The following is a 94,023-nucleotide window of genomic DNA, read 5'->3' as shown; positions in this document are numbered from 1 at the left end:
TTGCGGGCGACCGCGACGACATCGCGTCGGAACTCTTCGGGAAAGGCTTTGGGCATGATGAACATCCTTCCACCCGCAAGGATCAAATCCTCACAGGCAAAGTGTCAATCAAACCTTCAGCAGTCCCTACCTCCTGCAGTACCGCACCGAACTGGTTGGCTCAAGGGGTCTCAGGGGCTTGAGTAACCGGTTTCCCCCACTCGACAGGCATCGGCATGTTCGAGTACGGATTTGTGATTTGACGAAAAACTAGAACCACTATCGCCGCAGCGATCAGGACCACGAAGACGATCAGCATCTTCCGGTTGCGTTTCGATAACTTTCTCACGGAATCGTCTCCCAATTTTTACACACACATGAAACGGTTGGGTGTCATACAAACAAATACTATGGGGGGAAACATTGAAAAGAAAGCTGTCCGCATTAGCCATTGCTTTGTCGGCTCTTCACGGTTCGTGGTGAATGTTCTGCCGTGATGGGTGTTCATGCCACTGTTCTGGCGGCACTGCGCAACAGGATACGCGTTTTGTAGTTGCGTGCGTTGGTGAACCCCCGGCCCGTCCTTTTGATGTGCTTGATCGCGGTGTTGTTTGCCTCCACTTTTGCTGTTGTCGCTCCGGTGACGATAAGGACTTCGATTTCTTTCCACCATCGGCAGACGGTGCGCCAGAGCCGGTTCGTTTCGGGCTGCGCGGATTGTTCGACCAGGGCCTGCAGTCGGTCTTTCGCGGCTGCCGCGTCGGCAAGGGATCCGGTGGCAAGCAGGGCCCGGAGCTGTTCTTTGACCAGCCAAGCCGCCTGCAGCTTCCCGGTGGCATCGTCCGTGGCGAACACGGTGCTGAGCCTGTCCCGGGCCCTGTCCGAGAGCGTGTCGCCAGCACGCAACAGCAGGCGCCGGTTGGCCCAGACCGGGTCGATGGATCGTCCCCGCCGGCCGTGGACCTGCTGGGTGAGTCTTTGCCGGACTTCGGTGAGCATGTCGTTGCCAAGTTTGACCAGGTGGAACGCCTCTGTTTCCTGGTCCGGTGCACTTTCCATATCACTGGGCAAGTCCAGCCGCTGTTGCGGTGACCATCTTATCCACAACATAACCGACATTATGTTGTGGATTAACGGCGGTGAAGGTTCCAAAGCATCGACCATTTTCTAGACCTCAAGGACTGTGTTCATTCGTGCTGGCTGATTACCAGCACGAGGTCTCCAATGCTGTCGCGACGGCTGACGCACCGCTGTGGGCCTGACCGCCCCTACCGGTGCCGACAAAACCGTGATCGCCACCGCCGTGCTCATGCACTTTTCTCGATTAGCTTGTTAGCCGTCTGGTCCCAGGTATGTCCATGAACGTCCGCAAATAGGCAAGTCATCGCTTGGCTCAACTCATCGCTTTCAGGGGGTGCGGCCCTCGGAGCAGACACAGTTACTTGGATTAAGAAGTTCGCTTTCACTCCTACGGGCACCGTCTCGAAATCCCAGGCAACATGAAGAAGAACCGCCGCTGAAGGACATAAGAAGGACAGCTGGGGCAGAGACAGGCCGAGCCCCGGTCGTCATGCTACGAGTCGAGCAAGTGACCGAACGGCGTGTGTGAACTGCTCGAGGCGCAACCGAATATGACCATTTTGCAGTCCCCCCGTGCTGCGGACGAGCTCGTCTGCTTTGAGCTCAAGCAATTCATCCGGAACGAAGCGCGGTTTAGTCCGGCTTACCCATGGCCAGCGATCCGCTTCATGTCCTCGCTCATCGGCATAATCCTGAGGGAGGTATTCAGGTTGTGAGGTTATTTCCACGACGGCATAGCAATCCTTGGTTTGGGCGCAGATCAAGACTAGGTCCCCAGGTTTAATGCTCGGCCGCCCCTTCCCTATTCCTTTTTGGGGGCTGCCGAAATACCACTCGCTGCGCCACTTTGTCAGCGCTGGGGAACCGTACTCGGATTTCATCCATAGGGCACGGTCACCGTCCCGGGCATCCAGCAAGAGTCGTTCCACGAGCGCCAACCCGGAAGCACTGTCCATTTCACCTGAGGAAGGTCTTGCAGCCCGGGTTAGATTCTCCGCAAGTTTGTGGATTTCATAGAGGTCGTCCGCAGTGACTGCGTGACTCGCCCAGGTCTTCATGGCCAATCTTGTGGATTCAACCTGGGCGGGCCCCAACTCAACACCTAGCTCGGCATTTGGCGCCGCAGAACTGCCCAGGCCGGCACCAGTCAGATTTGCCGATCCAAGGAAGCCCCGGCCGCCAACAACGAATGCCTTGGCATGCAGTCTGTCGACGTGACGAATATCGACGCCACTGTCCATAAGCTCCCTCAAGCCATCTGTCCGCAAAAACCCGTTTGCTACAGCACTGGGATCAAGGCATGTATAAAGCTGCCACTTATGGTCCGATCGGCAGGCTGCCTGAGCCAACCGTCGGCAGACGTCGTATGACAGATAGGGACTAGCCAGCAGTACGTCGCCATCGACACGGTCGATAGCTTCATACAACCAATCAGCAGCTTTGGAGTGGACTGCATCTTCATTGATCACGATGATGACCATACTTTGGCACGTCTTCGGTGCAGCTCACCGCCACGCAAAGACCCGGCACCTTACCCAGCACGACCGTCCCTGATGCCCAAGGCATTGCCGAGGACGAGCTCACCACAAAGGGCATGCTCCGATGGTTCGGCCTTCCCTAGTTCCGGACAGCCTCTTGATGAATGACTTCGGCATCGATAACTTCCGCCTCCTCCGTTCGATGTCCCGGCTTGGTTAGCTCCAGGCTGGCCAGGTGCTTTTGCAGCCGCTTGGACATAGGAAGGAAGGTGCTCAGGGTCAGGCCTCCGGAGAGAACTGCGCCGACGATGGGAATGGCTTTCGCGACTCCGCTGGCGAAGATGTTTTTGGTCATCTTCATGCTCAGATGGCCGGCTACTTTTTTCACGATGGGATAGACAACCCCCTTGGTGAGTGCCCGCTGCGGTAGTTTCTTAGCAACATTCGCGGCGACCAGGTTCGCAACCTTCATCACTCCACCCTGGGCCATCTGTACGCCGAACATCACACCCACGAACAGGATCAGCATGCTCTGGGTTGCCTCATCTATCTCTTCGCCGGCATCGGCGAAGAGATCAGGCCAACTGTAGATGTAGGCCAGTTTCTGGGCGATCCGAAGCATGTGGCCCAGGTACTGCACGAGGTCTGCCGGGACAGTGCCAATCATTGCCAGTCCGCCGGGGATACCGGAGAGGGTTGAGAGGCCGGTAACCTTGCTCGTCTCATAAGCGATAGAGGTGTTTGCGATCTCAGTGATGACCTTAAGCGGGATACCTGCTGCCGCTGGGCCGTCGGCGATTGCCGTCTCTATCTGTTCCTCGGTGCAATGACGCTTGAGTGCTGTCCGCAGGTAGGCGGTCCTATTGATCCTTACGCCCGGCAGCTTCGCCGCAGCGTCCAGCACCTGAGTGAAATTCGATCCAGCGTTCTCGATTTCTTTGGTCTCGGTCATTGGTAGATCGTAACGGTGCGCTCCGACCTAAACCCGCAGCTTAGAGCCTCAAGCCCGCGTTTCATTCGAGTGACTGTTACATGGCGGTGGTCGTATAGCTTGTCTAGGGTTTCATTCTCTCGTCTTCGAAATGGTCCTTGGGACCTACGTTCCGCACATCATCGAGTACCTGAGCATCAGGTACGAAGCCATGCGGATCCGGGTCGAGGAATTCTCCGCCGAATTCCCGGATTCCGAGGCCGACGGGTGGGACAAAGAAGAGGAGGCGGCAGGAACAGTATTGCCCGCGACGTCGCCAAACTGCTTTCGGACCTGGACGAAGCGCAGCGCGAGGCAGCGAACCGGATTGCCAGTATCACCGGCAGCGGGCGTTCCTACGCCGAACATGACCTCAACATGCGGGACGGTCCCCTGCCGTACGGCTTCGACGACTCGGAGTACCTTGGCCAGAACGGCGGGCGCATGGACCGGGACCTGCCCTGGTACCAGGACACCTTCAACTTCACCCGCGACACCCTGATCGGCATCCCGGAAGCGGGCTGGGAATTCGTAAAGGACCTCGGAGTATTCATGGCCTTCCAGGGAGCCGATAAGCGCGGCGTCGCGTGGAAGGGCTTATACCGGTTGTCCGAGAACGTGCTGGTTTTCGCCGGCGCGCACTGATTGGACTGCCCCTGCTGTCGATCGATCTCATCAGGATGGATCAGTGGAACCTGACGGGCCCGGTCTGGCGCTGGGTGGGAACATCTTCGACGTCGGGTCACTCCTGGTGGGCGGAGGCCTTCTGACGGCCCTTGGGAAGGTCTCCACCAAAACCGCGACCAGGAGTGCTGCGAACGGTGCCAGGAAGGCTATCGAGAAGGCGCGCAGCGGGCTGGACAACCTGAACATCGGAAACCCGGGAAACCACGGACTCGTCCCGACAATACCCAACGGTCGGCTTCCTGTGCACATCCAAAATCCCGCCACTCCCGAGGGAACCTGGTTCAAGGACGGCAAGGCGCGGATGTGGAGGTGTCTAAGTTGAGTGGTAGCTACATCGCCCCCAGCGCCAGCCAAACAACTGTGGATGTTCTTGGCACAGCGTGGATGCAGAGTAAGTACGAGCGAAGTCCCCTAGTTGACCCTGGCTGATCGTAAACTCTTGCTAATGCGTCCAGAGAGCTCGGCGGGGGGCGGAGGTGAAGCAACGGCCTGAGCCGTGTGCGGTGGGCAGGATACGTGTTAAGCGAGTTGGTCCAGGCGCTCCCAGAACGCACGGCGCAGTTCCTTGCGTATGCCCTGATAATCCGTCTTCTGTTCGCCAATCATAGAAGCGCAGTCCTTCAGAAGCACCCGGTCAATTTCCGGGGGGAGTATGGGGCGCTCGGCCACCAACTCCCGCAAAGCGCCTTGGGTGGTGTTGTTGTACCAGGACTCTGCCACTGCGAAACCTACATCGTAGGCCGCGCCCATCGCTGAGTCCTCGTACCCTGCGCCTGTGACGCTTCGTTCGGAGCTGTATACGAGTTCCGAGTTGTCCGGCTGGGACGGCCGAAAAGAGAGAGTGGAAGTACCCGAGCGCACAGCTGCACCGGGCTTGGGCTTCGGCACCGTACCGTTCAAGACCGCCGCACCAACGATTGTTCCCGGCGACGGCATGGGAAGTGCTGGCACCGCTGCAGTTGCCGGGCTTAGCGGTGGAGCTTTCTCCTGCTTGGTGAAGCACTCCCGCACCAGTTCCGCAGGCAGGGTGATGATGCTGTCCACACGCAGGGCAAGGTGTTCCGCAACGGAGGTCACGCCAAGCCGATGGCTTGAGTCTTCAAAGCCGACGAGGACGACTTTGACGCCGAAGTCCTGGGCGGCCTCTACGGCCGCCGCCAAATCATCGTCTCCCGAGAGCAGGAATACGGTGTTCACACCCCTGTTCCGTGCGATCCCAACGAGGTCGAGTCCGAGCTTCAGGTCCACGCCTTTTTGGGTACCGTCAACAGACATGCGTCCCAACCGAACCTTCACACCCGAAATCATGCCTATGCGTTTGTGCTGCTCGGTGAAGAGCGCGTCCTTGGAGGCGTCATACCAGTAGGTACGGAGCGTGGGGAGGCCGCTGAACTCTTGGGTGCACTTACGGATGCCCTCGATCAAGGGTTCAAAGTTTACGGTGGTCGCGGATCGGAGAGAGGTCCCGGCCGTCTGCATGCCGCCAACTGCCAGCAGGAATCCAGCGTCGATGAAGATTGCCTGCTGATCCATGGGTGAAGGTCCATTCTGTAGTGAGCCGCGCCTTCAAACCCAACGTTATCCGGCCTATGCTCACGTGCTGCGCTACCGGCCAGGCGCGTCCTGCGCCCAGTTCTTCAAAGCCATGGACGCAGGCGTTTGCGTACCGGAGGGAAGAGTGCCCAGCGTCGTGCGGTAGTGAGGGCACAGCAGTCTTGCGGAACTGTTCCCAATGACTTTGGCAACGCCCTAGATTCTCTCCCGGCAACGGAATGAATACCTTGGTATTCACACACGTCGGCAAAGGATTGGGAATTTACTAGCCGCGAGCAGTAATCCACACTCCAATAGAGGCTCTTGTAACGAGCGGGAGTTTGGGGTTCTATGTGGTGAGCCGCAAAGGAACCGAGGGGGACGGCAAAGCGTGAAATTCGAGTTGACCGCACAGCATAATGTGCCATCCGACACCGGCAGCCAATCAGGTGCAGCTGCTGACGGCAGCTTTGTCGTGATGCCTGAGGTAGTGATTGCTATCCTCAGCGAGGTTCAGTCCATGGCTATCGAATTCAATGATCTTCTTGGCTCCGCCGAAACCAATATCGCCGGTCTGGCGGAGGCATCCAAGGCGCCGCCCATCTCGACGGAACTGAGCACATTTCATACAGACGTACTCGCCCGGATCATCAGGACGGCCGGAGGGCGCACGATGATAGCCGTAGATGCTGTCGCGGACGCCGTCTCGGCGCTGGTGCAGGGTGACGGACAAATGAGCGCCAACGCCCGGGAAGCTTCAGCCTTAGCCGCACAGGAACGGGTAGACGACGCGCCGGGTTCGGCGGATCGGCAGAGCCTCCGCAACGGCCACCCCAACGCATTCTGATGGACTTTGGGATCAGGGAGTTCGAAGAACGGCTGCCGGACACCGACGCACTCCGTGCCCGCGTGGAAGCCATCAAGAACGTTGGGGAACGCACATACGAACTTACGGACTCCATCAGGGCTGTATGGCTCCGGCTCACTGGCCATGATGTGTACACGGCTCCTGGAAACGAAAAAGTGTTCACTGCCCTGGACGCCTCCCGTACGTCTGCGGAGACCCTCTCCAATCGGAGCGTCCTCCTCAGCACCGTGATGCGGTCCTATGCCGACACCGTGGACGAACTTAAAGTGCGCCTTGAGAGCCTCAGGGCCCGCGTGGCCGCATTCAATCGCAACTACCCGCAATCCGAGCAGGACGAGTGGGATAACAACAGCGAGGCCATCACAGCGCGCAACACGCTGGCCTCCGACGTCGGACGCCTCCACGCCGATCTGGATGAAGCCCAGCGGGACGCCGCTACCTGGATCAGCCACCTCACGGACTCCGACCGCACCTATGCCAAGGACTCCGAAAACCTGAATGCAGGCACAACCGGCTACGGCTATGGGTATGAGGACTACGCTGCGGCCTTTTCCGGCGGTTACTTATCCAAGGATCTGCCTTGGTACGTGGACATGGTCAACTTCATCGGTGACACGGCTGCAGGGGTGCCGGCAGCCGGCTGGGAGATGGTCGAAGGGATTGGTGTCCTCATCGGTTTCCAGGGCTGGAACAAGGCTGGAGCAGCGTGGAAGAGCATGTACCGTACCGCGGAAAACGTCTATGTCCTGATGGGGCCGGGCGTTCCGTCGGCAAGGGATTCTCAGGCGGCCATGGAACTCGTGGCCCTGGGCCCTGTGCTCATCCGATACGACCAATGGCAGTCCGACCGCCCGGGGCTGGCCCTCGGTGGGAACATCTTTGATGTTGGCACGCTCTTCCTGGGTGGGGCAGGCGCGGCAGGAGGTGCGGCTAAGACCGGGGCCAAGGCCGCAACATTTGCTGAAAGACTCGGTGCCGGCGCCAAATCTCCCGGAGATGGCCCCGGAGGTTTCGGGGGACTGACTCCTGCCCTTCCCGGTGGCCAGGTTCCTGTCAGCCCGCGGACGTTCGAGATACCCGACAACAGCACCATGTTGCGTGAGGGGAAGGGATCAGCCGGTGGCAAGCCCTTCGCAGATACGTACAGCCCTCTGGGCAGGGGTCCGGCTGACCAGCCACGGGTAGGCGACGCCGATGGCGGTAACGGGTCCTGGCAGGATGTCTCTCCCCGAAGTATCAATGGTGCGCCCGAACAGCAGTACATCACCGGCGTCGATCGCGTGCACGATACCCAGGCACGTGAGTACCTTCTTCCTGACTCGGACGGAAACATGGTGGCCTTCGACAACCACCACTGGCGGGGTGATCCTCCACGGGAGTACTTCACCGAGGTGAAGGGAAACTACGAATGGATGAAACCTGAATGGCTACGGAGAGAGTTCAGGCACTGGGTTACCAATGAGTTTGCCAGGCAGGCTAAGGCGCTTGAGCACGCCGGCACTACTGGTTACGTTCACGAGATCGTTTTCACCCAAAAGAGCGTCATGGATCAGTTCGACGCGTACCTCCCACGCACGCATCCACTCCGAAAACACATGGTGTTGAGATTTGAACCGATGCCCTAAGCACTGTAGAGCCCTTGATAGGTTGAACCGATGAAGCAAACCATGGCCGAGTTGTTCTCCGAGAATGACCAGTACGCCTACATCATGCTGGCGTGGGCAAGCCGGGCCGAGACCCCAGACGAAGTCGCTGGCCGCGGATGGGCTACCGTGTGCGCACTCGAGGACTCTGTGCCCAGGGACGATCCCCGCTACCAGGACCTTGCATGGGTTGCGCCTCCATGGGACCGGACGGCTGAAGATAATCCCGAGCTCTACGAACTTCCCGCTCCCCGCACCTTGGAAGAGCTCCAACGCGAGGTCCGGGACCGGGCCAAGGTTCGGCCGGATGGGATGCTGGCGGAGGGACTGCCCATCGGCGCCGATCTGACGTGCGCCCGATCCAACGGCACCAGCATTGCTTCCTACGAGGGCAACGTAGGTTCGAGCAAGGCCTACTTGGAAAATACTGTAACCATCCGTTTCGAACCCACTTTTCCGACTGGGGACAAAGACGACCTGGCCGCGTTGTTCCGCCGGATTGTCAGTATCTGGCAGCCGGACTGGGCTCTCCTGGATACGCTTCGGACGAGCAGGGAAGTCCAAGAATCGCTGGAAACGTACGCCGACTACCTGATCTGGCTTTCAGAGGCCGAGCTCGGTCCAGCTCCAGTACTGAAGGCCGCAAAGACTGAACGCTTCGGGGATGGGACGCTGATCACGGTGAACGACTGGAGTATTGATGGTGTTCGGACTCTGCATCAGGAGCTGGTGAGCGCCGGCATCCCCGCAGCAAGCGTCAAGCACCCTCTGAACCCTCAGAAAGTGCCCCAGTTTTCCTAGCGAATCTGTAGCCGATGTCCGTTATGACGCATAGGAGAAATCCATGGCTGTAGAACTGGGGGACGCTCAGCGTCGGCTCGGAGAACTTATCGAACGTGTGAATCGCGACCACACAGAGATCGAGATTGTATCCGGCAGTGCGTCAGCGGTCCTGATGTCCAAAGCTGAGTATGACGCCTTGGTGGAGACTAGCTACCTCCTGAGCTCTCCCGCGAACGCCCGCCGCCTCATGTCGGCCCTGCAGTCCGTCCGGGAGACAGCTACCCGCCGGAACGATCCTTCCCGAGCCCCGTAGCTAGGTGTACTGAGACACCACGTTAGTTACACGTGAAAAGGGTGAAGACCTCTTAGGTTTGGTGGTTACCACACACAGCCGAACCCAAGAGGTCTTCATGTCCCACGGTAATGCCCGTCTGGCTCCGGCCGGAAGAATGATCCTAGTCCAGCGCGTCGCTTCCGGCAGGTCAGTAGAAGTCGGCCGCAGAGAGTTTCTTTCTCTTGAACTTTTCCCCAATAGGGGTTTCTCCCGGGTAGGGGACGCCGAGCATTGAACAGCAGAACGCCGCGCGGAGATCAGCATTACGATAATGGCTGACAACCACACGGTTCGACACTGTCCCAATTCTCGGCCCCTCCTCTGCAGCCTCTATGGCTCCCTCAAGGTAGAGCTGAGCGCGGTCGATCACGTCATGAGGCCCCAAGTTTTTTAGTGCCTCATGATTGACGAAACCTATTCCCGTCCTCCAGCCACCGTAGTTCTCCCTGGCCTGAGTGATGCGGTCAGTCACTTCCGTGACGTACCGAGCAACCATGGCTTCATTTCCCCCTCTACGCCTGTGGCCATCCATAACCAGCGATTCCGCCCACTCACCAAGGCCTTGGACGTTCCCGTCCTCACCGATGGTGAAAAGGGCAACACCGGAATCTGCCGCTTCTTGGAGGGCTGCCCGCGTGTAACCGGAGGTGGAGTAAAAAAGGTGAAAGTCCAGATGTGGCCTGGCACCCCGGAGTTGACGAACCTGCGGCGATCCCACAGGAGTCGCCTGCATCTTAACCTGGGCGACAGCCTCCGGATGCTCAACATCTACTCCACGATCCGAGACACCTCCAGTGAGCCGCGCATCGAATAGGGCCAGTGTCGTACGCATGTGCTCTGCGGCGATATCCTCAGCGCTGCGCCAGTCCCCAAGAATTCGACGACTAGGAGACGAAAGCGCGTCGGACGAGTTCTGGCTGCCATCAAAATTCGGCATTGGCGCAAGTGGGATATCAGGTATCCGGAGAACCTCTCGTCCCGCACCTTCGTGAAACCTCTCGATTCGTCTCTCGTCGGCGAAAGCATACAAACTAGGGCCATCCGATAAGCGGAATTCGCTCACACCAAGCCAGTACGCACTACTTGGCCCGACACCGCTTGACCATCTGGTTTCCGTAGCTGGGATCACTGTAGCTCGGTCTCCGGCTGATGGGATGATCCAGACACTGAAAGTCCGTGCTGAAAAGACAGCTTTTGCGGGGAGGTTATTTCCGCGTACATCGAAAGAGTTCCAGTCCGGAGATATCATCACAGCACCGAATATCTCTACGTGCTCACCGGCAGGGATCGCCTCCAGAATCTGGCGGGCCGCAACATCACTAACAGGCAGGTCCATCGGGCTATCTGAGTAATCAGCCCATGCCCACATGGTACGAGGGTCGGTCGCGAATGATTGTTTCACTTTATTCCCAAGATCGAAGCCATAGTAACCGCGACGTTCCAGCTCATGAGGCCGAAGACCAGCTTTGGCAGCTGAAAGCAATCCCGATCAACACAGTTCTGTCGCTTGCGAGGTCTTGTAAAAGACGCGCGTCACAAGCGTACCCGTCGTGCGACCCGGGCACGATATGTGGCGTGAAGGGTGTTTCCCCGAATCGGCGTTCTTGTATGAGGCAAAATCCGTTTTCGCTAATGTGGAAAAGGGGATGGCGCTGCAGCGGTGATAGGAACTTCCGCACAGACCAATGCTCTCTTGCAGGAAAGCTAAGGGCCAAGAATCGAGGGTGCTAGCCCGATCAGAGTTCTGTATCCGCACCGACCGGGTTCAGCTGGTAGGCCGCACGGGTGTAGCCCATGGCGCGGTACGTCCGAGGGGAGGACGGGACAGCCATAGTGTCTTGAGGGGCAATATAAACGCGCGTCCATTCGCCGGATTCGGCGGTGAGTGCCGACAGTTGGCTGCCGAAGTGTCCGCTCTGGTAGAGGTGGATGTCGTCGTCCGCCTGCGCGTCGACCCAGTCGCTGTAGCGCTCGTACACGGATTTGAAGGTCACAAAGGGCTTGAAGTCCTGGGCGTGGGTCAGCCAAAAGCGTCGGACGTTCTCGTCAATTGGTACGCGACGAACAGGCCGACGAGGTCCCGAAATCATGTCACCGGGTCGCGCAGAAGGACGCTTCTTTATGTGCGTGCCCTCCTTCACATCGCGGGCTGAGCGACAGCATGGGACGAGTCGGACGGCCCCGGTGAGCTCTTCGACCTCGTACCGGAATGCTTTGACCGGTTCTCCACTGTCCAGCATCCCCAGGATGCTGTATGCGGGGTAGCGGTGGATATCCTCCGCGATGATTATGAGTGCCGGCAGTTCTTGAACATTCTCAGGCAGTGGGTGGCCAAAACGTTGTTGGAAAGCCTCTTCCAAGTCGATCTGAAGCTTGCCGTTGGCGACTACACGTATGAGATTCTCCCTGCTGATCCCCTTGAAAGCACGCCGATAGCAGAGCACCTGGGCAATGACGGAGGGGGACGCATGGAGCTTCAGCTCGACCACGTAGATCAGGCCAGTCGAGTCGATCGCGAGCAAATCAATCTCGTTCCTGGCAATCTTCAGCTGTCTTCCGATGACTAACAGGTCTTCACCGGTGTGCCATAGCCGAGTTTCCAAGTAGTCCTCGAGGTCCTTCTCAGATCTAAATCTGAATCGTGCAGGTACTCTTTTCACCATCCGCTGCCGGATTCTTCGCCGCAGGGTTGGTTAGCTCTTCTGCGATTCATAACTTCTCCTACCCGGATGGGACGAACCTGCCGGAGCGCGTTTCAGGGGCCCATCAGCCTGCACGTGCGCTGGTGCGAGTGATTCAGAGGGCAGGGCTGACCTGGATCTTGGCGAGCTCCGAAACTAGAGGTGAGGTCTCACGGCGGAATTCCTCATCGAGTATGACTTTCAGTCGCGCGGCAAGGACTTCCCGATAGAGGGAGGAGGCCTTCCCCAGTCCACACTCCGACCGTTGTGTCTCGGCCTCCTCAGATGGCTCAGAGACTGTGCTGTGTTCTGCAAGGAGCTGACGGATCGAGGTGTCTCGCATCTGGGTTCCGGACACCCTCCAGACCGCGTCTAGAAGGACTTTCTCCTCTTTGCTTGCGGCATCACTCCCGGCAAGTTCAATGAGCGTTGCTGCACCATATCCAAACATGCGGTCGCTGGGGGAAGCGGTCGCTTCGAGTGCCCACATGGTACGGGTCCACCATTCCTTGTTGGAATAGAAATTCCTCCGCTTCAAACGGCCCATTGTTGTCCGGTTTTCCATGCATCAGCCTCGCTCTCTGCAGTGCAGCACCTGGTATTGCCCCCCCCGGATACCCCTTCTGTCACAGCATCCAAAACAGGCCCCCGGGTCCTGAAATTATAAATGAATTTCAGGACCAGTGCGAACATCAAGAACCACTTCTAGAAAGCGATAATGGATAGTGAACCATCATTATATGTTTAAGCTTCCAAATGTCCTGATAAATGAACAGAAATGTAACTCGGTAGACATAGCGAGTTGCACAGATGGGTGTGCCAGGCCGCCCGGCGAGCCACCTAAGGGAGTTCCAGTGCCAGGATCCGCTCGGTGGTTAATAGGTTGTTAGGCTCCCAAGATGGTTGACAAAAAGATGACGAAGAGCGCAGGCGAACACTGGGTGTGCTCAGTATTGTCACGGTATGGATGGGGTGCTGCCCTGACGCGGGACGGTCTCGAACGAACGGACATCCTTGCGGTATATACGGATGGTCCCGTACGGAGCATGATCGAAGTTCAAGTCAAGTCCATACGATGGGCAGGGCGGGACGGTAGATGGCCACTGGGGGTTAAGTCGCAACAGCCATCCTTGTCCCAGCACGAGTGGTTCGTACTAGTCATGTTGGACCCTGCGGCCCCCACACTCGCGCCCCGGTCCTTTGTCGTCCCGAGGGACCACGTAGCAGCCGCGGCGTGGATCGGACACATGAACTGGCTTCACGACCCGGATGCAGCCCCGGGGAAGCGCAATGCGGGCGTGGAGCAATCCCGCGTTGGAGTCGAGACGTTCCTGGCATACGAAGACCGTTGGGAACTTCTTGGCACACGAACCGACGAGGTTAGCGTGCTGTTACCTCCGCATTACCGGGAACTCGCAACGAATCCGCGTGTGGGCTTGCCTGAAGGACACCCGTGGCACGCAAGTCTTCCACAGTGGTGAAATCTGCTGTTGTGGCAGCGGCTACCTTACCGCCAAGAGTGACATGACCATCTCAGTCGCCGACTTCCAGGCAGCAGCCTTCCGCCTCAGCGAAGCCGCCTGATCCAGACAGCAAGAAGCCCCATCCGGGTTACCCGGATGGGGCTTTCTTTTTAGAATCGCGGGACGCGCTACCCGCCTGCGTGCATCGCACGGGGTGCGTCAGAACGCTTGATCTCTTTGACTTCCGCGCTGAGCGGCAGATTCAGCTTGGCTAGCAGTTCGATCTCATGCGGCGTCTTCTTGCGTTCCTTCTCGTCAAGGATCACCTGAACCTGGGACGAGAGAATGTCCCGACGCAGCCTTCTGAGCGCTTGCGCCTTGCGGGCGGAATCCAGCGTGTGTGGCTTCTTCAATTCCGAGCCTCCTCCGTCTCTGTATCCCCATTGTCGCTGTCATTGTCTCGATCGTCCACCCCGGAATTGGCCGACTCAGCATAGTACGCTGCCGCGCGGCGACCAAGAAGTAGAGCGTCCTCGTCAGACATCTCCGGGTTTTCCGCCTTGATCGCATCCGCGAATGCCTGTGCCTCCGGTGATAAGGGATCGTCAGCGACGGGAGGCGGGGTTGTTACCTCTCGGATGAACTTGCGTTCCTCCTTGCCGGCCAGCTTGCTGGAAAGCAGCGCAGTCAGCATGGATTTGCCGTTTCGATTCATCTCCGAGTTGGCATGGATTCTGGCGTCGAGCGCCCACTCGGCCCTCCGCCACCATTCAGAGCGGGCGTCTGACCGTCTCCTCTGAATCAAAGTCCCCACCGCAATGCCCGCAGCAACCGCGCCTATCACCAGCGTGGCCACCGGTGCGAAGCTGAATGTGCTGACAAAGAAGTCCCACGTCCCGGGTTCCGGTGGCTGTGGCTGCTGTTGCTGCGGCAGTGGCCGCAGACCCTGAAGGGCCTCCGTCAGCTGATCGACCCATTCCTGGATCTGCGCTTCATCCACGCGTCATCCCCCCATGTTCGACGCCGCCCGGCTCAAGGCTCAGGCGCTCTCGTCTAATATCTGGGCTATCTTACGCAGAGCCTCGGGATCAACCTGTCCCAGGGCGCGGGCAGCGAAGTTGCGCACCTCGGCGCGGCGCATGCTGCGCAGCAGCTCCAGCTCGGCCTCGATTCGCTCGGGGAGCGGACCGTCTTCCTGCAACAGGTACTCGGGGTTCACGTCGAAGACCTCGGCGATGGCCCGCAGCGCTTCGTCCGGGACAACCTGTTCCTTGCCGCTCTTGAGCAGAGACCACCGCGTGCGCGAGATGTAGTAGCCCGATTGTTCCTGGGCCGCATCGCGGATCGCGTTGTATTCAAACGGCTGGCCGGACTCCGATCGGATCGTGTCCAGCAGCAGGTTGATCTTCCGGGCAAGGATTTCGGCACGTTTGATGCTGGCCGCCCGGTTTGGGGGAAGATCAAAGTTGTCCACTAGGTACTCCATGTCAGTCGCCTCTAAGCCGCAGGAACTCCCCGCGGCCACTAAAGTGCGAGCCAGACGCCGAACGTCCCCAAACCCCAGGCCGTTCCGGCAAGCACTTCAGCATATGTGTGCTCACGTAGTGACACACGCGTGAAACACATCAATGGCAACAATAGCAATAACCACACAAAAGCGTTGCCAAAGACCGCGACGGTCCACAGAAGACCGAAGAGCAGCACTGATACATGGGCCGAAACGTTCAGCCAGCGGCGGAAGAACGCGAGGCCGGCGTTGCCGATCATAAGCGCCGCAGCCGTGGCCGGGACCGGTTCCGGGACCGGAATCAGATAGCAGATGACGGTGCCTGCGAGCATGAGCACAGTCACCAGGTCGGTGCGCCAGTGGTCAGCCAGGCCCCGGCTGCGGAAGAATCCCTTCGTCCCCTTGAAGACGATTCCCGGAACCACTCCGAGCCCGACCAGGAGAAGAGCCGTTCCGGCCGGCGGCAGCCCTGCCCGGATACCGGCCAGGAGCAGGACCACCGCCAGGACGACCGCGGGGGCCAGGACGATGCAGAAGTACTTAGACCCCCGCAGGAGCGCTGTCGACTGAACCGTTGATGCTGTCAATTTCCGTGCCTATCTTTTCGACTGCCGCTATCTCGTCCTCGGTCAGCAGATCCGGGTTGAGCACCCGGACGTCGCCGATGAAGATCAGCCAGCGGTAGAGCTGCTTTCTGGAAGCCTTCGTCTTCAGATCAATGTGGGTCGCATCCAGGGAGTGGATGCCTTCGACGGTCCCGACCAGCCGGGCGACGACCGGCCGCAGCGTATCCAGGGCCTCCTCGCGTCGGCCGCGGGCGGCAAAGGCTGACCGGATCCGCTCGTAGGACGGCAGGATGAAGCCGGCCGCGAAGCACAGAACAGCGATGGCCACGAAGATGCGGTAGGTCAGGTACAGGCCGAAGGCCGCGTCCAGGTCCGCAGCGGCGATCCCGATCAGCAGCATTTTCATGGCCACGCCCGTGACACCGCTCAGGCAGCCGATGGCCACAATGCTCAGGCCGCGCCCGAAGGACCGGGATTCCCCGGTCTTGTCACGGCGCAGGATCTGGACGCCTGTATATAGGAGCACCAGTCCGATCCAGCCGAAGAAGCTGGCCTGGTAGGCAGCCACGGTCGGGATGTGCCCGAAGGTGTCGGTGAAGTTGGTGGCTGAGCCTGAAGTCTCCGACACCAGGAGCAGGGTTGTCTGGATGACAGCCAGCACCAGCCCCAGGCCCAGCAGCGCCTTGACGTGACCGCGGGGCTGGGACGTGGCCTGCAGCAGAAGCCGGCTGAGCTCAGTCAGCCCGGCGCCCATCAGCAGGTGGACGATCAGGTTCAGGGCGTTGACCTCGCCCAGCAGGCCGTCCAGGAAGAGATAGACCTGGTCAATGTTGAGGCTGGCAGCCAGGGCGACGAGCGCACACGCAGGCAGGATCCCCGGTTTCCACCCGAAGCGCAGGCCAATCAGGCGAATGGCGACAACTGCCCAGAGGATAAGTACGGGCAGTGTCTGAAGAGTGATCACAGGAAAGTCCGCTCAAAGTCGTTGTGGATCTCGGGCTCATTCGGCCGCAGGGCGCGGACCAGGAGATAGGCGACCCGCTCGGCGTCGCGCTCGGTTTCGTTCCAGTCGAGGGAACGGGCCAGGATACGGCGGATGCCCATGCGGCTGCCGACGTGCTTGAACATCGAGGGCATGAACGGCTCCGGGGAGCCGCAGCCGTCGTGGTTCAGGAGCATATGGCCGAATTCATGGCAGGCGGCATGTTCGCGGTGGAGCTGGGAGTCGCCGGCCGGCAGGAGGATGATCGACGCCGAGTCCTTCTCCAGCCACAGGCCCGTCACGGTCGGAATCGCCGAGGAGTCAATTTCCTTGATGATGATCGGCTTGCCGTGGGCGGAAGCCACGATGGCCACCAGCTGGTCGAAGGTGATCCGGTCACCAAGATTAAGAGCTGCTACAACTGCCTGAGGGGTCGCCCGCTCCCCATCGGCGGACTTCAAAGAACGCACTAGCCAATACCCCAATATTGCTTCACAAACGCAAAACGCATTTATATCTGATTGCTGCTCTTACTCGGATCGCGGAGGGAGACCTGACTCTGCGATGAGACAAACCGACCCCAAGCCGGCTTATCTGTGCGCGGCCCAGCCTAACCGGAAACATTCCGGTTGACCGGTTTATTGACCAGGTTGTGCCCAATCCCACAACAGACACGGTAGCTCCCGCCTGTGACATAACCCGGCGATAGAACCGTCCTAAGTGTCCTATCGGCCGAACATGGGCAACCGTTACCCATGGGCCAATATCGTCCGCATACTGGCCATTTCTGGCCACTCGACGGCTCGATTCTGCCCCCTCACGAGAGACAGCGGCCGTTTTTGGTCCAATGCTGGGCCACAACCGGCCATAGAACGGCCTCTCAGAAGGGTCTGGGTCAGTCTCTGACCAGAAGCGGCGCTGTTTCGGCCCCGAAACGGGTTTCGGGGCCGTCTCAGACGCCTGGCGGCGCACAGGGCGCTCCCTCGGAGTGCAATCGAGACCGCAAGCGCCCAAACAGTGCCCGCTTCAGGACAACCCTGGTCAAAAGCTGGCCGCGTCTGACCAGAAAGTTGCAGCCTTCGGGCTGCATTTTTTTACAGAAACGGCGCTCGTGGAGCGCCATGCCAGACAGAGGGCACGCTGAGAGGAGCGTGGTCGGGTGGGGGCGGGTAGCGATGCACCTGGTCACCTGCGCCCAGTGCTCGCCAGGTGTGCGGAGAGTCCGGTTACCTCGAGCGGACAAAGTCCCTCAAAGAGTGCTCGGTCTCGACTTTGGTCCGCTCGTGATACCCGTGTGCGGATGTCCTGCGGGGACTCCTCCGCCCACCTGGCTCACCTAGTGAAGTGGGGGTTAGGGCGGGCGCATACAGGGATGGCGCCCAGCTGTATGACAGCCGCCACCCACCCCCTCTGATGGATTCTCCAGGAACAGACAAAGCTGTTCGTTCTACCTCCGCTGAGGCAGCACGGAGGGCAGTGCTGCACCATGCGGTGCAGCTGCTGTGGAGCCGTCGCCGGAGCTCCTCCGGCTGCGCCGTCGGACCATGGGCAGCGAGCGGTGAAACGACACTGATGCGAGGTCCGGAACGGATCCGGTGAGGCCGCCGGCTGCCTCCCTCCGGGAAGGATCCGCAGAGTCTGCCGGCGATGCTGGAGCATCGTTCTGCAGTGCCTTCGGAACAGACGGCTGCAGCCGTCTGAACGGTTCGCTGCGGCCACGGTGACGCAGTGGCCACGGGCGCTGAAACAGGAGCTGTGACAGCCGCTGGAGCGGCTGCGTTTCGAGCACGCCGGCGGTCGCCGGAGAGGTCGTCAGATCAACCCCTGGCGGGGCGGGTGAACCCATTCCAGGACAAGCTTCCAACCGCTGCTGCGCAGCGCCTTCGGCAGCCCCTCGGAGCCGTCTTCGTTCCTCAGCCGTCGCCGCGGTGCCACCTCGTACGGGATCGCTGCTCCTGCGTCACAGCGCCCTGTTGGTGCGAGAAATGAAGACGGGGACTGCGTCCCCTTTTTGGGCATGAACACGGTGCCACTCCTTCGTCGGACCCCGTGACGCTGCGTTGCAGCAGTGCTTCCTACCGGGTGCCATGCACCTAAGAACCCGGTAGGAAGCAAAAGGCCCAAAACCCGCGGAAACTAGCGCCACCTCTACCCTCCCTCCTACGAGTAGGAACCATAAATGGTCGGGTAGGAAGCAGGTGGTAGGCGCTACTTTCCTCTGAAACACCAACAGAAATCTCCTCAGTCTTCCGCTAAAGCTCCAGACGTGAGGAAAGAAGAGAAAGGGCATAAGGGTTCGTGGCACCTCGCTTCGCTTCGGTGGTCGGCACAGCCGACACGAATTCGGTCACTGCGCGACCTCACCCTCCGCTGCGCTCCGGGCCCCTACTGCGTTCGCTGGCGCTCTCTTGCCCCACCAATGCTGCGCATCGTTGGGGTGCCCCTGGAGCCATCGCTGACGCGAGTGGCACCAGTAACCCACTCGGACTGTCGCCCGTCGTGGACAGACGCCTGCGACGTTGTCACAGGCGTCCAATCCCATCCGCTGACGTGACGGCCTCCCCACCCCCAGGCCAAATCGCTGTCACTCCGCTTACGCTAGTGACCGTCCGGAACGTGCTGCAGAGCATTTCGGGGAATGTGTTAGCCGTGCATGGTGCAGGAGCCCATCACGTCTCGTGGAACGGACCCGTGACCTCCTGCCGCGTACGGACGGAGATACTGTTCTAAATCATTACGGAAATCATTCCGAAATCGGCCGATGCCCAGCAGGGCAGGGCGTGGCGATCGACCCGTCCGCGGCTCCCCACAAAGCGCTGCGGTTGTGGCTGCCGAGAACCGCAGTCTCGGTGGATCTGTTCCACATAACGATGTTGGCCAACGACATGCTCACACCGCAGTCCGGCAGGCCAGGGTAACGGACCCGGTTGCTGCAGCTGAACGCGGACAAGAGCCTCTCCGAACGAGGCCGGCACAAGCTAAATGGAGTGTTCTCCCTCGATGATCCCACCGGCAGCCTCCAAGCTGCTTGGTAGATGAAGGAACAGCTCCGAACCCTGCTGATCACCGGTTCCCTCGAGGACGCGGCGGCTAAGAACGCATTTGCTGGTGCCGTGGCTCGCGCTGGGATGCCGGAAACTAATAGGCTCTACCGGACCGTTGCCGTTGATGGGCCGAGATCGAAGTTCTCATCGTTGCTGGTGCGACTACCGCGAGGGTCGAAACCAATACACCGCAATAAACGGATCAAGGGAACCGCGCGAGGCAGTCGAAGTTTGGAAAACTACAAAGTGCATATCCTCTTGAGAGTGCGGCCCGGATGGCAGCATGAGCGTTCATCTCAACAGATCATTCCCCGGTAACCGTGAAGAGCCCCACTTGATCGGCTGGGGCGACGTTCGACGTCCATCATGCGAGAGGGCCGCCCAGCGTTGGACGACCCTCTCCAAACTTAGATTGGATTCGCACCCGCAACCTGACCTTCGGCAAATGCTGCTTTCAGAGTCGGTGGACTGTCAGGAACGTCCGAAGGGGTACCTGCTCAGCTCTTTCAGGCATGCCATTCTCTGCGCCGGTCATCAGCCTTTGACCGCAAACTATGGACAGCCAGAGCCAGCGCCACGAGACTTCCGATCACGGGGACGAACACAGCCGCCAGAAGCGCCAATATTGTCTGAGCAGTTCGGTCTCTCCCAAATAGGAACAGGGCAGCAACGACGCCAGTAATCCAAATTGTAGTAATGAATACTTCAAGTCCATTAAGCTCAAACATGTTTATGGGTTCCAAGTCGCTTCGATGTTTCCATAGCCGTTGACCCTAATGCCCTGATACCCGTACTGGGTCTGCTGGAGGGGGCGAGCGATGGACCATGCTGTCTCACACGTGAGTTTTCCATTGCCGTATATAGTGTAGCTCGTTCCCTGGATAGTGCGCAGCGGCACGTGGTTTGTGTAGTTCGCATAGCATGCATTGTGAGACACAACGCGGCCACCGCTGGTGTTGTAATTAACAGTCGTGCGTACCTCCGCATATCGGAGACCGAGAATCGTCCAATACGCTTCAGTCCACGCGTTTCGCCGCGTTGTTGCCATTGTAGTCGCGCCGCGTTCCGCTAGAGTTCCCAGTGATGTCGCAGGGACGCTTACCTCTTCATAATCGAGCAGCGGCGATATTTCCTTCGCATCTTCTGTGGTGGAGATACTGTCCACCCTCGGGTCTGACAGCACATGAATTACCTCAGCCTGTTGCTCGGCGCTAAGAGCTTCCCACTTCTTCACCTCGGATGCTGGAAGATTCTCAACAAAGCTCTCGCCAAATTGTTCAATGTTCATCTCAGTGTCTGTTGCTGCATGCACTCCATCAGGATTCGCCTGTGCGGGCGCAGCACCTGCCAGCAGCGCAACTGACAATGTTGCGGCCGTGATGCTGCCGGTCACCATGGAACTCCAAGACATTATTTCCCCCAATTTTTATGAATAGTCTCAGCGTCGTTGCTGTCGACATTTTGGTGACTTTACTGCATAATTTGTCAAGATCAAACCCCATGCTAGAGATTAACGGAAAGATGGGCGATGCTGGCATCCCCCATTGACAAGCGCGAGTCCTTCATGGGAGGTACTCTCAGACTTCTGTGGATCCGACCATAACTGTGATTGACTCCGTCGGCAGTTGCAGGGCGCATCGGAGCTCTTGGTGCATGACCGACAACATCACCCACGACTCTTCGACCGTTTCGCATTCTAGGCCGCCCAGTGTCTGCGGTTTTGGTCTTGCGACGGGCACCTCTGCCTTGACTGGGATTCGCTGTCGTAGAGGACTTGTCTTCCGTGTGACCGGAATCTCCTGGCGTATCCACCCACTGCCATCGCCGAAGGGTGACGCTGCCCGGATGAGCTGACGTGTAGCCCGCGGAGAGGGAGAAACGATGCACCGGGAGGAAAAGCGGTTGTCAGCGGAGTATCAGATGCCTGTGCGCAGCTTCGATTTCCAGTCCGATGTCACCACGTGCGGTGCCGTGTTCAGTTATCAACGTCATCTAACAACGTCATCGATGAATAACCCCGCCCTGAGCTGACGATCGTCCCTTGCCGGTCCTTCAAGGCCAACAATGGGGTCGCGATGCTGGCGGTCATCATCACGGAGACCAGCATTGAACCGGCCTGCATCCGGCATGATGACGGCCCGGAATTCACAGCAGGGGCACTCACCGACGGACGCGTTCTCGGGGACGACGCTGGATGCATCCGTCGCGACCTAAATCTTCGGCGTGAGACGGACACTATCCGCGACAGCCCCCCAATCGGCAATGCGTCGCCCTTTTCCGACAGGACGAATCGACACGCTCACGAGGAAGTCAACGACGGACCGGCGACGAGCGAGAGTAGCTGACTCCCACCAGGCTCGGACATCCTCGACACCCACCAAATCGGCAAAAGGATTCCGGCTGGTGACCCTGGTGATTTCCTCGTCAAGTGTCCTCAGCTGGCCTTCCAGATCATTGAGCCGATCTTCCGCGTCCGCAAGCCGGGCGGGGTCGTCATCAATAAGTCTGAAGACGTTCTTTCGGCTTGCTCGAAGTGCGTCGCGACGGTTGTGCAGCGTGGAGATGTCCTCCCCATCAGGTTGGGCAACTAGCAGGGTCACAGCATCGGGCTCCGACAAGCGGGCGACGCACATGGCGGCGACGTAGTCGTCGATGACGTCCCCATTCCGCATGAAGTGGCCGTTTACGCATCTGTAGGTGTGATAGAGCTGGCTGGGAGCGGTGCCACTGCCGTCCTTGCGGGCTGTAGGATGCGTCCTGCCGCGCGCTGATCGAACGGGTTCGCTGCAGACGGAGCAGACAGCCAGTCCGGAGAGCAGCCACCTGCGGGCGGTGCCGTTGTGATTAGGTTTGACACCAACCAGTCGCCCACGAGCTGCGATCAACTGTTCTAGCCCCACGATGGCCTCCCACGCGCCGGGAGTACATGCCTCAAGGTCGATGTTCGCCAGGGAGTGTTTCCCGGTGGGCTGGGCTGGAGGCAGCTGGGCGGCATAGAAGGGATTCATGAGGATTCGACGTACGAGGTCGGACCGCCACCGTGCTCCCCTCCTTGTTGACCGACCGGCATCGTTGAGATCGCGAGCAATTTGTCCGAGCGGTGCCCCTGCCAGGAACTCGGTGAAGATCCTGCGAACGTCGGAAGCTTCAGGCTCATCTATGGCGTAGCGGCTGTTTATCAGCCCTCGGTCGGATGCCGGCACCCATCGGTATCCGTGCGGTGTCAACCCTGCGCTCGGATGGCCTTCCTTTCGGCGCTCTGCGGCGTAACGGGCTGCACGCGCGGCCTTGATCTTGACCTCACGTTCTGCGAGGAGCACGAGCTGCTTGAGCATGAAGTCATCGATGTCAGTGTCGATGCCCTCACGAATTACGACCACTCTCATGTCGCGGCGGGGAGGACATACGTCGAGGACATCGGTGAGGCTGCGCGTAAGCCGCGATGTTTCTGTCACCAGCAATACGTCGAAGGTACCGGCATCAAATTCCTGGAGCATCTTGGACCAGTCCGTCTTCGGTCCACGGGCTTTGCTGGCGCCGGTATCGTTGTCCCGGAACTCGGCCACTACCCGCCAATTCCGCCGGACTGCCTCCTTCCGGCAATCATCCAGCTGCTGGACGATGCCCTGATCGACGTCCTCTGATTGGCGAGCGTAAATGGCGATGCGAGGACGAGGGGCCGTTGTGGGAGACATGCGTCACATCCTACGCCGAAGTACGCTTTTGTCCATGCACGGGCGCAAGGGTGGCGATCGCGTATTCAGCAGTCGCCATGCCCGCTTCGCGGTCCTGCAGGTCATTAGCCTGCTGCCTGGGGCGCAGCGGTATCACCCGTGCCAGGGGAACTCCGCCCTCGGCTTCCGGCCCGGGAGGTACGGTGCGTGGCTGACCGGCCAGGGCGAAGCCTCGGGTTCCGGCGGTGTGCTCCAACGCCGCCGCCGGCTCTGCTGTCCTCGTCTGGACGGCAGCGCCCTGATCCACGGTCCGGTCAGCGGGGTGTTGAACGGCCTCTGACCGCGGGCCTTCCTGGTCTCCCGTGAACAGCGGTGAAGGGTCATACGGCATGACAGACATAGGGTGCTCCTTGTGGTGCTGTGTAATTGGATGATGTGCGTCCGGGAGCCTCTCATTCCTGGACGCTGCGTCGATTCTGGCCGCTCGTCGCTGCAGGCCCCACGGGTTGGCCCCGTGTTCTGGATAAGTCCTGCAAGCCGCAGCCGTTGTGGAGGAGCAACGGATCTAGAACGAGGGCAGAAGCGTCAGGAGCAGAGGTACAACCGTCAGACAGATAAATGACGGCAAGGCGCAGAGTCCGAGCGGGAGCACCAGGTGGACACCCAGGGACGCTGCACGCCGTTCCGCTTCGCGGGCCTTCCGCCGGCGCAGCTGCGTAGCCTGGGCATGAAGCACGGCGGCAGACGGTGCTCCGCTGGTAGCCGCGAACGCCAGGGAACTCTGTAATGCTTCGGCTGCCGGGACGCTGACGGCGGCACCGCGTCCGGAGCTTTCTTCGGCCCGAAGCACCAGTTCCCAGGATTCATGCCAGCCCGCTCCAAGCTCCAGGGCCGTCACTACACGAGCGAGGATCCGTCCGAGTCCCGGTTCGGCCACCTCGCTGAGTGCACGCATCCCGGCAGGCAGGGGACGGCCTGCCGTCAGCATCGCGGCCATGAGGTCAAGCATGAGCGCGGGATCTGAGACGCCGCGTCCAGCATCCCCGCGGGCGCCGCCGTCCGACGGATGACGGCCCGTGAAACTGTGCCGGACAGCTCGGGGGACCGAGGTACCGCTGATCCCCCAGAGCACCGCTGCAGCGCCCGCCAGAAGTATGCTGACCGCCAGCCCGCTCATCGCAGTTCCACGCTCTTCACTGCATTTCCGAGCCAGTTGCCCGCCGCACCAGAACCTTTGACCAGATGCGCGCCGCGATAGCGAGCACAGTTCCGGTGCCCGCAGCAGCCCAGCCCGCAGGGCTTTGCGTCAGCACTGACAGCGGCTCCGCGCCCAGGGCGTAGCCGAGTCCAAGTCCACCGACCGGGAGCCAGGTGAGCAGACGGGCTGTCGCCTTCGGCCCGGCCAGAGCTGTCGCCCTCGCTGCCCGGGAATCCAGTGAGCCTTCCAGCCCCTTGGCGTACCGGGCGAGGATCTTTGCCAGCGGAGCACCGCTGTGCTCGGCGGTATGTACACACGCTGCGAGATCGTTCCACACTGAAGCCTCCAGTCCGCGCGCCGACAGGGCTGCATCACGGAGCGCGGATACCGGGCTTAGTCCCAGTTCGGCTGCGCGCGCAGCTGACTCCAGGACGCCCGCGGTGTCGGCGTCACCCCCGTCCCGGCTCAGGGCTGCTGCATCTGACCAGAGATCAGCCGGGGTGCGTCCGGCAGCCAGAAGACCCGCCAGCTGGTGAACCAGCAGCGGCAGCCGGTGCAGCGCCTCGTCCTGCTTCATTGCCCGGATTCCAGGCCGAAACCCGGATCCCGCTAACCGGCTCCTCCCGCGGGACCCCGGTCGGCCGGCCGGAGGGGTGTGCCCAATGCTCTTACGTTTCCCCTCTACCAGGACCTGCCCGGGACGGGTCAGCAGGAGCGTCCAGGCCGCTGCCAGCAGCAGCCCTGTCAGTGCCCCGCTCATACCGCGGGCTGCCGGAGCCCTGTCCCTGTGCAGATCACCGTCTCCCTTTCGCTTCCAGCCTCATCACGAGCCGTTCCCACCCTTCCCGCCGCAGCATTCCTCCGGAACTCAAAGACAAAGCCGGAAGAGCCAGCAGCCCGCCCTCCGTGGAAGTCGTCAGCACGGAAATTCCGGCTACGCGGCGGCCCTCCGCCGAACGTTCCAAGTGAACGACCGCGTCCAGCGCCCCTGCCGCCTGCATCGCCAGCGCCCGGGGGCTCATGCCGGCCAGGGCTCCCAGCGCAGCCAGACGCGCCGGTACGGTAGCCGCTGAGTTGGCGTGTATGGTGCCGCCTGCGCCGTCGTGCCCGGTGTTCATGGCCGCCAGCAGCTCCCTCACTTCTGCGCCCCTGCATTCGCCGACGATCAGGCGGTCCGGCCGCATGCGCATCGCCTGTCTCACCAGGTCCGGCAGATCGACTTTCCCCGCGCCCTCGACGTTCGTGTGACGGCTTTGAAGTCCCACCACATGCGGGTGTGCCGGGTCCAGTTCGGCGGCGTCTTCGATGAGGACGATTCGCTCTGCGGGGTCACTGAGTGAAAGCAGACTGGAGAGAAGGGTGGTCTTGCCTGTTCCGGTAGCACCGCTGATAAGGAAGTTCAGCCGGCCGGCAACGATGTCGCGGAGAACCCGGGCGCTAACACCGTCCAGCATGCCTCCGGCTTCCAGCGCTTCAAGCGGGAAACTGCGCGGAGATCGCAGCCGGATGGAGAGCAGCGTGGAGCCTGTGGACACCGGCGGCAGCACTGCATGCACCCGGTAGCTGCCGAGCTGCACATCCATGCAGGGGCAGCTGTCGTCGAGCCTCCGTCCGCCGGCCGCGATCAGCCGGGAGGCCAGGGCCTGGACCTCGGTGTCCGAACCGAAGCGAATCCCGGCACGCTGCAGTCCCTGGCCGGTGTCTGTCCAGACTTCCTCAGGTCCATTGACCAGGATGTCCGTCAGGCCCGGAAGCGCGAGAAGAGGCTGAAGGGGACCCAGTCCCTGCAGATCCGCACGGACCCGGTCCACGGCGCGGAGTGCTCCTTCAGCGCCGAGCAGCCGTCCGCTGGCCCGTACCGCCTGCGCCAGTGAAGCACCGGTGACGGCCGTATCCCCTGACAGGACGTCGGCGCGGACCTGGGTCACCAGGCCGGCACCGTAGCCGGGGGGCGCGGCAGCCGGAGCCGTGCCCCGATGCACCCTTCGGCCGGTCATGGCGCCGTCAGCGGATCAAGTGCCGCCAGGATGCCGGCCAGTGCACGCCGCAGTCTCCTGCGCCGTACCCGCAGCAGCTGCCCGTCATCCTGGGCGGAGTTCAGCGAACGGGCCCAGGGCAGATAACCAGCCAGTGGCAGGTCAAGGAGGGCTGCCACTCGGACTTCGTCAAGACCCTCAGCCATTGGTCCCCTGACCACTGCCCATACCGGTGGAATGCGGTCTCCCAGCGACGCATACCAGGACCGTGCAGAGAGCAGCCGCCCGGGCTGTCCCGCAGCTACCGCCAGTACGGCATCACATTGCTCCAGTGCGGGTGAGCCTGGGGCCGGGCTGGTTCCCAGATCCAGAATGGTCAACCCGTAGCTGCCCCGCGCCGCCTGCAGCACCGTGGGCAGCACCTCCAGCCCCAGGCGCCCGGGCGGGGCCTCTCCGGCAGGATGCGCGAGCAGGGAGAAGGACCCGATGCCGGGCAGGGCCGAGGCGAGCTGCTGCGGGTTCACTGTCCCCCGCACATCTGCCAGGTCCCGCCACCGGAGCCCCGAAGTGTATTCGGCCCCCAGACGGTGCTCCAGACCAGCGCCCGCGGGATCGCCGTCGGCAAGCAGGACCGTGTGGCCTGCAGACGCAGCTTCCTGGGCCAGCAGACAGGCAAGGGTGGACCCACCGGAGCCGCCAAAGGTTCCGGCGACTCCGATGACACGCCCCGCCGGTCCATGGCTGCGTGCAAGGTATTCCGCCAGCCACGCGCTGCCTTCCGGCAGCACCACCACACGGTCGGCTCCTGCCTGAGCTGCCTGTGTCCATGGCTGGTCGGATGCGTACCCAACACAGACCGTCTCAGGTCCACGGCGGGTGAAGAGCCCTGCTCCCCCGGTTCCGCGAAGGCCAAGCCGGTCCACCAGCACGATGCCTGGGCGGCTCTGCTCGGCTTCTGCCAGCGTTTCCGCGAGCACCAGGTCCACCCCGGCAGCAACTGAAATCCGTGCCACCTCATCCTGCAGTTGCTGCTCCGCCGGACGTACCAGCACAACACTTTCGTCCGGCGGGAGGGCTGCTGACGTAACTTGTGCCTCTCGCGGCTGCGGGCCGGGACGCCAGAACAATGTGTCGGTCATGGCCACAGACTCCACCCTGCGGCCCGTGCAGAGGCTGCGAAACCCGGGCGTTGTTGAGCCCGCGCCTTCGGAAACAGTGCAGGGGCAGGGAGTGGAGGAGGGGTGCAGCGGCGGTGCGTCAGGAAACGTCACCGGCGCAGGACAGAATAGGAGGGTGTACATCGTCCTGGTTCCGGCAAAAACGGCTGACCGCAATGGCGGCGGGCCTGCAGAAGCCAGCGACTGGATGCTGCAGGAGACGGATGGTTCCGGCGTACCCACCGCACCCGCCGCCGTCGTAACCGGCTCCGAGCTGGCGCGGCGTATAGCCGCCGCAGGCAGTGTCCGCTGGGTCTGGGACCGTACCCGGGAGACCTACGGCAGGCTCCTGGCCGCAGGGATCACTGTTGATCGCAGCCACGACCTCACTCTGTCCCGGGAGATCCTGCGCAACTCGGAATTCGCCGCAGAGACGCCCTACATCAAGGAACTGCGCACCCACCGGCCGGAGGACGAACCGGATCTCGCGCCGCGGCAGCTGCTGCCCCTGCCGCCTGCCCAGGATCAGGGGTCCCTGTTCGAAGGACTCGACGGCGCGGACTCACTGGATCCCCGGGCCCGGCAGCAGTGCCGCACGGTGGAGGAACTCGCCGAAGAACTCCAGGACCAGCTCGCCGCCGTTGCCGGCAGTCCGGAACGGCGCAGGCTCGCCCTCCTGCTGGCCGCCGAGTCCGCCGGAGGACTGGTTGCCGCCGAGATGGAGCACGCAGGCATGCCCTGGCGCCGGGACCTGCACGAAGCCATGCTGGTGGAACAGCTGGGCCCGCGCCCTCCCGAAGGCCAGCGGCCGGCCAAACTCGAAGCCGCAGTCGCGGAACTGCGGGCCAAGCTGAACAACCCGTCTTTCAACCCCGACTCGCCGCAGGAACTGCTCCGGGCCCTGCACCGCGCCGGCATCGAAGTCCGAACCACCCGCACCTGGGAACTGGAACAGCAGGACCATCCCGCGATTGATCCGCTGCTGCGCTACAAGAAACTGGCCCGGCTGCTCTCGGCCAGCGGTTGGAACTGGCTCGACGACTGGGTGGAGAACGGCAGGTTCCGCACCGAGTACGTGGTGGGCGGCGTGGTCTCCGGCCGGTGGTCTTCACGCGGCGGCGGAGCCCTGCAGATCCCCAGGAACGTCCGCGACGCCGTCCGCGCAGACCCCGGCCACAAGCTCCTGGTGGCCGACGCGGCCCAGCTCGAGCCCCGGGTACTGGCCGCCCTCGGCCAGGATTCAGCGCTGGCAACTGCTGCGCGCGGCAAGGACCTCTACCAGGGCATTGCTGACCAGGGCTTCAACGGCGACCGTTCACTGGCCAAGGTAGCCATGCTTGGCGCCATGTACGGGGCGACCAGCGGCGAAGCCGGCCGCCTGATGCCCGTCCTGACCCGCAGCTACCCCCGCGCGATCGCCGTCGTGGAGCGCGCCGCACGCACCGGAGAGACGGGCGGAACGGTATCCACCCGCCTGGGGCGCAGCACTCCCCCGGCATCCGGGGCCTGGCTGGCCTCGCAGCGGACTTCCTCCGCCGAAGAGCAGCGGCGGGCAGATAACCTGGCCCGTTCGCGCGGCCGTTTCACGCGAAACTTCGTGGTGCAGGGCACCGCGGCAGAGTGGGCCACCTGCTGGCTGGCGGGAATACGACGGCGGCTGCGGGCGGCGTCGGGCACCTCACCGGCGGGACAGCTGGTGTTTTTCCTTCACGACGAAGTGATGCTGCACGTTCCGGCCGGACGGGTGGCTGAAGCCGAAGCGATCGTCACCGAAGCCGCAGCCGAGGCCACGGACCTGCTCTTCGGCAAGATCCCGCTGGAGTTCCCGGTGGTCTGCGCCGCCGTCGACTCCTATGCCGAGGCGAAGTAGCTAAACCTCCGGCACCATCTCCTGCGCCTCGTCCCAGGGCAGGGTCCACCCAAGCTGGTTGAACACCTCGTCCAGGAGCAGGGCGGTGAAGCCCCACACCACCACACCGTTCACCAGGAACGCAGGACCTCGGTGCTCCTGTCCGCCGCGGCGCAGCACGGTGGTGCGGCGGTTGGCGGGGTTGAGCAGATCAGCCACCGGGACCCGGAACACGGAGGCAGACTCGGCCTCGTCCACAACGTCCACCGGCGTTGGTTTGTCCCACCAGCCCAGAACCGGGGTTACCAGGAAATTGCTCACCGGCAGGCCCACCTTCGGCAGCGTGCCAAGCACCCGCACGCCGCTCGGATCCAGTCCGGTTTCCTCGTTCGCCTCGCGCAGCGCCGCGGCAACCACATCAGCGTCGGAGGCGTCCACGCCCCCGCCGGGGAAGGCCACCTGACCGGGGTGGTCATTCAGGGTCGAGGCGCGCTCCACGAACAGGACATCGAGGTCATCGGGGATCGCCTCGGAGTGGAATCGGGAAGGGTGTTCGTCCAGGACGCCGAAGAGGATGAGGACCGCGGCTTCGCGGGCAACAGCCGGATCGACGGCGCGGGTCAGAAAACGCAGGTCGCGTCCGTAGTCCCCGCCCCCGGCGCTGACCAGATTCCCGAATACTTCCAGCTGCGCCTGTGCGCTCATGCTTCGAGTCCGTAGCCGGCAGCCCGCAGCTGGGCTCGGGTTTCGGAGGCCATCATGCGGGCCAGGAGATCTTCGCGGCCGGGAGCCAGCTCATACTTGAGCAGCTTCCGGGCCTTGTCCGGGTCCGTTTCGCCTTCGCCGTAGGAGGGGCAGAGCTGCGCGACGGCGCACGCACCGCACGCGGGCTTCTTGGCATGGCAAACCCGCCGGCCATGGAACACCACGCGGTTGGACAGCGGCGTCCAGTCCTTGGGTTCAAAGAGCTCGGCTACGTCCTGCTCAACCTTTACCGGGTCTTTCGACCCAGTCCAGCCGAGCCTGCGGGACAGCCGCAGGAAGTGGGTGTCCACCGTGATGCCCGGAACTCCAAAAGCGTTGCCCAGCACCACGTTGGCGGTCTTCCGGCCGACCCCTGCCAGCTTCACCAGGTCTTCGAGCCTGTTCGGAACTTCGCCGTCGTAATCATCCACAATCTGGGTGGCTAGCTTCTTAATCGCTGCCGACTTGGCCCTGAAGAAACCGGTGGGACGGATCAGTTCCTGCAGCTCCTCCTCGTTCGCCTCCGAAAGCGCCCGGGCATCCGGGTACCGGGCGAAGAGCACTGGGGTGACGGCGTTGACGCGTACGTCAGTCGTCTGGGCGGAGAGCACCGTGGCGATCAGCAGTTCGAAGGCGTTCGTGAAGTCGAGCTCGGCCACTGCATAGGGGTAAAGCTCCCCAAGCAGGCGGTTGATCTTCCGGGCCCGTCGCTTCAGGGCCAGCTGGGAGGCATCGTTGCCGGTAGGCATGTCAGGTCGTGTCCTTCGCAGTCAACGATGCCCCGGCGCCTGAACAGTGTCAGGGCGCCGGGGCATCGGGTGTTGATCTAGTGGCCGGAGCTGTCGTCGCTGACGCGCTCAATATTGGTCAGGTCACGCAGGACGCCGATCCGGCCGGTCCGCTTGTCCTGCACCAGGAACTCGTGGCCGCGGTCTTCCAGGCCGAGTTCCCAGTCGCCCGGGTAGAACATAAACAGGGGCAGTCCGGTCCGCTCGTCGACAATCTGGCGGGGTGTGCCAACGGCGAACCAGAAGGCTTCAACGACGTTCTCGTTCTCTTCCCGGGTAGCCGAAATCGATTCAGGGGCCGGCTGCTCCGAACCCGGGGCCCCTCCCCGGACGGCCGGGTTCACAGTGGTTGCCGGCAGCGGATCTTCTCCGGCGGAGGTACGGGGTTCCTGGGCCCTGGATCCGGGGGCACCGGGTTCGGCGGCCGCGGATTCGGGAGCACCTGGTTCGGGGGCGCTGCCGGAAGGTTCTGGAGCGGGGGTTCCTGTGGCGGAATCGCCTGCTCCGGCAGCAGCGGATGACGCACCAGCGCCAGCACCAGCGGCACCTGCAGCGGCAACACCAGCGGCGGCCGCGCCCGCTCCGGTCCCGGCAGGCCGTCCGGCAGCGGGCTGTGTGCCGGTGTTTGCAGTGGGTTCGGAGCCTGGAGCACTTTGCGTACCCGGCTGCTGCGCCCCGGCGGGAGCACCCTGCACGGGCCGCTGGGCACCGGTTGCGGGGCCGGCTGCTGCGGGGCCGGCTGCTGCAGGACCGGCGGCAGAAGGGCCGGGCTGACCGAACGCGCCCGCAGGACCTGCACCCGAGGGTCCGCCTGCATTCTCAGGCTTGGGCGCCGGGACAGGCTTGGGTGCGCGCAGGAGCGGCTTCGCATCGCGGGCTACCGGGTGTGCCGGAATCTCTGTCCGGTTGCTGAACTCGGCGGAGAAAGGAGGGATGTGCGGGGCGAACGTCGTCGCGGCCAGCAGCGCCACAGCACCGATGAATCCCAGCAGTGACCCGATGCTGAACACATAGACCAGCTGCAGGAAGAAGAAGATTGCGGCCAGCACGGCTATCACTGATGCGAACTGGTCCAGCGAGAGGGATCCAACCCGAAGGCGGACCGACGGCGCCAGGCGGCGGGCAGCGAAAAGTCCGGCGACCAGCAGCGGCATGATGATCCCGATGCCGACGTAGAACAGACTGAACACCGTCCACAGGTTGCGCCCGCCGGCAACGGCAAAGGGCAGCACGCTGCCGACCAGCATTACCAGGACGGCTGCGCCCACAACGATGTCCCGCAGCCCGAACGGGCCTGCCACCGCACGGACCCCTGCTCCGGGTGCAGATGCCAGCGCGCCGGGGGTCTCCGCGGCAGCGCGTTCCTCGTGTTCAACGTGGGGCTGGTTCATTCTGGTCTCCGTTCCGACAGCAGCAACCGGAAGGCGGGTGCGCCGACCGTGCTGAGGCACCGCCGCAGCGGCGCCACAAGCGGTTTGCTTTCAGTGACAGCCTAGTCAACGCCAGCAGGACAGACTACCGGTAAGCCCCCGTGGCGGGGCGCCGGAGCTACCGTTTATCGCATAATTACCCCGTTTCACGGAGGGTGTTGTGACCGGTGCCACACCTTGGGCTTCGCCGCGTTAGGGTAAGGACAACATCGCTAAACCGCCCCGCCGGCCGGGCCGCAGCCCGGCATCCGCGCCGGGTTCAAGCCAACGGAAAGGGTCCGAGATGTCTGAACAGCCTCCGGTCAAGCAGCACGGTGACGCACTGGAGAACCTCTACCACGAGAGCCGCAGCTTTCCGCCAAGCGCGGAATTTGCAGCCTCCGCCGTGGCTCAGCCCGGGCTCTACGAGGAAGCCGCTGCTTCCGGGCCGGAGTTCTGGGCCAGGCAGGCCCGGGAGCTGCTCACCTGGGATGAAGACTTCACCCAGACTCTGGACTGGACTGACGCGCCGTTCGCCAAGTGGTTCGTGGGCGGCAAGCTCAATGCCTCGTACAACGCGCTGGACCGGCATGTGGAGGAAGGACGCGGAGACCGGGTTGCCATCTACTTCGAGGGCGAGCCCGGTGATACCCGCACGTACACCTACGCCGAGCTGACTGAAGAGGTAAAAAAGGCAGCCAATGCCTTCGAGTCCCTCGGCGTCTCCAAGGGCGACCGTGTGGCCGTGTACCTGCCCATGATCCCCGAGGCCGTCATCACCATGCTGGCCTGCGCCCGCATCGGTGCAGTCCACTCGCTAGTGTTCGGAGGCTTCTCCGCCGATGCACTCCGCAGCCGGATTGACGACGCCGAGGCAAAGCTCGTTGTCACCGCGGACGGTTCATACCGCCGGGGCAAGCCCAGCCTGCTCAAGCCGGCAGTCGATGAGTCCCTGGTCAAGGAAGGGCACACCGTTTCCAACGTCGTCGTGGTCAAGCGCAACGGCGAGCCGGTCGAGTGGACCGAAGGCCGGGACCTGTGGTGGGACGACGTCGTCGGTTCCGCGAGCGGCGAGCACACCGCTGTGCCGCATGATTCCGAACATCCGCTGTTCATCCTCTACACCTCCGGCACCACCGGGAAGCCCAAGGGCATTCTGCACACCACCGGCGGGTACCTGGCACAGACCGCCTTCACGCACCGCGCCACCTTCGACCTGAAGCCCGAGACGGACGTGTACTGGTGCACGGCCGACGTCGGCTGGGTTACCGGCCACAGCTACGTCACCTACGCACCGCTGGTCAACGGCGCCACGCAGCTGATGTACGAAGGAACCCCGGATACCCCGCATCAGGGCCGCTGGTGGGAGCTGGTGGAGAAGTACAAGGTCTCCATCCTCTATACAGCGCCGACGGCGATCCGCACCTGCATGAAGTGGGGCAGGGATATCCCGGGCAAGTTCAACCTGGACTCCATCCGGGTCCTCGGCACGGTGGGCGAACCCATCAACCCCGAAGCCTGGATGTGGTACCGCACGGTGATCGGCGGAAACGGCGGCAAGAAGGAAGTTCCGGCCCCGATCGTGGACACCTGGTGGCAGACCGAAACCGGTGCCCACATGATCGCCCCCATGCCCGGTGTCACGGCCACGAAACCCGGGTCCGCCCAGGTTCCGGTACCGGGCATCTCCGTGGACGTGGTGGATGAAATGGGCGAACCGGTGCCGAACGGCTCCGGCGGCTTCCTCGTCGTGAAGGAGCCGTGGCCCGCCATGCTGCGCGGCATCTGGGGCGACCCGCAGCGTTTCAAGGACACGTACTGGTCCCGTTTCGACAACATGTACTTCGCAGGCGACGGCGCCAAGAAGGACGAAGACGGAGACATCTGGCTGCTGGGCCGCGTGGATGACGTCATGAACGTCTCCGGCCACCGCCTCTCCACCACTGAAATCGAATCCGCGCTGGTCAGCCACCCGTCAGTGGCGGAGGCCGCCGTGGTTGGCGCCACGGATGACACCACCGGCGAGGCCGTAGTCGCCTTCGTGATCCTGCGCGGCAGCGCCAAGGACGACGATGACATCGTCACCACCCTGCGCAACCACGTGGGTAAGGAGATCGGCCCGATCGCCAAGCCCCGGCACATCCTGGTGGTTCCCGAGCTGCCCAAGACTCGTTCGGGGAAGATCATGCGCCGGCTGCTCAAGGACGTTGCCGAGGGCCGCGAGCCGGGCGATTCGAGCACCCTGGCGGACAACACAGTGATGTCCCAGATCGCCGAGTCCCTGCGCAAGTAGCTCGTTGAAGGGATCGACTAGCCGACGACGGCGTCCACTTCCACCTCGATGTTGCCCCGGGTTGCATTCGAGTACGGGCAGACCTGGTGCGCCTCGTGGACCAGCTTGTCTGCCGTGGCCTGGTCGACTCCGGACATCTCCACGTGCAGTGCCACGGAAAGCTGGAAACCGCCCTCCTCCTTCGGATTGATGCTGACCTCGGAGGTCACTGCGCTGTCGCTGATCTCTGCCTTGGCCTGGCGGGCGACCATCTTCAGTGCCGAGTGGAAGCAGGCTGCGTAGCCGACTGCAAAGAGCTGCTCGGGGTTGGTGGCCCCGCCGGCTCCGCCCATTTCCTTCGGAACCGCAAGATCGACTTCCAGCAGGCCGTCGCTGGTCCGGGCTTCTCCGTTCCTGCCGTCACCGGTTGCGGTGGCAACTGCTGTGTAAAGGGCACTCATCGGGTTCTCCTTCGGTTGGAACACTGGACGCTTGGAAGGGCGACGTTCCGCCGTTCTAGCAGTAGACTAACTAGTAAGTCTACTAATGGCCAGCCCCGGCCCGGAACTACTTCAGGAGGTTTCCCTTGGCACCCACGCCAGTGCGGCCTGTCCGCGAGCGCATCCTGGCCGCCGCCGGCGAGGCCTTTTACCGCGAGGGAATCCGTGCCGTGAGCGCGGACAAGATCATCGCTGCCGCCGGCACCACGAAGGTCACGTTCTACCGCTACTTCCCCACCAAGGACAACCTGGTGGAGGCGTATCTCGACCAGCAGTCGGAACGGATCCGGGAAGCTGCCGGGAACCTGCCGGATGATCCGTGCCGTGCCCTGGCGGCACTGGCCCAGGCCATGGGCGATGAAACCTGCAGGCCGGGTTTCCGCGGCTGCCCCTTCATTAATGCCGCCGCGGAGTACCCGGAGGCCGAACATCCGGTCCGTATTGCCGTCGCGCGCCACCGGGACTGGTTCCGCGCCCTGGTCGCGGAGCTGGCGGGCAGGCTGGGTGCGCAGAACCCAGGACTCGTGGCTGACCAGCTGATCATGCTGCGGGACGGCGCCATGGTCCACGGCTACGTGTCCGATCCGGCGCTGGTGGGCGATTCGCTGCTCCAGGCCGGCGGCGCCGTCCTGCAGCAGCACATCCCCACCAACCGCCCGGCCTAACGCCGCGGGCGCCGGCGCGGAGCCGGACACGCCAGCCTTTGTCCTTTCGGGGCGGGACGCTGTTCGGCGCGGGAGACCGGCGACCAGCAGCCCAAATAGTGACGTTGAACTCAGCGACTGGCCAAAGCTCCCGGCACCTAGCACAATCAGCACTTGTGTCTACTTCCTCCACACCCGTGAACCCCGCCCAGCGTTCCGTGATGGCCCGCAGGGTCGCCGGTGCTTCCTTCGTTGGAACAGCGCTTGAATCCTACGATTTCTATGTTTTCGGAACGGCTGCAGCCCTCATCCTGAACCGGGTGTTCTTCCCGGACGTGGATCCCCTGACCGGGACGCTGCTGGCATTCCTGTCCCTGGGCATGGGATTCGTTGCCCGGCCGCTGGGCGCAGTGCTGTTCGGCCACATCGGTGACCGGGTGGGCCGGAAGAAGTCCCTGATTTACACCATCGTCCTGATGGGCCTGGCCACCGGCATCATCGGCCTGCTGCCGGACTATGCGGCGATCGGCGTCTGGGCACCAATCCTGCTGGTGGCCCTGCGGCTGCTGCAGGGCCTGGCCGTTGGCGGGGAGTGGGGCGGAGCAGTCCTGATCGCCAGCGAACATGCCGAACCGAAGAAGCGCGCCCTGTACGCTGCCATCCCCCAGATCGGTTCGCCCGTTGGCACCATCATGGTCACGGCCACCTTCCTGATCCTGACCCAGGTCTCTCCCGAAGCCATGGAGGCCGGTGTCTGGCGGATCCCGTTCCTCCTGGCCTTCCCGTTCATGGCAGTGGCCCTCTACCTCCGTCTCGCCATTGACGAGACTCCCGTCTTCAAGGACGTCGCAGAGCACCACCAGGTGGCCCGTGTTCCTGTCCTTGAGGTCCTGCGCAGCCAGCCCGCCGCCGTCGTCATTGCCATGGCCGCCGCACTGCTGGGCATCGGATCGTACTTCCTCATGACCACCTATACGCAGGCCTACGGCACCACCGTCCTGGGGCTGTCCGAATCCACGGTCCTCAACGCAGCATTGGTGGGTTCCGTGCTTCAGCTGGCCACCATTCCCGCCTTCGGGTGGCTGGCCACCCGGGTTGGCTCGGCCCGCGTTGTTGCCGGCGGTGCCGCCGCCACCGCAATCATCTCGTTCCCCCTGTACTACCTGATCAGCATCGCCGACCAGCCGCTGTACATCCTGACCATCCTGATCGGCGGCATCGCCCCGACCGCCGCCTGGGCAGCCCTGGGCGGACTGATGGCGGACCTGTTCCCGGCCCGGACCGGCTACACCGCCATGTCCCTGGCCTACAGCTTCGCCGGCATCGCCGCAGGCTTTACTCCGGCAGTCACCCAGCTCTTCTCCGACGCCACCTCCGCGGTCTGGTGGCATCCCGGCGCGGTCCTGGCGCTGATGTCCCTGATCACCATCGCCGGCGCCCTCGCCGCTTCCCGGAAGATCCGGGCACAGTCACAGACTGAGTCCGCCGAAGCCGTTGCGGCATAGTGGAACCCATGACTACCGAACGCACCCGCAACCTCCTGATCCTGAACGGCCCCAACCTGAACCTGCTCGGAACCCGCGAACCCGCGGTCTACGGCACGGACACGCTGGAGGACGTCGAGGAAACCGCTGTCGCAGCAGCAGAATCGCACGGCTGGACGGCGGACTGCATCCAGTCCAACCACGAGGGTGACCTGATCGATGCCATCCACGGCGCACCCGGGCTGGCTGACGCGATCATCATCAACCCCGCCGCATACAGCCACACCTCCGTGGCCATCCGCGACGCCCTGTCCGGGGTCGGCCTGCCGGTGGTGGAAGTACACCTGAGCAACATCCACAAGCGCGAGGAATTCCGGCACCACTCCTACGTCTCGGCAGTGGCAGACGTAGTAATCTGCGGTGCCGGCGTGGCCGGTTACCGGATGGCGGTGGACTACCTCGCCTCTGCCCTGGACGCCAAGGCGGGCTCCGGGGCAGCTACTCGCTGATGCATTCCCCCGGCGAGACCGCACTGCGGTAGTCCGGAGCGGCTTCCGCAATGGGTGCCAGCTCAGCGAGCGAAAGGGCGTAACCGATCGGCTGGTCGCCGGTGGTCTTGGCGAACACCACGCCTGCCACCTGGCCGTCGATATCCAGCAGTGGGCCGCCGGAGTTGCCCTGCTGCACGTTGGCCGCCAGGGTGTACACCTGAAGCACCTCCGGGGACGTTCCGTAGATGCTCCGCACGGACACGTCGCCGAGGTTCTGCACGACTGCAGTCTGAAGCCGGAACGGACCGCCCGCCGGGTAGCCGGCAAAGGCAGCAGTGGTCCCGTTGGGAAGTTCTTCTCCAAGGTCAAGCGGCTCGGCTGACAGGTTCTCGACGGCGATGACAGCCAAATCCCGTGCCGGGTCGAAGTGCACCACCCGTCCGGGCAGCACACCGCCTCCGGGCACCTGGACCACGGGCTCGCTGACCCCTGCAACCACGTGGGCGTTGGTGATCACCCGGTCATCCGCAATGACGAACCCGGAACCGGTTTGGTTCTGTCCGCATTGGAAGGCGGTGCCGGTGATCTTGAGGACGGAGGAGGAAGCCGCGGTCAGCGCCTCGGAGCTGATCCCCTCGGCAGGAAGCTCCACCGCCTCCGGTGCAGCGCTGTCAAAAATCCGCGGCAGGCCCTCATCCAGCGTGAACGAACGCACCTGCGCCGCCAGCGTCTTGACCGCGTTGGGGGTCACCGAGTCGATTGCCATCAGGACCTTCGACGAGGCGATCTGCTGCGAAAGGAAGGGCATTCCCAAAGTTCCAATGCTGAATGCCAGCATCGACATCACGAGCGCCGCCACCACCACATTCAGCGCACCGCCCAGAATCCGGTCCAGCGCCCGCAGCGGTGCGAAGTTGAACCAGCGACGGACCGCACCGCCCAGGGCGGCCCCGGCCGCGTGGCCCACCAGGACCAGTACGACGGCGGTCGCGATCACAGCTGCGAGGCGCCACCCCTCGTCGGGCACCCAGCTCGAGACCAGGGGGATTGCGAAGAACGCGGCAACGGCACCTGCAACAAACCCGACGATGCCGCCGAGGGTAACCGCCAGGCCGTTCCGCAGGCCTGCCAGCAGGTAAAAGAGCAGGGACAGCCCCAGAATGATGTCCAGAACAGTGAATCCGAGCACAAAGAGCTCCAATATGGGTGTACGTGTACGTGCGGCTGCCGGTCAGAGCCCTTTTGCCTCCCGAGTCTAACGGGCGGCACTGACGATTCGAGGGCCGTGTAATCCCGCGCACATTAGGGGGTGCGTTTTATCATCCGAGGGCGAACAAAGCTATTACGGCTGTCACATGCCCGTTCTGTGCGGCAAGATAGTACAAGCGACAACTAATAACAGGAGATTTCATGGATATCGAGGTATTGCGCCGCGCGCCTTTGTTCGCCTCACTGGGAGACGATGTCTTCGCCGCTTTGACCGACGAACTCACCGAGGTCGATCTGTCCCGCGGAGCCTCTGTCTTCCGCGAGGGCGACCAGGGCGACCAGCTCTATTTCATCGTGTCCGGAAAGATCAAGCTGGGGCGTTCAGCCCCTGACGGCCGCGAGAACCTGCTGGCCATTCTTGGCCCGGGCGAATTGTTCGGCGAGATGGCTCTTTTCGATCCGAGCCCCCGCACCGCTACGGCCACCGCCGTCTCCGAAACGCGCCTTGCCGGCCTGCGCCACGAGAACCTGCGTGCCCTCATCGAAACGCGTCCGGAAGTTTCCGTGCAGCTGCTGCAGGCCCTGGCCCGCCGCCTTCGCCGCACCAACGAGTCCCTCGCGGACCTGGTCTTCTCGGACGTTCCGGGCCGCGTGGCCAAGGCACTGCTGGACCTCGCCGACCGTTTCGGCCGGCCCGCGACCGACGGCATCCTCGTAGCCCACGAACTGACGCAGGAAGAACTGGCCCAGCTCGTCGGCGCTTCGCGTGAGACCGTGAACAAGGCCCTGGCTGAGTTCGTCCAGCGCGGCTGGCTGCGGCTGGAAGCCCGCGCCGTCGTCATTCTGGACGTGCAGCGTCTGCGCCAGCGTTCACGCTAGAGTCAAGGACACAAAAAACGGCGCCGCTCCCTGTCGGGGGCGGCGCCGTTTTGGCTTGTCTCAGCGGCCGCGCTGCCCGCAGCCTTCCGCGGCGTCGACCGTGCTGACCTGCAGGACGTAGGCGCCGCCGGCGTCGATCAGCTGCGGCTGGAACACATCGTTCGCCCGGCGGTGGGCCAGGTATGCGATGCAGCCGCGGGCCTTAGCCAGCTTTTCGATCATCAGCAGCACGCCGGGTACGGTGAGCTGCTCCAGCGTCAGCCCCACGGTGTCCGGCTGGCCGACCTCATCACCTAGTTCACTTGTGGCGGCACGTTCGATCTCGTCGCTCGCAACCCGCCACTGGCCCCACACACCCTTGCTTTCCAGCAGCGAGGTGTCCTGTCCCAGCGGCTGGACGGCGGCAAAGTAACGGGTGTCAAAGCGCCGCAGGGCAAAGTCCGCGGTCAGCCAGTGGGTCAGCGGGCGCAGCAGGTCGCTGCGCAGGCCCAGGCCGCGCTTGGAAAGCAGCTGCGGAAGGGACAGCTCCCCGGAGGCAATGCCCTCACGGGCAGCCATCCAGTCGGCCCCCCGGTTGCTCTCAAGCAGCGTGGCCTCATCCGGGCCCGCCAGGAGCACCCCGGTTTCCTCGAACAGCTCCCGTACGGCGGCGACTACGTGCCGGCGGGCCTGCTGCGGATCGTCCATCCCCAGCATCCGTGCCCACTCTGCAGGTACCGGCCCATACCAGGCCACCGGATCGTCGTCGGCTGCTTCGAGGCTTCCGCCGGGAAAGGCGATCTTGCCCAGCGGGCTCTCGCCCCGGCGGTAACGCAGGTACGTTTCAGCCCCCTGGCGTGAGTCACGCAGCAAAAGGACGGACGACGCCGCGCGGGGTTTGCGCGGCGTACCCTCGCCGCGTTCAAACCAGCTTTGTGCTGCGCCCTGTTGCCAGGGCGGCAGCTGGAAATGCCGGGTGGAGACGCTAGGCAAATTCGGCAATCACTTCCACTTCAACCGGCGCGTCAAGCGGCAGTACCGCAACGCCGACGGCCGAACGGGCATGGCTTCCGGCCTCGCCAAAGACCTGGCCCAGCAGTTCGGAGGCACCGTTGATGACTCCGGGCTGGCCGGTGAAGGACGGGTCCGAGGCCACGAATCCGACAACCTTGACGATCCGTGTGACCCGGTCGAGGTCTCCGATCTGTGCCTTGATGGCAGCCATGGCGTTCACCGCGCAGCGTGCCGCATAGGCCTTCGCATCCTCGGCGGAGACTGCCGCTCCGACCTTGCCGGCGGCCGGCAGCTTACCGTCAATAAAGGGCAGCTGTCCGGAAGTGAACACGTGGTTCCCGCTCACAACAGCGGGAACATAGGCCGCGACCGGCGCGGCAACCGGAGGCAGTTCCAGCCCGAGTTCGGCCAGGCGCTGCTCGACGGCGGAAACCGCCTCCGGAGCCGCACTCATCAGGCCTTCTCCCGCTTCATGTAGGCCACCGAACCGGTACCGTTCGGGGCCGGGGTGATCTGCACCAGCTCCCACCCTTCCTCACCGTGCATGTTCAGCACGGCTCCGGGGGTATGCAAAGGCAGCGGTGTAATGAAGTATTCCCATTTGCTCATGATCCAAAGACTAGCGCGTGCTTGTAGACTGATCGGCATGGCAGCTCGCAAATCCCCTTTTTTTGACACTGCTACCACTCTGGGCAAGATCGTCGCCTTCTTTGGCGTGAGCGCATTGTGCGGTGTCCTGGCCGCCGGGCTGCTGGTACCGGCCGCCGCCGCCGCCGGCACGGCAGCCTCCGGTTCCATCCAGTTCTTCGATGAGCTGCCCTCTGAACTGCAGCGGGGAGCGCTGGCTGAGCCCTCCCGGATCTATGCGAACGACGGGTCCCTCATTGCGACCATTTATGAGGAGAACCGCCAGCCGGTCACGCTGGACCAGGTCTCTCCGCACATGGTCGACGCGATGCTGGCCATCGAAGACGACCGCTACTACGAGCACGGCGGCGTCGATCTGCAGGGCATCTTCAGTGCCATCGTTTCCAACGTCACCTCCGACAGGACCCGCGGCGCCTCCACCATCACGCAGCAGTACGTCAACAACGTAATCATCGACACCAACCTCCAGGAAGGCGGGGAGGTGGTCTTCAGCGGGCAGAAGACCATTGGCGACAAGCTGCGCGAAGTCAAGCTTGCCATCGCCGTGGAGAAGGAACTCAGCAAGGACGAGATCCTGGAGGGGTACTTCAACATTGTGCCCTTCAGCGGCACCACCTTCGGTGTCCAGGCTGCATCCCGGTACTTCTTTGACGTTGACGCCAAGGACCTGAGCATCGCCCAGGCCGCGCTGCTTGCCGGCGTCGTCAATGGACCCACCTATTACAGCCCCGAGCTGAACCCGGAGCGCTCGATCGCACGGCGCAACCTGGTGCTTGACGCCATGCTGGAAAAGGGCAGGATCACCCAGGAAGAGCACGACGCCGCGGTTGCCACCGACCTGGAACTGAACCTGACTCCGGTCCTCAACGGGTGTGTCGGCGCCGAACAGGCACCCTACTTCTGCGACTACGTCAAGCAGCTGGTGCTCAACGACGAGCGCTACGGAGCCACCTACGAGGACCGCACCAAACTGCTGTACCGCGGCGGACTCAGCATCACCACCACACTGAACCCCACGCTGCAGAACGCTGCCCAGGCAGCGATCAACGAGACCGCCAACCCGGACACAACGGATGCGGAGATCGGCCACTCGATGGTCAGCGTGGAGCCGGGCACCGGAAAGATCCTGGTGATGGCCCAGAACACCCGGTATACCCCGGAGCTGGCAGCCGGAAACTCCGTGCAGAACTTCAACGTGGACGCATACCAGGACGGTGATCCCAACAAGCTCCTGAACGGCCTGGGCGGATTCCAGCCCGGCTCTACGTACAAACCGTTCACAGTTGCAGCCTGGCTGGATTCCGGCAAGACGCTGAACGCCCAGCTGAACGGCAACAAGCGGACCTACCCTGCCGGCCACACCTGGAACGCCAGCTGCCTGCCCGGCGGCCGGTACGCCATCCTGGATCCGTGGACCCCGATTAACTACGGGGACACGAACTACCGCAACACAACCGTGCTCGAAGGCCTGGCCCAGTCCCTGAACACCATCACCCTGGCTTCGGCCAACGAGCTGGATCTGTGCAAATTCCAGCAGATGGCCTTCGCTGCGGGCGTGCACAACGGCAAGAGCGCATCAGGTGAACGCGAAATGCTGGCCGTGAATCCGCCGTCGACCTTCGGCGGCGGCGGCGACGCCTCGCCGCTGGCCATGGCGACGGGCTTTGCGACCTTCGCCGCTGAAGGCCTAATGTGCGAGCCCCGTGCGCTGGAGTCCGTAAAGGGCAGCGACGGTACCGAATACCCGGTTCCCGAACAGGACTGCGAGCAGGTCATGCGCAAGGAGGTTGCCCAGGGCGTGAACATGGCCACCCAGCGCGTGATGACCAACGGTTCCGGCATCAACCTGCAGGTAGGCGTGCCCATCGCCGGCAAGACCGGCACCAACGACTACCGGTCCCAGACGTGGTTCATGGGCTACAGCACCGGCATGTCCACCGCATCCTGGATCGGAAACTGGAAGGCCAACAACACCTCAATGTCCGACAAGCTGATCGGCGGCCGGTACTACCCGGAAATCGACGGCTCGCTGATTGCCGGCCCGTCCTGGAAGAACTTCATCCAGCGCGTACCCGGCCAATACGAAGCCAATCCCTTCGCCAACCCGCCTGCCAACATCGTGGGCCAGGCTCCTGCGCCGCGGCCGGCGCCCAGCGCACCTGCCCGGGACAACAACAGGGATAACGGCAACAACAACAACCGGAATAACGACGACTGATCTTGGCGACTAACAATCCGGTGGCCCCGGTCCTTCGATCCGCCGCGTGGACTGCCGGCAGCTTCGCTGCTGCCGGCGCCGCGGCCTTTGCCTACGGCTCACTCATTGAACGGAACCTTTTCGGTATCCGCACAGAGACCGTGGCTGTGCTGCCCCCGGGCAGCAAGCCGATGCGTGTCCTGCACCTTTCGGACATCCACTATGTTCCCGGCCAGGAGCGCAAAACCCGCTGGCTGCAGTCCCTGGCTGACCTGGAACCGGATTTGGTGGTGAACACCGGAGACAACCTGAGCCACCAGGAGGCAGTGCCTCCGCTGCTGGAAGCCCTCAAGCCGCTCATGCGTTTTCCGGGTGTTTTTGTGCCGGGTTCCAATGACTACTACGCGCCGGTGCTGAAGAATCCGTTCACGTACTTCACGTCGCCCTCGAAACTGCGCAAGAACCCTGCCAAGCTGCCGTGGGCTGACATGTTCTTTTCGTTCGGCAACGCCGGCTGGATTGACCTGACGAACCGGAACCAGTCGACGGTTCTGAACGGACTGCGCCTGGACTTCTCGGGTGTTGATGATCCCCACCTCAAGCGCGACCGGTACGCCGGTTTCCCGTCCGGGAGCTCGACGTCGGGCTCGGCCCGTCACCTGCGCATCGGAGTCGCGCATGCGCCGTACCAGCGGGTGCTGGATTACTTCACTGACGGCGGCGCGCAGCTGATCCTTGCCGGACACACCCACGGCGGGCAGGTATGCATCCCCGGCTACGGTGCACTGGTGAGCAACTGCGACCTGCCGACCTGGCGTGCCAAGGGCCTGACGGACTGGGAACACAACGGCCGGACCGTTCCGCTGAACGTTTCCGCGGGCATCGGCACCTCGAGGTTTGCTCCGGTGCGCTTCGCCTGCCGTCCCGAGGCGGTCCTGCTCACGCTCACTCCCGCGGCGTAACGAGATAACAGAAACTGCACGTTAGACGCCCTCTTTCGTGCAGTTTCTGTCATCTCGGTGCGGAAGTCCGATTCGTGTGCGCCGCGTCGTAACGGTGCCCGGGGTGGCCTAGGATTGAGCGGTATCCGGCCCGCACCCCCTAGTCGCGGACCTCTCGAGTACGAAGAGGATTCATGCCCCCGCAGACATCATTGTGGCAATCCCTGGGGCGCCTGTACCCGCACGTCAAGCCGATCCTCCCCCGCCTGTTTCTTGGCTTTCTCTGCGCGATCGGTGCCAGTGTCGTAGCCCTGGCGATCCCCCAGGTGCTTCGGGTGCTGGTGAACTCCTACCTCTCCCCCGGCGGTGCAGTAACGGCGCTGTGGTGGGCCACGGGAATCGTTCTGGTGCTGGGGACTCTGGAAGCGGTGTTCATGGCCCTGCGGCGGCAGTTCGCCGTCGCGCCGTCCACAATCGTTGAAACCAGCCTACGTACTTCCTTCTACCGGCACCTGCAGGATCTGTCCGTGGCATTCCACGACCGCTGGGGCTCCGGGCAGCTGCTCTCCCGGGCAATGAGCGACCTGAACCTGATCCGGCGCTGGATGGCATTCGGTGCCCTGATGCTGATCGTCACGGCGCTGACGGTGGTCATTGGCGTCACCATCATGTTCTTCACCGCCTGGCAGCTGGCGGTTGTGTTCCTGCTCGCCGCCATCCCGATCATCATTTACGGCTTCAGGTTCCGCCGCTTCTACGGCCGCGTGTCCCGGCAAAGCCAGGACCAGGCCGGCGATCTGGCCACCACGGTGGAGGAATCAGTGCATGGCATCCGGGTGCTGAAGGCTTTTGGCCGCAGCCCGGAGGCGCTCGACGCGTTCCAGGAGCAGGCCGAGGAGCTGCGCCAGACGGAGGTCTACAAGGCCAACTCGCTGGCCAAGTTCTCCCTGGTGGTAACCCTGCTGCCCGAAGCAGCACTGGCCGTGTCCCTGGTCCTGGGAGTACTGCTCGTTAATGACGGCCAGGTGAGTATTGGTGCGCTGGTAGCGTTCTTCGCCACCGCCGCGGTGGTTGCCGGGCCGGTGGAGTCCATGGGCCCGCTGCTGTCCATGACGTTGACCGCGGCAACCGCGATCGACCGGCACTTTGAGGTCATGGACGCCAAGCGCACCATTACCGATCCCGCACGGCCCGACCGGCCTGCTGAAGTGCACGGCCAGCTGTCCTTCCGGGATGTGCACTTTTCCTACCCTGACGCCGCCCCGGAACGGAAGGACGTGCTCGACGGCGTGACCCTGGATCTGCGTGCCGGTGAAACCATGGCGCTGGTCGGCATCACGGGCAGCGGCAAATCCACGCTCCTGCAGCTGGTTCCCCGGCTCTACGACGTCACGGCCGGCAGCCTCCGGATCGACGGAATCGACGTGCGGGACTACTCCCTGGCCGAGCTGCGCAGCATTGTCGCCGTGGCCTTCGAGGACACCACCCTCTTCTCCAGTTCGGTCCGGGACAACGTCCTGCTCGGAGCAGGAACAACCGGCGGAGCCGAGGCGGAGCATGTGCTCAGCGAAGCCCTGGACGTAGCCCAGGCCCAGTTCGTGTATTCGCTGCCGGACGGCGTGGACACCCTGATCGGTGAGGAGGGCCTGAGCCTCTCCGGCGGGCAGCGCCAGCGCATCGCCCTCGCCAGGGCGATCGCTGCACGGCCGTCGGTGCTGGTCATGGATGATCCGCTTTCGGCCCTTGACGTCCGCACGGAGGAACTGGTTGAACACCGGCTGCGCGAGGTCCTCGCCGACACCACAACACTGGTGGTGGCACACCGGCCTTCAACGGTTTCCCTCGCTGACCGCGTGGCGCTGATGGAGGATGGAATGATCTCCGCCGTCGGAACCCATGCCGAGCTCCTGGCCGGCAATGAGCACTACCGCTATGTGATCGCCAGCCTCCCGGCAGAGCCGCGGGACCTGGACAGCGAAAATGAGAACGAAGGCGAGGTGCTCCGGTGAGCCGCTTCAGTGTCAGCCGCGGAGGCGCGCCCGTTCCGGGTGCCGGAAACGAGCCGGGGAACCCGCCCGCGGGAGTGGGCACCGCAGGTGAAGACAACCTGAACCTGGACCGGGAACAGAACCGGGCCGTTCGGCGTCGTTCGCTGTCCCTGCTCACGTCCCTGGTCCGCCCCAACCGGGGCCGGTTCATCTTCACCATCGCCCTGGTGGTCTTCTCCCAGGCCGCGCGGGTAGCCGGGCCGGCAATCATCGCGTTCGGAATTGACCATGCCCTGCCCGCCCTGCAGGAGGGCAGTTCCCTCCCGCTGCTGGCAGCGGGAGGAACCTACCTGCTTGCTGCCATCCTGGCCGCAGGACTGACCGCCGGCTATGTGCGGTCCACCGCCCAGCTGAGCCAGGCCATGCTGCTTGACCTGCGGCTGCGGGTCTTCCGGCACACCCAGCGGCTCAGCCTGGAATTCCACGAGCGGTACACATCCGGCCGGATCATCTCCCGGCAAACCTCGGATCTGGAAGCCCTGCGGGAGCTTCTGGATTCGGGCATCAGCTCGCTGGCTTCAGGGGCGATGTACATGGTGTTCGTGGCCATCAGCATCTTCGCGCTGGACTGGCGCACCGGTGTGCTGCTGTGTATTGCCTTCATTCCAATGTTCCTGCTGACCCGCTGGTATCAAAAACGGTCACAGGTTGCCTACCGCGCTTCACGCGTCAGCTCAGCGCGGCTCATTGTGCACTTCGTGGAGACCATGACCGGCATCCGCGCGGTGAAGGCCTTCCGCCGCGAAACCGTCAACGCGGAAAAGAACGATGAGCTCGCAGAGGACTACCGGAGGGCCACGCTTCGTTCCATCAACCTCAACGGCGTCTTCCAGCCCGGGCTCATCCTTATTGGCAACACCACCGTTGCAGTGGTGCTCCTGGTGGGCGGATACCGTGTGCTCGACGGCGGCCTTGAGGTGGGTGCGCTGCTGGCGCTGCTGCTCTACGCCAAGCGCTTCTTCCAGCCCGTGGACCAGATGGCCATGTTCTACAACTCCTTCCAGTCGGCATCGGCTGCATTGGAAAAGGTCTCCGGACTGCTCGAGGAAGTTCCCACCGTTCGTCCGCCCAAGAACCCGGTACCCCTTCCCGAGGCGTCCGGGGACGTATTGTTCGACGGCGTTGAGTTCCGCTACGGGAACGGTCCGCTGGTGCTGCCCCGCCTTGACCTGCATATCCCCGCCGGACAGACCGTGGCCCTTGTTGGGCAGACCGGCGCCGGAAAGTCGACACTGGCCAAACTGATCGCCCGCTTCTACGATCCCTCTGCCGGAACGGTCCTGCTGGACGGTGTGGACCTCCGGGACCTCACCCAGCGGGACCTGCGGCGCGCCGTCGTGATGGTGACGCAGGAGGCGTTCCTGTTCAGCGGATCGGTAGCGGAGAACATTGGGCTGGGCAGGCCGTCAGCGTCCAGGAAGGAGATCGAAGCGGCAGCCAGGGCAGTGGGCGCGCACGAATTCATTGAGTCGCTCCCGGAAGGGTACGAGACCGACGTCAACAAACGCGGCGGCCGCGTTTCTGCCGGCCAGCGCCAGCTGATTAGCTTTGCCCGGGCTTTCCTGGCCGATCCGGCCGTCCTGATCCTGGACGAAGCGACCTCGTCACTGGACATTCCCAGTGAGCGGCTGGTGCAGCAGGGGCTGAAGACACTGCTGGGGAACCGCACCGCGCTGATCATTGCGCACCGGCTTTCAACCGTAGAGATTGCAGACCGCGTGCTGGTGATGGCAGACGGTGAGGTGGTGGAGGACGGTTCACCTGCCGAACTCACCAGCGGGACCGGGCGCTTCGCGGCGCTGAACGCTGCGTGGCAGGACTCGCTGGTGTAACGCTGCTGCCTGTCCGGGAAGCTGAATTTCGCGCTCCCGCGGGTTGTCGAGTACACTTGTAAAGTTGCTTCGCGGGGAGGGAAACCTTCCGGTAGGCAGTGGTTACGGGGTGTGGCGCAGCTTGGTAGCGCGCGTCGTTCGGGACGACGAGGTCGCAGGTTCAAATCCTGTCACCCCGACCAAAACAGAGAAGGACCCATCGGTTTTCGATGGGTCCTTTTTGCTGTCCCTCCACGGTTTGCCGGAAGCCGCCGCGCTTGCCCGGGTCGCTTTGCGGGTACCAATCCCGTTCCCGGCGGTTACACTCTCGTCCACCAGCAAATCCCCCCGCACAACGCCAGGCACGCGCAACGCCGCTCAGGCCTGCCAACCGGACTGGAGACGTAATGCCAACGAAGATCACCTTTGTCATCTACAACCCCGCTGATCCCTCCGCATTTGAAAGCTCTTACCAGGCGATCGCCAGCAACGCCCGGCGGTTTCCGCATCTGGTGCGTTATGAAGCCGCGAAAGTCTGGCCCAAGGAAAACGGCAGCCCCACACCGGCTTACCGGACCCTGGACCTGTACTTCGATTCTTACGAGGACGCTTCAGAAGCCGTCACCGCTCCCGTCGCCCGGGAACTCTTCGAGCAGCTGGGCGCCACCGATACGCCTTTTATCGCCCTGTTCTCCGACATCGAAGCCAGCTAGGGCAGGAGGCACTGATGGCTGTCCGCGTTGACCTGAACATCTCCCTTGACGGCTATGCCACCACTACTGACCAGGCTCCGGAAAACCCGTTCGGTGCAGACTGGGCGAGGCTGGTGGAACCCTACGTCGCCACCCGCACCTTCCAGGAACGGGTTATGCACCAGAGCGGCACCGGCACCACGGGGGTGGATGACAAATATGCCGCGGCCTACTTCGAGGGCATCGGGGCGGAAATCATGGGAGCGGGCATGTTCGGGCTGCATAATTTCCCGGACGACCCGGATTGGAAAGGCTGGTGGGGTGACGAAACACCGTTCCACTACCCCGTTTTCGTCCTCACGCATACCCCGCGCCCGTCCATCGACATGCCGGATGGAACGCGGTTTGAATTCCTGTCCGCGTCACCGCAGGACGCGCTGGAACGCGCGGCCGACGCCGCCGGCGGCCAGGACGTGCGGATTGGCGGCGGGCCAACCGTAGTCCGGGAGTTCCTCGAGGCTGGCCTCGTTGACCGCATCCACGTTGGCGTTACTCCGATCCTGCTTGGCCGGGGAACCAATCTCTGGGAGGGCCTGCGCGGTTTGGAGGAGGGCTACGGGGCTTCTGCCGAGGCCGCGGAAAACGGCGTTATGCACCTGACCTTTTCGCGCTGAAACCAAAAGCCGGACAGAGACGCCGCTGGCCCCGGGAATATTCCCGGGGCCAGCGGCGTAGACAGATGCTAGACGAAGCTCTTGCCGGTCAGGCGCTCGTAGGCCTCCACGTACCGGGCGCGGGTGCGCTCGACGACGTCGGCGGGAAGCGCGGGCGGCGGCGTATCGGAGGCCCTGTCCCATCCGGACTCTGCCGAGGTCAGCCAGTCACGGACGTACTGCTTGTCAAAGGACGGCTGTGCCTTTCCGGGCTCGTACAGGGATGCGTCCCAGAACCGCGAGGAATCCGGAGTCAGAACCTCATCACCCAGCGTCACCAGGCCGGTGGCCGGATCCAGGCCGAACTCCACTTTCGTGTCCGCCAGGATGATGCCGCGGTCCCGTGCGATAGCCTCGGCCGTGGTGTAGATCTCCAGGGTCAGGTCCCGGATCTTCGCTGCGGTCTCGGCGCCGACGGCGGCCACAACGGCGTCGTAATTGATGTTTTCGTCATGTTCCCCCACCTCCGCCTTGGCAGAGGGCGTGAAGATCGCCGGTTCGATCCGGGAGCCGTCCACCAGCCCGTCAGGCAGCGGAACATCGCACACGGTCCGGGACTGCTTGTACTCCGCCAGTCCAGAGCCGGTGAGGTAGCCGCGGGCAATGGCTTCAACGGGGTACATGTCCAGCTTTTTGCAGATCATCGCCCGCCCGGAAACCTCAGCCGGTACGCCGTCATCAGCGGAAATGACATGGTTCGGGACGTTACCCAGCTGGTCGAACCACCACAAACTGAGCTGGGTGAGGATCCGGCCCTTGTCCGGAATGGTGCTGGAGAGCACGTGGTCGTAGGCACTGATCCGGTCGCTGGCGACCACCAGCACCCGGTCATGTGCGGCGTCCGGCCCTTCCGGGACGTAAAGGTCGCGGACCTTGCCGGAGTAGATGTGCTTCCAGCCCTGCAGCTGCGGTGCGGTGCTCATGCGAGGTCCTGTTCGTTGTCAATACCGGCGCTTCCCGGCGGAACGACGATTTCCCCGCGCGAGGCCTTCAGGGCAATGTCCGTGCGGTGCTGCGAGCCTTCGAGTTCGATCACCTGCACCCCGGTGTAGGCGAGGCCCCGTGCCTGGGTCAGGTCGCTGCCCAGTGCTACAACAGCCAGGACCCGTCCGCCGGCGCTGACGATTTCGCTGGCTTCGATGGCGGTTCCGGCGTGGAGGACGTGCACGCCCTCGATCGCTTCGGCTTCGACCAGGCCCAGGATCGGGTCGCCGGTGCGCGGAGTGTCGGGATAGTTTTCGGAGGCGACGACGACGGCGACGGCGGTGCGCGGATCCCACTTGAGCTGTTCCATGACATCAAGTTCGCCCTTGGCGGCCGCCAGCAGCAGGCCGCCCAGCGGGGTCTTCAGCCGGGCGAGCACTGCCTGGGTCTCCGGATCTCCGAAGCGCGCGTTGAACTCGATGACCCGCAGGCCGCGGGAGGTGAGCGCCAGCCCGCAGTAGAGCACGCCAACAAACGGGGTGCCGCGGGAAGCCATTTCATCCACGGTGGGCTGGGCCACCCGGGCAATAACGTCATCCACCAGGTTCGCCGGTGCCCACTCCAGCGGGGAGTACGCGCCCATGCCGCCGGTGTTGGGGCCCTCATCGTTGTCGAAGATGCGCTTGAAGTCCTGGGCCGGCGCCAGCGGGACAACGTGGCGGCCGTCTGAGAGGACAAAGAGTGAAACTTCGGGGCCGTCCAGGTACTCCTCGATCACCACGGTTCCACCGGCGTCGAAACAGGCCTGCGCGTGGGCGAGCGCCTCGTCCCGATCGGAGGTGACCACTACGCCCTTGCCTGCGGCCAGTCCGTCGTCCTTGACCACATAGGGTGCGCCGAAGGTGTCCAGCGCGTCGGCTGCTTCCCCGGCAGTGGCGGCAACGCGCGCCATGGCAGTTGGCACGTTGGCTTCTGCCATTACTTCCTTGGCGAAAGCTTTGGAGGCCTCCAGCTGCGCCGCCGCGCGGGACGGCCCAAAGACCGGAATACCGGCTTCGGCCAGGGCGTCCGAGACGCCGGCGGCCAGCGGAGCCTCCGGGCCGACGACGACGAGGTCGGATCCCAGCTGACGTGCAAGCGCAGTCACGGCATCAGGATCCTTGGCATTAACGGAATGGACTGGCACTACCTGCGCGATTCCTGCGTTACCGGGAGCCGCGTGGACTTCCGTAACGTAGGGGTCGGCCAGCAGGGCCCGGACAATGGCATGTTCGCGGCCGCCGGGGCCAACAACGAGAACCTTCACAAGGATTCAGACTACTGGCTGTGATGCACGCCCTGAAAGCTGCCGCCGCTCCGTGACGCGGCCTTTCCCCCGTGGATTTTCCCCGGGCCCGTTGCCCTGAGGGTTCGGCCGCCGGATAGTGAAAGACGGCGGTGCTTCGGCCCGCCGGTTCGGGCGGTGAGGCAGGCTGCCTCGATGGCGGTGCTGGGGCGGTCATCGCTCCCTCTGCCTCACCGTGCGAGCCGCATCCATACGGCTCCAGCTGCTTCCGGCCAGGGACACTGCGCCGCCGCCCCGGGACACCGTCCCGGACCCTCGGCCGGACTTCCGTAGACTGGCAGTATGCCTGCCACTTTTACTGCTGCCGACGCCGTCGAACTCGCTGTCCTGGAACGCAACGGCTTCGTTGAATCCCGCCATGTGGGATCCGCCGTCGTACTCTCCGGGGACGGATCTGTGGTGACCGCGCTGGGGGACATCACCACCCCGGTCTTCCCCCGTTCCTCCCTGAAACCGTTCCAGGCCGTGGCCGCCATGCAGTCGGGTGTCCCCCTGCGCGGGCCGCAGGTTGCCCTCGCCGCTGCAAGCCACATCGGTGCAAAGGAACATACCGAGGTCGTACGCGGAATGCTTGAGGCCGCCGGCGTCACTGAAGACCACCTGCAGTGCCCGGCGGACTGGCCCCAGGACGAGGCAGCGCGGACTGAGCTGATCCGTTCCGGCAAGGGCAAGCAGCGCATCGCGTTCAACTGCTCGGGCAAGCACGCCGCGTTTCTCTGGGCATGCACTGAAAACGGCTGGGACACCGCCACCTACCTGGATCCGGCCCATCCGCTGCAGCAGCGCATTGCCGGAGTCTTTGAGGATTTCTGCGAAGAGAAACCCACCCACTGGGCCATAGACGGCTGCGGGGCTCCCCTGGCCGCGGTCTCGCTCACGGGCTTGGCGCGCGGCATCGGCAAACTGGCCAAAGCGCCGTCGGACAAGCACGGGGATGCACGCGCAGCCACGGTGGCCACCGCCATGCTGGACTACCCGTGGGCAGTGCACGGTGCCGGCAAGGAGAACACCGTGGTGATGGAGGACCTCGGCATTCTCGCCAAGAGCGGAGCCGAAGGCGTCCTCGTTCTGGGAACTGATACCGGGGTGTCCGTTGCACTGAAGATGCTCGACGGCAACGGCCGCGCAGCCACCCTGGTGGGACTCACCCTCCTGGCAGCCAGCGGCGCGGTTGATCCCGACGCCGTCTTCAAGGTCCTGGCCAAAGTTGTTCCCCCGGTGCTTGGCGGCGGGGAGCCCGTGGGCAGCCTGCGGCTCGCTGCACCGGTCACGGCTCTGCTGGACTAGTCATGGCACGGCGCAGGATTTCTTCTGCTGACGGTGTGTCTGCCCTTGCTGCGGCCGCCGCCGGCGGCGCAGACCGGAACACGACGGCAACGGCAGTTCGGTACACCCTGGAGGAACTGGCAGAACGTGTCCCGGGGAACTCCGTGGAGGTCCGCGTGCCGCCCTTTGGCGTCACGCAGTGCATCCCGGGCCCCCGGCACACCCGCGGCACTCCCCCGAATGTAGTCGAGACCGACGCCGCCACCTGGCTCGCTCTGGTCACCGGGGACCTGAGCTGGGCAGACGCCGTGTCTGCCGGGAAGGTTTCCGCGTCCGGGCTGCGTGCCGACCTGTCCGGGTGCCTGCCCCTGTTCGCCCGGTTTGCCGCCGGTGGGAAGCCGTAATCTCTACTGACGGTAGAATTTGAACATGACTTCCGAGCAGCACAGCCCCGAGCGCCGCGAGATCACCATCCGCCGTGCTCCCCGCTTCGTCCCGTTTATGGCGCTGGGTGTTGTCGCTGCCTTCGTCGTTGCGCTGATCATGGCGTACACCGGAGACGAGAACCCGCAGTACACCCGCGAAGCGGTGCTGGGGTTCTTTACCGTTATGTTCGCCCTTCCGGGTGTTGCGCTGGGCTCCATTGCCGCCCTGATCCTGGACCGCCTCAGCATCCGCCGTTCCGAGCACGCAGTGGTTGAGGCAGCCGACGACGAGCCCAATAGCACAGGCACTTCCCCCACCGCGTAACGCTCTGTCCCGGAGCCGTTTGAAACCCGCGGGCGTGAGAGAATGACTTCCATGGCACGCGGTGACGGAATGCTTTCCCACGATCTCATGCCCGGCGAAAAAGGACCGCAGGATGCCTGCGGAGTCTTTGGCGTTTGGGCCCCCGGCGAAGAGGTAGCGAAGCTTACCTATTACGGTCTGTATGCGCTGCAGCACCGCGGACAGGAATCCGCAGGCATTGCAACCAGCGACGGCAACCGGATCAGCGTCTACAAGGACATGGGACTGGTCTCCCAGGTTTTTGACGAGACAACCCTGAACACCCTTCTGGGCCACATCGCGATCGGGCACTGCCGGTACTCCACCACGGGCGCCTCGCACTGGGCGAACGCCCAGCCCACCCTTGGCGCAACGGCAGCCGGAACGGTGGCCCTGGCCCACAACGGCAACCTGACAAACTCCGCTGAACTTTACGAAATGATCCTGGCCCGCCAAGGCCGTCCCCGCGCAGGCGAAATCGCCCAGGGCAACACCTCGGACACCGCTTTGGTCACTGCCCTGCTCAATGGCACGGACGGCCGCTCGCTCGAAGAAACCGCCCTTGAACTGCTGCCCACGCTCCGCGGCGCCTTCTCCTTCGTATTTATGGATGAAGGCACCCTGTACGCGGCACGGGACACCTACGGAGTGCGTCCCCTGGTGCTCGGCCGGCTGAACCGCGGCTGGGTAGTGGCGTCCGAAGGTTCCGCCCTGGCCACCGTCGGCGCAAGCTTCATCCGCGAAATCAAGCCCGGTGAATTCATCGCCATCGACGAAAACGGCATCCGTTCCCAGATGTTCGGAGAGCCCACGCCTGCCGGCTGCGTTTTCGAGTACGTCTACCTGGCGCGTCCGGATGCCTCCATCAACGGCCGATCGGTCTATGAATCCCGCGTCGAGATGGGCCGCCAGCTTGCGCGCGAAAACGGCGTCGAAGCGGACATCGTCATTCCGGTTCCGGAATCCGGCACCCCTGCAGCAGTGGGCTACGCCGAGCAGTCCGGAATTCCGTTCGCCCACGGTTTCGTCAAGAACTCCTACGTGGGACGCACCTTCATCCAGCCCAGCCAGACGCTGCGCCAGCTTGGCATCAAGCTGAAGCTCAATGCCCTTGAGTCGGTGATCAGGGGCAAGCGCGTGGTGGTTGTGGATGACTCGATTGTCCGCGGCAACACCCAGCGCGCCATTGTGCGGATGCTCCGGGAAGTCGGAGCCAAGGAAGTCCACGTCAAGATCTCCTCGCCTCCCGTGCAGTGGCCCTGCTTCTACGGCATCGACTTCGCCTCCCGCGCCGAGCTGATTGCCAACGGAGCCAAAGTTGAGGAAATCTGCGCCTCAATCGGCGCTGACTCCCTCGCATACATCTCCGAGGACGGGATGATCGGAGCCACCCAGCAGCCCCGCGAGAAACTCTGCACAGCGTGCTTCACCGGCAAGTACCCCATCGAACTGCCCGCAGCCGACCGGCTCGGAAAGAACCTGCTGGAGTCCTCCACCGACGGCTCCAACGGCTGCGACCCGGGACCGGACAGTGACTTTGAGACTCTCCTGACCCCCACAGACAAGAAAGAAGCAGTATGAGCGCGAGTGAAAACGCCATCACCTATGCCTCCGCAGGGGTGGACGTCGAAGCCGGTGACAAGGCCGTCGAACTAATGAAGGCGGCCGTCAAGGCCACCCACAACAATTCCGTGATTGGCGGCGTCGGCGGATTCGCAGGGCTCTACGATGTCTCCCGCCTGCTGACCTACAAGAAGCCTCTGCTGGCCACGTCCACCGACGGCGTTGGCACGAAGGTCGCCATCGCCCAGGCCCTGGACATCCACCACACCATCGGATTCGATCTGGTGGGCATGGTGGTGGACGACATCGTGGTCGTCGGCGCTGAGCCTCTGTTCATGACGGACTACATTGCCTGCGGCAAGGTAGTCCCGGAGCGCATCGCGGACATTGTCCGCGGCATTGCCGCTGCCTGCGAAGTTGCCGGCACTGCCCTCGTCGGCGGAGAAACCGCCGAACATCCGGGTCTGCTGGGCGTCGATGAGTACGACGTCGCCGGCGCAGCGACGGGCGTAGTGGAAGCCGCGGATCTGCTGGGCCCTGAGCGGGTGCGCGAGGGCGACGTCGTTATTGCCATGGCTTCCTCCGGCATCCACTCCAACGGGTACTCCCTGGTGCGGCGCGTGATCAACCACGCCGGCTGGCAGCTGGAGCGCCAGATCCCGGAGCTGTCTCGTACGCTGGGCGAAGAGCTCCTCGAGCCTACCCGCGTCTACGCGGCGGACTGCCTGGACCTGGCCCGTTACGCCCCTGCGGGCGTCCACGGGTTTAGCCACGTGACGGGCGGCGGCCTGGCCGCCAACCTTGCACGGGTGCTCCCCAAGGGCGTGGAAGCCACCGTGGACCGTTCCACGTGGGCACTGCCGCCGGTGTTCAAGCTGATCAGCGAGCTGGGCAATGTTCCGCTGCCGGATCTGGAGCGCACCTTGAACCTGGGCGTAGGCATGGTGGCAATCGTTGACGCCGCCGGTGCAGACGCTGCCCTGGCCCGCCTGGCCGAACGCGGAGTTCCCGCCTGGACCATGGGAACGGTTGGTGCAGCCGGCGATCCGGAGACCGGAAACCCCGACTACGTCCAGGGTGCCAAGGGAGTCGACGGCGGTGCCGTCCGCTTGGTGGGAAGCTACGCCTAGCGGCTCCTCCCTAAGCTCGATACCAAGAACTGCCTGTATCAACATTGATACGGGCAGTTCTTGTCATTTCAGGGGATGCGATACGCAGCCGTTGACGGTTACGGGCTGGCACCACGACGGAAACCGGAAGATTTTCCCCTTTAACGCCTTTCAGCGGATCCACCTGGAAGGTGATCCGCTGAAGGAGGGCAATTAGCTTGCCGAAGACTGAGGGTCTGCCCGCATCTAGCCGATGCGGCGGGAATCCTCATCGTCGTCGTCTTCATCGCCAAATTGATCTGCGTACTTATCCTCGTACGCCGAGTAATCCGGCTCGGCCGGTTCCTCGGGATATCGACTCGACGGACGGCTCGAGGGTCCTGACAGCTCGCGCTGCAGGGCTGAGTAATCCGTGGCAGGAGTGAAGTACTTCATCTCGCGTGCCTGCTTGGTTGCTTTTGCCTTTTGACGGCCGCGCCCCATGGCGTGACCCCCTTTTTGCGTCGATCCGGAGGTGGTCGCTCGGGCAGGAGAGCGAGGCCCCGGAATATTTGGTCAATTTGTCGTAACTACAGGTTACATGTTTTCCCGCATGGTTGTGCCCCTCAGGACCCGCAGGCGCACTCAACTTCCCATTTTAGCCGCTCCGCCCTAACGGTGCGTACTGCGCCGCCACCTGCATATTCGCTAAAGTCAGGGGGGAACAGATGCCGCAGGACACTTTTGCGGCCTTGGACAGGGAGGACAGGCGTTCACCATGAGCGATAAAAAGAGGACACCCCGGCAGGGACCAGCCCTGGCCGGCAAGTCCCCGCGCCCTGCCGCCCCTAATGGAAGCAGCGCTGCCCGCAAGGGTTCCGGCGCCAAGCCGCCCCTGCCCAAAGCTGCACCCCCGGTCCGCAGTAATCCCGCCACAAGGAGCATCCCCGTCGTCAAACCCCAGCAGCCAGCCTCAAACGGGCATCCCGGAGCCGGCGCGTCCTCCGAAGCGCCTGGTTCAGCCAAACCGGCTAAGCCCGGCAAGGCCGCCCGCAAGGTGGCCGGCGCGAAGCGTCCCGCGACCGGCGGGAAGGGACTGGTCGCCAAGGGTCTTCTGGGCTCCAAGGGCGGGTCCAAGCGCCCAGCCGTCCGTCTGGGACCCGGCGCCAAAAAGTCATCCGGACCGGCAGACGAGCCCAAGCCTCAGCCCCAGGAGCCCGCTTCAAAGGCTGAACCCTCCGATTCCAAGGACACGGCGGCGGCAAAGCCTGCGCCGCTGCCCGATCTCGCCGCACACACGGAGACCCCCGCCTGGCTCTCCCCCACAGGCAGCCGTGACGAGGAAATCTGGGACGGAGCCTTCGAAGCAGAGGACACCGCGGAAGCAGCGGTGGTGGAACCGGAAGTAATTCCGGCCGAGGACGTGCATCTGGCTGAGCCGTCCCTGGAGACTCCAGCCATCAGCTCCGAGGCAGCTGAGGCAGCCTCCCTGCCTGAGACCGCCGCTGAAGTCCGTGCCGTTTCCGAGGAAGCCGCTGAAGCAGGCAAGCAGGCAGGCATCTCCGAGCCTGCCCCCGAAGGCACCGAAGTTGCTGTGGAACCCTCTTCCGAACTCACGGACATGGAACCGGCTGCCGACGCCGAAGAGGACACCGGAAACAACGGCGATGGAACAGCCGTTGAGCATCCGGCGGAGGACGGCGCAGCCACGGATGACGCGGCAGCTGAAGTTTCAGACGCAGATTCCGAGCTGGCCGGCGGTGAGGCGGCGGCAGAAGCAGCCGCGGACGGCGCAGCCACGCATGACGCAGCCCACGATGAACCAACGGATGACAGCGCACCGGACGGTGACGGGAGCGATGAAGCCGCTGCAGGCGATGCCGCTGCGGACGACACAGAGACCGGCGAAGCCGCCCCCGGAAAGGACGGCGAACCCGTTTCCGGAAAGCCCATCGACAAAAAGCCGGATGCCCCTGCTGAGGACAAGGCCACACCAGGTTCCGTCGGCGCAGAAGGTACCGGCAAAGAAAAGCCAACGGCGAGCAAAACCGATGCCAAGGCCGGACAGGCCGCTGGACCCAAAATCCAGACCTCCGTACTGAAGCAGGACGAAACCGACGTCGCAGGCCCTGTTACTGACTCCTTTGCTTCCCTGAGCATGACCAAAAAGGACGCCGAAGACAGCGGGCTGATTCACACGGTGAACCCGTCCGGTTCCAGCGCCGTTCCCGCCGATTCGCGGCGCGCCCGCCGTACCCGTGAGGCGGAGGAGGCTGCCCAGAGCAAGGGGGCGAGCCGGACCACACGAATGCTGGTCCTGCTGGGGTCCATCCTCATTGTGGTGCTGCTGGGAATCTGGCTGGCAACGATCATCGCTGACAGCAACCGTGAAGCCGGGGTGCTGGAAGACTCGGTGGCGCCGGTTGACCTGGAGGCCGGGGCCTGCCTTAAGGACTTCCAGAGCGTGAACGCCGAAGTAACCGTGGTTACCTGCGATACCCCGCACAACGCCCAGCTCGTGGCCACCCAGTCCTACGCGGAATCGGATACTTTCCCGGGCACCGACAGCCTTGCAGCAAAGGCAGAGGAAGTCTGCTCTTCGGTTATCTACACCGACGCCGCATCCAAATACACTGACCTCGAGCTGAACCGCGCTGTCCCGACGCAGAACTCCTGGAATGCTGGTGACCGGCGGGTGGACTGTTTTGTGGTGGCAGCCGGTGAGGACCTGACCGAGTCCCTGATCGTCCAGCCGTAACTCACCCGCGAACACCGAAAAACAGCAGAACCACAGAACCACAGAAAAGGGAGGCCCGTTTCGGCGGGCCTCCCTTTTCCGGGTCGAATGCGGTCTAGCTGACCGGTGCCGCTGCCTGAACGGTCAGCCCGGGATCTGCCAGCTCGTCACTGCTGACCTCCGGCCGGTCAACCAGCACGGTGTCACCGTCGGAAATGCGTCCGGCCAGGATGCCCTTGGCCAGCTTGTCGCCAATCTCGCGCTGCACCAGCCGCCGCAGCGGACGTGCACCGTACGCCGGGTCGTAACCGGTGAGCGCCAGCCATTCCCGGGCAGCGTCGGTGACGTCCAGCGTCAGCCTGCGGTCCCGCAGGCGGGCCGCCAGTGCCTTCACCTGCAGGTCCACAATCTCGGAGAGTTCCTCCAGATTCAGCGGGTCAAACAGGATTACGTCGTCCAGCCGGTTCAGGAACTCCGGCTTGAAGTTCGCATTGACCATGGACATCACGGAGTCGCGTTTCTGGTCCTCGGTCAGGCCGGGATCCACCAGGAACTGGGAACCAAGGTTGGAGGTCAGGATCAGGATCACGTTTCGGAAGTCCACCGTCCGGCCCTGGCCGTCGGTGAGGCGGCCGTCGTCGAGCACCTGCAGCAGGATGTCGAAGACGTCCGGGTGGGCCTTCTCCACTTCATCCAGCAGGATCACCGAGTATGGGCGGCGGCGGACTGCTTCCGTGAGCTGGCCGCCTTCCTCATAACCCACGTACCCGGGAGGGGCACCGACCAGCCGGGACACGGTGTGCTTCTCCGCGTATTCGCTCATATCCAGCCGGACCATGGCGCGTTCGTCGTCGAAGATGAATTCCGCCAGGGCCTTGGCCAGCTCCGTCTTGCCAACACCGGTGGGGCCGAGGAAGAGGAAGGAACCGGTTGGCCGGTCGGGATCGCTGACTCCGGCGCGGGAGCGGCGGACGGCATCCGATACCGCAGTTACTGCCTTGGTTTGACCGATCAGGCGGGAACCGATCACGGCTTCCATGTCCAGCAGCTTCTGGGATTCGCCCTGCAGCATACGGCCGGCGGGGATGCCGGTCCATGAGGACACCACCTCGGCGATGTCGTCTGCGGTGACTTCCTCGGAGACCATCAGCTCCCGGGCGCCGTCGCCGTATTTGTCCTCCTCAGCTTCCTGAGCCGCGTCGAGTTCCTTCTGCATGGCAGGGATCTCTCCGTAGAGGATCCGCGAGGCTTCCGTCAGGTCGCCGTCGCGCTGGGCCTTTTCTGCAAGCGAGCGAAGCTCATCGATGCGGGCCTTGATGTCACCCACCCGGTTAAGCCCGGCCTTCTCCGCTTCCCAGCGGGCATTGAGCGCGGCGAGCTGTTCCTTCTTGTTCGCCATGTCCTCCCGCAGGACCTCCAGGCGTTCCAGCGAAGCGGCATCGGTTTCACCGCTGATGGCCAGTTCTTCCATGGTCAGGCGGTCGACGGCGCGGCGCAGCTCGTCAATCTCCTCCGGGGCGGAGTCGATCTCCATGCGCAGCCGTGACGCGGCCTCATCCACGAGGTCAATGGCCTTGTCCGGCAGCTGGCGGCCCGTGATATAGCGGTTTGAAAGGTTCGCTGCAGCAACCAGGGCCGAGTCTGCGATGGCCACCTTATGGTGGGCTTCGTAGCGTTCCTTCAAACCGCGCAGAATGCCAATCGTGTCCGGCACGCTGGGTTCACCAACGAACACCTGCTGGAACCGGCGTTCCAGCGCGGCGTCCTTTTCGATGTTCTCGCGGTACTCGTTCAGTGTTGTGGCACCAATGAGCCGAAGCTCGCCCCGGGCCAGCATGGGCTTGAGCATGTTGCCGGCGTCCATGGATCCTTCAGCGGCCCCGGCACCAACCACGGTGTGCAGCTCATCAATGAACGTGACGATCTGGCCCTCGGAATTGGAGATCTCTTCAAGGACCGCCTTGAACCGCTCTTCGAATTCACCGCGGTACTTGGCGCCGGCAACCATCGATCCAAGGTCCAGGGACAGCAGCGTTTTGCCGCTAAGGCTCTCCGGCACGTCGCCTGCGACGATCCGCTGTGCCAGGCCTTCCACGACGGCGGTCTTGCCAACGCCGGGTTCACCGATCAGGACGGGGTTGTTCTTGGTGCGGCGGCTGAGCACCTGGATCACGCGGCGGATTTCCGAGTCGCGGCCGATAACCGGGTCCAGCTTTCCGGCACGTGCCATCTCGGTGAGGTCGGTGCTGTACTTCTCCAGCGCCTGAAGGGTGTTCTCCGGATCGGCATTGGTCACTTTACGGTCTCCTCGCACACTAGGAAGGGCGCTGGCCAGGGCATCGTGGCCGGCATTATTGTCCCGCAGGGCCTTGCCTGCCGGACCGTTATCCACTGACAGGGCCAGCAACAGGTGCTCAGTGGATACGTAGGCGTCCCCGAGCTGGGCGGCCTCCTGCTGGGCAGCGTTGATTACCTGCAGGAGCGGACGGGAAAACTGGGGCTGCTGAACGGAGGAGCCGGAGCTCGAGGGCAGGTCATGGATGGCGTTGCTCGCCGCAGCACTGACAGCATCGGGGTTGGCCCCGGCGGCCTTTAGCAGGGCCACCGCCACTCCCTGCCGCTGGTCCATGAGGGCTTTCAGCAGGTGGGCCGGCTCGATCTGGGGATTGCCGGCGGTGGTTGCGTTCATGGCGGCAGCTTGGAGCGCTTCCTGGCTCTTGTTGGTGAATTTGGTCTCCACGGCGGGCTCCTTCTCAGGCTCTGATAAACCGTTCAAGCTCCCGGCGGACCGGCCAGTCTTTGCTTACCCAAAACTGGCCTTATCCGGCCGTACTCAACTAACTTGAGTGTACTTCACTCAACCCCACCTGTAAAGTTATCCACAGGCGCCTATTGGCTTCTGACGTGCGGTTATTCCGGCCCTGGCAGCGGTGCGTGCTGCCGTTCGAACTCCTCCCGAACACGCTCCCATTCAGCATTGCGGGCCTGATAGAGCTCCAGTTCGTCCTCCTCCATCTGCTGCCAGCCGGTAGCAGCAGGGTGGCCTGTCCCTTCCTGAAGATAGGTCTGCAACCGATCAAGGAAGGCCTCCCAGCCTGGCCCTGCCGCCCAGGCGGCCACGTCCGGGTCCATGACCGCGAACCTCTTGCGCACCGACGCATAGCGCAGTTCCAGTTTCGTGGTGCCGTCCACGTCGGTCAGGTGGATCTCCAGCTCTCCGGGATTCCCGTGCGACGGAATCCAGGACACCGTCAGCAACCGCGGCGGGTCACACCTCAGAATGGTCCCGGTGGCAAAATTCGCTACCTCGTACTCCCCGCCGCGCCGGAGTTCACCCTGAGGCTCCGCAAAGTAGGCACCCAGCCGCTGGGGATCAGACAACACACTCCAGACCTCCCCGATGGGCTGCCCCAGTTCCCGGCCAATAACAAGCATCAGGGCGTGCCCCGCCTGGATTTGGCGGAGGCCGAAAGACCGCTCGGTTTCGGATAGCAACGCGTCCAACTCGGACATTTCCGCTCCTTCAGTCTGCCGTCATCACGGTCCCAAAGGAGCCTTCCGGATCGTTCCAGCGGTCCGGCCGGAGTTTCCCGGAACCGGTGTTTGTGAGATATGGCACATCTCCACATCCTCTTGGAGATTAGCAGGATGGCACAGGCCAAGGACAGGTCCAACGGCCGGGTTCGACCCGGTAAGTACCACGCTTCCCGGGGTGTGGTGGACTGCCAGGGGCTGGCCCGCATCGCCCCGCATCGGCCCCCACGTGCTCTTTTGATAGTCTCGAGGTCAAGACTAAGGGACCTTACTTTTTGTCCACGCCGCCTTGAAGGACGTCATGACCAAGACTGCAGAAACAGAAGCCCCGCCCGCGGAGGCCGGGAAAACGCGAATGAATAAGGCTGTTTTCACCGGCTCTGCCGTGGGAATTACTGCCATAGCGCTGTGGGCAATGATCTCCGCCGATTCCGCTGAAGCGGTCATCGGCGCGATGGTGGGGTGGGTCTCCACCAACATGGGCTGGTACTACTTCCTGGTGGTAACACTCGTGGTTATCTTCGTCCTGGTGATTGCCCTCTCCGGCATCGGCAAAACCAAACTTGGCCCCGACCACTCCAAACCGCAGTTCGGGCTCTTCACCTGGGGAGCCATGCTCTTCGCGGCAGGCATCGGAATCGACCTGATGTTCTTCTCGGTCTCCGAACCGGTCACCCAGTACCTGGCGCCTCCAGCCGGTGACGGCTCCACAGCGGAAGCAGCGCGGCAGGCACTGGTCTGGACGCTCTTCCACTACGGGATCACCGGCTGGGCGCTGTATGCCCTCATGGGGCTGGCCCTCGGGTACTTCGCGTACCGCCACAACCTCCCCCTGAGCATCCGTTCGGCGCTCTACCCCATCTTCGGCAAAAAGATCGACGGCCCGCTCGGACACGGCGTGGACATCGCTGCCCTGCTGGGCACCATCTTTGGCATCGCCACCTCACTTGGCATCGGCGTCGTACAGCTGAACTACGGGCTGAGCTTTATGTTCGGTGTCCCGGAGAACCTCAGCGTGCAGATTGCGCTGATCGCGCTGTCCGTAATCATGGCGACTGTCTCCGTGGTCTCCGGCGTCGAAAAGGGAATCCGCAGGCTCTCCGAACTGAACGTCATCCTGGCACTCGGCCTGATGCTTTTCATCCTCATCGCAGGGAAAACAAGCTTCCTGTTCGACGGGATCGTGCAGAACATCGGCGACGTACTTAGCCGCTTCCCGTCCATGACCATGGACACGATGGCCTACGACCGTCCGGACGAATGGCTCTCCGGATGGACCTTGTTCTTCTGGGCGTGGTGGATTGCGTGGGCGCCGTTCGTTGGCCTGTTCCTCGCCCGGATTTCCCGCGGGCGCACCATCCGCCAGTTCGTCCTCGGCGTCATGATTGTGCCCTTCGCCTTCATCCTGCTGTGGATCTCCATCTTCGGCAACAGCGCACTGGAACTGGTGACGGGAGGCAACGCCGCCTTCGGCGAAGTCGCCATGAACCAGCCGGAGCGCGCTTTCTACGGCCTGCTGGAGCAGTTCCCGTGGGTGCCTGCAACAGCCGCGATCGCAACGTTCACCGGCCTGCTCTTCTACGTCACCTCAGCTGACTCCGGGGCATTGGTGATGGCAAACTTCACCTCCCACCTCAAGGACGCCGATTCCGACGCCCCGAAATGGATGCGGGTTTTCTGGGCCGTGATCACGGGACTGCTGACCCTTGCCATGCTGATGGTTGGCGGAGTGACCACGCTGCAGAACGCCACAATCATCATGGGTCTTCCACTTTCAATCCTGCTGCTGTTCATCATGCTGGGCGTGTACAAGGCGCTTAGGGTGGAGAACTCCCTCGCGGCGAGCTTCCGTGCGTCGCTTCCGGGCATGATCGCCGGCCGGGGCGGCGATCCCCGGGGCGGACGGTCCTGGCGCCAGCGGCTCACCCGCGCAATGACCTACCCCGGCCCCAAGCAAGCCACGCGCTTCGTGGAAACCCTCGCCCAACCGGCGCTCCAGGAAGTCCATGACGAACTCGCTGCCAGGGGCGCAGACGTTACCCTGACTCTGGGAGAGGCAGGCCCGAATCACATCCCGTGTGTTGACCTCGCCGTAGGGCTGGGCGAGGAACGCCCCTTCAAGTACCAGGTCTACCCGGTCCAGTATGAGACGCCGTCCTATGCGCTGCGCAGCGCCTCCACGGAGACCAAGTACTACCGCATGGAGGTGTTCTCCCTCGAAGGCAGCCACGGCTATGACGTTATGGGCTACACCAAGGACCAGCTGATCACGGACGTCCTGGACCACTACGAACGCCACCTGGAATTCCTGCACCTCAACCGCGGGGTGCCCGGCAACACCGCAATCACCGAAGACCTGGTTGTCAAGGACAACTGGGACGCCGACTTCGTCGGCGGGGAGGAGAAAGTATGAGCACGGCTGCAACCCTTTTCATCGACGGCGCGTGGGTACCCGCATCCGACGGCGGCACCCGCGAGATTCGCAATCCGGCCGACGGCGAGCTGGCCGCCGTCGTCTCCGAGGCCACCGCGCAGGACGCCCGGAAGGCCATTGCCGCAGCCCGGTCCGCGTTCGACCGCGGGGAATGGGCTTCGGTTCCTGCCCCCGAGCGCGGTGACTTCCTGCTCCGCGTCGCCGCGGAGCTGAAGGCCCGCAAGGCCGACTTCGCCCGGGCCGAGACGCTGGACACCGGCAAGCGGCTGGTCGAGAGCGAAATCGACATGGACGACATCGCTGCGTGCTTCACCTACTTCGGGAAGATCGCGGGCCAAAATGCCGGCCGGATCGTGGATGCGGGGAACCCCGACGTCGTCTCCCGCATTGAGTACGAGCCGGTTGGCGTGTGCGGGCTGATCGCCCCCTGGAACTACCCGCTGCTGCAGGCGGCCTGGAAGATCGCCCCGGCCCTGGCCGCCGGCTGCACTTTTGTGCTCAAGCCATCGGAGCTCACGCCGTCCACGTCCATCCTGATGATGAAGGTCCTCGAGGACCTGGGCCTGCCGCGCGGCACGGCCAACCTGGTGCTCGGCGCCGGTGCCGTGGCGGGTGCGCCGCTGGCGGAATCACCCGATGTGGACCTTGTTTCCTTCACCGGCGGCGTCGCCACGGGCAAGACGATTGCCGCCGCAGCGGCGGGCACGGTCAAAAAGGTTGCGCTGGAACTCGGCGGCAAGAATCCCAACATTGTCTTCGCGGACGCGGACTTCGACGCCGCCCTGGACAACGCGCTGAACGCAGCTTTTGTCCACTCGGGACAGGTCTGCTCGGCCGGGGCACGGCTGATCGTGGAAGAACCGATCGCCGAACGCTTTGTGTCCGAACTGGTGCGCCGCGCTGAACAGATCCGCATGGGCGGCCCGTTCGACGAGACCGCCGAGACCGGACCGCTGATCTCCGCAGCACACCGGGACAAGGTCACTGCCTATGTGCAGAAGGCCCAGGAAGAGGGCGCCCGGATCCGTTGCGGCGGAACCTGGGGAACAGGCGAGCTGGAAAAGGGCTTCTACTTCGCCCCGACAGTGCTGGACAACGTCAAGCGCGGCAGCGCTGCCCTGCTGGACGAAGCCTTCGGACCGGTGGTCACGGTAGAGACCTTCAACGGTGAGGATGAGGCCGTTGCCCTCGCGAATGACACCGCCTATGGACTGGCCGGAGCCGTCTGGTCTGCAGATGCAGGCAAGACCCAGCGGGTGGCCCGCCGCCTGCGCCACGGCACCATCTGGATCAACGACTTCCATCCCTACCTCCCCCAGGCCGAATGGGGCGGCTTCGGCATTTCCGGCGTCGGCAGGGAACTCGGCCCCACCGGACTGGGCGAATACCAGGAAGCCAAGCACATCTACCAGAACATCAATCCCCAGGTGACCGGCTGGTTTACCGACCACGGAAAGGTCAGCTAAGCACCATGACTGATCTGCAGAAGACGGAGTTCGACTACATCATCATTGGCGGCGGGTCCGCCGGTGCCGCCGTCGCATCCAGGCTCAGCGAGGACCCCTCCGTTGAAGTGGCCCTGGTAGAGGCTGGCCCGGATGACCGCGGGCTGGAGGAAATCCTCCAGCTGGACCGCTGGATGGAGCTGCTCGAATCCGGGTACGACTGGGACTACCCGATCGAACCGCAGGAAAACGGCAACTCCTTTATGCGCCATGCCCGCGCCAAGGTGATGGGCGGCTGCTCCAGCCACAACTCCTGCATCGCTTTCTGGGCGCCGCGGGAGGACATCGACGAGTGGGAAACCAGGTTCGGCGCCGAAGGCTGGAACTCGGAAATGGCTTTCCGGCTTTTCAGGAAGCTCGAGACCAATGAGGACGCCGGACCGGACGCCCCGCACCACGGCACCGACGGCCCCGTGCACCTGATGAACGTTCCGCCGCGCGACCCGTGCGGCGTGGCCCTGCTCGATGCCTGCGAACAGGCCGGCATCCCGCGGGCGAAGTTCAATACCGGTGAAACGGTTATCAACGGCGCCAACTTCTTCCAGATCAACCGGCGTGCGGACGGCACCCGCTCGTCGTCGTCCGTTTCCTATATCCACCCGATCATGGAACGGGAGAATTTCACCCTCCTCACCGGCCTGCGCGCCCGTGAACTGAAGTTCGACGCCTCGAACCGCTGCACCGGCGTGGACGTGGTGGACGGACAGTTCGCCCGCACCCACGCCCTCACCGCCCGCACGGAAGTGATCGTCTCTGCCGGGGCCATCGACTCGCCGAAGCTGCTGATGCTGTCCGGCATCGGTCCCGCCGCCCATCTGGCCGAACACGGAATCGAAGTCCGTGTGGACTCCCCCGGTGTGGGCGAGAACCTGCAGGACCACCCGGAGGGCGTCATCCAGTGGGAAGCGAAGCAGCCCATGACCGAAACGTCCACGCAGTGGTGGGAAATTGGGATTTTCACCCCCACCGAAGAGGGCCTGGACCGGCCGGACCTGATGTTCCACTACGGCTCGGTCCCGTTCGACATGCACACCCTTCGGCAGGGCTACCCCACCACGGAGAACGGTTTCTGCCTGACCCCGAACGTCACGCACGCCCGCTCCCGCGGCACCGTGCGGCTGCGCAGCCGGGACTTCCGGGACAAGCCGATGGTGGACCCGCGCTACTTCACCGATCCGCACGACATGCGCGTGATGGTCTACGGCATCAAGAAGGCCCGTGAAATCGTTGCGTCTCCGGCAATGGCCGGTTGGGCAGGCCGCGAACTCTACCCGGGGCCCCAGGTCCAGACCGACGAGCAGATCACCGAGTACATCAAGAAAACACACAACACGGTGTACCACCCGGCCGGCAGCGTCCGGATGGGAGCCCCCGACGACGCGATGTCGCCGCTGGATCCGCAGCTGCGGGTCAAGGGCGTCACCGGGCTTCGCGTGGCGGATGCATCCGTTATGCCCGAGCTCACCACGGTGAACCCGAACATCACCACGATGATGATCGGCGAGCGCTGCGCTGAGCTGGTGCGCGAAGCCCGCGCCGGATCCGTTTCCGCTGCGGCCGCCGGTGCGGCCGCGGTCTGACACCGGGCGCGAAAAGCGGACACGGGCGCCCGGCGCCTGTGTCCGCTTTTTTGGCTGCGCCGGTATTCTGTGCGGATGGGGAAAAACCGCGTGCTTGCTTCCGTCCTGTCCGTCGCCGTTCTGGGGCTGTCGCTGAGCGCCTGCTCCGCCAGCGGTCCCACACCCGAGGAGGCAGCACAGACCCTCGCTGAAGGCCTGGCTGAGCTGGACGTTTCGGACAGCACCTTCCTGGACTCGACAGCGGAAGAAGCCAATACCCGCCTGGCGGAATGGACCTCCGGCATGGAGCCGCTGAAGCCTGCTGTCAGCGTCACCTCGGTGGAAGAAACGGCGGACGACGAAGCCGTAGCCACCCTCAGCTACGTCTGGGACGTCAACAGCACGGAGAACGACTACAGCTACGAAACCACCGTGGCCCTGCAGCGTGGTGGCGAAGATGACTGGCAGGTCCGTTTTACGTCCACGGCTGTCCACCCTGATTTGGCTCCGGGAGATCACCTCCTCCTGGAAACCGGCCCGCAGCAGCGGGGAAATATCCTCGGTGCCGGGGGCGAAGTGCTCGTCACCGAGCGGCCCGTCTGGCGTGTGGGGATAGACAAGACCCGGATCGAAGCGGAGCAGCTGGACAGCTCGGCAACGGCGCTGGCCGAATTCCTGGAGCTGGACCCCGCGCCCTTCGCTGCCCAGGTCCAGGCTGCCGGGCCCGAGGCTTTCGTTGAGGCCATCACCCTCCGCCAGGATGACGTCAGCCCGCCGCCGGTATTCCAAGCCGAAGTCGCTGAGATCCCCGGCGCCGCGGCCCTGAACTCCACCCTGTCCCTGGCCCCGACCCGCACCTTCGCCCGCGCCCTGCTCGGTTCCGCCGGGGAAGCCACCGCAGAACTAATCGAGAACTCCGACGGCGCACTCTCGCCCGGGGACATCACCGGCCTCTCCGGCCTGCAGCGCGAATACGACGACGTACTGCGCGGCTCCGATCCCGTGACCATCCGGACCGCCACCGCGGAAGATGCACGCTCGGCGCCACTGTTCGAGGATCCGGGAAAGAAGGGCGACCTCCGCACCACCTTGGACACACGCATGCAGTTACTCGCCGAATCCGTGCTTGAGGACGAACCATCCGCATCGGCACTCGTTGCCGTTCAGCCCTCCACGGGAAATGTCCTGGCCGTCGCCAACGGGCCCGGCTCGCAGGGACAGCAGACTGCCCTGCTGGGTCAGTACGCACCCGGCTCCACGTTCAAACTCGCTACGACGCTGGCAATGCTGCGCTCCGGGGCTACAGCGCAGACAACGGTGTCCTGTCCGGAAGAACTCAACGTTGACGGGCGGAACTTCAACAACGCCAGTACCTACCCGGCCCAGTTCCTCGGTGAGATCCCGCTGATCCAGGCCTTCTCCCAGTCCTGCAACACCGCCTTTATCAATGCCCGCGGCGATGTCTCCCAGGCGGGGCTGGCCGAAGCCGCCCGCAGCCTGGGCCTGGGTGTCCCGGCGCCAATCGGGACAGGTGCCTACTTCGGGTCCGTACCGGATTCTGCGGACGGAACACTGCATGCGGCGTCCATGATCGGGCAGGGTGAGGTTCTTGTATCCCCGTTCGCCCTCGCCGTTGCCGCCGCTTCCATTGGGAACGGCAGCCGTGTCTCCCCTGTCCTTGTTCAAGCTCCGGCGGAAGGTACCGGTGAGCCGGTTGCCACGAACTCACCCGAGCCCTCAGCCTCTGCGTCCCCAACGGGTACGGACACTGACTCCGCACCGCTCACCGCGGAGGAAGCAGCCGCCCTGCGGGAAATGATGCGTTCCGTGGTTACCGAAGGCGGCGTGCAGCTGCTGCAGTCCGTACCGGGAGAACCAGTGCTCGCCAAGACCGGAACCGCGGAGTTCGGCAGTGACACCCCGCCGCGCACCCACGCCTGGGTCGTGGCACTCCAGGGTGACCTCGCCGTCGCGCTCTTCATAGAAGAGGGCGAACTGGGTTCAACCTCCGGCGGTCCGGTGATGAAGGAGTTCCTCGACGGCCTGGCCGGCTAGTCCTGTCCAGCGCCGCAATTCGTTGCAGCACGCAGGCGCTTTTGGGCTTCCTCTGTCCCCATTTCCTGACTCCGCCGATAGCCTTCGAGGATGGGGAAGAACCGCCTGATCACCATTGTCCTCGCCGTTTCGCTGGTGGGCCTGCCGCTGAGTGCATGTTCCGCTGAAGAGCGCCCGGGACCGGAAGAAGCCGTCGAGTCGCTGGCTGACGGTTTGTCCCGGCTGGACGTGACAGGGAACGAATTCGCCGGCTCCACGGTGGAGGCGGTAAACGGAATGCTCCTGCATCTGGTGTCGGGAATGGACATAGAACCTTCGGTGACCGTCGAGGGGATCGAGGAGGTCTCTGGAAATGAGGCCAGGGCTACCCTTCACTACGTGTGGGACGTCAACGCCTCCCCGGAGGACTACACCTATAACACCACCGTCACCCTGGAACGCGGTCCTGATTCAGGCTGGGAAACCCGCTTTCGGTCCACCACCGTGCACCCCGATCTTCAGCCCGGTCAGCGGCTGATCCGCGAATCTTCATCCCTGCCCCGCGCCGATATCCTCGGCGCCGGCGGCGACGTGCTGGTGCGGCACTGGCCGGTGTGGCGGGTTGGGCTGGATAAGTCCGTGCTGGGTGAACACGAGTACGCTTCCGCTGCCGGATATCTGGCTGTGTACCTGGGTCTGGACCCGGCAGCCTACACGGCCGAGGTCCTTGGTGCCGGCCCGAAGGCCTTCATCGAAGCCGTGACGGTGCGCCAGGACAAAGTCATTCCGGCCTTCGAGAAGGACATCGCCACCGTCCCGGGCGCTGCTGCCCTTTCGGAGCGGCGGGTCCTGGCACCCAGCCCAACCTTCGCGGCAGCCCTGCTGGGGGCTGTTGGGGAAGCGACTCCGGAAATGGCAGCGGACGCAGGAATTCCGCTGGCCGCCGGGGACCTGATCGGGGTCTCCGGCCTGCAGCTTGAGTACGATTCAATGCTCCGCGGAGCCGACGCTGTGGCCGTGCGCATCACCAATGCCGACAAGAACCGGTCCAAGCCGCTGTTTGAAGCTGCGGCAGTACCGGGTGTTCCACTGAAAACGACTCTTGATGCGGGCGTCCAGGCCCTTGCCGAAGCGGCCCTGTCAGACCAGTCCGCCGGCTCGGCGCTTGTGGCCGTCCAGCCTTCCACCGGGAACGTCCTGGCAGTGGCGAATGGACCCCGCAGCAAGGGCGCCCAGACTGCCCTGCTGGGAGAGTTCTCCCTCGGCTCAGCGTTCACCCCGGCTGCCAGCCTGGCTGCCCTGCGTTCCGGCAACGCTCCGGGAGGCACCGGCTCCGCGACCGCCGGCAGCGAGCAGGAGCTCGACGCCGCCGCCCGCAGCCTCGGACTGGGCGTTGAACCGAATCTCGGCACACCGGCATTTTCAGGTACGGCTGCCGGGGAACCGGAATCAACCGGGGAGGCCCGGCAGGCCGCCGCTAACGAGGGGAACACTGTGGTTTCCCCCTTCACCCTGGCCGTGGCCACCGCCTCGATTGCCCGGGGCGAACGGGTAGAACCCGCCTTGGTCCTCAACGCGGCCGATGCTCCGGCAGGCAGCGGAACCACGGCAGGCGAAGAGCCGTTGCCCGACGCTTCCGACGCCCCTGAACCCTTGACGGCCGCCGAGTCCAAGGCGCTTCAGAGCATGATGCGCGGAGTTGCCGAAGAAGTCCTGCCGGACACTGACGTGCTGGCGCTCGCGGGCACGGCGGTGTCCGGCGGAGACACCCCGCGCCCTCACGCCTGGATCACGGCAGCGCGCGGAGACATCGCCGTCGCGCTTATAGTCGATGGAAGCGACCCGGAGCAGGCCGCTCCCGCGCTGCAGGCTTTTCTCGACGGGCTTTAGGCCTGGCGCCCGTAGGGCGCGTACGGGTAGGTCCCGGGCGGAGGACCGGCGTTGTACGGAACCAGTCCGGGGCCGGACGTCGGTACGATCCGCTTGCCCAGCGGTGCCAGGGAAATTGGGATCATCTTCAGGTTCGCGATGCCCAGCGGAATGCCGATGATGCTGACGAACATCGGGATGGCCGTCAGCACGTGGCCGATGGCAATCCAGATACCGGCAAAGATGATCCAGATGACGTTCCCCAGGGTGGCGAACAAACCGGTGCCCCGTCCGCTGTCTACGACAGTCCGCCCAAAAGGCCACAGTGCGTACGATGCGATCCGGAAAGATGCGATGCCGAACGGGATGGTGACGATCAGGATGCAGCAGACGATGCCGGCTGCGACGTATCCGAGGGCCAGCCAGATGCCGCCGAACAGGAGCCAGATGACGTTCAGGATTGCCTTCATGAGCTCATTGTTCTCTATTTGGCCTGCGGAGTCACGGAGTGCTGCGTACCGGCGCCGCACAGGTTATGCCTAGACTGGGTGCATGCCGCCAACCAAAGATGCAGGGGTACCAGTCGAACTCGGATCCAGCGATTGCTGGGACTACATCCGTCAGGCGTCCGTGGGGCGGCTGGCCGTGGTGGTTGATGGACGCCCGGAGATTTTTCCCATCAACTTCGCCGTGGATCACGGAACAATCATTTTCCGCACCGCGAAGGGCACCAAGCTGTCTGCGGCGCTGGACGATTCACCAGTTGCCTTTGAGGTGGACGGCTACGACGACCGGCTGGGCTACGCCTGGAGCGTGGTACTGAAGGGCGACGCAGCTCAGCTTGAGTCCATCGAAGACGTCCTGGACTCCCAAGACCTTGAACTTTTCCCGTGGCAGTCCGGGGAGAAGAACCACTTCATCCGGATTGTGCCCGCCGAGACCACCGGCCGCCGCTTCCTGATCACCAACGAAGCCCGGCGCCATGTACTCGCTGCCCGCCGCCGCCAGCTGCTCGCCGAGTAGCATGAGGGCTGATCTGATACGTTTCGCTGCCGTCCCTTCCCGTTCCTGGGGGTCAGGTTCAGGGCGTTCCAAGGACCTCACGTCCGGCCCTGCAGGGGATTCCGGAACGCCTGGTTGGCGGCTGTCCGCCGCGACAATCGAGAAGTCCGGTCCCTTCACCCGGTTCGAGAACACCGACCGGATCACCGTACCGGTGGAGGGTGAACTGCTCCTCCTGAACGTGGACGGCACCGAGCATGCGATGGAGCGGCTCCGCCCGCTGCGGTATCCAGGCGACGTCCCGGTGCAGGCATCGCTGCCCACCGGGGAAGTCACCGTACTGAACACATTCGCAGAACGGGACCGGTTCGGTGCCGCTGTGATGGTGGTGGAACTGTCGAAGAAGAACTCCCCGGCACTGGGCCCGGACCAGTTCCTGGTGCTGCTCCAGGGCTCCGCGAAGGCATCGTTCGACGGCGGTGCCCCGGAAGATCTGGACCTGCTGGACACCGTCGCCGGCAGCGAAGAGAGTCCCGCGGTACTCGGCCGCGGCTTTGCCGCCGTCGTCAGCTTTTATCCCCTGGACTAGGCCGGGATGGGGCTGTGCCGCCGGTCCGCCGGTCCCTAACATCGGAACATGAGCACTTCACTGAATGAGCTGCCGAGAATTGGGGCGCCCGCTTCCCGGGGCCTCGGAGCCGCGGGCTTCACCACGCTCCGCCAGCTGGCCGGCATTCCGCGGGAGGACCTGGCCAAACTGCACGGTGTTGGGCCAAAGGCACTGAACATCATCGAGGCAGCCCTGAATGAGTACGGCCTTGGCCTCAAGGAATGACAAAGGCCCCGCATCCGGACTGGATGCGGGGCCTTTGCAGTAGCGTCAGTTAGCGGCCGCGGCGTTCGTTCGACGCGGGTGCCGTTGCGCGGCGGGGGCCGGCGGAGCGTGCCGGGCGGCCGCTGCCTGCCGGAGCAGCCGAACGGGTACCGCCGGAGCGGTGTGTGCCCGCAGCTGCGACGTCACCGGCGCGCTGGCCGGTGGCGGGGCGGCGGTTGCGTCCCTGCGAGGTGGCTGCCGCAGCTGAACCGCGGCGTCCTTCAGGGCTGCGCTGGGCGCGGGGAGCATCGGCTGAGGCAGTGCGTTCTGCGGAGACGCGTCCGCGGCCGCCTGCACCGCCGCGTCCACCGGCACGCGTGCCGGCACCGGAACGGGCAGCGCGCTTGCGCTGGGCGTTGGCTCCAGTGGAGCGGCCTGCACCCTGCTGGGGGGACTTTGCTGCCAGCTGGGCTGCACGGACATGCGGCTCAACGACTGCCGCACGCTCACCAATAAGCTTGGCGATCGAAGGGGAGTTGTGGGAAACCTTCTCGATCGAGACGTCGACGCCCGCAGCCTTCATCAGCTTGGACACCTCGCCCTTCTGCTCGGGCAGGGTCACCGTGACAACGGTGCCGTCGGAGCCGGCACGTGCCGTACGTCCCGAGCGGTGCAGGTATGCCTTGTGCTCCGTAGGCGGATCGATGTGGACAACCAGCTCGACGTCGTTCACGTGGACGCCGCGGGCGGCGACGTCGGTGGCCACCAGGACGCGGACGTCGCCGGAGGCGAACTCAGCCAGGTTCCGGTCACGGGCGTTCTGGGACAGGTTGCCGTGCAGGTCGACGGTGGGGATTCCGCTGTCCGTCAGGTACTTGGCCATCTTGCGGGCGTGGTGCTTGGTGCGCATGAACATAATGCGGCGGCCCTGGCCTGAAGCCAGTTCCTTCACCAGCAGCTTCTTGGCGGTCTGGTCCTGGACCAGCAGCACATGGTGCTCCATGGTGGTGACCGCTGCCTGCGGGTCATCCACGGAGTGGGTCAGCGGGTTGGAGAGGTAGCGTCGGACCAGCTTGTCCACACCGTTGTCCAGGGTGGCGGAGAAGAGCATGCGCTGGCCCTTTTCCGGGGTGCGGTCCAGCAGGCGCTGAACAACCGGAAGGAATCCGAGGTCGGCCATGTGGTCGGCTTCGTCCAGCACGGTGATCTCGACGGACTCCAGGCTGATGACCTTCTGCTTCATCAGGTCCTCGAGACGGCCGGGGCAGGCGATGACAATGTCGACGCCGGCGCCGAGTGCCTTTTCCTGCCGCTGCTGGGAAACGCCGCCGTAGATCACGGTGGTGTTCAGGCCCAGCTCGGCGGCCAGCGGCTCGATGACGTTGTTGATCTGGGTAGCCAGTTCACGGGTCGGCGCGAGCACCAGGCCCAGCGGGCGGTTCGGCCGGCGGCGGTAAGCGGCCTCGGCTTCAGCCAGGCGGGTGACCAGCGGCAGGGAGAAGGCGAGGGTCTTGCCGGAGCCGGTGCGCCCGCGGCCCAGGACATCCCGGCCCTTGAGGGTGTCGGGAAGGGTTTCCACCTGGATGGGGAACGGTTCTGCGATTCCCTGGGCGGAGAGGTTTGAAACAAGTGCCTTGGGTACGCCAAGGGCAGCAAAAGTGGTCATGAAAAGACAGGCAACTTTCGGTAAGTGGCCCCCTATGCCGTGTGGCGCAGAGGGTTCGCCGAAGAAAAGTCAGACAGTGTCCACCGCCCCGTGAGATAACGGGCGGGACAAAAGAAAGCGTTCATCGACGCAGGTTGCGCTGCTTACACACGCGGCTTTTAGGCGCGGCAGTCGCAACAACTTCCCCCAGTTTACCGGATCGGTCCCAGTTACCTAATTAGGGGTGCTTACGACGGACACAGTCCGGTGCCGGCACACGGTTAGCATTAACAGTAATGACTACTGACCCAGCCCTGCCCGTTTCCGATGCTGCCGACGGGCCCGAGAGCCCTGATTCCGTGCATTTCCGGGCCCCGGTGTCCTTTGTCCGCAGGGGATCGCGCCTGCAGGGACGGCGCCAGCAGGCCTGGGACGAGCTCTCCGATGTTTTCGTCATCGACGTCCCGCGTGTTCATTCGGACACATCTGTGGATCCGGACTACGTGTTCGACGCCGAAGCCGCCTTTGGCCGCAAAGCTCCCCTCGTCGTCGAGATCGGTTCCGGCCTCGGCGAAGCCATCACCCACGCGGCGGAGCAGAACCCGGAGAAGAACTTCCTGGCCGTGGAGGTCTACCTTCCCGGGCTGGCCCAGACCCTGCAGCGCATTGGCCAGAAGAACCTGACCAATGTGCGGGTGGTCCAGGCGAACGCTCCCGAGGTCCTCACCACCATGCTTCCCGCGGGTTCGGTGGATGAGCTCTGGGTCTTTTTCCCGGATCCGTGGCACAAGACCCGCCACCACAAGCGCCGCATGGTCAAGGACTCCTTCGCCGAACTTGCTGCCCGGGCCCTGGTGCCGGGCGGGCTCTGGCGGCTTGCCACTGACTGGTCCGACTACGCCGTCCAGATGCGCGAAGTGCTGGATGCATCCCCGCAGTTCGAAAGCCTGCACCCCGGCGAGCGCGCGGGCACCGAAAGCCCGCTGACCCAGGTCCGCGCCCAGGGACTGGAAGGCAAGGAAGCCTCCGACGACGTCGACACCCGCGGCGGCTGGGCTCCGCGCTTCGACGGCCGTATCCTCACCAGCTTTGAGAACAAGGCGCACCAGGCCGGACGGCTCATCTTTGACCTGACGTACCGGCGACTCTGACCGTCTCCCGAATCCGAACCCCGCACTGCCAGCTGGTGCGGGGTTTCGTCGTTTACAGCGCGCCAAACGACGGAAACCTGACGAAATAGTTTGAAAAAAACATCTAAACGAAACATGGGCGGACTAGGTTTCTGCCATGACGGCAGATCTCATCATCCACAACGCCCTGGTCCGGACCATGGAGTCGGCTGCGCCCGAACGCCCCGGATCCGGACCCGCTTCCACAGCAGTGGCGGTCACCGGCGGCCAGATCACAGCGGTCGCCGGCGACGCCGATGTGCTTGCCCTCGCCGGCCCCGATACCCGGGTCATCGACGCCGGCGGCGCAGCCCTGGTGCCGGGCCTGATCGACTCACACATGCACCCGATCTGGGGCATCGAACTGACCCGCGGGATAGACCTGTACGGCCTGGACCTTGAGGGCATCCGGGACGCTCTGGCCAAGGAAGCTGCCCGGCTTCCGGAGGATGCCTGGGTGTGCGGCTGGAACCTTGACCACAATGCCTTCGACGGGCCGCTTCGCGGCGACCTCTTCGATGATGTGCTCGGCGGCCGGCCGCTGGCTGTGGTCCTCTATGACCTCCACACCGGCCTGGGCAACCCCGCGGCGCTGGCTGCTGCCGGCATTACCGGCCGGGAGACCTTCGACGACGCCAGCCTGGTGGTCGTGGACGAGCAGGGAGTGCCCACCGGCGAACTCCGGGAAATCCCTGCCTATCTGCTGCTCCTGGACGCCGTTCCCCCGATCCCGCAGGACGAGTACATCCAGCGGCTCCAGTCGCTTTTCTCGACCCTGAATGGTGTGGGCATTACCTCCGCAGTCGTCATGGACGGCCGGGACAAACACCTCGATCTGCTTGCCGACATGGAAGAAGCGGGGGACCTGACGGTTCAGCTGCACATCGCCATGTGGCATCAGCCGGGCGACGGCGATGAGCGGGTTGCGCAGATCATCTCCCAGCTCGGACGCAGCGGCCGGGGCTGGCGGGTGCAGCTCATCAAGATGTTCCTGGACGGCGTCATTGAGTCCGGGACAGCCTGGCTGAACGAACCGGACACCTGCGGCACCGGCACCCATTCGTTCTGGAAGGACCTGGACCGGTACGAGGAAGTCACCCGCCGGTATGTCGAGGCCGGTTAGCCGAGGTTCTGTAAACGCACCTACCTCTCACACGAGAAGGAAGGCGGGGCCAAGAGATGGGCCACGAACAGCAGAAACAGAGCACGGAGGCGTTGCGGGCGGTGGTGTACGTCAGGATCAGCGACGACCCCGAGGGCACCGAGCGTGGCGTAGATCGGCAGGAGGCCGATTGCCGAGCTTATGCCGCAGCGCACGGGTGGGAAGTGGTAGCGGTGTTTCGGGAGAATGACACGTCGGCGTTCAAGCAGCGCACGATCACACTCCCATCGGGTGAGCGGGTGCGGCGGGTGATCCGGCCGCAGTTCCGCGCCATGCTCACACACCTCACCGACGGGCAGGCGCAGGTGATGGTCGCCTACGACCTGGATCGGGCGGTACGCGACCCCAGAGATTTGGAAGACCTCATTGATGCGAAGGTGCTCGGTGGGTTCGCCGTCCGCTCCGTGACTGGCTCGCTCCGGTTGGACACGGATTCTGACGTAGCAATGGCCAGGGTGCTGGTGGCGATGGCGAACAAGTCGTCAGCTGACACTGCCCGACGTGTCGCGCGGGCAGCGAAGCAGCAGGCCATCGAGGGTGCCTGGCACGGCGGCAGGGTGCCATTTGGATACCGGGCAGAGGCAGGCGCGCTCGTGATCGATCCAGTGACCGGGCCACTGGTGGTCGAGATGTACCAGCGGGTGCTCGCCGGTGAATCCCTGTATCGCATTCGCAAGGACTGGAACGCACAAGGCATCCTCACCACCCACGGATGCGCGTGGTCGGATCGCACACTCAAGATGGTGCTCTACAACCCCTCCAACAAAGGCGTGCGCGAGTACCGGCCTGTGATGCCGGACGGGAGCCGTGCGAAGACCTCGAAGATGCAGGTGAAAGCGGCGTGGCCCGCGATTGTGGACGAGGGCACCTGGCAGCAAGTCTCCGATGTGCTTGACGCACGTAAGAAGGCGCGGAACTTCCACCAACCCGGTACGGGTGCGGCGGTGCGGATGTACCCGTTCTCAGGGTTGATCCGCTGCTCCCTGTGCGGAACGTCGATGATTCACCGGGGCGGCGTGTACCAGTGCTTACAGCCGACCCCAGGCGGGTGCACTCGTTCGATTCGCTCTGCTGAAATCGCCAAGCTCGTCGAGGAAGCAGTGCTCGCGACATTCGAGCAGATCACCCTCCACCCCAAGGTGCGCCGAGCCTCTGGCAGTGACCTTGCGGCACGGGTCGGGCTCACGGCAACGCTCGACCAAGATCGGGAACGTCTGGCGCGGCTCGATGATGACTACTACGACGGGCTGATCGACAAGACCATGTGGGTGCGGCAACGCGCACGGATCGCGGAGCGGATCGAGGCGACCCGCCGCGAATACACCGCGACCACGCCCCACGCCGGGCTCAGCATCGATGTCACGACGGTCGCTGCTGAGTGGGAGGGGCGTACCCCAATGTGGCAGTACCAGGCGGCGAGTCTGATCCTGCAAGCGGTGCTGGTGCATGCTCACCCGGCTGACATGATGACCGCTGTCCCCAAGCGCCGAAACGAGAGCACAGAGGAGTTCCATTTGCGCCGCGACGCGCACCGTGCGGCAGTGCTCGCGCGCCGGGTTGAGTTCGTCTGGCGCGCATAACCCCGGCGGTTCGTGACCGTCCTCGCAGCCCTGAGTCGTTCAGGGTGCGGGGCCTTCGCGTTTCTCAGCGACGGGCGCGCGCATGGGGCGAGGTGTGGCGCAGAGTCCGCGCAGTTCGGCCAATACCGCAGGATCGTTCACGGCGGTGGCGAGACCCTGCGCGCGCCGAGAGGCATCAGCGAGTCGTGCGCCGAGCGTGGCAGCGAGCGAGGTTGCAGGGGCGGCGGAGGTGGCAGCGGGCGTTTCGGTGTGGATGCTCATACCGTTAGGTGCGGAGCGCTACCCCCAAAACAAGCCGCGGGGTGCTTGTCGGCGTGGCGGCGCAGATCATCTTCATCAGTGTCCCATCGTCGCGCAGAGCTTCCAGCGTTTCGCCGTTCAGTAGTCGCAGCAGCACACCATCACCGACCGGGGTGCCAGCGTGCTTTGGGTCGGGGTGCCCGAGCACGATCCGCAACATCGCAGACCATGACCGGGGCGGTATGTCGAGCAGCGTCGGGATCGTGCGGTCGCGGCGCAGTACCTCGACCCCGCGCTGCCGGGAGGAGAGATCGGCAAGCCGGTAGGCCACATGCTCGACGCACTCGGTGACCAGTGCAGCATCCCAGCCCGCCGACTCGAATAGCGCGACCGTGGCAGACAGCAGAGCAGCCACTCGCGCTGCATGCTCGCTCTCGTCGGCGTCACCATCATCGTGATGCGTGAACGCGGGGTGGTACTCGGCCAAGCGTTCCCGCTCGGCGAACCGCACAGCATCGTGGAACCCGGCGATCCGCGCGGTGTGGCGCACCTTGCTGGCTGATGTCAGCATCCCGGCGGCACGAGTCTCCGCGTGACATGTGATCTGCACCGCACGGGTGACCACCGCCCACGGGTTACCCGCGTTGCGCGTTGAGGGAGCGAGCATCACCTCGAACGCGGCTGACGCGACCTCCCAGGCATCCAAGCCGTGCTTGCGGGCGAGTGGCCGATACTTCGTCGCTGTGAAGCGCATGAGGTCGGCGGCTTCACGGTCACTCCGCCACGCGCCCGGCCCAGCGTCGTGTAAGCGGTTGAGTAGGGAGCGGAGACCTTCTGGGCTCTCGAAAGTGTTGCTGGCCGAGCCAGCCGTTCCCGCAGCCCCGTTGAGGTCGGGCGAGGTGTGTTCGTCCACGGTGACGCCTCCCGCAAGGGAGGTGCGCCACTGGCACCCAGATCAGGGCGCGCATCGGTTTGCCCCGCACCTGCTGTTCGTCGGCAGGCGTACTGTTTTGCCACCTCTCACGGCGGGCACGCGATCCCGTGATCGGGCGGAACCGTCTGCGGGCGAGGTGCCCACGTTGGTTTCGCCCGATCATCGGGGAACGTGACTATTCGGTTTGTCGGGCTGCTCGTGGGAGGCGCGCGAGCGATGCGCCGCCGATCACTGCGAGCACAGCGGCGGTCACAAGCATCGCTGTGGTGAATCCCCATTGCCCGGTACTAATGCCGGTCAAAAGGGGGCCGCCGGCGAGCCCTGCGGCGTAGGCGAGGTTGTAGAGCGCGAACGAGCCGCCGAGTGTGGGCGGGGTCGACTTGTACCCCTGTTCGCTGATGAGTGTCGTGGCCGGTGCCAGCAGCAGCGCCGAGGAGACCCCAAGGAGGGCCATGCCGATGCAGGTCTGCCACAGTTCGGTCGCGAACCCGGTCACCCCGAGCGCGGCTGCGACCGCAACGACCCCTGCACCTACAAGCATCCGCGGTGATGTGGTCGTGACGAGACGGCCGACAACAGGGTTGGCGATGATCGAGGCGAGGGCTGCGAGCCCGAACAGCAACCCAACTGTGAGCGCGCTCGCGCCGAGGTGCACGGGCAAGACCGGCTCGATGCCGGAGAGCACGGCAGCACCGACAGCGACGGCGAGGACGATTGAGAATGATCCCGGCACTTTGAGCACTGCGAGTGGCCCGGCGGTGTCGTCGGTGACGCGGGGCGAGTCCTTCACGAATACGATCCGCAGCACTCCGTCTGCGAGGGCGACGGCAGCGGCGAACAGGAACGGGGATGCGGTGCCGAAGTGATCGACCAGGAACCCGGCCAGTGGCGGGCCGATCAGCACGCCCAGGGTGATAGTCGACAGGGCAATACCCATCGACTGCCCGCGTTTCTCCATCGGTGTGGTCGCCGCGATCAGCGAGAGGGCTGCGACCCAGGACATTCCGCCCGCGATCCCTTGAGCGAGGCGAGCGACGAGCAGCAACCCGTAGGGGCCTCCGGTGGCGAACAGTAGCGTCGCCGCCGCGAGCCCCACCAAGCCGATGAGCAGCGGTGTGCGTGGCCCGTATCGGTCAACAATGCGCCCTGCGAACAGTGTCGCGATGATCATTGCCGCCGCGTATGAGGAGAAGAGGATGCCGGTTGCTTCTGGCCCGGCGGCCACGACGGACGGAAGGAGCGGCAGCACCGGGACGGCGAGGCCGTGCACGAGCATGTCTGTGAACAGTGCCGCTGACGACACGATCAGTGCGCGCGTCGGAGTCGTGCCCCCGGCGGGGGCGGTGTGTGGAGTTGTCATGGGGAACTAATGGTCTTTCTAGGAGAGCAACCCCCGAACCAGCGCGGCGACCGCGCGTTCACGGTGTGGTGGTTGCGGAAGGTCTTGTGGTCGGGTCACCGCGGTCACGGTGAGCCCTTGAAGGAGAACGAGCACGAGGCCCGCGGTCTGCGCGGGCGGGAGCGCGCTTGTGACGGCAGGGTCGGCAGCGATCAGCTCGGTGATGCGGGCGTGCCAGTCATCGAGTCCCGCCCCTTTCTCGGAGGCGTCGTCGAACGCCTGGGGTGCGACCAGCACCGTGGAGAACGCCAACGCGCGGAACAGCGGATCGGCGCTCAGCAGGCGCATGTACTCCGACAGCAGGCTCGACAGCCCAGCAGACATATCCTGGTTGGGGTCTGCGGGGAACACGCGTTCTGCGTACTCGCCCCATCCCCACGCGAGCGCATTCCGCAGGAGGGTGGCCTTGTCGCGGAAGTGATGGTGCAGCGCGCCACGGGTCACGCCCGCCCGTTCCGAGATCGCCTCGAACGTTGCCCCCCGCCACCCCTTCTCCTCGAAGGCCATCAACGCCGCCTCACACAGCGACAGACGCGTTCTCTCCGCGTCCTCAACCGAACGTCTCATACATACATGATAGCCCGTATGTATCTGCCTCTCGCAACCCCGCCTTCACCGATAAGAAGTTATGCACGTATGCCACCGTTGGTGGGGCGTGCGCACCTCCCTCATGAGACGACTCATGAGGGAGGCCCAGATGAAGGGCGGCGTGATCCTGTTCCGTGGCAGCGGTGCTGCTGCGCGCCGGTATGTCGAGGCCGACCGCTCCCGCGCTGACGAGTACTACCTCGGCGCGGACGATGCCGTAGCCGAGTACACGGTGCTCGATGCCAGCGGCGAGGTCACCGCGACCCGGTCGCTCACGGTGGTCGAGTACGAGGGGTGGGTGGACTGGCGCGATCCCGTCATGGGCGAGTCGATGGGTATCCCGCGTAATCCGGGTGAGGGGTCGAAGGGGTCGCCGTTGTTCGCGGAGATGACGATCAACGCCCCCAAGAGCCTGTCGGTCGCCGCCGCGCTTCACCCCGAAGTGTCTGGTGCGCTCGACCAAGCGCAGCAGGATGCTCTCGCAGAGATACAACGATGGCTGGGCCAGCACTCGGTCACGAGGGTCGGCCCGCGTGACGCGCGGGAGATTCTACCGATTGAGCGCATACAGGTTGTCGGCATCCGGCACAAGACGTCGCGGGCTGGTGATCCGCACCGGCATATCCACATGCAGATCGGAACCAGGGTGTGGGCGGCTGGAAAGTGGCGGGCACTGGACACGGCGGCGTTGTTCAAACAGCAAGGAGCGATCCGCGCCCTGGGTACGGCGGTGATCGCCGCACACCCGCAGCTCGCACAGACCCTCGCAGCGCATGGCCTGACCCTCGACCCCGTGAGCGGAGAAGTAACAGAGTTGCTGCCGTTCAACGGTGTGATGTCGAAGCGGTCGGCACAGATCAGACGCAACCTCGACCACCTCGAAGCCGAATGGGAAGCGCAGCATCCCGGCGAAGCACTCGGCCCGGTCATGACCGCACGGTTGCAGGGCATTGCATGGACGCACCAGCGACCCGGCAAGAAACCCGCCGATCTCAAAGACGAGCAATGGTGGGTACAGGAACTCGCTGATGCCGGATACGACACCAGCAGCCTCGAACGCCGTCACGTGCAACCGGTGGTGCAAGTGGATGACCTCGCCGTGCAGGAGATTGCATCGCGGGCGCTGGATCGTTGCGCAGCTGGTGCGTCGGCGTGGACGAGGCACACCGTGCAGGAGCACGTCACCCGGATCACCACCGAGCACGGCGTGCAGGCGACACCGGCAGAGTTGCGGAAGTTCATTACTTTGGCGACCGAGCTTGCCGTCTCCGATTGCTTCTCCGTCCTCCCGCCAGACGCACCGACACCGGAGCACGTCGCGCACCTGACCAGCCTGAACGTAGTCGCCGCCGAGACCGCGCTCCGTGACCAACTCACCGCCGCGACACCAGGCCGGGAGCCAGAACATCCCGACGTGACCCGCGCCGGGCAAGCCGCCGGACTAGATGAGGGACAGACCCTCGCAGCAGCGGCGGTTGCCTCGACCGATCCGCTGGTGATCGTGGAGGGTGCAGCAGGGAGTGGGAAGACGACCATGCTGCACACCGCGATCACCGTCGCTGCGCAGCATGGCAGGGTGTCGCGGGTGGTTGCGCCGACGTTGCGGGCCGCGCAGGTCGCGCATGACGAACTCGGTGTACCCGCCTCCAGTGTTGCGTCGCTCGTGTATGCGCACGGGTGGCGGTGGAATGCCGATGGCGTATGGACGCGCCTCGTACCGGGAGGCACTGACCCTGCAACCGGCAGCATCTACACCGGTCCACCAGCAGATGCGCTGCTGCGCCGGGGTGAGCGGGTGATCGTGGACGAGGCAGGGATGCTCGACCAAGACACCGCCCACGCCCTGCTCTCTGTGACCGTTGAGGCGGGGGCGACCGTTGCGCTGGTCGGTGACCGTGCGCAGCTGCCTGCCGTTGGTCGGGGTGGGGTGCTCGATATGGCGGCGCTGATTCGCGGGCGTACCTACAACATGACGGAACTGCACCGCTTCACCAGCCACGAGTACGCCGCACTCACGTTGGTGATGCGCGACCGCGTCAACCCCGGAGAGGTCTTCGACCGACTCGCCATGCTGGGCCTCGTCAGCCTGCATCCCGACGACGAGCAGGCCCGCGAGTACTTCACCAACCATGCCCGCGATGGCGAGGCGATCACGGTCGCCACGAATGACGAGGCGGCGGAGTTGAACGAGCGCATCCGTATCGGTCGCGTCGAACGGGGTGAGGTCGATGACGCGGTGACGGCGACCGGCAGCGACGGCCTCAGCATTGGTCAGGGTGATGTGATCCAGACTCGGAAGAACGACGGCCCGCTCGGGGTCGCGAACCGGCAGCAGTGGGTCGTCCAGCACGTCACCGAGGACGGCGCTGTGTACGCCCGCGAGGTCGGCAGTGGGCTCAGGAACTCTCGCACAGTGGCCCTGCCCGCCGAGTACGTGGCAGAGCACGCGCACCTGTCCTATGCGGCGACCGCGTACGGCGTCCAAGGCGCAACCGTCACCGCCTCGCACACGATCCTGTCGGAGGCGACGAGCGCGGCAGGGGTCTACGTCGGGATGACCCGAGGCCGCGAGCAGAACCAGTTGCACGTCGCCGCCGATAACCTGGCAGATGCGCGGGCGCAGTTCATTGACGCGATGGAACGCGACCGCGCCGACCGCGGCCTCACCCACGCCACCACCCAAGCCGCCGAAGCCGCGCGCGGCATTGTCAAGAACGGCCCGATCCGCCGCGTCACGGAAGAACTCGCCAAACTGGACCGCGAGGCCGAACGTGCTGATCGGCAGGCGGAGCGGTGGGAACAGACCGCCAACCGCCTCGACGCTCAACGCGCCGCGCACCGGACCGAGAGCGACGAAGGCACCGCCGTGCTTCGCCAGGCTGAGGAAGAATACGAACGGGTGCGTGCCGAGGTCGCCGCGCCTCTCGCGGAGCAAGCCGAGCGCGATGGTGCGGCGTACCTCGCTACCGTCAAGACAGAGCGGACAGCGAGTACCAGGCTTGCGACTGTTGGGCGGTTCGGGCGGCGCAAGGCCCGCGACGAGCACCGCGCCGCCAGCGAACAAGCAGCAACCATCCGAACGCACCTTCGCGATGTATGGGAAGCGGAACCGCCACGAAACCCCCGCGTACTACCCGAGTGGGCGGCACAGGTCGCGGGGCGGCGAGCAGAGGCCGACCCTCGAGTGCGCGACGCCGACCAAGTAGTCGAGGCCGCGCGCACCGAACGAGCCGCAATGGATGAGCGTCACCGCAACGAACGCCTGACGCTCTTGGCGAACGAGTATGGGGCTGAGAACGCCCGTGCTCATCAATACGGGATGCGCGCCCTCAACCCCAGTCGCAACGCTCGCGACGCCCGTGCTCGCGCAGCGCTCCTTCGAGCCGAGAGCGCAGAACTCCGCAGCCTCTCAGCGAACGACGCCGCCAAGCTCATCGAGACCAAACGCGTGGAACGGGAACTTGCGCAGCAGCAAGCCGAACAGCATCGACGGCAGCTCTCCTCGCCCGAACCGCCCACGCGCCAAGGCCCAGATACACAGCGTGAGCCTGGAATCGGGCTCTGACCCGTAGCCTCCCACGACATGGACGTAGCCTGCGTCCTTCACAGAGTAGAGAGGGTTCGGCCTGGGTCATGGGCGCTGAATGCTGGGCGGAGACGCGAGCGCTTAGCGGCTCTGGGTCGAAGCGAGATAGAAGTCTAGGCTCTCAGTAATGCGCTCAGGGGTGAAGTGTTCCGGCTGAGCGATCGCGCCGAGAGCGAGGCCATCGGTGAACGCTCGGAGGGCTGTTGCGGCAGCCGCCTGCTGGTCTGGTGAAGTCAGCGCCTGCGCCGTTGCGTCACAGAGGCGATCCAAGCCTGTGTTGATGTCGGCCAGGATGCGCCGGGCCTCGTCGGAGCGGGCCGTGAGACTCGCGGCTAACCAGACATGTGTTTCCGTGAGGCGGTCGGCGTCCAGCGGCAGCGTCTGGAGCCAGGCCTCTCGAAGCGCCGCTCGCTGTTCCTCGGGCCAGGTGACGGCTGCAAGCCGCTGCTTCTGCCGCTCCCGCACGACGACGAGTGCATGGGCGAGCATCTGATCGCCATTTGGGAAGTAGTGGCGCAGCGTCGAAGGTGGAAAGCCGACGGCGGCAGCGGCGGCTCGGACTGTGACCGCGTGTACACCTTCGGCCTCAATCAGCCTGGCCACAGCCCATCCAATCTCGTCTCGCCGCGCGGCGTGGTCGACGATTTTCGGCATGCCCTCAAGCTATCATGGTACCACTGTACGATAATAGAGCCGAATTGATGCGCCGAGGAGAGGAACGCCGATGCTGCCGTACATCATCGCCGGGGAGGTGGCCTTCTGGGCGCTGCTTCTCGGGGGCTTCTCTATCCGCTACCTTCTGCGCTGGCGCTCAATCTCCACGGTGCTGCTGACCCTCACCCCGGTCGTGGATCTCGCCATCATCACACTCACCTATATCGACCTCGGTCGCGGAGCGCCCTCTGACTTCAGTCACGGCTTGGCAGCGTTCTACGTCGGCTTCTCGGTCACCTTCGGCCCAGAGATCATCCGCCGCTTCGACCGGCGGTTTGCCAAGAAGTACACCGGCCTGCCTGAGGATCAACTCCCGGTGGTGCCGGAGCGGTCGAGCATGCAGTACTGGCTCCGCTGTCTCGTCGCCGTATCAATCACTATCGGGCTGCTCGGGATTGGCATCGCAGTGGTGGGCTTCGCCGATTCATTCTGGCTGCTCTACTGGATCATCTCGGCGGCGTTCACCGCTCTCATGTGGGGTGTCATCGGACCGCTCCGCGACCACCTCCGGACTCAGCGCGCGGGTAAGTAGTTCAGGAATGGTATGACGATGCTGGTTCAACTCGACCGAAGGATTCACAGGACGAAGCGGCCCCGGATCGTCACCGAGCTGGCCGCGCGTGAGTCGGGCAGCACGGGTTCCATTTGCGCAGGTGCAGCGGGAGCTGGGGATGACAGCGACTAACCTCTTCTCCCACCTGCGCAAGTTCGAGCGGCAGGCGGCCTTGAAGGAGGGGCTGCTGCACGAGCGGGAGACATACTCCAGCCGCGCATCGACTGGTGCACACCGGAGGGTTGCTCACGGACGCTGCCAGATCCGGGACCTGTGGCATAACTCTCACGGTGCGCACGCGCCCTGTGGGTTGTTTGTCCGGCGAGTGTTCACGTCGGCGTAATGCAACCGGGCTGAGAAGCTAAGCATCGGCGTCGGGGATGAGGATGGTGGCGAGGCTGATGCGACGTTGTGCGTCATCGCGTCGTTGGAGGTAGGGCGTGAGTACTTCCATGAACTCTGTTTGAAGTTTCTCAAGGTCTTGCGTGTCGAGGTAGAGCGGTGCGCGTGCGAACCCGAGGAATCCGCGCAAGTCTGTGCGTCCGTCTTCGAGAACCTCTTCGAAATCGTGTGAAAGGTCGCTGAGGAACATCGCGAATGCCGAGCGCAACTGCAGAGTGTCCATCGCCTGCATCTCCTCATGGCCGACGTGGGCCATGCGTTCCCCGAGGGCGAGCGTACGCTCGATGGCACCACGCACCTGTCGTTCGTCAACGACCGCCAAGATCTCGGCATCGAGCAGGGCTGCGACGTGCCGATACAGCGTGGCCTGCTTCACTTCCGGCAGTGCTTTGCGGAGCTGAGCGGTTGTCATGTTGCGGTGGCCGATTTGTTGGATGATCTTCATGCGAACGGGGTGGAGCACGAGGTCGGCGATCGGACGCTCTGCAGCCATGACTCTACCCCTCATCGTTATCACTATGATAATGTTCTCATTGACCTACCACCCATTGAAGCAGAGGAGCGCGCGATGACGCAGACGACCTATGGAATGGCAGGCGTTGACGTGCGCTTCCCTGGCTGGGAGTCCATGATGGTCGGGCGAAGCTTCCTGCACGTTCCGTTAGCTGCGATCCGGTCGGCTCGCGTTGAGCCTGGCTGGTCCTCAGAAGTACTCGGTATTCGTTCTGGTTTCGTCATGTCTGGCTATCGCAAACTCGGCACCTTCGCTCACCCTTCGGGTGTCCGGCGACTGGTGTCGATGAAACGGGGCATGCCCCTCCTTCGCCTTCACACGGTTCGTGATGAGACCGGGTTCGACGAGATCCTCCTCAGCACCGATGACGCGGAGAACATCGCGCACAACATTCAGGAAGGCCTCGCACGATGAGCCGTGCGCCGATTGAGATCCAGGGTCTTCGTAAGAGCTTCGGTTCCGTTGACGCAGTATCGGAGGCCACGTTCATAGCGGCCTCAGGCCGGGTCACGGGCTTCCTGGGCCCGAACGGTGCAGGGAAAACGACGACGCTACGCATACTGCTAGGGCTGACCCGACCGTCCGGAGGAACGGCACTTGTGCACGGAAGACGCTATCGAGATCACCCCCAGCCGGCAAGCGTTGTCGGGGCGGTGGTGGATATTGCGGGCGCGCATCCGAGGATGACCGCCAGGCAGCACTTGCTCACTTACAGTGCGCTTTCGGGGCTTTCTCGGACACGAATCGAAGCGGTGCTCGAACAGGTTGGCGCGACCGCTTTCACTGACCGTCGCATCGGCACGTTCTCGACCGGAATGCGCCAGCGGCTCTCGCTTGCGACGGCGCTTCTGGGCGACCCGGAAATCCTCGTGCTCGATGAACCCTCCAATGGCTTAGACCCGGGGGGTGTCGTGTGGCTGAGAACGTTCCTCCAAGAGTTCGCGAGATCAGGGCGCACCGTCTTGTTGTCCAGCCACGTGCTCGGTGAGGTCGAGCACACCGTGGACGATGTCGTGCTCATCGATAAGGGGCGGGTGAGGCGAGCCGCCTCTCTCACCGAAATTCGCTCGTCAGGCGCATCCCTTGAGGACGTGTTCCTTCGCGCGACACAGGGAGGAGACCGATGATGAGCGTGATCCGCGGCGAGCTCATCAAACTGGTAACTCTTCGTCTCGCGCTCTGGACGATCCTCCTCGCAGCCACCTGCGGCGCACTCCTGACAGGCACACTCGCATTCATTGGGCCGGAGAACGCGACCCCGCCAATGCCCGGGCTTGATACCCCGGATGGCTTCGCGATCGTTCTCGGGCTTCCCACGGTGCTGTTGTTCATCCCCGCGCTCATCGGCACCATCGCCATCACCTCCGAGTACCGGCACCGAACTATTGGCACCACGTTCCTCGCAGTGCCAAGGCGAGGGCAGGTGCTTGGTGCGAAGCTCGTCGTCTACACCCTGCTCGGCCTAACGTATGGGCTCGTCTCCTCAATCGCATCCGGTGCGGCTCTCTTCGCAGGAGCAGCAGTACGCGGAGTGACGATTCCGGTGCCTGTTGGCGAGATCATTCTGCCGCTACTCCAACTCGCCCTCGCAGCGGCCGTGTACATGGTGTTAGGGGTAAGTATCGGAGCGCTCGCCCGCAACCAACTCATCGCCATCGGCATCGTGCTCGGATACTTCTACTTCATCGAGTTCGTGCTCATGATGCTCCCCGGCGTGAACAAGCTATACCCCTTCATGCCAGGCGGAGCGACAGCCTCGCTGACGAGCTTCTCCTTCCTCACCGACACCCTCGCCGAGCAGACCTCACTCAGCCCGGCCTCGCTAGCGTCTCCTCTCATGGGAGCGGTCATACTGCTTGCTTACGCGGGACTCGCCGGGCTCCTCGCCATATTCGTGACGCTGAAACGCGACCTGAAATGACGAATACACCGATCGAACTCTCGACGCTCTCAGTGTCACGAATCTCTGAAATGTCGGTATCCGCCCTAGCCAAACGAGGTGCAAGTCAGCGAGCTCAATTCGCCACTCCGTCAGTGGTGCCCTTCTGAAAGTCACGTCTCTAACCAAAGGAGAATCATGCGAGCAACAGGAACCTTCACAGTGGAAGCATTCACTCCCATCGAGCCACCCTTGAACGCCGGACCCGAAACTGGCACCCCGGTAGCCGTCGCGACAATGGAGAAGCTCTTCGCCGGAGACATCACCGGACGTTCGACGACGCTGTTTACCTACGCACTCGACCCAGCGAGCAATATCGGCGGATACGTTGCGATGGAATCTTTCGAGGGATCGCTTCACCACCGGTGGGGAACTTTCAACTTCACGCACTCAGCGACGACAGCAGGTGAAGATCGGAGCGCAGAATCCTTCGCCATCATCCCCTCCAGCGGCACCGGAGAGTTGCGTGGAATCTCAGGCGACGGGGGGATCGCCGTCGACGGCGACGGAACCCACCGGCTCTGGTTCGATTACCAACTTCCCAAATGAACGCCAACCCTGCTCGCCGCACTGAGCGGCGAGACCGTTCGGCCGAGGGAGGTAGCGGGCCTCGACGGGTGACCGCACGGGAACCGGATGCGCAAGTGATCGTAATCAACGGCGGATCAAGTTCGGGAAAGACGTCTATCGCACGAGCACTGCAAGAATCCCTTCCCGGAACCTGGCTGACCTTCGGGGTAGATACGTTCATCGAAGCGTTACCCGGCCGGGGCGACAGCCCGAAGTCCGGAATCAGCTACGGCCCTGATGGCACTGTCGTGGTGACGGAGCAGTACAAACGGCTGGAACGCGCTTGGTACTCAGCACTTCATACGCTGGCGCAATCGGGTGCCAACATTATTCTTGACGAGGTGCTGCTTGCCGGAGGTGAGGGACAACGGCATCTACAGTCAACATTTGATGGGGTGCCGATGCTCTGGGCAGGAGTGCACTGCGATCCAGAAGTTGCTGCAGCCCGTGAGGCTTCCCGCCACGACCGCGTACCGGGCATGGCACGCTTACAAGCCTCGCGTGTCCATGACGGGGTCGTGTACGACATTGAGATCGATACCACTGCACGATATCCCGAAGCCTGCGCACAGCTGCTGGCCGATTTCGTGACCTCGAAACGCTAACGCCCCGTCGAGACAGAATGATCGGACTTGCCGTCTTGTTTCGAACAGCAATGCATCCCTGATTCCTGTGGGAAAGAAACCAAACAGAGTGTCAAGTCAGAGCACGAGAACGTGTTTCAGCAACGCGGCAACTCTAGAGGAAATGTGATCTGTGTAATGGCCTTTCGGCCCGCAAGAATCACTAACCGGGTAAGTCTTGGCTCATGAATACCGCAACCTCGCCTTCTGATGCAGTTCCGCGATACAGAGAGGTATCCAAACCGCAAAACTTAAACCCCATGCGGAGATACGCGCGGATGGCCGGTGCGTTGATATTGGTGACCTCCAACCACAAGGTTCGGGCGTTCAATTCACGCCCGTAGTCAGCCGCGAGGCCAACCAGTTCCCGTCCCAGCCCTCTCCGACGATACTGAGGGGAGAGCCCCAAATCCGCTATCACGACTCGTCGATTCCACACCTCGAAAACCAAGTCAATGAACCCGCAGGCATTCCCGTCCGCATCAACGGCAACAAATCGCGCTGACGCCTCTTCATCATCAACGTCGATGTCTTCGCTAAGAGGAAACTTCTTGACGATCGGAGAGGAGACACTCTTCTCGTTGAGAGTAAACCCGTTGGCAGAAAGCCGCACCTCGAAAATGGTGTCGGTAACGAAGGAACCGTCAATGTCACCGAGCACCAAGTCATCCCCCGGCACGCCCCGACGAAATGTCACCCTGCCAGAGTCAAGGAAAACGTCTTTCTGCCGTTCACTCACCTAGCAATCGTAGCAAGGCACCCAGAGATACAACCGCGGTCGACTTCTTGGCCGTGACCCTGGCGCATCGGACAATCTCCTTGTTACCTTTGGAGCCGGACGGCTTCCTTCTGCGGATTCTGCGTACGCCGGGCATGGTCTACCAGGTCAGCGGGTCGAGTCGGAGGTAGAAGTCCAGGCGGTCGGGGTCAAGGGCGATGCCGTACCGGGAGCCGAAGTCGTGATCCGCCCATTGGGCGGTGTCTTCGTTGGGCCAGGTCTCGCGAGCGTTCGCCAGCAGGAGCGCGATGTCGGCGTAGGGATCTGCCTGTCCGAGTCGGCCGAGGTCGATAAGCCCGGCCACGAGCGAGGCATCAGGGTCAATAAGGATGTTGGGAAGGCAGAAGTCTCCGTGGCAGACTACCCTGTCGGCGTCCTCTTGTTCCTGACGGAAAGGGCGGTCGCGTTCTAAGCTTTCGAGGATCACCGAGGGCGGGGCCTCGATGAGCTGCTGGGGCAGGAACTCGGGGTGGACCCGGTTCTCGGCGACGGTCGCGCGGGCCAGCGCCATCATCTCGTCCAGAGTCCTGCCGTACGGGCACGTACTTGCGGGGATGCTGTGCAGCCGGACCAGGGATTCGGTGATCGACGGCCATGCCTGCGCGAGATGGGCCGAGTCGAGCCGGTCAGCCGGAACGCCCGCGACGGCACTGGTGATGAGGCAGGCGCCGTGCTCGGTGGTGCGCCAGTCGAGCACGCTGGGGCCGGGAATCCCGGTGGTCGACAGCCACTCGATCCGATCGCGCTCGTCTTCTAACGTGCTTGCATCAGCAACGGAGACGACCTTGGCGAACCGTTCCCCGGACACGTGACGCAGCACAATCGCGCCTGACTCGCCGCCGGTGACGCGGGCCCACACTGAGCTATCGGAAAGCAATCCGGTCAGTGGCACCGAGGGAAACAACATGCCACTATCATGTCACGTCGACCGTCCTTCACTTGCTCTGCGCGGCCTCACGACCAATACTGACCAAACACAGCATGTTTGCAATGACGGCAAAGCAGCGCGCGATGTTGGCTCACCTACTGCACATGACGGTCTCGATGCGGGTGATGAGAGTCGGTGACGGCTACAAGTATCTTCTGCGCTCGTTCGCGGCCGCGGACGCCGACCGCTGGCTCTCGACGCCGCTGATCCACTCCTACGCGGAGGCGGGAACGCCGCCCTGCCGCTGGCTTCACCCTCAGCTTTTCCCGAGCGTCTGGTGGAATCGGTAGACTGGAACTGCGCAGACGTGCATGACCACAGGTGAGTTCGTTTACCGAACCT

At 63.7% G+C, this 94,023-nt stretch carries 86 protein-coding genes, 1 tRNA gene and 2 pseudogenes; 46 read left to right on the top strand and 43 right to left on the bottom strand.

The genetic code is table 11. The annotated features are described in order from the left end of the window. A partial coding sequence (locus FYJ28_RS17390; RefSeq protein WP_229780433.1) for a hypothetical protein occupies positions 1-182 on the top strand: 182 nt, incomplete at its 5' end. Positions 183-483: 301 nt separating this feature from the next. On the opposite strand, the pseudogene FYJ28_RS12350 reads toward FYJ28_RS17390, so the two are convergent. The 3 genes and pseudogenes from FYJ28_RS12350 to FYJ28_RS12340 form a co-directional block, all read right to left on the bottom strand. Further along, positions 484-1,011, bottom strand: a pseudogene (locus tag FYJ28_RS12350) (ISL3 family transposase); the annotation flags it as partial. Between the two features lie 536 nt (positions 1,012-1,547). Beyond that, positions 1,548-2,540 carry a hypothetical protein gene (locus FYJ28_RS12345; RefSeq protein WP_152969820.1) on the bottom strand — a complete coding sequence of 331 codons (993 nt, stop codon included), beginning with the start codon at positions 2,538-2,540 and terminating at the stop codon, positions 1,548-1,550. A gap of 136 nt (positions 2,541-2,676) precedes the next feature. Further along, the gene (locus tag FYJ28_RS12340; protein ID WP_055239134.1) at positions 2,677-3,489 is read right to left on the bottom strand and encodes a hypothetical protein; all 813 of its coding nucleotides are present in this window, start codon (positions 3,487-3,489) and stop codon (positions 2,677-2,679) included. Between the two features lie 246 nt (positions 3,490-3,735). Between FYJ28_RS12340 and FYJ28_RS12335 the strand changes: the two genes are divergently transcribed. Beyond that, positions 3,736-4,152: a hypothetical protein gene (locus FYJ28_RS12335; RefSeq protein WP_055239133.1), complete on the top strand. Its 417-nt coding sequence runs from the start codon at positions 3,736-3,738 to the stop codon at positions 4,150-4,152. Positions 4,153-4,195: 43 nt separating this feature from the next. Next, positions 4,196-4,516 carry a hypothetical protein gene (locus tag FYJ28_RS12330; RefSeq protein WP_055239132.1) on the top strand — a complete coding sequence of 107 codons (321 nt, stop codon included), beginning with the start codon at positions 4,196-4,198 and terminating at the stop codon, positions 4,514-4,516. A gap of 197 nt (positions 4,517-4,713) precedes the next feature. Here FYJ28_RS12330 and FYJ28_RS12325 read toward each other — a convergent pair whose 3' ends face one another. Further along, positions 4,714-5,727, bottom strand: coding sequence for an NYN domain-containing protein (locus tag FYJ28_RS12325; protein ID WP_055239131.1), 1,014 nt, complete (start codon positions 5,725-5,727; stop codon positions 4,714-4,716). 391 nt (positions 5,728-6,118) lie between these two features. Between FYJ28_RS12325 and FYJ28_RS12320 the strand changes: the two genes are divergently transcribed. The 4 genes from FYJ28_RS12320 to FYJ28_RS12305 are packed head-to-tail and all read left to right on the top strand — an operon-like array spanning position 6,119 to position 9,334. Next, on the top strand, positions 6,119-6,574 hold the full coding sequence (locus FYJ28_RS12320; RefSeq protein ID WP_152969819.1) for a DUF6507 family protein: 456 nt from the start codon (positions 6,119-6,121) through the stop codon (positions 6,572-6,574). Further along, positions 6,574-8,220, top strand: coding sequence for a hypothetical protein (locus tag FYJ28_RS12315; protein ID WP_055239129.1), 1,647 nt, complete (start codon positions 6,574-6,576; stop codon positions 8,218-8,220). The genes FYJ28_RS12320 and FYJ28_RS12315 overlap by 1 nt, the downstream gene beginning before the upstream one ends. 30 nt (positions 8,221-8,250) lie before the next feature. Then, entirely contained in the window at positions 8,251-9,039 is a 789-nt protein-coding gene (locus tag FYJ28_RS12310; RefSeq protein WP_152969818.1) for a hypothetical protein, read from the top strand. 43 nt (positions 9,040-9,082) lie between these two features. Next, the gene (locus tag FYJ28_RS12305) at positions 9,083-9,334 is read left to right on the top strand and encodes a type II toxin-antitoxin system Phd/YefM family antitoxin (protein WP_055239127.1); all 252 of its coding nucleotides are present in this window, start codon (positions 9,083-9,085) and stop codon (positions 9,332-9,334) included. A 169-nt stretch (positions 9,335-9,503) separates the two neighbouring features. On the opposite strand, the gene FYJ28_RS17145 is transcribed toward FYJ28_RS12305, so the two are convergent. The 10 genes from FYJ28_RS17145 to FYJ28_RS12255 all read right to left on the bottom strand — a co-directional run bounded on the left by FYJ28_RS17145 (position 9,504) and on the right by FYJ28_RS12255 (position 20,991). After that, the gene (locus tag FYJ28_RS17145) at positions 9,504-10,292 is read right to left on the bottom strand and encodes a restriction endonuclease (RefSeq protein ID WP_055239126.1); all 789 of its coding nucleotides are present in this window, start codon (positions 10,290-10,292) and stop codon (positions 9,504-9,506) included. A 799-nt stretch (positions 10,293-11,091) separates the two neighbouring features. Then, positions 11,092-11,958, bottom strand: a complete 867-nt coding sequence (locus FYJ28_RS12295; protein WP_152969816.1) for a hypothetical protein — start codon at positions 11,956-11,958, stop codon at positions 11,092-11,094. 193 nt (positions 11,959-12,151) lie between these two features. After that, positions 12,152-12,601, bottom strand: coding sequence for a hypothetical protein (locus FYJ28_RS12290; protein ID WP_154579472.1), 450 nt, complete (start codon positions 12,599-12,601; stop codon positions 12,152-12,154). A gap of 1,086 nt (positions 12,602-13,687) precedes the next feature. Next, the gene (locus FYJ28_RS12285) at positions 13,688-13,912 is read right to left on the bottom strand and encodes a hypothetical protein (RefSeq protein ID WP_055239123.1); all 225 of its coding nucleotides are present in this window, start codon (positions 13,910-13,912) and stop codon (positions 13,688-13,690) included. Next, positions 13,909-14,499 carry a hypothetical protein gene (locus FYJ28_RS12280; RefSeq protein ID WP_055239122.1) on the bottom strand — a complete coding sequence of 197 codons (591 nt, stop codon included), beginning with the start codon at positions 14,497-14,499 and terminating at the stop codon, positions 13,909-13,911. Before FYJ28_RS12280 ends, FYJ28_RS12285 begins: the two co-directional genes overlap by 4 nt. A gap of 39 nt (positions 14,500-14,538) precedes the next feature. Then, positions 14,539-14,985 (bottom strand): hypothetical protein, encoded by a 447-nt coding sequence (locus tag FYJ28_RS17385; protein ID WP_229780431.1) that lies wholly within the window; start codon positions 14,983-14,985, stop codon positions 14,539-14,541. Between the two features lie 38 nt (positions 14,986-15,023). Beyond that, entirely contained in the window at positions 15,024-15,593 is a 570-nt protein-coding gene (locus tag FYJ28_RS12270) for a hypothetical protein (RefSeq protein ID WP_154579471.1), read from the bottom strand. Further along, on the bottom strand, positions 15,547-16,536 hold the full coding sequence (locus FYJ28_RS12265; protein WP_154579470.1) for a hypothetical protein: 990 nt from the start codon (positions 16,534-16,536) through the stop codon (positions 15,547-15,549). The genes FYJ28_RS12270 and FYJ28_RS12265 overlap by 47 nt, the downstream gene beginning before the upstream one ends. Further along, positions 16,533-17,024 (bottom strand): hypothetical protein, encoded by a 492-nt coding sequence (locus tag FYJ28_RS12260; protein WP_154579469.1) that lies wholly within the window; start codon positions 17,022-17,024, stop codon positions 16,533-16,535. Before FYJ28_RS12260 ends, FYJ28_RS12265 begins: the two co-directional genes overlap by 4 nt. A 3,304-nt stretch (positions 17,025-20,328) precedes the next feature. Then, positions 20,329-20,991, bottom strand: coding sequence for a hypothetical protein (locus tag FYJ28_RS12255; protein WP_154579468.1), 663 nt, complete (start codon positions 20,989-20,991; stop codon positions 20,329-20,331). A gap of 497 nt (positions 20,992-21,488) precedes the next feature. Here FYJ28_RS12255 and FYJ28_RS17380 point away from each other — a divergent pair. Then, positions 21,489-21,766 (top strand): annotated as a pseudogene (locus tag FYJ28_RS17380) (IS3 family transposase); the annotation flags it as partial. A 42-nt stretch (positions 21,767-21,808) separates the two neighbouring features. Here FYJ28_RS17380 and FYJ28_RS12250 read toward each other — a convergent pair. From FYJ28_RS12250 to ssd, 6 genes are all read right to left on the bottom strand, one after another. Continuing rightward, positions 21,809-23,293, bottom strand: coding sequence for a recombinase family protein (locus tag FYJ28_RS12250; RefSeq protein WP_154579467.1), 1,485 nt, complete (start codon positions 23,291-23,293; stop codon positions 21,809-21,811). Between the two features lie 10 nt (positions 23,294-23,303). After that, on the bottom strand, positions 23,304-23,672 hold the full coding sequence (locus FYJ28_RS12245; protein WP_154579466.1) for a DUF4244 domain-containing protein: 369 nt from the start codon (positions 23,670-23,672) through the stop codon (positions 23,304-23,306). Positions 23,673-23,837: 165 nt separating this feature from the next. Beyond that, entirely contained in the window at positions 23,838-24,449 is a 612-nt protein-coding gene (locus tag FYJ28_RS12240; protein ID WP_154579465.1) for a type II secretion system F family protein, read from the bottom strand. A 16-nt stretch (positions 24,450-24,465) separates the two neighbouring features. After that, complete coding sequence (locus FYJ28_RS12235; RefSeq protein WP_154579464.1) at positions 24,466-25,047, bottom strand: type II secretion system F family protein; 582 nt, start codon at positions 25,045-25,047, stop codon at positions 24,466-24,468. A gap of 217 nt (positions 25,048-25,264) precedes the next feature. Then, complete coding sequence (locus FYJ28_RS12230) at positions 25,265-26,467, bottom strand: TadA family conjugal transfer-associated ATPase (protein ID WP_154579463.1); 1,203 nt, start codon at positions 26,465-26,467, stop codon at positions 25,265-25,267. Further along, the gene (ssd, locus tag FYJ28_RS12225; protein ID WP_195840666.1) at positions 26,464-27,585 is read right to left on the bottom strand and encodes a septum site-determining protein Ssd; all 1,122 of its coding nucleotides are present in this window, start codon (positions 27,583-27,585) and stop codon (positions 26,464-26,466) included. Before ssd ends, FYJ28_RS12230 begins: the two co-directional genes overlap by 4 nt. 226 nt (positions 27,586-27,811) lie before the next feature. On the opposite strand from ssd, the gene FYJ28_RS12220 reads away from it, so the two are divergent. Then, on the top strand, positions 27,812-29,473 hold the full coding sequence (locus tag FYJ28_RS12220; protein WP_154579492.1) for a bifunctional 3'-5' exonuclease/DNA polymerase: 1,662 nt from the start codon (positions 27,812-27,814) through the stop codon (positions 29,471-29,473). Here FYJ28_RS12220 and FYJ28_RS12215 read toward each other — a convergent pair whose 3' ends face one another. The 3 genes from FYJ28_RS12215 to FYJ28_RS17375 all read right to left on the bottom strand — a co-directional run bounded on the left by FYJ28_RS12215 (position 29,474) and on the right by FYJ28_RS17375 (position 32,375). Next, positions 29,474-30,157, bottom strand: coding sequence for an NUDIX hydrolase (locus tag FYJ28_RS12215; RefSeq protein WP_154579461.1), 684 nt, complete (start codon positions 30,155-30,157; stop codon positions 29,474-29,476). It lies immediately after the preceding gene. Then, positions 30,154-30,945, bottom strand: coding sequence for an endonuclease III (gene nth, locus FYJ28_RS12210; RefSeq protein ID WP_154579460.1), 792 nt, complete (start codon positions 30,943-30,945; stop codon positions 30,154-30,156). Before nth ends, FYJ28_RS12215 begins: the two co-directional genes overlap by 4 nt. A gap of 77 nt (positions 30,946-31,022) precedes the next feature. Next, positions 31,023-32,375: a hypothetical protein gene (locus tag FYJ28_RS17375; protein ID WP_229780429.1), complete on the bottom strand. Its 1,353-nt coding sequence runs from the start codon at positions 32,373-32,375 to the stop codon at positions 31,023-31,025. 322 nt (positions 32,376-32,697) lie between these two features. On the opposite strand from FYJ28_RS17375, the gene acs reads away from it, so the two are divergent. Further along, the gene (gene acs, locus FYJ28_RS12195; RefSeq protein ID WP_154579459.1) at positions 32,698-34,686 is read left to right on the top strand and encodes an acetate--CoA ligase; all 1,989 of its coding nucleotides are present in this window, start codon (positions 32,698-32,700) and stop codon (positions 34,684-34,686) included. A 17-nt stretch (positions 34,687-34,703) separates the two neighbouring features. Here the strand turns inward: acs and FYJ28_RS12190 are convergent, their stop codons facing one another. Beyond that, entirely contained in the window at positions 34,704-35,126 is a 423-nt protein-coding gene (locus FYJ28_RS12190) for an organic hydroperoxide resistance protein (protein ID WP_055239109.1), read from the bottom strand. 125 nt (positions 35,127-35,251) lie between these two features. On the opposite strand from FYJ28_RS12190, the gene FYJ28_RS12185 reads away from it, so the two are divergent. The 3 genes from FYJ28_RS12185 (at position 35,252) to aroQ (ending at position 37,802) form a co-directional block, all read left to right on the top strand. Next, positions 35,252-35,830 carry a TetR/AcrR family transcriptional regulator gene (locus FYJ28_RS12185; RefSeq protein ID WP_154579458.1) on the top strand — a complete coding sequence of 193 codons (579 nt, stop codon included), beginning with the start codon at positions 35,252-35,254 and terminating at the stop codon, positions 35,828-35,830. Positions 35,831-35,985: 155 nt separating this feature from the next. Further along, entirely contained in the window at positions 35,986-37,314 is a 1,329-nt protein-coding gene (locus FYJ28_RS12180; protein ID WP_326831685.1) for an MFS transporter, read from the top strand. Between the two features lie 8 nt (positions 37,315-37,322). After that, positions 37,323-37,802 (top strand): type II 3-dehydroquinate dehydratase, encoded by a 480-nt coding sequence (aroQ, locus tag FYJ28_RS12175; RefSeq protein ID WP_154579457.1) that lies wholly within the window; start codon positions 37,323-37,325, stop codon positions 37,800-37,802. On the opposite strand, the gene FYJ28_RS12170 is transcribed toward aroQ, so the two are convergent. Continuing rightward, positions 37,792-38,973, bottom strand: coding sequence for a MarP family serine protease (locus FYJ28_RS12170; protein ID WP_055239105.1), 1,182 nt, complete (start codon positions 38,971-38,973; stop codon positions 37,792-37,794). The two genes, aroQ and FYJ28_RS12170, sit on opposite strands and share 11 nt — an antisense overlap. 221 nt (positions 38,974-39,194) lie before the next feature. Here FYJ28_RS12170 and FYJ28_RS12165 point away from each other — a divergent pair, with 221 nt between their 5' ends. Next, the gene (locus tag FYJ28_RS12165; protein WP_055239104.1) at positions 39,195-39,872 is read left to right on the top strand and encodes a Crp/Fnr family transcriptional regulator; all 678 of its coding nucleotides are present in this window, start codon (positions 39,195-39,197) and stop codon (positions 39,870-39,872) included. A gap of 60 nt (positions 39,873-39,932) precedes the next feature. Here FYJ28_RS12165 and FYJ28_RS12160 read toward each other — a convergent pair whose 3' ends face one another. From FYJ28_RS12160 to FYJ28_RS12150, 3 genes are read right to left on the bottom strand one after another with little or no spacing between them, the layout of a single operon-like run. After that, the gene (locus FYJ28_RS12160; protein WP_154579490.1) at positions 39,933-40,844 is read right to left on the bottom strand and encodes an NUDIX hydrolase; all 912 of its coding nucleotides are present in this window, start codon (positions 40,842-40,844) and stop codon (positions 39,933-39,935) included. Beyond that, positions 40,837-41,319 carry a RidA family protein gene (locus FYJ28_RS12155; protein WP_154579455.1) on the bottom strand — a complete coding sequence of 161 codons (483 nt, stop codon included), beginning with the start codon at positions 41,317-41,319 and terminating at the stop codon, positions 40,837-40,839. The genes FYJ28_RS12160 and FYJ28_RS12155 overlap by 8 nt, the downstream gene beginning before the upstream one ends. Continuing rightward, the gene (locus tag FYJ28_RS12150) at positions 41,319-41,474 is read right to left on the bottom strand and encodes a DUF4177 domain-containing protein (protein ID WP_141653630.1); all 156 of its coding nucleotides are present in this window, start codon (positions 41,472-41,474) and stop codon (positions 41,319-41,321) included. The genes FYJ28_RS12155 and FYJ28_RS12150 overlap by 1 nt, the downstream gene beginning before the upstream one ends. A gap of 37 nt (positions 41,475-41,511) precedes the next feature. Between FYJ28_RS12150 and FYJ28_RS12145 the strand changes: the two genes are divergently transcribed. From FYJ28_RS12145 to FYJ28_RS12115, 7 genes are all read left to right on the top strand, one after another. Beyond that, positions 41,512-43,731: a transglycosylase domain-containing protein gene (locus FYJ28_RS12145; protein WP_154579454.1), complete on the top strand. Its 2,220-nt coding sequence runs from the start codon at positions 41,512-41,514 to the stop codon at positions 43,729-43,731. Positions 43,732-43,733: 2 nt separating this feature from the next. Beyond that, entirely contained in the window at positions 43,734-44,672 is a 939-nt protein-coding gene (locus tag FYJ28_RS12140) for a metallophosphoesterase (RefSeq protein ID WP_229780428.1), read from the top strand. Positions 44,673-44,845: 173 nt separating this feature from the next. Beyond that, on the top strand, positions 44,846-46,660 hold the full coding sequence (locus FYJ28_RS12135) for an ABC transporter ATP-binding protein (RefSeq protein ID WP_154579452.1): 1,815 nt from the start codon (positions 44,846-44,848) through the stop codon (positions 46,658-46,660). Positions 46,661-46,734: 74 nt separating this feature from the next. Then, positions 46,735-48,531: an ABC transporter ATP-binding protein gene (locus FYJ28_RS12130; protein WP_326831686.1), complete on the top strand. Its 1,797-nt coding sequence runs from the start codon at positions 46,735-46,737 to the stop codon at positions 48,529-48,531. A gap of 105 nt (positions 48,532-48,636) precedes the next feature. After that, positions 48,637-48,713, top strand: a tRNA-Pro gene (locus FYJ28_RS12125). A 204-nt stretch (positions 48,714-48,917) separates the two neighbouring features. Beyond that, positions 48,918-49,223, top strand: coding sequence for an EthD family reductase (locus tag FYJ28_RS12120; protein WP_154579451.1), 306 nt, complete (start codon positions 48,918-48,920; stop codon positions 49,221-49,223). An 11-nt stretch (positions 49,224-49,234) separates the two neighbouring features. Then, the gene (locus tag FYJ28_RS12115) at positions 49,235-49,876 is read left to right on the top strand and encodes a dihydrofolate reductase family protein (RefSeq protein ID WP_229780440.1); all 642 of its coding nucleotides are present in this window, start codon (positions 49,235-49,237) and stop codon (positions 49,874-49,876) included. A 68-nt stretch (positions 49,877-49,944) separates the two neighbouring features. Here FYJ28_RS12115 and FYJ28_RS12110 read toward each other — a convergent pair whose 3' ends face one another. Together FYJ28_RS12110 and purD are read right to left on the bottom strand one after the other, a co-directional pair. Continuing rightward, complete coding sequence (locus FYJ28_RS12110) at positions 49,945-50,838, bottom strand: phosphoribosylaminoimidazolesuccinocarboxamide synthase (RefSeq protein WP_154579449.1); 894 nt, start codon at positions 50,836-50,838, stop codon at positions 49,945-49,947. Continuing rightward, on the bottom strand, positions 50,835-52,145 hold the full coding sequence (gene purD / locus FYJ28_RS12105) for a phosphoribosylamine--glycine ligase (protein WP_326831684.1): 1,311 nt from the start codon (positions 52,143-52,145) through the stop codon (positions 50,835-50,837). Before purD ends, FYJ28_RS12110 begins: the two co-directional genes overlap by 4 nt. Before the next feature lie 321 nt (positions 52,146-52,466). Here purD and FYJ28_RS12100 point away from each other — a divergent pair, with 321 nt between their 5' ends. From FYJ28_RS12100 to purM, 5 genes are read left to right on the top strand one after another with little or no spacing between them, the layout of a single operon-like run. Then, the gene (locus FYJ28_RS12100) at positions 52,467-53,471 is read left to right on the top strand and encodes an asparaginase (RefSeq protein ID WP_055239094.1); all 1,005 of its coding nucleotides are present in this window, start codon (positions 52,467-52,469) and stop codon (positions 53,469-53,471) included. A 2-nt stretch (positions 53,472-53,473) separates the two neighbouring features. Then, positions 53,474-53,854, top strand: coding sequence for a sterol carrier family protein (locus FYJ28_RS12095; RefSeq protein ID WP_154579448.1), 381 nt, complete (start codon positions 53,474-53,476; stop codon positions 53,852-53,854). A gap of 25 nt (positions 53,855-53,879) precedes the next feature. Beyond that, positions 53,880-54,200, top strand: a complete 321-nt coding sequence (gene nrfD / locus FYJ28_RS12090; RefSeq protein ID WP_154579447.1) for an NrfD/PsrC family molybdoenzyme membrane anchor subunit — start codon at positions 53,880-53,882, stop codon at positions 54,198-54,200. Positions 54,201-54,251: 51 nt separating this feature from the next. Continuing rightward, complete coding sequence (gene purF, locus FYJ28_RS12085; RefSeq protein WP_154579446.1) at positions 54,252-55,799, top strand: amidophosphoribosyltransferase; 1,548 nt, start codon at positions 54,252-54,254, stop codon at positions 55,797-55,799. Continuing rightward, on the top strand, positions 55,796-56,911 hold the full coding sequence (gene purM / locus FYJ28_RS12080; RefSeq protein WP_154579445.1) for a phosphoribosylformylglycinamidine cyclo-ligase: 1,116 nt from the start codon (positions 55,796-55,798) through the stop codon (positions 56,909-56,911). Before purF ends, purM begins: the two co-directional genes overlap by 4 nt. 225 nt (positions 56,912-57,136) lie before the next feature. On the opposite strand, the gene FYJ28_RS12075 is transcribed toward purM, so the two are convergent. Then, positions 57,137-57,373 (bottom strand): DUF3073 domain-containing protein, encoded by a 237-nt coding sequence (locus tag FYJ28_RS12075; protein ID WP_055239090.1) that lies wholly within the window; start codon positions 57,371-57,373, stop codon positions 57,137-57,139. A gap of 274 nt (positions 57,374-57,647) precedes the next feature. Here FYJ28_RS12075 and FYJ28_RS12070 point away from each other — a divergent pair, with 274 nt between their 5' ends. After that, positions 57,648-59,627 (top strand): septum formation family protein, encoded by a 1,980-nt coding sequence (locus FYJ28_RS12070; RefSeq protein ID WP_154579444.1) that lies wholly within the window; start codon positions 57,648-57,650, stop codon positions 59,625-59,627. Between the two features lie 94 nt (positions 59,628-59,721). On the opposite strand, the gene clpB is transcribed toward FYJ28_RS12070, so the two are convergent. Beyond that, positions 59,722-62,346 (bottom strand): ATP-dependent chaperone ClpB, encoded by a 2,625-nt coding sequence (clpB, locus tag FYJ28_RS12065; RefSeq protein WP_055239088.1) that lies wholly within the window; start codon positions 62,344-62,346, stop codon positions 59,722-59,724. Between the two features lie 170 nt (positions 62,347-62,516). Next, complete coding sequence (locus FYJ28_RS12060) at positions 62,517-63,119, bottom strand: SRPBCC domain-containing protein (RefSeq protein WP_154579443.1); 603 nt, start codon at positions 63,117-63,119, stop codon at positions 62,517-62,519. A 322-nt stretch (positions 63,120-63,441) separates the two neighbouring features. On the opposite strand from FYJ28_RS12060, the gene betT reads away from it, so the two are divergent. The 5 genes from betT to FYJ28_RS12035 all read left to right on the top strand — a co-directional run bounded on the left by betT (position 63,442) and on the right by FYJ28_RS12035 (position 72,562). Then, complete coding sequence (gene betT / locus FYJ28_RS12055; protein ID WP_154579442.1) at positions 63,442-65,553, top strand: choline BCCT transporter BetT; 2,112 nt, start codon at positions 63,442-63,444, stop codon at positions 65,551-65,553. Next, positions 65,550-67,040, top strand: coding sequence for an aldehyde dehydrogenase family protein (locus tag FYJ28_RS12050; protein ID WP_154579441.1), 1,491 nt, complete (start codon positions 65,550-65,552; stop codon positions 67,038-67,040). Before betT ends, FYJ28_RS12050 begins: the two co-directional genes overlap by 4 nt. A 5-nt stretch (positions 67,041-67,045) precedes the next feature. Beyond that, a complete protein-coding gene (locus FYJ28_RS12045) occupies positions 67,046-68,659 on the top strand; it encodes a GMC family oxidoreductase (protein ID WP_055239084.1) in 1,614 nt (537 codons plus the stop codon). 75 nt (positions 68,660-68,734) lie between these two features. Beyond that, complete coding sequence (locus FYJ28_RS12040; RefSeq protein WP_154579440.1) at positions 68,735-70,693, top strand: penicillin-binding transpeptidase domain-containing protein; 1,959 nt, start codon at positions 68,735-68,737, stop codon at positions 70,691-70,693. Between the two features lie 90 nt (positions 70,694-70,783). After that, on the top strand, positions 70,784-72,562 hold the full coding sequence (locus tag FYJ28_RS12035; RefSeq protein WP_154579439.1) for a hypothetical protein: 1,779 nt from the start codon (positions 70,784-70,786) through the stop codon (positions 72,560-72,562). Here FYJ28_RS12035 and FYJ28_RS12030 read toward each other — a convergent pair. After that, positions 72,559-73,011, bottom strand: coding sequence for a YccF domain-containing protein (locus tag FYJ28_RS12030; protein ID WP_082413302.1), 453 nt, complete (start codon positions 73,009-73,011; stop codon positions 72,559-72,561). The two genes, FYJ28_RS12035 and FYJ28_RS12030, sit on opposite strands and share 4 nt — an antisense overlap. Before the next feature lie 82 nt (positions 73,012-73,093). On the opposite strand from FYJ28_RS12030, the gene FYJ28_RS12025 reads away from it, so the two are divergent. The 3 genes from FYJ28_RS12025 to FYJ28_RS12015 are packed head-to-tail and all read left to right on the top strand — an operon-like array spanning position 73,094 to position 74,378. Then, the gene (locus FYJ28_RS12025) at positions 73,094-73,564 is read left to right on the top strand and encodes a pyridoxamine 5'-phosphate oxidase family protein (protein WP_154579438.1); all 471 of its coding nucleotides are present in this window, start codon (positions 73,094-73,096) and stop codon (positions 73,562-73,564) included. Position 73,565: 1 nt separating this feature from the next. Continuing rightward, entirely contained in the window at positions 73,566-74,132 is a 567-nt protein-coding gene (locus tag FYJ28_RS12020; RefSeq protein WP_195840665.1) for a HutD/Ves family protein, read from the top strand. Between the two features lie 48 nt (positions 74,133-74,180). Further along, complete coding sequence (locus FYJ28_RS12015; RefSeq protein WP_055239079.1) at positions 74,181-74,378, top strand: DNA-binding protein; 198 nt, start codon at positions 74,181-74,183, stop codon at positions 74,376-74,378. 49 nt (positions 74,379-74,427) lie between these two features. Here FYJ28_RS12015 and FYJ28_RS12010 read toward each other — a convergent pair whose 3' ends face one another. Beyond that, complete coding sequence (locus tag FYJ28_RS12010; RefSeq protein WP_055239078.1) at positions 74,428-76,023, bottom strand: DEAD/DEAH box helicase; 1,596 nt, start codon at positions 76,021-76,023, stop codon at positions 74,428-74,430. Between the two features lie 275 nt (positions 76,024-76,298). Between FYJ28_RS12010 and trmB the strand changes: the two genes are divergently transcribed. The 3 genes from trmB (at position 76,299) to FYJ28_RS11995 (ending at position 79,913) form a co-directional block, all read left to right on the top strand. After that, complete coding sequence (trmB, locus tag FYJ28_RS12005; RefSeq protein WP_154579436.1) at positions 76,299-77,153, top strand: tRNA (guanosine(46)-N7)-methyltransferase TrmB; 855 nt, start codon at positions 76,299-76,301, stop codon at positions 77,151-77,153. 136 nt (positions 77,154-77,289) lie between these two features. Further along, positions 77,290-78,294 carry an amidohydrolase gene (locus FYJ28_RS12000; RefSeq protein WP_154579435.1) on the top strand — a complete coding sequence of 335 codons (1,005 nt, stop codon included), beginning with the start codon at positions 77,290-77,292 and terminating at the stop codon, positions 78,292-78,294. 56 nt (positions 78,295-78,350) lie between these two features. Continuing rightward, on the top strand, positions 78,351-79,913 hold the full coding sequence (locus tag FYJ28_RS11995) for a recombinase family protein (RefSeq protein WP_154579434.1): 1,563 nt from the start codon (positions 78,351-78,353) through the stop codon (positions 79,911-79,913). 39 nt (positions 79,914-79,952) lie between these two features. Here the strand turns inward: FYJ28_RS11995 and FYJ28_RS11990 are convergent, their stop codons facing one another. The 4 genes from FYJ28_RS11990 to FYJ28_RS11975 all read right to left on the bottom strand — a co-directional run bounded on the left by FYJ28_RS11990 (position 79,953) and on the right by FYJ28_RS11975 (position 82,993). After that, positions 79,953-80,174 carry a hypothetical protein gene (locus FYJ28_RS11990; protein ID WP_154579433.1) on the bottom strand — a complete coding sequence of 74 codons (222 nt, stop codon included), beginning with the start codon at positions 80,172-80,174 and terminating at the stop codon, positions 79,953-79,955. Between the two features lie 4 nt (positions 80,175-80,178). After that, complete coding sequence (locus FYJ28_RS11985) at positions 80,179-81,066, bottom strand: exopolyphosphatase (RefSeq protein WP_195840664.1); 888 nt, start codon at positions 81,064-81,066, stop codon at positions 80,179-80,181. Between the two features lie 196 nt (positions 81,067-81,262). Further along, positions 81,263-82,363, bottom strand: a complete 1,101-nt coding sequence (locus FYJ28_RS11980; RefSeq protein ID WP_229780427.1) for an MFS transporter — start codon at positions 82,361-82,363, stop codon at positions 81,263-81,265. 102 nt (positions 82,364-82,465) lie between these two features. Beyond that, positions 82,466-82,993 carry a TetR/AcrR family transcriptional regulator gene (locus FYJ28_RS11975; RefSeq protein ID WP_229780426.1) on the bottom strand — a complete coding sequence of 176 codons (528 nt, stop codon included), beginning with the start codon at positions 82,991-82,993 and terminating at the stop codon, positions 82,466-82,468. Positions 82,994-83,183: 190 nt separating this feature from the next. Here FYJ28_RS11975 and mobF point away from each other — a divergent pair, with 190 nt between their 5' ends. After that, positions 83,184-86,639, top strand: a complete 3,456-nt coding sequence (gene mobF, locus FYJ28_RS11970; RefSeq protein ID WP_229780425.1) for a MobF family relaxase — start codon at positions 83,184-83,186, stop codon at positions 86,637-86,639. 102 nt (positions 86,640-86,741) lie between these two features. Here mobF and FYJ28_RS11965 read toward each other — a convergent pair whose 3' ends face one another. Further along, the gene (locus FYJ28_RS11965) at positions 86,742-87,314 is read right to left on the bottom strand and encodes a TetR family transcriptional regulator C-terminal domain-containing protein (protein WP_154579429.1); all 573 of its coding nucleotides are present in this window, start codon (positions 87,312-87,314) and stop codon (positions 86,742-86,744) included. A gap of 70 nt (positions 87,315-87,384) precedes the next feature. On the opposite strand from FYJ28_RS11965, the gene FYJ28_RS11960 reads away from it, so the two are divergent. Next, complete coding sequence (locus FYJ28_RS11960; protein WP_154579428.1) at positions 87,385-87,906, top strand: hypothetical protein; 522 nt, start codon at positions 87,385-87,387, stop codon at positions 87,904-87,906. Positions 87,907-88,288: 382 nt separating this feature from the next. On the opposite strand, the gene FYJ28_RS11955 is transcribed toward FYJ28_RS11960, so the two are convergent. After that, on the bottom strand, positions 88,289-88,822 hold the full coding sequence (locus FYJ28_RS11955) for a helix-turn-helix domain-containing protein (protein WP_154579427.1): 534 nt from the start codon (positions 88,820-88,822) through the stop codon (positions 88,289-88,291). A gap of 75 nt (positions 88,823-88,897) precedes the next feature. Between FYJ28_RS11955 and FYJ28_RS11950 the strand changes: the two genes are divergently transcribed. From FYJ28_RS11950 to FYJ28_RS11930, 5 genes are all read left to right on the top strand, one after another. Then, on the top strand, positions 88,898-89,257 hold the full coding sequence (locus FYJ28_RS11950) for a hypothetical protein (RefSeq protein WP_154579426.1): 360 nt from the start codon (positions 88,898-88,900) through the stop codon (positions 89,255-89,257). Beyond that, positions 89,254-89,970: an ABC transporter ATP-binding protein gene (locus FYJ28_RS11945; protein ID WP_154579425.1), complete on the top strand. Its 717-nt coding sequence runs from the start codon at positions 89,254-89,256 to the stop codon at positions 89,968-89,970. The genes FYJ28_RS11950 and FYJ28_RS11945 overlap by 4 nt, the downstream gene beginning before the upstream one ends. Next, positions 89,970-90,764: an ABC transporter permease gene (locus FYJ28_RS11940; protein WP_154579424.1), complete on the top strand. Its 795-nt coding sequence runs from the start codon at positions 89,970-89,972 to the stop codon at positions 90,762-90,764. Before FYJ28_RS11945 ends, FYJ28_RS11940 begins: the two co-directional genes overlap by 1 nt. A 156-nt stretch (positions 90,765-90,920) precedes the next feature. After that, positions 90,921-91,331 carry a DUF3224 domain-containing protein gene (locus FYJ28_RS11935; RefSeq protein WP_154579423.1) on the top strand — a complete coding sequence of 137 codons (411 nt, stop codon included), beginning with the start codon at positions 90,921-90,923 and terminating at the stop codon, positions 91,329-91,331. A 95-nt stretch (positions 91,332-91,426) separates the two neighbouring features. After that, positions 91,427-91,957, top strand: coding sequence for a chloramphenicol phosphotransferase CPT family protein (locus FYJ28_RS11930; protein WP_326831683.1), 531 nt, complete (start codon positions 91,427-91,429; stop codon positions 91,955-91,957). Between the two features lie 181 nt (positions 91,958-92,138). Here the strand turns inward: FYJ28_RS11930 and FYJ28_RS11925 are convergent, their stop codons facing one another. Both FYJ28_RS11925 and FYJ28_RS11920 read right to left on the bottom strand, forming a co-directional pair. After that, positions 92,139-92,714: a GNAT family N-acetyltransferase gene (locus FYJ28_RS11925; RefSeq protein WP_326831682.1), complete on the bottom strand. Its 576-nt coding sequence runs from the start codon at positions 92,712-92,714 to the stop codon at positions 92,139-92,141. 139 nt (positions 92,715-92,853) lie between these two features. Further along, a complete protein-coding gene (locus FYJ28_RS11920) occupies positions 92,854-93,660 on the bottom strand; it encodes an APH(3'') family aminoglycoside O-phosphotransferase (protein WP_154579421.1) in 807 nt (268 codons plus the stop codon). Between the two features lie 104 nt (positions 93,661-93,764). Here FYJ28_RS11920 and FYJ28_RS11915 point away from each other — a divergent pair, with 104 nt between their 5' ends. Beyond that, a complete protein-coding gene (locus tag FYJ28_RS11915; protein WP_154579420.1) occupies positions 93,765-93,971 on the top strand; it encodes a hypothetical protein in 207 nt (68 codons plus the stop codon). The last annotated feature ends 52 nt before the right edge of the window (positions 93,972-94,023 follow it).

It is taken from the genome of Arthrobacter sp. BL-252-APC-1A (assembly GCF_009696625.1).
Classification (GTDB): domain Bacteria; phylum Actinomycetota; class Actinomycetes; order Actinomycetales; family Micrococcaceae; genus Arthrobacter_B.
Note: the sequence above shows the minus strand (reverse complement) of the source record. Positions and strands in the feature narration are given on the sequence as shown.

What these genes read in the sequence shown, in the direction of transcription:
- FYJ28_RS12345 (WP_152969820.1), bottom strand. Translation starts at nt 2,540, where the DNA reads ATGGTCATCATCGTGATCAATGAAGATGCAGTCCACTCCAAAGCTGCT.
- FYJ28_RS12340 (WP_055239134.1), bottom strand. Translation starts at nt 3,489, where the DNA reads ATGACCGAGACCAAAGAAATCGAGAACGCTGGATCGAATTTCACTCAG.
- FYJ28_RS12325 (WP_055239131.1), bottom strand. Translation starts at nt 5,727, where the DNA reads ATGGATCAGCAGGCAATCTTCATCGACGCTGGATTCCTGCTGGCAGTT.
- FYJ28_RS12315 (WP_055239129.1), top strand. Translation starts at nt 6,574, where the DNA reads ATGGACTTTGGGATCAGGGAGTTCGAAGAACGGCTGCCGGACACCGAC.
- FYJ28_RS12310 (WP_152969818.1), top strand. Translation starts at nt 8,251, where the DNA reads ATGAAGCAAACCATGGCCGAGTTGTTCTCCGAGAATGACCAGTACGCC.
- FYJ28_RS12305 (WP_055239127.1), top strand. Translation starts at nt 9,083, where the DNA reads ATGGCTGTAGAACTGGGGGACGCTCAGCGTCGGCTCGGAGAACTTATC.
- FYJ28_RS17145 (WP_055239126.1), bottom strand. Translation starts at nt 10,292, where the DNA reads ATGCCGAATTTTGATGGCAGCCAGAACTCGTCCGACGCGCTTTCGTCT.
- FYJ28_RS12290 (WP_154579472.1), bottom strand. Translation starts at nt 12,601, where the DNA reads ATGGAAAACCGGACAACAATGGGCCGTTTGAAGCGGAGGAATTTCTAT.
- FYJ28_RS17385 (WP_229780431.1), bottom strand. Translation starts at nt 14,985, where the DNA reads ATGGAGTACCTAGTGGACAACTTTGATCTTCCCCCAAACCGGGCGGCC.
- FYJ28_RS12250 (WP_154579467.1), bottom strand. Translation starts at nt 23,293, where the DNA reads ATGTCTCCCACAACGGCCCCTCGTCCTCGCATCGCCATTTACGCTCGC.
- FYJ28_RS12245 (WP_154579466.1), bottom strand. Translation starts at nt 23,672, where the DNA reads ATGTCTGTCATGCCGTATGACCCTTCACCGCTGTTCACGGGAGACCAG.
- FYJ28_RS12240 (WP_154579465.1), bottom strand. Translation starts at nt 24,449, where the DNA reads ATGAGCGGGCTGGCGGTCAGCATACTTCTGGCGGGCGCTGCAGCGGTG.
- FYJ28_RS12235 (WP_154579464.1), bottom strand. Translation starts at nt 25,047, where the DNA reads ATGAAGCAGGACGAGGCGCTGCACCGGCTGCCGCTGCTGGTTCACCAG.
- FYJ28_RS12230 (WP_154579463.1), bottom strand. Translation starts at nt 26,467, where the DNA reads ATGACCGGCCGAAGGGTGCATCGGGGCACGGCTCCGGCTGCCGCGCCC.
- ssd (WP_195840666.1), bottom strand. Translation starts at nt 27,585, where the DNA reads ATGACCGACACATTGTTCTGGCGTCCCGGCCCGCAGCCGCGAGAGGCA.
- FYJ28_RS12220 (WP_154579492.1), top strand. Translation starts at nt 27,812, where the DNA reads ATGCTGCAGGAGACGGATGGTTCCGGCGTACCCACCGCACCCGCCGCC.
- FYJ28_RS12215 (WP_154579461.1), bottom strand. Translation starts at nt 30,157, where the DNA reads ATGAGCGCACAGGCGCAGCTGGAAGTATTCGGGAATCTGGTCAGCGCC.
- nth (WP_154579460.1), bottom strand. Translation starts at nt 30,945, where the DNA reads ATGCCTACCGGCAACGATGCCTCCCAGCTGGCCCTGAAGCGACGGGCC.
- FYJ28_RS17375 (WP_229780429.1), bottom strand. Translation starts at nt 32,375, where the DNA reads ATGAACCAGCCCCACGTTGAACACGAGGAACGCGCTGCCGCGGAGACC.
- acs (WP_154579459.1), top strand. Translation starts at nt 32,698, where the DNA reads ATGTCTGAACAGCCTCCGGTCAAGCAGCACGGTGACGCACTGGAGAAC.
- FYJ28_RS12190 (WP_055239109.1), bottom strand. Translation starts at nt 35,126, where the DNA reads ATGAGTGCCCTTTACACAGCAGTTGCCACCGCAACCGGTGACGGCAGG.
- aroQ (WP_154579457.1), top strand. Translation starts at nt 37,323, where the DNA reads ATGACTACCGAACGCACCCGCAACCTCCTGATCCTGAACGGCCCCAAC.
- FYJ28_RS12165 (WP_055239104.1), top strand. Translation starts at nt 39,195, where the DNA reads ATGGATATCGAGGTATTGCGCCGCGCGCCTTTGTTCGCCTCACTGGGA.
- FYJ28_RS12155 (WP_154579455.1), bottom strand. Translation starts at nt 41,319, where the DNA reads ATGAGTGCGGCTCCGGAGGCGGTTTCCGCCGTCGAGCAGCGCCTGGCC.
- FYJ28_RS12150 (WP_141653630.1), bottom strand. Translation starts at nt 41,474, where the DNA reads ATGAGCAAATGGGAATACTTCATTACACCGCTGCCTTTGCATACCCCC.
- FYJ28_RS12145 (WP_154579454.1), top strand. Translation starts at nt 41,512, where the DNA reads ATGGCAGCTCGCAAATCCCCTTTTTTTGACACTGCTACCACTCTGGGC.
- FYJ28_RS12135 (WP_154579452.1), top strand. Translation starts at nt 44,846, where the DNA reads ATGCCCCCGCAGACATCATTGTGGCAATCCCTGGGGCGCCTGTACCCG.
- FYJ28_RS12120 (WP_154579451.1), top strand. Translation starts at nt 48,918, where the DNA reads ATGCCAACGAAGATCACCTTTGTCATCTACAACCCCGCTGATCCCTCC.
- FYJ28_RS12110 (WP_154579449.1), bottom strand. Translation starts at nt 50,838, where the DNA reads ATGAGCACCGCACCGCAGCTGCAGGGCTGGAAGCACATCTACTCCGGC.
- FYJ28_RS12100 (WP_055239094.1), top strand. Translation starts at nt 52,467, where the DNA reads ATGCCTGCCACTTTTACTGCTGCCGACGCCGTCGAACTCGCTGTCCTG.
- FYJ28_RS12095 (WP_154579448.1), top strand. Translation starts at nt 53,474, where the DNA reads ATGGCACGGCGCAGGATTTCTTCTGCTGACGGTGTGTCTGCCCTTGCT.
- nrfD (WP_154579447.1), top strand. Translation starts at nt 53,880, where the DNA reads ATGACTTCCGAGCAGCACAGCCCCGAGCGCCGCGAGATCACCATCCGC.
- purF (WP_154579446.1), top strand. Translation starts at nt 54,252, where the DNA reads ATGGCACGCGGTGACGGAATGCTTTCCCACGATCTCATGCCCGGCGAA.
- purM (WP_154579445.1), top strand. Translation starts at nt 55,796, where the DNA reads ATGAGCGCGAGTGAAAACGCCATCACCTATGCCTCCGCAGGGGTGGAC.
- FYJ28_RS12075 (WP_055239090.1), bottom strand. Translation starts at nt 57,373, where the DNA reads ATGGGGCGCGGCCGTCAAAAGGCAAAAGCAACCAAGCAGGCACGCGAG.
- FYJ28_RS12070 (WP_154579444.1), top strand. Translation starts at nt 57,648, where the DNA reads ATGAGCGATAAAAAGAGGACACCCCGGCAGGGACCAGCCCTGGCCGGC.
- FYJ28_RS12060 (WP_154579443.1), bottom strand. Translation starts at nt 63,119, where the DNA reads ATGTCCGAGTTGGACGCGTTGCTATCCGAAACCGAGCGGTCTTTCGGC.
- betT (WP_154579442.1), top strand. Translation starts at nt 63,442, where the DNA reads ATGACCAAGACTGCAGAAACAGAAGCCCCGCCCGCGGAGGCCGGGAAA.
- FYJ28_RS12050 (WP_154579441.1), top strand. Translation starts at nt 65,550, where the DNA reads ATGAGCACGGCTGCAACCCTTTTCATCGACGGCGCGTGGGTACCCGCA.
- FYJ28_RS12045 (WP_055239084.1), top strand. Translation starts at nt 67,046, where the DNA reads ATGACTGATCTGCAGAAGACGGAGTTCGACTACATCATCATTGGCGGC.
- FYJ28_RS12040 (WP_154579440.1), top strand. Translation starts at nt 68,735, where the DNA reads ATGGGGAAAAACCGCGTGCTTGCTTCCGTCCTGTCCGTCGCCGTTCTG.
- FYJ28_RS12035 (WP_154579439.1), top strand. Translation starts at nt 70,784, where the DNA reads ATGGGGAAGAACCGCCTGATCACCATTGTCCTCGCCGTTTCGCTGGTG.
- FYJ28_RS12030 (WP_082413302.1), bottom strand. Translation starts at nt 73,011, where the DNA reads ATGAAGGCAATCCTGAACGTCATCTGGCTCCTGTTCGGCGGCATCTGG.
- FYJ28_RS12025 (WP_154579438.1), top strand. Translation starts at nt 73,094, where the DNA reads ATGCCGCCAACCAAAGATGCAGGGGTACCAGTCGAACTCGGATCCAGC.
- FYJ28_RS12020 (WP_195840665.1), top strand. Translation starts at nt 73,566, where the DNA reads ATGAGGGCTGATCTGATACGTTTCGCTGCCGTCCCTTCCCGTTCCTGG.
- FYJ28_RS12015 (WP_055239079.1), top strand. Translation starts at nt 74,181, where the DNA reads ATGAGCACTTCACTGAATGAGCTGCCGAGAATTGGGGCGCCCGCTTCC.
- FYJ28_RS12010 (WP_055239078.1), bottom strand. Translation starts at nt 76,023, where the DNA reads ATGACCACTTTTGCTGCCCTTGGCGTACCCAAGGCACTTGTTTCAAAC.
- trmB (WP_154579436.1), top strand. Translation starts at nt 76,299, where the DNA reads ATGACTACTGACCCAGCCCTGCCCGTTTCCGATGCTGCCGACGGGCCC.
- FYJ28_RS12000 (WP_154579435.1), top strand. Translation starts at nt 77,290, where the DNA reads ATGACGGCAGATCTCATCATCCACAACGCCCTGGTCCGGACCATGGAG.
- FYJ28_RS11995 (WP_154579434.1), top strand. Translation starts at nt 78,351, where the DNA reads ATGGGCCACGAACAGCAGAAACAGAGCACGGAGGCGTTGCGGGCGGTG.
- FYJ28_RS11990 (WP_154579433.1), bottom strand. Translation starts at nt 80,174, where the DNA reads ATGAGCATCCACACCGAAACGCCCGCTGCCACCTCCGCCGCCCCTGCA.
- FYJ28_RS11980 (WP_229780427.1), bottom strand. Translation starts at nt 82,363, where the DNA reads ATGCTCGTGCACGGCCTCGCCGTCCCGGTGCTGCCGCTCCTTCCGTCC.
- FYJ28_RS11975 (WP_229780426.1), bottom strand. Translation starts at nt 82,993, where the DNA reads ATGGCCTTCGAGGAGAAGGGGTGGCGGGGGGCAACGTTCGAGGCGATC.
- mobF (WP_229780425.1), top strand. Translation starts at nt 83,184, where the DNA reads ATGAAGGGCGGCGTGATCCTGTTCCGTGGCAGCGGTGCTGCTGCGCGC.
- FYJ28_RS11965 (WP_154579429.1), bottom strand. Translation starts at nt 87,314, where the DNA reads ATGCCGAAAATCGTCGACCACGCCGCGCGGCGAGACGAGATTGGATGG.
- FYJ28_RS11960 (WP_154579428.1), top strand. Translation starts at nt 87,385, where the DNA reads ATGCTGCCGTACATCATCGCCGGGGAGGTGGCCTTCTGGGCGCTGCTT.
- FYJ28_RS11955 (WP_154579427.1), bottom strand. Translation starts at nt 88,822, where the DNA reads ATGGCTGCAGAGCGTCCGATCGCCGACCTCGTGCTCCACCCCGTTCGC.
- FYJ28_RS11950 (WP_154579426.1), top strand. Translation starts at nt 88,898, where the DNA reads ATGACGCAGACGACCTATGGAATGGCAGGCGTTGACGTGCGCTTCCCT.
- FYJ28_RS11945 (WP_154579425.1), top strand. Translation starts at nt 89,254, where the DNA reads ATGAGCCGTGCGCCGATTGAGATCCAGGGTCTTCGTAAGAGCTTCGGT.
- FYJ28_RS11940 (WP_154579424.1), top strand. Translation starts at nt 89,970, where the DNA reads ATGAGCGTGATCCGCGGCGAGCTCATCAAACTGGTAACTCTTCGTCTC.
- FYJ28_RS11935 (WP_154579423.1), top strand. Translation starts at nt 90,921, where the DNA reads ATGCGAGCAACAGGAACCTTCACAGTGGAAGCATTCACTCCCATCGAG.
- FYJ28_RS11920 (WP_154579421.1), bottom strand. Translation starts at nt 93,660, where the DNA reads ATGTTGTTTCCCTCGGTGCCACTGACCGGATTGCTTTCCGATAGCTCA.
- FYJ28_RS11915 (WP_154579420.1), top strand. Translation starts at nt 93,765, where the DNA reads ATGTTGGCTCACCTACTGCACATGACGGTCTCGATGCGGGTGATGAGA.